General features: G+C 67.2%; 92 protein-coding genes and 3 tRNA genes (1 of these 95 running past the window's edge). 27 read left to right on the top strand and 68 right to left on the bottom strand.

Translation table 11 applies throughout. The annotated features are described in order from the left end of the window. From HF885_RS08685 to HF885_RS08655, 7 genes are all read right to left on the bottom strand, one after another. A protein-coding gene (locus HF885_RS08685) for an ABC transporter ATP-binding protein (RefSeq protein ID WP_170104543.1) crosses the window boundary here: on the bottom strand, window positions 1–111 show its 5' end (the start). Its footprint begins 597 nt before the window's first position; the window shows 111 of its 708 coding nt (coding positions 1–111); the start codon lies at window positions 109–111; its stop codon lies beyond the left edge, outside the window. After that, entirely contained in the window at window positions 111–923 is an 813-nt protein-coding gene (locus HF885_RS08680; protein WP_170104552.1) for an ABC transporter ATP-binding protein, read from the bottom strand. The genes HF885_RS08685 and HF885_RS08680 overlap by 1 nt, the downstream gene beginning before the upstream one ends. 44 nt (window positions 924–967) lie before the next feature. After that, window positions 968–2,092, bottom strand: a complete 1,125-nt coding sequence (locus tag HF885_RS08675; RefSeq protein WP_419197820.1) for a branched-chain amino acid ABC transporter permease — start codon at window positions 2,090–2,092, stop codon at window positions 968–970. A 10-nt stretch (window positions 2,093–2,102) separates the two neighbouring features. Then, complete coding sequence (locus HF885_RS08670; RefSeq protein WP_170104542.1) at window positions 2,103–2,978, bottom strand: branched-chain amino acid ABC transporter permease; 876 nt, start codon at window positions 2,976–2,978, stop codon at window positions 2,103–2,105. Between the two features lie 147 nt (window positions 2,979–3,125). Continuing rightward, on the bottom strand, window positions 3,126–4,325 hold the full coding sequence (locus tag HF885_RS08665; protein WP_170104541.1) for an ABC transporter substrate-binding protein: 1,200 nt from the start codon (window positions 4,323–4,325) through the stop codon (window positions 3,126–3,128). A 213-nt stretch (window positions 4,326–4,538) separates the two neighbouring features. Next, complete coding sequence (locus HF885_RS08660) at window positions 4,539–5,039, bottom strand: VanZ family protein (protein ID WP_170104540.1); 501 nt, start codon at window positions 5,037–5,039, stop codon at window positions 4,539–4,541. Between the two features lie 3 nt (window positions 5,040–5,042). Further along, window positions 5,043–6,437, bottom strand: a complete 1,395-nt coding sequence (locus tag HF885_RS08655) for a hypothetical protein (RefSeq protein WP_170104539.1) — start codon at window positions 6,435–6,437, stop codon at window positions 5,043–5,045. Between the two features lie 234 nt (window positions 6,438–6,671). On the opposite strand from HF885_RS08655, the gene HF885_RS08650 reads away from it, so the two are divergent. Beyond that, window positions 6,672–7,475, top strand: coding sequence for an SDR family NAD(P)-dependent oxidoreductase (locus tag HF885_RS08650; RefSeq protein ID WP_170104538.1), 804 nt, complete (start codon window positions 6,672–6,674; stop codon window positions 7,473–7,475). Window positions 7,476–7,612: 137 nt separating this feature from the next. On the opposite strand, the gene rho is transcribed toward HF885_RS08650, so the two are convergent. The 7 genes from rho to HF885_RS08615 all read right to left on the bottom strand — a co-directional run bounded on the left by rho (window position 7,613) and on the right by HF885_RS08615 (window position 15,989). Continuing rightward, entirely contained in the window at window positions 7,613–9,709 is a 2,097-nt protein-coding gene (rho, locus tag HF885_RS08645; RefSeq protein WP_170104537.1) for a transcription termination factor Rho, read from the bottom strand. Between the two features lie 385 nt (window positions 9,710–10,094). Next, window positions 10,095–10,769 (bottom strand): MarR family transcriptional regulator, encoded by a 675-nt coding sequence (locus HF885_RS08640; RefSeq protein ID WP_170104536.1) that lies wholly within the window; start codon window positions 10,767–10,769, stop codon window positions 10,095–10,097. 213 nt (window positions 10,770–10,982) lie between these two features. Further along, on the bottom strand, window positions 10,983–12,827 hold the full coding sequence (gene argS, locus HF885_RS08635) for an arginine--tRNA ligase (protein ID WP_170104535.1): 1,845 nt from the start codon (window positions 12,825–12,827) through the stop codon (window positions 10,983–10,985). A gap of 124 nt (window positions 12,828–12,951) precedes the next feature. After that, the gene (locus HF885_RS08630) at window positions 12,952–14,433 is read right to left on the bottom strand and encodes a nicotinate phosphoribosyltransferase (protein ID WP_170104534.1); all 1,482 of its coding nucleotides are present in this window, start codon (window positions 14,431–14,433) and stop codon (window positions 12,952–12,954) included. Between the two features lie 82 nt (window positions 14,434–14,515). After that, window positions 14,516–14,830, bottom strand: coding sequence for a hypothetical protein (locus HF885_RS08625; protein ID WP_170104533.1), 315 nt, complete (start codon window positions 14,828–14,830; stop codon window positions 14,516–14,518). Between the two features lie 55 nt (window positions 14,831–14,885). Next, window positions 14,886–15,857, bottom strand: coding sequence for a radical SAM protein (locus tag HF885_RS08620; RefSeq protein ID WP_170104532.1), 972 nt, complete (start codon window positions 15,855–15,857; stop codon window positions 14,886–14,888). A 56-nt stretch (window positions 15,858–15,913) separates the two neighbouring features. Next, window positions 15,914–15,989 (bottom strand) — tRNA-Ala (locus HF885_RS08615). A gap of 457 nt (window positions 15,990–16,446) precedes the next feature. Between HF885_RS08615 and HF885_RS08610 the strand changes: the two genes are divergently transcribed. Both HF885_RS08610 and HF885_RS08605 read left to right on the top strand, forming a co-directional pair. Then, window positions 16,447–17,646, top strand: a complete 1,200-nt coding sequence (locus HF885_RS08610) for an MraY family glycosyltransferase (RefSeq protein WP_170104531.1) — start codon at window positions 16,447–16,449, stop codon at window positions 17,644–17,646. 129 nt (window positions 17,647–17,775) lie between these two features. Continuing rightward, window positions 17,776–18,327 carry a hypothetical protein gene (locus HF885_RS08605; protein WP_170104530.1) on the top strand — a complete coding sequence of 184 codons (552 nt, stop codon included), beginning with the start codon at window positions 17,776–17,778 and terminating at the stop codon, window positions 18,325–18,327. A gap of 126 nt (window positions 18,328–18,453) precedes the next feature. Here HF885_RS08605 and rplT read toward each other — a convergent pair whose 3' ends face one another. From rplT to HF885_RS08540, 13 genes are all read right to left on the bottom strand, one after another. Then, window positions 18,454–18,813 carry a 50S ribosomal protein L20 gene (rplT, locus tag HF885_RS08600; protein ID WP_154542312.1) on the bottom strand — a complete coding sequence of 120 codons (360 nt, stop codon included), beginning with the start codon at window positions 18,811–18,813 and terminating at the stop codon, window positions 18,454–18,456. Window positions 18,814–18,863: 50 nt separating this feature from the next. After that, complete coding sequence (rpmI, locus tag HF885_RS08595) at window positions 18,864–19,064, bottom strand: 50S ribosomal protein L35 (protein WP_154542313.1); 201 nt, start codon at window positions 19,062–19,064, stop codon at window positions 18,864–18,866. A gap of 1 nt (window position 19,065) precedes the next feature. Next, window positions 19,066–19,644, bottom strand: coding sequence for a translation initiation factor IF-3 (infC, locus tag HF885_RS08590; RefSeq protein ID WP_090846990.1), 579 nt, complete (start codon window positions 19,642–19,644; stop codon window positions 19,066–19,068). 362 nt (window positions 19,645–20,006) lie between these two features. Then, a complete protein-coding gene (locus HF885_RS08585) occupies window positions 20,007–20,186 on the bottom strand; it encodes a hypothetical protein (RefSeq protein ID WP_170104529.1) in 180 nt (59 codons plus the stop codon). A 33-nt stretch (window positions 20,187–20,219) separates the two neighbouring features. Further along, entirely contained in the window at window positions 20,220–20,399 is a 180-nt protein-coding gene (locus tag HF885_RS08580) for a hypothetical protein (protein WP_170104528.1), read from the bottom strand. Between the two features lie 551 nt (window positions 20,400–20,950). Then, window positions 20,951–21,037 (bottom strand) — tRNA-Leu (locus tag HF885_RS08575). A gap of 57 nt (window positions 21,038–21,094) precedes the next feature. Next, window positions 21,095–21,910 carry an MBL fold metallo-hydrolase gene (locus HF885_RS08570; RefSeq protein WP_170104527.1) on the bottom strand — a complete coding sequence of 272 codons (816 nt, stop codon included), beginning with the start codon at window positions 21,908–21,910 and terminating at the stop codon, window positions 21,095–21,097. Then, window positions 21,910–24,249, bottom strand: coding sequence for a RelA/SpoT family protein (locus tag HF885_RS08565; protein WP_170104526.1), 2,340 nt, complete (start codon window positions 24,247–24,249; stop codon window positions 21,910–21,912). The genes HF885_RS08570 and HF885_RS08565 overlap by 1 nt, the downstream gene beginning before the upstream one ends. Before the next feature lie 24 nt (window positions 24,250–24,273). Next, a complete protein-coding gene (gene recJ / locus HF885_RS08560) occupies window positions 24,274–27,936 on the bottom strand; it encodes a single-stranded-DNA-specific exonuclease RecJ (RefSeq protein WP_419197819.1) in 3,663 nt (1,220 codons plus the stop codon). A 2-nt stretch (window positions 27,937–27,938) separates the two neighbouring features. Continuing rightward, the gene (gene secF, locus HF885_RS08555; RefSeq protein ID WP_170104525.1) at window positions 27,939–28,910 is read right to left on the bottom strand and encodes a protein translocase subunit SecF; all 972 of its coding nucleotides are present in this window, start codon (window positions 28,908–28,910) and stop codon (window positions 27,939–27,941) included. After that, entirely contained in the window at window positions 28,903–30,393 is a 1,491-nt protein-coding gene (gene secD, locus HF885_RS08550) for a protein translocase subunit SecD (protein WP_170104524.1), read from the bottom strand. Before secD ends, secF begins: the two co-directional genes overlap by 8 nt. A gap of 76 nt (window positions 30,394–30,469) precedes the next feature. After that, a complete protein-coding gene (gene tgt, locus HF885_RS08545) occupies window positions 30,470–31,627 on the bottom strand; it encodes a tRNA guanosine(34) transglycosylase Tgt (RefSeq protein WP_170104523.1) in 1,158 nt (385 codons plus the stop codon). Between the two features lie 142 nt (window positions 31,628–31,769). Further along, a complete protein-coding gene (locus HF885_RS08540; RefSeq protein ID WP_170104522.1) occupies window positions 31,770–33,158 on the bottom strand; it encodes a M18 family aminopeptidase in 1,389 nt (462 codons plus the stop codon). A 157-nt stretch (window positions 33,159–33,315) separates the two neighbouring features. On the opposite strand from HF885_RS08540, the gene HF885_RS08535 reads away from it, so the two are divergent. Both HF885_RS08535 and HF885_RS08530 read left to right on the top strand, forming a co-directional pair. Next, the gene (locus HF885_RS08535) at window positions 33,316–34,458 is read left to right on the top strand and encodes a glycerate kinase (protein ID WP_328804361.1); all 1,143 of its coding nucleotides are present in this window, start codon (window positions 33,316–33,318) and stop codon (window positions 34,456–34,458) included. Between the two features lie 84 nt (window positions 34,459–34,542). After that, on the top strand, window positions 34,543–35,511 hold the full coding sequence (locus tag HF885_RS08530) for a 3'-5' exonuclease (RefSeq protein WP_170104520.1): 969 nt from the start codon (window positions 34,543–34,545) through the stop codon (window positions 35,509–35,511). Window positions 35,512–35,520: 9 nt separating this feature from the next. Here the strand turns inward: HF885_RS08530 and HF885_RS08525 are convergent, their stop codons facing one another. The 11 genes from HF885_RS08525 to HF885_RS08475 form a co-directional block, all read right to left on the bottom strand. Continuing rightward, complete coding sequence (locus HF885_RS08525; RefSeq protein ID WP_170104519.1) at window positions 35,521–37,254, bottom strand: alpha-glucosidase; 1,734 nt, start codon at window positions 37,252–37,254, stop codon at window positions 35,521–35,523. Between the two features lie 734 nt (window positions 37,255–37,988). Further along, on the bottom strand, window positions 37,989–38,249 hold the full coding sequence (locus HF885_RS08520) for a hypothetical protein (protein WP_170104518.1): 261 nt from the start codon (window positions 38,247–38,249) through the stop codon (window positions 37,989–37,991). Continuing rightward, window positions 38,246–39,400, bottom strand: a complete 1,155-nt coding sequence (locus tag HF885_RS08515; RefSeq protein ID WP_170104517.1) for a hypothetical protein — start codon at window positions 39,398–39,400, stop codon at window positions 38,246–38,248. Before HF885_RS08515 ends, HF885_RS08520 begins: the two co-directional genes overlap by 4 nt. A gap of 250 nt (window positions 39,401–39,650) precedes the next feature. Continuing rightward, complete coding sequence (locus tag HF885_RS08510) at window positions 39,651–41,423, bottom strand: ABC transporter family substrate-binding protein (protein WP_206109872.1); 1,773 nt, start codon at window positions 41,421–41,423, stop codon at window positions 39,651–39,653. Window positions 41,424–41,692: 269 nt separating this feature from the next. Beyond that, window positions 41,693–43,714 (bottom strand): dipeptide ABC transporter ATP-binding protein, encoded by a 2,022-nt coding sequence (locus tag HF885_RS08505; RefSeq protein ID WP_170104516.1) that lies wholly within the window; start codon window positions 43,712–43,714, stop codon window positions 41,693–41,695. Between the two features lie 12 nt (window positions 43,715–43,726). Continuing rightward, a complete protein-coding gene (locus HF885_RS08500; RefSeq protein ID WP_170104515.1) occupies window positions 43,727–44,704 on the bottom strand; it encodes an ABC transporter permease in 978 nt (325 codons plus the stop codon). Window positions 44,705–44,714: 10 nt separating this feature from the next. Next, entirely contained in the window at window positions 44,715–45,707 is a 993-nt protein-coding gene (locus tag HF885_RS08495) for an ABC transporter permease (protein ID WP_170104514.1), read from the bottom strand. Window positions 45,708–46,109: 402 nt separating this feature from the next. Then, window positions 46,110–48,086 (bottom strand): molecular chaperone HtpG, encoded by a 1,977-nt coding sequence (gene htpG / locus HF885_RS08490; protein ID WP_170104513.1) that lies wholly within the window; start codon window positions 48,084–48,086, stop codon window positions 46,110–46,112. Window positions 48,087–48,303: 217 nt separating this feature from the next. Further along, a complete protein-coding gene (locus HF885_RS08485) occupies window positions 48,304–49,164 on the bottom strand; it encodes an exonuclease domain-containing protein (protein WP_170104512.1) in 861 nt (286 codons plus the stop codon). A 38-nt stretch (window positions 49,165–49,202) separates the two neighbouring features. Next, a complete protein-coding gene (locus HF885_RS08480) occupies window positions 49,203–50,084 on the bottom strand; it encodes a DMT family transporter (protein WP_170104511.1) in 882 nt (293 codons plus the stop codon). Between the two features lie 77 nt (window positions 50,085–50,161). Continuing rightward, on the bottom strand, window positions 50,162–50,947 hold the full coding sequence (locus tag HF885_RS08475; RefSeq protein ID WP_170104510.1) for a YaaA family protein: 786 nt from the start codon (window positions 50,945–50,947) through the stop codon (window positions 50,162–50,164). A gap of 65 nt (window positions 50,948–51,012) precedes the next feature. On the opposite strand from HF885_RS08475, the gene HF885_RS08470 reads away from it, so the two are divergent. Beyond that, complete coding sequence (locus HF885_RS08470; protein WP_170104509.1) at window positions 51,013–52,179, top strand: AI-2E family transporter; 1,167 nt, start codon at window positions 51,013–51,015, stop codon at window positions 52,177–52,179. A gap of 333 nt (window positions 52,180–52,512) precedes the next feature. Then, the gene (locus HF885_RS08465) at window positions 52,513–53,382 is read left to right on the top strand and encodes a tetratricopeptide repeat protein (protein ID WP_170104508.1); all 870 of its coding nucleotides are present in this window, start codon (window positions 52,513–52,515) and stop codon (window positions 53,380–53,382) included. Window positions 53,383–53,505: 123 nt separating this feature from the next. Here HF885_RS08465 and HF885_RS08460 read toward each other — a convergent pair whose 3' ends face one another. From HF885_RS08460 to HF885_RS08440, 5 genes are all read right to left on the bottom strand, one after another. Next, window positions 53,506–54,279: a class II glutamine amidotransferase gene (locus tag HF885_RS08460; RefSeq protein ID WP_170104507.1), complete on the bottom strand. Its 774-nt coding sequence runs from the start codon at window positions 54,277–54,279 to the stop codon at window positions 53,506–53,508. Between the two features lie 182 nt (window positions 54,280–54,461). After that, window positions 54,462–55,886 carry an ATP-binding cassette domain-containing protein gene (locus HF885_RS10655; protein WP_170104506.1) on the bottom strand — a complete coding sequence of 475 codons (1,425 nt, stop codon included), beginning with the start codon at window positions 55,884–55,886 and terminating at the stop codon, window positions 54,462–54,464. A 12-nt stretch (window positions 55,887–55,898) separates the two neighbouring features. Continuing rightward, window positions 55,899–56,996: an ABC transporter substrate-binding protein gene (locus tag HF885_RS08450; protein ID WP_170104505.1), complete on the bottom strand. Its 1,098-nt coding sequence runs from the start codon at window positions 56,994–56,996 to the stop codon at window positions 55,899–55,901. Window positions 56,997–57,099: 103 nt separating this feature from the next. Then, the gene (locus HF885_RS08445) at window positions 57,100–57,528 is read right to left on the bottom strand and encodes a hypothetical protein (protein ID WP_170104504.1); all 429 of its coding nucleotides are present in this window, start codon (window positions 57,526–57,528) and stop codon (window positions 57,100–57,102) included. 108 nt (window positions 57,529–57,636) lie between these two features. Continuing rightward, the gene (locus tag HF885_RS08440; RefSeq protein ID WP_206109870.1) at window positions 57,637–58,443 is read right to left on the bottom strand and encodes a DUF1295 domain-containing protein; all 807 of its coding nucleotides are present in this window, start codon (window positions 58,441–58,443) and stop codon (window positions 57,637–57,639) included. A 239-nt stretch (window positions 58,444–58,682) separates the two neighbouring features. Here HF885_RS08440 and HF885_RS08435 point away from each other — a divergent pair, with 239 nt between their 5' ends. Beyond that, window positions 58,683–60,248, top strand: coding sequence for a DUF438 domain-containing protein (locus HF885_RS08435; protein WP_170104503.1), 1,566 nt, complete (start codon window positions 58,683–58,685; stop codon window positions 60,246–60,248). Between the two features lie 240 nt (window positions 60,249–60,488). Then, window positions 60,489–62,579, top strand: a complete 2,091-nt coding sequence (locus tag HF885_RS08430) for a glutamine synthetase III (protein WP_170104502.1) — start codon at window positions 60,489–60,491, stop codon at window positions 62,577–62,579. A gap of 303 nt (window positions 62,580–62,882) precedes the next feature. Here the strand turns inward: HF885_RS08430 and HF885_RS08425 are convergent, their stop codons facing one another. The 5 genes from HF885_RS08425 to HF885_RS08405 form a co-directional block, all read right to left on the bottom strand. Next, window positions 62,883–64,343, bottom strand: coding sequence for a glutamate synthase subunit beta (locus HF885_RS08425; RefSeq protein WP_170104501.1), 1,461 nt, complete (start codon window positions 64,341–64,343; stop codon window positions 62,883–62,885). A gap of 3 nt (window positions 64,344–64,346) precedes the next feature. Next, window positions 64,347–69,005, bottom strand: coding sequence for a glutamate synthase large subunit (gltB, locus tag HF885_RS08420; protein WP_170104500.1), 4,659 nt, complete (start codon window positions 69,003–69,005; stop codon window positions 64,347–64,349). A gap of 374 nt (window positions 69,006–69,379) precedes the next feature. Continuing rightward, the gene (gene purF / locus HF885_RS08415) at window positions 69,380–70,906 is read right to left on the bottom strand and encodes an amidophosphoribosyltransferase (protein WP_170104499.1); all 1,527 of its coding nucleotides are present in this window, start codon (window positions 70,904–70,906) and stop codon (window positions 69,380–69,382) included. Between the two features lie 168 nt (window positions 70,907–71,074). Then, entirely contained in the window at window positions 71,075–73,219 is a 2,145-nt protein-coding gene (locus tag HF885_RS08410; RefSeq protein ID WP_170104498.1) for a GmrSD restriction endonuclease domain-containing protein, read from the bottom strand. A 247-nt stretch (window positions 73,220–73,466) separates the two neighbouring features. After that, window positions 73,467–74,465, bottom strand: a complete 999-nt coding sequence (locus HF885_RS08405; RefSeq protein ID WP_170104497.1) for a DMT family transporter — start codon at window positions 74,463–74,465, stop codon at window positions 73,467–73,469. A gap of 207 nt (window positions 74,466–74,672) precedes the next feature. Between HF885_RS08405 and HF885_RS08400 the strand changes: the two genes are divergently transcribed. Beyond that, a complete protein-coding gene (locus tag HF885_RS08400) occupies window positions 74,673–75,563 on the top strand; it encodes a LysR family transcriptional regulator (protein ID WP_170104496.1) in 891 nt (296 codons plus the stop codon). Between the two features lie 9 nt (window positions 75,564–75,572). On the opposite strand, the gene HF885_RS08395 is transcribed toward HF885_RS08400, so the two are convergent. Beyond that, on the bottom strand, window positions 75,573–76,745 hold the full coding sequence (locus HF885_RS08395) for a DUF389 domain-containing protein (protein ID WP_170104495.1): 1,173 nt from the start codon (window positions 76,743–76,745) through the stop codon (window positions 75,573–75,575). 301 nt (window positions 76,746–77,046) lie between these two features. Between HF885_RS08395 and HF885_RS08390 the strand changes: the two genes are divergently transcribed. Beyond that, a complete protein-coding gene (locus HF885_RS08390; RefSeq protein ID WP_170104494.1) occupies window positions 77,047–77,676 on the top strand; it encodes a uracil-DNA glycosylase family protein in 630 nt (209 codons plus the stop codon). Window positions 77,677–77,745: 69 nt separating this feature from the next. On the opposite strand, the gene HF885_RS08385 is transcribed toward HF885_RS08390, so the two are convergent. Continuing rightward, window positions 77,746–78,456, bottom strand: coding sequence for an HAD family hydrolase (locus tag HF885_RS08385; RefSeq protein ID WP_206109869.1), 711 nt, complete (start codon window positions 78,454–78,456; stop codon window positions 77,746–77,748). Window positions 78,457–78,728: 272 nt separating this feature from the next. Here HF885_RS08385 and HF885_RS08380 point away from each other — a divergent pair, with 272 nt between their 5' ends. Further along, entirely contained in the window at window positions 78,729–81,011 is a 2,283-nt protein-coding gene (locus HF885_RS08380) for a glycogen synthase (protein WP_170104492.1), read from the top strand. 139 nt (window positions 81,012–81,150) lie between these two features. On the opposite strand, the gene HF885_RS08375 is transcribed toward HF885_RS08380, so the two are convergent. Beyond that, entirely contained in the window at window positions 81,151–81,831 is a 681-nt protein-coding gene (locus HF885_RS08375; protein ID WP_170104491.1) for a pentapeptide repeat-containing protein, read from the bottom strand. 194 nt (window positions 81,832–82,025) lie between these two features. On the opposite strand from HF885_RS08375, the gene HF885_RS08370 reads away from it, so the two are divergent. Together HF885_RS08370 and HF885_RS08365 are read left to right on the top strand one after the other, a co-directional pair. Beyond that, window positions 82,026–82,664, top strand: a complete 639-nt coding sequence (locus HF885_RS08370) for an RNA polymerase sigma factor (RefSeq protein ID WP_170104490.1) — start codon at window positions 82,026–82,028, stop codon at window positions 82,662–82,664. Further along, window positions 82,624–83,658, top strand: a complete 1,035-nt coding sequence (locus tag HF885_RS08365; protein ID WP_170104489.1) for a DUF4179 domain-containing protein — start codon at window positions 82,624–82,626, stop codon at window positions 83,656–83,658. Before HF885_RS08370 ends, HF885_RS08365 begins: the two co-directional genes overlap by 41 nt. Window positions 83,659–83,844: 186 nt before the next feature. Here HF885_RS08365 and trxA read toward each other — a convergent pair whose 3' ends face one another. Then, a complete protein-coding gene (gene trxA, locus HF885_RS08360) occupies window positions 83,845–84,162 on the bottom strand; it encodes a thioredoxin (RefSeq protein WP_170104488.1) in 318 nt (105 codons plus the stop codon). A gap of 113 nt (window positions 84,163–84,275) precedes the next feature. Here trxA and HF885_RS08355 point away from each other — a divergent pair, with 113 nt between their 5' ends. Beyond that, a complete protein-coding gene (locus tag HF885_RS08355) occupies window positions 84,276–84,671 on the top strand; it encodes a winged helix-turn-helix transcriptional regulator (protein ID WP_170104487.1) in 396 nt (131 codons plus the stop codon). A gap of 82 nt (window positions 84,672–84,753) precedes the next feature. Here the strand turns inward: HF885_RS08355 and HF885_RS08350 are convergent, their stop codons facing one another. Then, window positions 84,754–86,004 carry an MFS transporter gene (locus tag HF885_RS08350; RefSeq protein ID WP_170104486.1) on the bottom strand — a complete coding sequence of 417 codons (1,251 nt, stop codon included), beginning with the start codon at window positions 86,002–86,004 and terminating at the stop codon, window positions 84,754–84,756. 601 nt (window positions 86,005–86,605) lie between these two features. Here HF885_RS08350 and HF885_RS08345 point away from each other — a divergent pair. From HF885_RS08345 to HF885_RS08335, 3 genes are all read left to right on the top strand, one after another. After that, window positions 86,606–87,550 carry a 3-hydroxyacyl-CoA dehydrogenase gene (locus HF885_RS08345; protein WP_170104485.1) on the top strand — a complete coding sequence of 315 codons (945 nt, stop codon included), beginning with the start codon at window positions 86,606–86,608 and terminating at the stop codon, window positions 87,548–87,550. A 309-nt stretch (window positions 87,551–87,859) separates the two neighbouring features. Further along, on the top strand, window positions 87,860–90,451 hold the full coding sequence (locus HF885_RS08340; protein ID WP_328804360.1) for a ribonucleoside-diphosphate reductase subunit alpha: 2,592 nt from the start codon (window positions 87,860–87,862) through the stop codon (window positions 90,449–90,451). A gap of 79 nt (window positions 90,452–90,530) precedes the next feature. Further along, window positions 90,531–91,589, top strand: coding sequence for a ribonucleotide-diphosphate reductase subunit beta (locus HF885_RS08335; protein ID WP_170104483.1), 1,059 nt, complete (start codon window positions 90,531–90,533; stop codon window positions 91,587–91,589). 51 nt (window positions 91,590–91,640) lie between these two features. Here the strand turns inward: HF885_RS08335 and HF885_RS08330 are convergent, their stop codons facing one another. Continuing rightward, on the bottom strand, window positions 91,641–91,979 hold the full coding sequence (locus HF885_RS08330) for a hypothetical protein (RefSeq protein WP_206109868.1): 339 nt from the start codon (window positions 91,977–91,979) through the stop codon (window positions 91,641–91,643). Window positions 91,980–92,320: 341 nt separating this feature from the next. Here HF885_RS08330 and HF885_RS08325 point away from each other — a divergent pair, with 341 nt between their 5' ends. Both HF885_RS08325 and HF885_RS08320 read left to right on the top strand, forming a co-directional pair. Next, window positions 92,321–92,491, top strand: coding sequence for a hypothetical protein (locus tag HF885_RS08325; protein WP_170104481.1), 171 nt, complete (start codon window positions 92,321–92,323; stop codon window positions 92,489–92,491). Between the two features lie 33 nt (window positions 92,492–92,524). Next, window positions 92,525–94,510, top strand: a complete 1,986-nt coding sequence (locus HF885_RS08320) for an FAD-dependent oxidoreductase (protein ID WP_170104480.1) — start codon at window positions 92,525–92,527, stop codon at window positions 94,508–94,510. A 134-nt stretch (window positions 94,511–94,644) separates the two neighbouring features. Here HF885_RS08320 and HF885_RS08315 read toward each other — a convergent pair whose 3' ends face one another. Further along, window positions 94,645–95,475 (bottom strand): hypothetical protein, encoded by an 831-nt coding sequence (locus HF885_RS08315; protein WP_206109867.1) that lies wholly within the window; start codon window positions 95,473–95,475, stop codon window positions 94,645–94,647. Window positions 95,476–95,643: 168 nt separating this feature from the next. Between HF885_RS08315 and HF885_RS08310 the strand changes: the two genes are divergently transcribed. Next, window positions 95,644–96,072, top strand: a complete 429-nt coding sequence (locus HF885_RS08310) for a Dps family protein (RefSeq protein WP_170104478.1) — start codon at window positions 95,644–95,646, stop codon at window positions 96,070–96,072. 161 nt (window positions 96,073–96,233) lie between these two features. Here the strand turns inward: HF885_RS08310 and nox are convergent, their stop codons facing one another. From nox to HF885_RS08290, 4 genes are all read right to left on the bottom strand, one after another. Then, complete coding sequence (gene nox, locus HF885_RS08305) at window positions 96,234–97,586, bottom strand: H2O-forming NADH oxidase (protein ID WP_170104477.1); 1,353 nt, start codon at window positions 97,584–97,586, stop codon at window positions 96,234–96,236. 221 nt (window positions 97,587–97,807) lie between these two features. Further along, window positions 97,808–98,851, bottom strand: a complete 1,044-nt coding sequence (locus HF885_RS08300; RefSeq protein WP_170104476.1) for a dipeptidase — start codon at window positions 98,849–98,851, stop codon at window positions 97,808–97,810. Window positions 98,852–98,921: 70 nt separating this feature from the next. Further along, window positions 98,922–101,432, bottom strand: a complete 2,511-nt coding sequence (locus HF885_RS08295; protein WP_170104475.1) for an excinuclease ABC subunit UvrA — start codon at window positions 101,430–101,432, stop codon at window positions 98,922–98,924. A 162-nt stretch (window positions 101,433–101,594) separates the two neighbouring features. Next, window positions 101,595–102,380, bottom strand: coding sequence for a dimethylarginine dimethylaminohydrolase family protein (locus tag HF885_RS08290; protein ID WP_170104474.1), 786 nt, complete (start codon window positions 102,378–102,380; stop codon window positions 101,595–101,597). Between the two features lie 218 nt (window positions 102,381–102,598). Between HF885_RS08290 and HF885_RS08285 the strand changes: the two genes are divergently transcribed. After that, window positions 102,599–103,249, top strand: coding sequence for a GntR family transcriptional regulator (locus tag HF885_RS08285; protein ID WP_170104473.1), 651 nt, complete (start codon window positions 102,599–102,601; stop codon window positions 103,247–103,249). Between the two features lie 55 nt (window positions 103,250–103,304). On the opposite strand, the gene HF885_RS08280 is transcribed toward HF885_RS08285, so the two are convergent. The 5 genes from HF885_RS08280 to HF885_RS08260 form a co-directional block, all read right to left on the bottom strand. Next, on the bottom strand, window positions 103,305–103,853 hold the full coding sequence (locus HF885_RS08280; RefSeq protein WP_170104472.1) for a hypothetical protein: 549 nt from the start codon (window positions 103,851–103,853) through the stop codon (window positions 103,305–103,307). A 252-nt stretch (window positions 103,854–104,105) separates the two neighbouring features. Continuing rightward, the gene (locus tag HF885_RS08275) at window positions 104,106–104,561 is read right to left on the bottom strand and encodes an Rrf2 family transcriptional regulator (RefSeq protein WP_170104471.1); all 456 of its coding nucleotides are present in this window, start codon (window positions 104,559–104,561) and stop codon (window positions 104,106–104,108) included. A 1-nt stretch (window position 104,562) separates the two neighbouring features. Beyond that, window positions 104,563–105,408, bottom strand: coding sequence for an ABC transporter ATP-binding protein (locus tag HF885_RS08270; protein ID WP_170104470.1), 846 nt, complete (start codon window positions 105,406–105,408; stop codon window positions 104,563–104,565). Continuing rightward, entirely contained in the window at window positions 105,405–106,949 is a 1,545-nt protein-coding gene (locus tag HF885_RS08265) for a glycine betaine ABC transporter substrate-binding protein (RefSeq protein WP_170104469.1), read from the bottom strand. The genes HF885_RS08270 and HF885_RS08265 overlap by 4 nt, the downstream gene beginning before the upstream one ends. Before the next feature lie 3 nt (window positions 106,950–106,952). Further along, window positions 106,953–107,564 carry a 4Fe-4S binding protein gene (locus HF885_RS08260; protein ID WP_170104468.1) on the bottom strand — a complete coding sequence of 204 codons (612 nt, stop codon included), beginning with the start codon at window positions 107,562–107,564 and terminating at the stop codon, window positions 106,953–106,955. 410 nt (window positions 107,565–107,974) lie between these two features. Between HF885_RS08260 and HF885_RS08250 the strand changes: the two genes are divergently transcribed. Both HF885_RS08250 and HF885_RS08245 read left to right on the top strand, forming a co-directional pair. Next, a tRNA-Val gene (locus HF885_RS08250) sits at window positions 107,975–108,049 on the top strand. A gap of 238 nt (window positions 108,050–108,287) precedes the next feature. Continuing rightward, on the top strand, window positions 108,288–109,448 hold the full coding sequence (locus HF885_RS08245) for an ATP-binding protein (protein WP_170104466.1): 1,161 nt from the start codon (window positions 108,288–108,290) through the stop codon (window positions 109,446–109,448). A gap of 13 nt (window positions 109,449–109,461) precedes the next feature. Here HF885_RS08245 and HF885_RS08240 read toward each other — a convergent pair whose 3' ends face one another. The 4 genes from HF885_RS08240 to HF885_RS08225 all read right to left on the bottom strand — a co-directional run bounded on the left by HF885_RS08240 (window position 109,462) and on the right by HF885_RS08225 (window position 112,221). Next, on the bottom strand, window positions 109,462–110,196 hold the full coding sequence (locus HF885_RS08240) for a PrsW family intramembrane metalloprotease (protein ID WP_170104465.1): 735 nt from the start codon (window positions 110,194–110,196) through the stop codon (window positions 109,462–109,464). A gap of 87 nt (window positions 110,197–110,283) precedes the next feature. Next, window positions 110,284–111,123: a DegV family protein gene (locus HF885_RS08235; protein ID WP_170104464.1), complete on the bottom strand. Its 840-nt coding sequence runs from the start codon at window positions 111,121–111,123 to the stop codon at window positions 110,284–110,286. Window positions 111,124–111,242: 119 nt separating this feature from the next. Next, window positions 111,243–111,695 (bottom strand): MarR family winged helix-turn-helix transcriptional regulator, encoded by a 453-nt coding sequence (locus HF885_RS08230; protein WP_170104463.1) that lies wholly within the window; start codon window positions 111,693–111,695, stop codon window positions 111,243–111,245. Between the two features lie 337 nt (window positions 111,696–112,032). Continuing rightward, on the bottom strand, window positions 112,033–112,221 hold the full coding sequence (locus HF885_RS08225; protein ID WP_170104462.1) for a twin-arginine translocase TatA/TatE family subunit: 189 nt from the start codon (window positions 112,219–112,221) through the stop codon (window positions 112,033–112,035). A 364-nt stretch (window positions 112,222–112,585) separates the two neighbouring features. On the opposite strand from HF885_RS08225, the gene HF885_RS08220 reads away from it, so the two are divergent. The 3 genes from HF885_RS08220 (at window position 112,586) to HF885_RS08210 (ending at window position 115,269) form a co-directional block, all read left to right on the top strand. Further along, the gene (locus tag HF885_RS08220; RefSeq protein ID WP_170104461.1) at window positions 112,586–113,284 is read left to right on the top strand and encodes a YoaK family protein; all 699 of its coding nucleotides are present in this window, start codon (window positions 112,586–112,588) and stop codon (window positions 113,282–113,284) included. Window positions 113,285–113,507: 223 nt separating this feature from the next. Beyond that, complete coding sequence (locus tag HF885_RS08215) at window positions 113,508–114,668, top strand: iron-containing alcohol dehydrogenase (RefSeq protein ID WP_170104460.1); 1,161 nt, start codon at window positions 113,508–113,510, stop codon at window positions 114,666–114,668. A gap of 133 nt (window positions 114,669–114,801) precedes the next feature. Beyond that, window positions 114,802–115,269, top strand: a complete 468-nt coding sequence (locus HF885_RS08210; RefSeq protein WP_170104459.1) for a helix-turn-helix domain-containing protein — start codon at window positions 114,802–114,804, stop codon at window positions 115,267–115,269. Window positions 115,270–115,343 lie beyond the last annotated feature (74 nt).

Below are 115,343 nucleotides of genomic sequence, written 5' to 3'. Positions count from 1 at the left end.
CGCGCCGATGAGGGTGACGATCTCGCCCTGGTTGATTTCGAACGAGATTCCCTGCACCGCCTTGATGGCGCCATACGATACGTGCAGGTCCTTGACGGAAAGAAGCGCCATTACTTCACCCCCTGCTTGCCGAGATAGGCCTCGATGACCTTCGGGTCCTGCTGGATCTCCTCGGGCGTGCCCTTTGCGATGATCTTGCCGTAGTTGAGGACGCCGACGACCTCGCACACGCCCATGACGAGGGACATGTCGTGCTCGATGAGCAGGATCGCGATCTGGAACTCGTCGCGGATCTTCAGGATGTTCTCCATCAGCTCTTCGGTCTCGTTCGGGTTCATGCCCGCGGCCGGCTCGTCCAAGAGCAGGACCTTCGGCTGCGTCGCGAGGGCGCGTAGGATCTCGAGTCGGCGCTGTGCGCCGTACGGGAGGTTGCCGGCCTGGGTGTCCGCGAACTTCTGCATGTCGAAGATGCCGAGGAGGTCCATCGCCTTGTCACGGAACTCCCTCTCCTGCGACCAGTGCTTCGGAAGGCGGAGCACGTCGGTCAGGAGGTGCGTGCTCATGGAGTTGCCGAAGCCGACGAGGATGTTCTCCGCGACGGTCATCTGGTTGAACAGGCGGATGTTCTGGAACGTGCGGGCGACGCCGAGCTTGTTGACCTGGACCATGCTCATGCCGGCGGTGTCATAGCCGTCGACGAGGATGGTGCCGCGCGTGGGCTTGTACACGTTCGTGAGCAGGTTGAAGATCGTGGTCTTGCCGGCACCGTTGGGGCCGATGAGGCCGGAGATCTCCGTGCGGCCCATGGCGATGTTGAAGTCGTCGACGGCCGTGAGTCCGCCGAAGTCGATGCCGAGGTGCTTCGCCTCGAGGACGGGGATCTTGCCGAGGTCGCGCTCGGGGATGAGGTTTGGGCTCTCCATCTGCACCAGGACGGAGCGGCGCTTCTTCTCTTCGCTGGTCAAGGCTACTCGACCTCCTCTGCGGACGCGCTCTTCTTCCAGGGGAACTCGCGGTTGGCGATCTTCTCGAGGACGTTGCCGAGCGAGAAGTCGTACGTTCCGAGCAGGCCCTGCGGACGGAAGATCATGACGAGGATCAGCACGACGGCGTAGACGACCATGCGGTAGTCGGCGAACGCGCGCAGCGCCTCGGGCAGGATCGTAAGGAAGGTCGCGGACAGGACTGAGCCGAGCATGGAGCCCATGCCGCCGAGGACGACCATGACCAGGATCTCGATCGACTTCATGAAGCCGAACTTCGCGGGAGCCATGACGCCGATGCAGCCGGCGTACAGGCCTCCGCCGATGCCTGCAAAGAACGCCGAGACGACGAACGCGAGCGTCTTGTAGTACGTGGTGTTCACGCCGGAGGCCTCGGCCGCGATCTCGTTGTCGCGGATGGAGAGGATGGCGCGGCCGTGACGGGACTTCATCATGGTGTGGATGAGGAAGAGCGAGATGACCACGACGACGAACGTGTTGAGGAAGTTCGTGTACGAGGGTATGCCCGTGAGTCCCTTCGCGCCGCCCGTGAGCTCGAAGCCGACGACGCCGTCGATGTTGAGCATGACGACGCGAATGATCTCTGCGAAGCCGAGCGTGATGATGGCGAGGTAGTCGCCCTTCAGGCGCAGCGCCGGGATGCCGATGATGACGCCGCAGATGGCGGCGCAGATGCCACCGAACACGAGGCCGATGACGAACAGGAGCGACGCGGCGGGGGTGCCGAGCACGAAGTCGCGCATCGTGACGCCGAAGGCGGGCATCATGCGCATGATGAAGATGGCGCACGAGTAGCCGCCGACCGACATGAAGCCGGCGTGGCCGAGCGGCAGCTGGCCGAGGTACCCCGTCGCGATGTTGAGCGACACCGCCATGATGATGTAGATGCCCACCTGCTCGAGCACGGACGTCTGGTAGCGGGTGATGATGCCCTGCCCCACCATCATGTCGCCGATCGCGAGGAACAGGACGACGAGCACGGTGTTGATGATGTAGCGCTTTCCGACGGATATGGTCTTGCGAGGACGAGAGCCCTTCGGAGCGCCAGCGGTGATGATGGGCTTCTCCTCGTTCTTGAGTTCTTCCACGACGACCTCCTTACACTTTCTCGCTCATCGTGCGGCCGAGGATGCCGGTGGGCTTCACGATCAGCACGATGATAAGGAGCAGGAACACGACGGCGTCCTTCCACACGGAGAGACCCAGCGCGGAGACGAACACCTCTGCGAAGCCGACGAGCAGGCCGCCGATGACGGCGCCCGGAATCGACCCGATGCCACCGAGGACGGCCGCGACGAACGCCTTCGTGCCGAGCATGATGCCCATGGTCGGTGTCGCCTGGGAGTAGGCCATGCTGTACAGGACGGCACCGATGCCGGCGAGCGCGGAGCCGAGTGCGAACGTGAAGGAGATCGTGGTGTTGACGTTGATGCCCATGAGCCTTGCGGCGCCCATGTCCTCGGACACCGCGCGCATGGCCTTGCCGAGCTTCGTCTTCTGGACGAGGAACGTGAGGACCGCCGTCGAGATGGCCGTCACGACGATCGTGAGGATGGCGTTGAGCGAGAGGCTCATGCCCGCGACCTTGATGTTTGAGACGCCGATGTACGGCGGCACGACCTTGGCATCCGCACCGAAGACGAGCTGCGCGCCGTTCTCCAGGAAGTACGAGACGCCGATGGCCGTGATCAGGATGGAAAGGCGCGGGGCGTTGCGCAGCGGTGCGTACGCGACCTTGTCGATGAGGACGCCGAGCAGCGTGCAGCCCGCGACCGAAAGGATCACGGCGATGGCGGGGTTCATCCCCAGCTTCGCCATGACAATCCAAGAAATGTACGCGCCGACCATGATGATGTCGCCGTGGGCAAAGTTAAGGAGCAGGATGATGCCATACACCATCGTGTAGCCCAGGGCGACGAGCGCATAGATGCTGCCGAGCTGCAATCCGTTCAGCAACTGCGTCAAAAACGTCACGGCAAACACTTCCTCTCGTTTACCAGCTAGTTGGTTCTGATACTTAATCGGGGCCCGGAGGGGCTCTCGCGCGTGCCCCCTGTACCCCAAAGGCGCCGAGAGAGTTCCCCCGGCGCCTCCAAAGCGACTACCTAAGAGACCATGTCCTTACATGGTGGTCTCGATGTACTCCTTGCCATCCTTGAAGCCGATGATCAGCGTCGACTTCACGGGGTCGCCGGTGCCGGCGAACTTGATCGTGCCGGTAACGCCCTCGATCTTGTCCTTGGCGATGGTGTCGATGACCTTCTGCTTGAAGTCCTCGTAGTCCTTGGCACCCGCCTTGTCGACCTTGTCGACGGCAGTGAGCAGGATCTTCGCGGCGTCGTAACCCAGTGCGCAGAAGTTCGTCGGGTCGCTCTTGTACTCGGCCTTGTAGTCCTTGATGAACTGCTGGACGCGCTCGTCATCGTTGGCGGAGACGAACGAGGTGTCATAGAAGCAGCCCTCGAGGTCCTTGCCGGAGGCGTAGTCCTCGTCGCCGCCGACGATGTTCGCCCAGCCGTCGGCGCCCAGGAAGACGCCCTTGTAGCCGAGCTCGCGCGCCTGGGTGACGATCTTGCCGTCGTCCTGGTAGTAGTTCGGGGAGAGGACGGCGTCCGGCTTCTTCGCGATGATGTTCGCGAGCTGCGCCTTGAAGTCGACGTCACCCTGGGAGTAGCTCTCCTGCGTGGCGACGGCGAGGCCCTTCTTCTTGGCCTCCTTGACGAACGCGTCGTTGACGCCCTTCTCGTAGTCTCCGCCGGAGTTGTAGATGGTGCAGACGGTCTTGTAGCCCTGCTTCTTGGCGAAGTCGGCCATCAGCTTGCCCTGGTAGGGGTCGGTGTAGCAGGCGCGGAACGCGTTCTTGCCGTACTTGATGAAGTCGGCCGCGGTCGCGGAGGCGGTCACCAGCGGCATGTTGTCGTTCACGGACTCCTGCGCGACGGCGATGGACGGCGTGGAGGTGACATCGCCGATGATGCCGACCACGTTGTCCTCGACCATCTTCTGGTACACGTTCACGGCCTCGGTGGCATCGCCCTTCTCGTCCTGGACGACGAGGGAGATCTTCTTGCCGGACTTGGTGCCGCCCTTCTTGTTGAACTGCTTCACGTAGAGCTTCGCACCGTTGCGGACGGCGAGGCCGTACTGGGCGACGTCGCCGGAATACGGGCCCATGAGGCCGACCTTCAGGGTCTTGCCAGAGATGGCGGCGTCAGAGCCGGAACCGGAGCCACAGGCGGAAATGAGCGAGGCTACCCCAAGGCCCAGGGCGGTGGCACCGCTCGCCTTGAAGAGGTCGCGCCTCGAGATGTTGTTTGCCATTTTATTACCTCCATCTTTACTAAGGGTGCCTGTCGGCATCTTTTAGCTTGAACCAAACTTAAGCCTTTAGGTGCTCTGAGTCACCGAAAGATGCCGATGGTTATCGTGTCTGCAACATTTGAAGCAGTTTGGAAACATGTGCACGATAACGCGGCGAGAAAAGCGGGGGGACGCGGTCGTCCCCGCGTCCCCCCGACAACAGCCATCTTGTCGCTAGCCCCGGCGCCGCCCCAGGCGCCGCGCCACCAGCATGACGAGCGTGCCGAACAGCACGCCCGCAAGGTCGAGCAGCACGTCCGTGAGCAGGCTCGACCTGCCCGGCGTGAACATCTGGATCGTCTCGTCCGCCACGGGCGCGAGGCAGCACGCGATCGTGCCGAGCTTCACGAGGCGCATCGCGGCCGCGTCCACGCCGTAGGACGCTCGCATGAAGCCGCCTTGCGCCGCCGTGCGCAGGCCGGAGCACAGCAGCCCGAGCATCGCATACTCCAGGAAGTGCGCGCACTTGCGTATGACGTGCGTCATCTGGTGCGTATCGGTGACGCCCGCCGCCTCGAACGCGGGGCGCAGCACATGCATCACCACGTTGCTCTCCCCCGTCGACGCGGGACCGGGCACGAGCGAGTGCCCCCACACGAACGCGAGCCACAGCACAACGACCACGAGCCACGCGGCCGCGGCGCGCGGCGCGTGCGCGGACCTGCCGCCGGCCACCCGCTAGGCCTCCCTTGCCATGCTCGCCATGTGACGGGGCTTGTACGCCGCCTGCGAGCCGCGCTGGCGCGTGCGGTGCAGCTTCGCCGTGGACTTCATGCTCTGGCTGCCGCCCTGGATGACGTGGAGGTACTCGCGCGAGGAGCGGCGGGCCGCCTGGCTCTTGTTGCGCGAGAACTCGTCGTCTATCAGGTAGTCGATGTAGGACTCGGTGTCCACCACCTCGGGATGCCCCGCAGGAGTGCGGAACGGGATGAACTTCGTCGGGTCCTCGAGGCCGGTCGGGTCATCGATCGTGTCGGCGCTGCCCACCACGTCGTTGAAGGCCGGGACGCGCGGTCCGCGGTCGATGTTCTCGTCCATCGCCTCGAGCGCGGTCTCCCACAGGTCGCCCTGGTCCAGCTCGTCCGCGTCGCGGCGCTCGGGATACTTGCCCTGGTACACCTCCGGGACGCTCCGCGCAATGCGCGCGGCGCGGGAGCGTGCGAACTCCATGGCGGGCGTGAGCTTCCGGCCATCAGCGCCCTCGCCCTGCGCGGCTTCCGCCTGGGTCGCGACGGCGCGGCGCGGCGCCGGGTCCATCCACGCCGGGATCTCGAGCGACTCCGCCGTCTGGTTCACGCTCGGCGCAAGGTCAAGCTGGTCGTGCCCTCCCACCAGGCGCACGGACTCGCCCAGGCGCTCGTTCCACCAGCTCGTGCCCACGTCGCCCACGGATCCGTCCGCGCGCTCGATGATGGGCAGCCCCTCGAACTTGTCGCCCCCAAGGCGGTCGTGCAGGACGCTCGCCACGCCGCGGGCCCGGGCGGCCATGCGGGCGCTAAGCGTCTCGTGCTTCACGTAGCGCTCCGCGACGTTCACGTAGTCGTTCTCGTTCGCGGACTCCTCGTCCACGGCGGGCACACGCGCGGCGATGGCCGCGTTCACGGGGCGCGCGATCGTCTCGTCCACGGAGTACGCGCCCGTGACGGGCATGACGCCCACGAAGTGGCCGGCGTCGGCCGAAGCCTTCGGGGCGGCGTAGCTGCGGGGCGCCGGCTCGGCCGGCTGGGCCGTCTTGCGGGAATCCGCCTGCGCGGCGGGGGCAGCTGGGGCCTTGGTCGCGACCGCGGCGTCCGCGGCGACGGCGCCCCTCGCGCCCAGGACGGCGGTCGGCTCCTCCGCCTGCTCGTCCTTCTCCGCGTCTTCCCCGCGCGAATGCGCCCGGGCGAGAAGCGCCACGACGCTCGTCGCGGCCGCGCCGCAAGCGACGCCCAGGGCGAAGGTTGCGACGGGGTTGCCCGCGACGTCGCGGCCGAGGTCGGCCAGGGTCGCCGCGTGGGCCGTCTGCGGGACGACGGCGCCCCATGCGCCAAGAAGCCCCGCAACCACCGCCGGGTTCCTTCTTGCCTTGTTCATCCCTGCACCTCCCGCGCCGTGCCCGATGCATCACACGCGGAATCGAAGAGCTGCCAGCGACGCCGGCGGCTTTCGCCACCCCATGCGTCCATTGGCGGAGACAACGGCCTGCTTCGTCTTATCTTCGTATACCGTCGTAGTATGCAGTCGAGGCAGAGTACCTCAGACTGTTTTCGATATTAGCCGAACCCCCGGGTTTTTCAAGGCTCAGGGCCAAATCTTAGGAGCAGACAGATGAAAAGCATCGCCATCGTGACGGGCGCGTCGTCGGGAGTGGGCCGCGAGTTCGTGCGCCAGCTGGATGCGGGCGCGGGCGGCCCCCTTGACGAGCTCTGGCTCATCGCGCGCCGCAAGGCCGTCCTTGAGGACGTCGCCTCTGCGTGCCACACGCCCACGCGCGTGCTTGCGCTCGACCTCACGGACCCCGCCGCGTTCGAGGAGGTGTCGCGGGAGCTTTCCCGCGAGGAGCCGCGCGTGCAGTGGCTCGTCAACAGCGCGGGCTTCGGCAAGTTCGGGGACTTTTCCGCCATTGGCGAGAAGGACACGGCGGACATGGTCCGGCTCAACTGTCTGGCCGTGGTGGAGATGTGCTACCTCGCGCTCCCCCACATGGCCGCGGGCTCGCGCATCATCAACCTCGCGTCCATCGCCGGCGTCATCCCCCAGCCCAGGCTCTCCGTGTACTCCGCGACGAAGTCGTTCGTGCTCGACTTCTCGCGCACCGTCGACCACGAGCTTTCGGGTTCCGGCATCCACATAACGGCACTGTGCCCCAAGTTCATGCGGACCGGCTTCCTGGACAAGCCGAACGACAGTGAGGTCGCGCGCAAGATGTGCCGCATAGGCTTCAGCCCCGTCGACAAGGTGGTCCGCCGGGCGCTGCGCGCAGCCGTGCTCGGGCGCGCGCTGTGCATACCCTCCCTCGACATGAAGGCGGCCCACGTGATCACGAAGATCCTCCCCGCCTCGGTGACGATGGAGCTTGAGGAGATGGTCCTTGGCCTGTGGGAGCCCATGCGAAACGCGCCGGGGGTCTAGCGCGCGACGACCGGCTGGCCCGCGACGACCCAAAGGAGAAGGGCGCCCCGGCCGTGGTTGGCAGGGACGCCCTGGCGTTGTGGCTCGTACGTGGCGCGGCCCTTCTCGCCCGTGGCGAGGGGGTCTGACGGGGCAGGCTACACGCCGACGAACTCCGTCTGCTGCGCCTTCTTCGCGGAGCGGATGAGGAACTCCTCGTTGTCCTTCGTCGCCTTCAGGCCGCGCACGAGGGCCGTCGCGGCGCGCTCCGTGCTGTTCATGTTGGCGAGCAGGCGACGGATGCCCCAGATGAACGGCTGGAGGTTGGGGTCGATCAAGAGGTCCTCGTTCCTGGTGCCGGAGGCGATGGGGTCGATCGCCGGGAAGATGCGGCGGTCGGCGAGGTCGCGGTCGAGCTTGAGCTCCATGTTGCCGGTGCCCTTGAACTCCTCGAAGATGACCTCGTCCATCTTGGAGCCGGTGTCGACGAGCGCGGACGCGAGGATGGTGAGCGAGCCGCCGTTCTCGATGTTGCGTGCCGCGCCGAGGAACTTCTTGGGCGGGTACAGCGCCGCGGAGTCGACGCCGCCCGAGAGGATCCTGCCGGAGGCGGGCGCCGCGAGGTTGTAGGCGCGGGCGAGCCTCGTGATGGAGTCGAGCACGACCACGACGTCCTCGCCCATCTCGACCAGGCGCTTCGCGTGCTCGATCACCAGCTCGGACACGGAGGTGTGGTTGGCGGCCGGCATGTCGAACGTGGACGCGACGACCTCGCCCCTGATGGAACGCTCCATGTCCGTCACCTCCTCCGGGCGCTCGTCCACGAGCAGGCAGAACAGGTGGACCTCCGGGTTGTTGGCGGCGATGGACTGGCAGATCTTCTTCAGGACCGTGGTCTTGCCGGCCTTGGGGGGCGACACGATGAGTCCGCGCTGGCCCTTGCCGATGGGCGCCACCAGGTCGATGGCGCGACCGGTGATGGAGTCCTTGCCGTGCTCCATCACGAGGCGCTCGTTGGGATAGATGGGCGTGAGGTCGCGGAAGCGCGGACGAGACTTCATCTCTTCCGGCGCGCGGCCGTTGATGGTCTCGATCGCGTGCAGCGGCGGGTACTTGTTGCCGGCCTTCGCGGGCGCGACGCTGCCCTTGACGCGGTCGCCCGGGCGCAGGCCAAACTGCCTGATCATCTGCTGATGCACGAAGGCGTCGGAGTCGCCGGCCATGTAGTTGCCCGTGCGGACGTACGCGTAGCCCTCGTTCTGGAACTCGAGCACGCCCTCGACCGGCCTGAAGCCCTCCGCGATCGCAGCGGCCTCGTACACGGACTCCGCAAGGTCCTTCTTGCGCAGGCCAACGTAGTCGATCCCGAGCTCTGCGGCCTTCTTGCGGAGCTCGGCCACCTTCATCTGGGCCACGTCGTCGCGCGAGAGCGTGGGCTCCACGTTCTGCTCGCGCTGGTTGCCCTTGCGGTTGCGGCGGCGCTGGTTGCGCCCCTGCCTCTGGTTGTTGTCGCGGCCGACGTTGCCGTTTCCGCCGGACCCCGCCTCGGAGCGGCCGTTGTGGCGCCTGCGGCGACGTCCGCCATGCTCCTCGCGGTCGTCCTCGCGGCCGCCCTGGGCGTCCTTCTCGCCCGCGTCGCGCGCGGCCGGCGTCGCCTTTGCGGACGCCTGGTCGGCACCCTCGCCCCTGGCGTGGGCCTCGTCGGCGTGGGCGGCGGCGTCTGCCTCGGCAAGCGTCGCGGCCGGCGCGCCCAGGAGCCCCGCCGTCGCGGGCAGCGGCTCCTGAGCCGGCGCCGCCTCCGCCTTGGGCTCCTGGGCGCCCTCGGCGGCCTTCGGCTTCCTGCCGCGGCGGCGCGGCTTCGGCGCCTCGGCCTCGCCCTGGGCCTCCGCCCGGGCGTCCTCGCCCTCGCCCTGCTGGGGCTCCGCCTTGCGCGCGCGACCGCGACGGCGCGCGGGCTTCTTCTCCGCCTCGGGGGCATCGCCCTCTGCCGTCGGGGCACCGGCCTCGTCGGCGACCTTCGGCTGCTCGCCCTCGGCGGCCGCCTTCTTCGCAGAGCGCCTCCGCGTCGTGCGCTTGGGCTTCTCGCCCTCCGGCGCCTGCTCCGCTCCCTGGGGGGCGTCCGCCGGCTGGGCGCTCTCCTCCGCGGTCTTCTTCGTTACGCGACTGCGTCGCCGCGGCTTCTGCTCGGCGGGCTGTGCCGCCGCCTCGCCCTCTTGCGGCGCCGGCATGCTGGTAGGCTGGTTGTCTTCCTCCATTAAGGACCTTTCTAAAGTCTCCTTGCGCAACCGCGGCCTCGGTGGGATTGGAGCCCAAAACGCTGGCAGACACGCCGCCCCAGCGTTCCTGAGGCCTGGCTACCTTGGCTCCGTTTAAGTGGTGAGGCTTGTGCGCGAGATAAAGAATGCGACCATGCGCAAATTTGGCTTCACTATACCATTTCCCCCGCGAAACACAACCTCGGCAACCCGTTTTGCGCAACGGAATTCCCCGCGACCGCACGGGCGCGGGCGAGAAGGGCGTGGCCCCATGGCCGCGGTCGCGCAGGGGCCGTCACGTGGCCGCGGGCCACAAGAGTGCGGGGGCCCTCCTGGAAGGACCCCGCACGGACGCGCCACCCTCGTTTTGTTGCGCGACGCCTCGCTACTCTGCCTTGAGCCTGCGGCGGCGCCTCACTACCAGCTCGCCTATCCGGCTCACGATGCCGCGCGCCGCCTCGCCGCCCGTCTCGGTTAGCCCCACGTGGAACCCGTGGCGGCTGTCGCCGATCCTCTGCACGTAGCCGTCGCCCTCGAGCGCGGCCACGGACATCGAGACCGTCGGCTGCAGCAGCCCAAGCGCATCCACCAGCGCGCTGATAGTGTGCTCATCCCCGTCCAGCACGTAGATGCCAAGCAGTATGAGCTCGCTTGCGTCGCAGTTCAGGGAGCCCATGGCGTCCACGTACGCGCGGATGCGGCTCGCCGTCGTGCGCGAGAGCGGCTCCTGCGGGCGGATGGCCGATCGCGTCGCCTCGCACAGACTGTCCACGACCGTGAGCCCCTTGTACGATATCGTGCAGAAGATGTTTCGCTTGTCGTCGGAGCCCTGCTCGCGCTCGATGAGGCCCATCGACGCGAGGTGCTTCGTCCTGTGCGTCATGGTGGGACGCAGGACGTGCTGGTAATCCGCTATGTCGGACGTACGCATCCCGCCTTCGCAGTTCGCGAGCCTGCAAAGGATCGAAAACTCCGAGAAGGACAGCCTCTCGGGCTTGTCCGCATTCTGCCTAACGAGGTTGTACGCTTTGCGGATTGACAAGTATTCTCGTGCGTCCATGTGAGACCTACAGCTCTCTCTGTATCGCTTACTTGCTGCGCTCGCCTATGGCAAGGCGCGCCCCATCTTAGCCGATGGGACGCACCTCGCGCATGGGCCATCGCTTCCCACACGATACAACATGAAATTAAGCGACGTACGGAAACTTAACAATCGTGCCCGTAACGTTACCAATTAGAAAGATAAATGCCGCAACGTCACGCGCTAGCTTGCCTACATTACGTCCGGTGCGGACACGCCGATGAGCTTGAGCGCGACCTCGAGGTTGATGCGCACGGCGTCGCACGCGACGAGACGGGCCTTCGAGACCTCGGGGTCGACGGGACGACCCTCGCTCGGAAGGACCTGGCAGTTCGCGTAGAACCCGTGGAACGCGCCTGCAAGCTCCTCGGCGAAGTGCGTCAGGCGGAACGGCGCACGGTCGCGCGCGCAGCCAGCCACGAGGTCGGGGAACTCGGAGATCTTGCGGGCGAGCGCGGCCTCGGTCGGATCGGTAAGAAGCGACAGGTCGACGGAGTCGCCGATGGCCCTCTGGGCGACCTTCTCCATGCCAAGCTCGAGCGCCTCGTCCTCGCTCACGCCAGCGGCCTTGCGCAGGATGGAGCAGACGCGCGCGTGCGCGTACTGGACGTAGTACACGGGGTTCGTGTTGCTGCGCTGCTTCACGGCCTCGATGTCGAAGTCGATGGTCTGGTTCGAGGACTTGGACACGAGGGTGTAGCGCGTCGCGTCGACGCCCACCTCGTCGATGAGCTCCTGGAAGGTGATCATCGTGCCCTTGCGCTTGGACATGCGGACGGGCTCGCCGTTCCTCAGCAGGTTGACGAACTGGCCAAGGTCGACCTCGAACTTGCCGGGGTAGCCAAGGGCGTCGCACACGTTCGTGACGCGGGCGATGTAGCCGTGGTGGTCGGCGCCCCACAGGTCGATGGAGTAGTCGTCGCGCTGGAACTTGTTCCAGTGGTAGGCGACGTCGGACGCGAAGTAGGTGTACTCGCCGTTCGACTTGATGAGGACGCGGTCCTTGTCGTCGCCGAGGGCGGTCGACTTGAACCACAGGGCGCCGTCGTCGGTCTTGTACAGGTAGCCCATCTTGTCGAGCTTGTCGAACGCGCGGTCGACCTGCGAGGTGCCGGACTCGTCCTTCACGTAGAGCGAGCGCTCCGAGAACCACAGGTCGAACGGGCAGCGGACCTCGTCGCACGTAGCCTTGATGCGTGCGAGCATGGACTTGTAGCTGCGCTCGCGGAACTGCTCCAGGGAGTCCTCAACGGGCACGTCCACCCACTTGTCGCCGTCGGAGGCCACGAACTCGCGCGCGATGTCCACGATGTAGTCGCCGCCGTAGGAGTTTCCGCCAAGCTCCTCGTTGAAGGCGTCCATGTACGGGTGGGTCTCGGGGTGCTCGTCGTCCTCATCCTCGACGTAGGCCTTGCGGTCGGCGAGCAGCTTGTCGTGCGCGGCGTCCAGGTCGCAGGCGTCCTCGCGCATGATCTCCTCAAGCTGCAGGTAGCGCCTCTGGACGGAGCGCCCGAACACGTCCATCTGCGAGCCGTGGTCGTTGATGTAGTACTCGCGGTCAACGTGGTAGCCCGTGAAGTCGAACACGTTGCACATGGAGTCGCCAAGCGCCGCCCAGCGGCCGTGGCCCACGTGCAGGGGGCCGGTCGGGTTCGCTGAGATGAACTCGTAGTTCAGCTTCAGGCCGTGGCCGAGGTCGCTCCTGCCCCAGTCGGCGCCCTTCTCACGCACCTCCTGCAGCACCTCGTTGTTCGCGGAGGCGTTCAGGTAGAAGTTGATGAAGCCGGGGCCGGCGACCTCCACCTTGGAGACTGCGCCGCTCTTAGGCATGTGGGCGACGATCGCCTGCGCGATCTTCGCGGGGGCCATGTGGGCAAGGCGCGCGGAGCGCATCGCGACGGTGGTGCTCCAGTCGCCGTTGGTCGTGTCTGCGGGACGCTCGACGCCGAGCTCCTTCACCTCGAACTCCGGCAGGTCGCCTGCGGACTGCGCCGCGGCGATCGCCTGCTTGACAAGCTCCTCTATGGTCTCCGGCATACTGGCTCCTTCTCCTTTGGTTTGAGACACATTTTGTGGATAGTCTAGCAGAGTGCCGCACCCATGTGCGGCACTCCAAGAAAGGCAACGCGTATGCGACTGTTTTCGCCGGGCGAGAAGGACGCTACCTCCGGCCAGAGTCCCTCTGCTCGGCCCGGGCAAGGTCGCTCCTGAGCCTCGCGAGCCCGCGCTCCAGCCCCACGGGGTAGATCTGCGGGTTGAGGAAGCGCCTCACGGACGGGTCCAGGTGCATGAGCGCCTCGCGGCAGCGGGCCTTCGCCTGCTCGATGGTGTCCGGGTCCTTGGTGCGCACGCCCTTCTCCACCAGCTGCTCCATCAGCTCGCGGGGGGTGCCGCCGCTCACGTCGTACGTCGTGAGCTCGTCCAGCACGTCCACGATGGTCGCGTCGTCGTCGCCCTTGACGGAGTCGTCCACGATCATGTCGCCCATGGGGCACCCGGCCTCGTCGTAGTAGCGGCGGATGTGCTGCACGCCGGGGATCGTGCGCTTGTACGCCATCTCGCTCAGCTTGATGACGGGGTCCCACGCGTCATCGGGCGTCGCCCGCGTCGCCGAGAGCTTGTACACCCCGCCGAGCGAGGGCTGCGGGTCGCACGTCGCGAGCTTCGTGCCCACGCCGAACGAGTCGATGGGCGCGCCCTGCGCAAACAGCGACTGGATGGTGTACTCGTCCAGGTCGTTCGACACGGAGATCTTCACGTAGTCGAGGCCGGCCTCGTCAAACGCGGCGCGCGTCTCCTTCGACAGCTTCGCGAGGTCGCCGGAGTCTATGCGGATGGCGGCCAGGCGCTCGCCTGCCTGCTCCATCTCCTTCGCGACGGTGATCGCGTTCCTTATCCCCTGGTGCACGTCGTACGTGTCAAGCAGCAGCACGCAGTTCTTCGGGCTCGTCTTCGCGAACGCGCGGAACGCGTCGAGCTCGGTCGGAAACGCCATCACCCACGAGTGGGCGTGTGTGCCAAACACGGGAATCCCGTAGATCTTGCCCGCGAGCACGTTCGAGGTGGAGCTGGCGCCGCCGATGTACGACGCGCGGGCCACGGCGAGGCCCCCGTCCGGCCCCTGGGCGCGGCGCAGGCCAAAGTCGGACACGGGGTGCCCCTCCGCCGCGTGGACCACGCGGGCCGTCTTCGTCGCGACGAGCGTCTGGAAGTTCACGAGGTTCAGCAGCGCGGTCTCGAGCAGCTGGCAGTCAATCAGCGGGCCCTCGACCCTCACCATGGGCTCGCGCGGGAACACGAGCTCGCCCTCGGGCACGGCCCACACGGAGACCCTCATGCGGAAGTCGCGCAGGTACCTCAGGAAGCCGTCCTTGAACATGGGGCCGCCTCCCGGCGCCTGCACCCCGGAGAGGTACTCGACCGCGTCGTCCTCGAACACGAAGTTCTCCACGAGGTCGGCGATCTGCCCCATGCCGCACGCCACCGCGTAGCCGCCGCCAAACGGCGCGTCGCGGAAGAACACGTTGAAGCACCCCTCGGCGTCCGCGAGTCCCGACTCCCAGAACCCCTGCGCCATCGTCAGCTCGTACAGGTCGGTGTTAAGCGCCACGTCTGTCGGCTTGGTCGCGTCCGTCAGTGCCATTGCGGTCTCCTCCGTCTTGGTTGTCCCATGACATAGTCCAACGACAGAAGGGTACCACTCACGCGACGAACGGGCCCGCACGTTAGTGGCCGAGCGTCATCACCAGCACGATCGCGACCGCGATGGCCGCCAGGGCGAGAAGGACCACCTTCTGTCCCGTCGGCATCCTCAGGTCGTCGTCGGGCTCCATGAGCTTCGCGTTCCTCTCGCGAAGCTCCCGCGTCCTGCGGTCCCGCTCGGCCTCCGCGCGCGTGCGCTCCTGCTCCGCCTTCAGCCTCTGGAGCTCCGCGCGCTCGCGCTGGACCTCCCGCGCCTGGTCGCGACGCGCCTTCTCGGCTCGCAGCTCCTCGAGCTCCCTGCGCTCGTCGTCGCTCAGTCCGCCGTTCTCTGCCGCCATGTCTGCTCCTCGCTCACGGGCCGCCACCGGGCGGCCGCCTCGTCCTTCTCGCCCGCTAGGCGCGCGCCTTGGGCCCGCCCCCGTCATCGCAGGAAAGCTCCGGGCCCTCTACGCCCGTCGCGTCGAACGCCGGGACGAAGCTCTCGGACACCGTGCCGCCCTGCTGCCACCACATGCGCTCGAACCCAAGGTCGTCCGCGTGGTCGAGAACGGCCTCGTACTCCTCGTCCGTCACGGCGCGCGCCAGGTCTCCCCCGGCCAGCCTGCACCCCTCGTTGGGCGTGTACTGGTTCATGACGGAGAGGTCCACCTCGTTGCCGCACAGCTCCCACACGCGGTCCAGCACCGCGAGCGAGTCCTGCACGTGCCCCGGCAGCACCAGGTGCCTCACGATGATGCCGCGCCGCATGATGCTGCGAGCGTCCTCGCTGCGCCCGCCCGCCGCCCTCACGGCGGCAAGCATCTCCCGGAGAGCCTCCTCGGCCCTCTGGGGGTAGTCCGGCACCGCGGACAGCGACCCCGACACGAGGTGCGACGCGTACTTGAAGTCCGTGAGCCAGATGTCGACGACGTCGGACATGGCCCGCACGACCTCCGCGTTCTCGTAGCCAGAGGTGTTGCATACGATGGGCAGGTCCATGCCATGGGCCTTTGCCTCGAGCACCGCTTTCCTCACGTGCGGGGCAAAGTGCATCGGCGTCACGAGGTTTATGTTGTTCGCGCCCTGCGCCTTCAGCTCGAGCATCATCTGGGCAAGGCGCTCGCACGTAACCTCCAGCCCGAAGCCCTCCTGCGATATCTCGTGGTTCTGGCAGAACACGCACCTCAGGGGACATCCCGTGAAGAAGATCGCGCCAGACCCGGACTCCCCCGATATGGGCGGCTCCTCCCAGAAGTGGAGCGCGCTCCTCGCGACCCTCAGCGTGGCCGTCGCGCCGCAGAGGCCGGCGCGTCCGGAAGACCTGCGCGCGTGGCACCTCCTCGGGCACAGCTCGCAGCCGTCGTACATGCCAAAGCCGATTTCCATCCAGTCCTCGCATACAAAAAAGCCCGGATGCAATGCATCCGGGCACTGGTTCCAAATGGTGGAGATGAAGGGATTCGAACCCTCGGCCTCTGCCTTGCGAAGGCAGCGCTCTCCCAGCTGAGCTACATCCCCAGAGCAATTCGCGCAAGAAGTATTGTTGCAAGAACCCTAGTCCGTGTCAACCCTAAATCTCGAACGATTTTCTCGTCACATTCTTGGCAAGAAAAAGTCGCCCCCTGCGGTTGCGAAATGAACCCACCTCTCTCAGGTGGGTGCCCTCGTCGTCTGTTCCAGCTTCCTCAGCAACGGAGGATGCCTGTACTGGGAACGATATCTGGGCTCCCTCAAAACGCTTGTCGGTTCACCCAATTGTGTCCGCAGGGGAACGACACCTATGACTATACGGGACCGCAACCGAAAAAACAGTCTTGACTTGAAGCCCCATCCTGCCAACATTAGGAATTGTGGCCTACCGCTTTCGGGGGCCCTTTTTCATATTTGTGGACCGCGCGCCCGTCGTGCGGGCTCATCCTGTATCATTGCCATGTTAACTGTTGTTTCTGGCGGTGCCAAAGCGGGAGGAGGGTGCATGTATCGGCCTTGGCTGCCATACCTCTGCCTCTTCGTCGCGGCGCTATTGGCGGCACTGGTCACGACCCCGCTCGCAAGGCGCGTCGCCTGGAGGCTCGGCGCCGTCGACTATCCCGACAAGCGCAGGATCAACACGCGCCCCATTCCGCGCATGGGCGGCATCGCGGTCTTCACCGGCATCATCGCGGCGCTTGTCGTGCAGTACCTCGGCACCAAGTTCCTCGACTGGCCCATGGTGCTCATGCCGGCGCCCTTCCTCCAGAACGTCAACTACAAGCTTCTTGTCTGCGGGTTCGTAGCCATATTCCTCACGGGCGTCCTGGACGACGTGTTCCAGCTCAAGCCCCTGCAGAAGCTCCTCGGACAGGTCATCGCGTCGCTCCTGGCCGTCGCGTCCGGCGTCGTCATCGGCGTCATCGTGAACCCCGCGACGGAGGGCGCGTTCTACCTCGGAGTCTGGACCTACCCCATCACCATCGTCTACCTCGTCGCGTACGTCAACATCTTCAACCTCATCGACGGGCTCGACGGCCTCGCCTCCGGGCTCGCCTGCATCGCGAGCTTCACGATGTTCATACTCTCCGTCATGTCTGGCAGGACGGACGCCGCGGCCCTCGCCATCGCGCTCTCCGGCGCCACGCTTGGCTTTCTGCGCTACAACTTCAACCCGGCGAGCATATTCCTCGGGGACTCCGGCTCCCTCCTCCTCGGCTACACGCTCGGCATCGTCTCCATGCTGTCCGTCACGCGCGTCGCCGGCCTCACCACCATCATCGTCCCGCTCGTTATCGCCGGCATCCCCATCATCGACACGTTCTCGGCCATCGTCCGCCGCAAGCGCGCCCACGTCAGCATCGGCCAGGCGGACCGCGGCCACATCCACCACCGCCTCATCGCCGAGGGCTTCAACCAGCGCCAGGCGGTCCTCATCATGTACGCGTGGACGGCGCTGCTCTGCCTCGGGACCTTCCTCATGACCCAGGTCTCCGTCATGCCCCGCATCGCGATCTTCGCGTCGCTCCTCCTCGTCTCCGCGCTCATCGCGGGCAAGCTCCACCTCTTCAGGCCCGTGCTCCTCCACCACACCGATCCCAAGACCGGCGACGACGAGCTCGTGTCCCCCCAAGATCCCGAATTTGTAGAAGAAGAGGAGAAGTTCGAGGAGCGTCAGGCCAAGCGCCTCCACAGGCACCACTAACAAGCCTTCTACCTCGTGTTATGCAAGACATGACGCAGCGCGAAAGCCAGCTGCGACCCAAAGGAAGCCTACTGCCAGGCCCAAGTAATAGCCTGTTCCCACCATAAGCGACGACGGAGGGAGCAAGGCATGGCAGCAACCGCGCAGCACGAGCTTTTCCGGGAGGTCCTCGGCCACGACGAGAGGCTCTTCTCGGCATTCCTGGGCCACCAGCTTCGCCGGGAGGTGGCGCGCAATCTGTTCCGCGGGGAAGGCGCGCCCGACGACGCCTTCTCGCGTATCGACACCGGCGATGCGAACCCGGGCGACCAGGGGCTCGAGCCTCCCGACGACGCCACGGGCCCGTTCTTCCCGTTCTGCGAGCCAGGGTTCGCCCTGGATGCCGTTCGCCTCGAGAACAGCCTCCACGGCCCCCTCGAGAGCATCCTGAGGTCCGAATACGAAGAGGGCTTTGCCGACGGCGGCCAGGCCACGCTCGACATGGTGCGGGAGCTCTACGGAGCGCTCGGCGAGAAGGGCGACCTATCGGGGCTCGAAGAGGCCCTCGAGGGCCCCGAGGAGCTCTCTGACGCCATCGAGCACATCCGGCGCAAGGGCCAGGACGAGCTCCGGCAGCAGGCGCATGATGGCAAGGTGGACCGTGACGCAAGCCACGTCGCGTCGCCGGAACGGGGTGCGTAACCCGGTCGCCCACCGCCACGCGCAGCACGCACGAGCCTCACCAGGCGCCGGCGCCAGAGACACGCATACAAGAAAGGGGTCCCACGGACTTCTCCGTGGGACCCCGTTAACCTTTGCGTGCGAAGGCTACTCGGCGAGGGCCTTCTTCGCGACCTCTGCGAGGTCCGCGAACGCGGCCTCGTCCTCGTAGGCGATCTGCGCGAGGACCTTGCGGTCGAGCTCGACGCCAGCGAGCTTCAGGCCGTGCATGAACTTGCTGTAGGAGAGGTCGTTCATGCGGGCGGCGGCGTTGATGCGCTGGATCCACAGGGCGCGGATGTCGCGCTTCTTGTTACGACGGTCGCGGTACGCGTACTGACCGCTGTGCTGCGACTGCTCCTTCATGCCGCGGAAGGTGCGGGAGGAGGTTCCGTAATAGCCCTTGGTGCGCTCCACCAGGGTCTGACGCTTCTTACGGCCGGCGACTGCGCGCTTGACTCGTGCCATATCTAATCAACTCCTTGGAAAATGCAATCAAATGACGCGTGCGCGCCTCGTTAGTTCTTGGAACCCATGCGCTGGGAAACGACCTTCACGTCGGCCGGAGCAAGCTCCGCCTCCTTGCGGAAGCCGCGGATGCGCTTCTGGGACTTCTTGGTCAGGATGTGGCTCTTGAAAGCCTTGGCACGCATGATCTTGCCGGTGCCGGTGCGGCGGAAACGCTTTGCCGAACCCTTGTGAGTCTTCATCTTGGGCATGCTAGTTCTCCTTCTCGCTCTCGCTGTCGTCCTCGAGGTCCTTCTCGTCGAAGGCGCCCTTGATCGGGGCGACGAGCATGTGCATGTTACGACCTTCCATCTTAGGCTTCTGCTCGACCGTCGCGTACGGCTTCAGGTCGTCCGCAAGCCTATTCAGGACGTTGAGGCCCTGCTCCGGATGAGCCATCTCGCGGCCACGGAACATAATCGTGACCTTGACGCGAGCACCCTTCTTCAAGAAGCGCATGACGTGGTTCTTCTTGGTCGTATAGTCGCCCACGTCAATCTTGGGCCTGAACTTCATTTCCTTGACCTCGACCTTGACCTGCTTCTTGCGCGCGGCCTTGGCCTTGCGGTCCTGTTCGTACTTGAACTTGCGATAGTCCATGACCTTGCATACAGGAGGCTCCGCGTTAGGAGCAATCTCCACGAGGTCGAGGTTCTGCTCGTCTGCGATGCGCTGCGCGTCGCGAATGCCGAACAGTCCAAGCTGGGAGCCATCGACGCCAATCAGACGGCAAGTACGTGCGGTGATCTCGTCATTGATGCGAGGACCCTGGTTCTTGGCTATCTTTGACACCTTCCCTTCATCTGCGACGTATCCGTCGCAACAAAAAACTCCTGGCGCATGACATGCGTCCAGGAGACAACGTCCGCCTATGGCGGTTAAGAATCTTTGTCTGACCAGACAGCAGCCACGAGGCGCCGTGTAGGTGGGGGCCAAAGCCCCGCTTTGCAACACACAGGGATAAAGATACCTCATCACCCCGCTGCGGACAAGCAGAACCTGTCCAAAACAGCCACTTCACAATACCACGACATCTGCTGATGCAGATGAGACATTGCTCCAACTGCACGATCGGCAGCCTCTGGTTCGCGTTCAAGTCGTCGCTCTGCCACCTGTGCACGGGCGCACCGGCATCGACCGCGGACGCACCGCCTCTAGCAGCAAGACGACTCGGCCTTGGGTTCCTTGGTGCACACCGCGTTCTCGACGTTCTTGAAGAGCGCCGGGGTGCTCGGCGATTGCGCTTGGATGGTGGAGTTGTTCTGCGCCTTGCGCAGGATGTCCTGAGCTACCTCGACGGGCAGGACGATCTTGGATGCGTTCGTTGCGGCCATTGTCCGCTCCAATCTGCGTTGCTAGTGCTCTTCCTACTCCCCGGAGCCGAACAACTGACGAGCGAGCTCTCGCTTTGCGGCGTCCTTGCCGTCGCCGGCGTCGTTCGAGAAGCTCCCCGGCTTGCGCGTGCGGGGCGCGCTCGACGGCTTGTCCCAGGCCGCGAGGGCCTTGGCGTTCGCCGCCATCTCGTCCTCGTCCGCGCCGAACACCAATTCGCGCGCCGCACCACCTTGTCGCGTGCAAGCCTCGCCACCCGCCTCGAGAACGACGACTCTCGCGACTCGGAGGGGAACCGCTCGCTCACGAGCGACGCGACCTCGTCCGTGCGGTCGGCGATGCCGGAATCGCCCACTTGCTTCCCCGTCACGGTGAAGTATCGACCATGGTTGCAGACCTCTATCCCGCGCCGATGGTCTGCTCTCCCTACGACCCCCGTCGTCCTCTGGTCCGCGTACGCGAGGATGTGGACGCCGGTCCCCGATGGGCTCACCTCGGTGTACGACCCGATCGCGTCGACCATCTCCTGCGCCCGCGGCTCTATCGCCCCGCCGCGTCGCCGCACCTGTCAAGCAGGAAGCGCACGAGCGCTCAAAGCATACGTGCGAAGATAAAAACCACCGCCCCGACGTCTCCGCGATGGAGGAGGCGACGGGGCGGATGGACGGTCCACACAACAGGCAGGTTGACGCTGGTTGAATGGTCAAATGGCTATGGAGCCATGCCTGCCGAATTATTCAATATAGAAATATCCGCTGGTAAAAGATGGTGCCCGAGGTGGGACTCGAACCCACACGCTGTTGCCAGTAGCAGATTTTGAGTCTGCCGCGTCTGCCAATTCCGCCACTCGGGCAATCAAGCGGCCTGCGTGAAAGACTATACCAGAGCTTCCGTGAGGCCGCTGTCACAATTAGCGAAGGTACGGGTTCTGCGCAAGCTCGTCCTCCATGGTCGTCGGGTCGCCGTGACCGCAGAACACGTTGGTGTGCGCGGGAATCTCCCGCTTGAGCCGCGCAAGCGTGCGCGCCATGTCTTCCTGGCTCCCGCCCGCGAGATCGGTCCTCCCGCATGATCCCTTAAACAGCGTGTCCCCCACAAAGCAGACGTGCTCCGCAGATCCGCCGCCGAGAAGAACTATGCCTCCCGGGGTGTGGCCCGGCGTCTCCAGCACCCTGAACTCCGCGGTCCCGACCTTGAGGACGTCCCCCTCCGACAGCGTGAGGTCGGGGTCGGGAGCGTTGTCGTCGTACGAGCGGCCGAGCTCGCTCTTCTCGCCCGCGTGCTTCGCGAGCTCCGCATCACGGGCGGATATCGCGTACTTCGCCCCCGTGGCCTCCCTCAGGGCCTTGACGCCGCCCACGTGGTCGCCGTGGCCGTGGGTCGCGACGATGTAGCGCACCGTCACGTCGGTCGGGAGGTGCTCCGCTATCGCCTTGCCGGAGTTGCCCGGATCGACCACGAGGCACTCCCCCTGCGACACGTACGCGTAGCAGTTGGTCTCGATGGGACCCACGACGAACATGGCGATCTGGTCGCGGTCGTCGGCGCCGCAGCAGCCGCCGCCACAGCATCCGCCGTCGTGGTCGTGGCCGCCGCAGCAGCCGCCGTCGTGGTCGTGGCCGCCGCCACAGCATCCGCCGTCGTGGTCGTGGCCGCCACAGCAGCCGCCGTCGCCTTGGTGGCTGTGGTTGCCGCAGCAGTGGTCGTGCTCTTCTCCGCAGGCCATCAGACCCTCCTCTTCATCTGGTTGGCGCCCTCGCCCGGAAGGATGCGGCGGGCGCTGTACACCGACGGCACGCGGCCGACCGTCGCCAGAAGCGGGGCCAGGCGCGATGCGTCGGAAATCGCTATCAGGAACCTCAGGCGTGCGGCGCCGGACTTCGCCGTCTGCGTCGCCGCCGAGAGGATGTTGCCGCCGGAGTCGCCGATCGCGATGGTGACGTCCTTCAAGAGCCCCATGCGGTCCGTGGCCTCGACCACGATCTCCACCTGGAACTCCGTGGCGCCCGTCGTGTCCCACTCCACGTCGATCATGCGCTCGGGGTGCTGCATGAGGCCCTTCACGTTGGGGCAGGTGGCGCGGTGGACGGACACTCCCCTGCCACGCGTCACGAAGCCCACGATGTCGTCGCCCGCGACGGGGTTGCAGCAGTGCGCTAGGTGCACCAGGAGGTCCGGGTCGCCCTTCACCACCACGCCGCAGTTGTTGCCCTGGCGGCGCTTCGCGAGCGAGCGCGAGTTGCCGGCAAGCGGGGCGAGCGGCTTGTCCTCCTCGATCGCCTGCTGCTTCGCGGCATCCTTCTGCCGCTCGGTCTGCTTCTCGGCGCTGTCCTTGCCAAGAGCGGCCTCGATGCGGTTCGCTATCTGCTTGGACGACACCTTATTGCTTCCGACGGCCGCGAACAGGTCGTCCACGCGCACGTAGTCAAGCTGGCGCACGACCTCGTCTATGGCCTTCACCGTGCGTGGCGTGTTTATGCCAAGGCCGCGCTTGCGAAGCTCGTGCGCGACGTCGCTCCTGCCCTGCTCGGCATCGTCGGTCTTCGTGGCCGTGGTGAAGTACTTGCGGATCTTCGCCTTAGCGGACGGCGTGGCCACGATGTTGAGCCAGTCGCGGCTTGGCTTCGAGTTCTTGTTCGTCAGGATCTCGATGCGGTCGCCGCTCTCCAGGTGGTACGTCAGCGGGACCACAGACCCGTTCACCTTCGCGCCGACGCAGTGGTTGCCCACCTCCGTGTGCACGGCGTACGCGAAGTCGAGCGGCGTGGAGTCGCGCCTGAGGCTCATGACGTCGCCCTTGGGCGTGAACACGAAGATCTCGTCCTCGAACAGGTCGACCCTCAGGTTGTTAAGGTACTCGGTCGCATCGCCCATCTCGTCGTCCGTCGCCCAGTCCAGGCTGCGACGGATCCAGTTGATCTGCGAGTCGATGTCCCTGTCGGAGTTCGACATGGCGCCCTCGGAGTTGCCGGCCTTCTTGTACAGCCAGTGGGCGGCGATGCCGTACTCCGCGCGGTCGTGCATCTCGAACGTGCGGATCTGGATCTCGATCGGACGGGCGTCTGCGCCGATGACCGTCGTGTGCAGCGACTGGTAGCCGTTGGGCTTCGGCATCGCGATGTAGTCCTTGAAGCGGCCGGGCAGCGGGTGCCACAGCGTGTGTACCGCGCCGAGCGCGGAGTAGCAGTCCCCCACGGAGCATGCGAGCACGCGCAGCGCGATGAGGTCGTAGATGTCCGAGAACTCCTTGTTCTTGCGGGTCATCTTCTGGTAGATGGACCACAGGTGCTTCGGGCGGCCCGTGATCTGGTAGCCGGAGAGGCCCACGCGCTTCAGCTCCGCGTCGAGCACGCGAATCGCCTCGTGCGTGTTCTGCTCGCGCTGGGCGCGCGTCTCCTGCACCATGCGCGCAATGCGCTCGTACTCGTCCGGCTCGAGGTAGAAGAACGCGAGGTCCTCCAGCTCCCACTTGATGGAGCTGATGCCGAGCCTGTCCGCGAGCGGCGCGTACACGTCCATGGTCTCGCGCGCCTTGAAGCGCCTCCGGTCGGGGGGCAGCGCGGCGAGCGTCCGCATGTTGTGGAGCCTGTCCGCGAGCTTGATGATGACGACGCGGATGTCCTTGGACATGGCAAGGAACATCTTGCGCAGCGTGAGGGCCTGCTTCTCGTCCATGGAGCTCACGCTGATGGAGGTGAGCTTCGTCACGCCGTCCACGAGCTCCGCGACGGTGTCGCCAAAGCGCTCGCGCACGTCGTCCAGGGTGACGGGCGTGTCCTCCACCGTGTCGTGCAGCAGCGCGGCGCAGATGGGGTCCGCGTCCATGCGCAGGTCCTTCGCCAGGATGAACGCCACCTCGACGGGATGGTTGATGTAAGCCTCGCCGGAGCGGCGGCGCTGGTCGCGGTGGCAATCCGCCGCGAAGTTGTACGCGTCCTCCACCTTCGCGAGGCCGTCGGCGTCTAGGTACTCGGCGCAGGTGCTGCGCAGGATGCGCCAGTTGTCTGCCTGGGGAACGTTCCTTCGTCGGCTGGGCTCCCCCGTGGCCACGGAAGTCTCTCCCATGAAAACCCCTCTCGTCGGTTACGACTAGCCTACCACGTGGCCGAAGCCGGGCGTGATGGGCCTGTTGATGCGCTCGAGCAGCTCGGTCGCATCCGCGCCCAGGACCCACTCGCAGAATCTTGCGAACGCCTCGCGCGAGCGCAGCCCCTCAAGATAGCGAATCGAGTCGCCGAGCTCCATCTTGCGCGGAGAATCCACCATCGCTATTCGGCGAGCGGACCCGTATCCGGAGGTGGTGAGGAACCCCAGCTCCCTGAAGACGGACACCCCGCACGATACGCCCTTCTCGTCCAGGCGCGAGCGCGGGTCCGTGTCGAGCGCGAACTGCGCGATGTCGGCGTTGGACGCCGAGAAGGACCCGTCGCCTCCCTCGGCGGCCGCCTGCGAGGCCAGGCTCCTCAGGGCCCGGTACAGTCTCACGAGGTCGTCGCGGCCCGGTGCCGCCGACGAGACGATCCTGTCGTTGATACGTGCGTCGCGCGCGCCAAACAGCAGGTAGATCTGGGCGTCGGCGCCGTCGCGGCCCGCGCGGCCGCTCATCTGGTTGAACTCCGTCGCGCCGAACGGCATGTGGTACAGCATCACGTTGCGGATGTCCGGCAGGTTCACGCCCTCGCCGAACGCGCTCGTGCTCACGATGCAGCACAGCTCGCCGGCGCGGAACGCCCCCTCCACGCGCAGGCGGTCCTGGCGCGAGAGGCCGGCGTTGTAGAACGCGATGCGGTGCGCGAGCTCTGGCACGCGCTGCCTGAGCATGCGCGCGAGCGAGACGGACTGCTCTCGCGAGTTGACGTAGACCACGGTCTTGAGGCCGCACGACACCACGTTCACGAGCACGGCCTCGCGGTCGCGGAGCTCGCGCAGGTCGCGCACGTGCAGGTTCTGCCTGACGGAGCGGTCGACCACCACGTCCTGCTCCGCGATGCCCAGAAGGCCGCAGATCCGGCGCGCCACGTCGTCCGTCGCCGTCGCCGTGACCGCGAGCGTCGTGGGATGGCCGAGCGCATCGAGCACCTGCGGCATCTGCGCGTACGCGCCGCGGCCGCCCTCGCCGGCGTGGTGTGCCTCGTCGATCACGAGGAAGGACACCCTTCCGCCCGCGGCGAGGCGGTCGCGGTGGATCGCGAGGAACTCGGGCGTCGTCAGCACGACGTCCACCTCGCCCGCGGCGAGCGCGTCGAACGTGCGGGCGCGCTCGTCCAGCGGCGTCTCGCCCGTGAGCACCCGCACGGTCATGCCCAGCCTCCCGAACGAGTCGGACAGGTGGTACGCCTGGTCCGCCACGAGGGCGCGCAGCGGGTACACGAACACGCTCGCGCGGTGGCGCAGCATCGCCTCGCGCGCGGCGTGGATGTGGAAGATGAGCGACTTGCCGCGTCCCGTCGCCATGATGGCGAGCGTGGACGCGCCGCGACCGAGCTGCTCGAGGGCGAGCCTCTGGGCGTCGAGCAGCTCGTGCTCGCCGATCATGGTGCGCCTGAGCTCCTCCGTGAGCTCGGCCTCGGACAGCGTCTCGAGGTAGCCGCGCACGGCGCTGGCCGTCGCACGCGCGTCCTCGTCGCCGTCGGCGACCGACGTGCGCTCCACCACGACGTTCACGCCGCGCGACGGCTTCTTCCCCGTGCCGCCCGTGACCTCGCTCACGCGCGCGGCGTACGTGGCGCCCGCGTCCATGAGCGGCGCGAGCGCTGCCGCGATCTGCCGGCGCAGGTAGCCAACCTGCGTGCCGTCCGCCGTCGTCACGGCGATGGCGTTCTCGTCGGCGGGGTTCTCCCTCTGGCGCACGAGGGCAAGCTCCTCTCCCCCGCCGAGCGACGCCGCGGCGGACTGGCGGTCGTCGAAGCTCACGCCCACGACCTTCGTCGAGAAGCACTTCGCCTCGGCGACGCCCGCGTACTCGTCGCGCGAGAGGATCTCGCCGGCGCGCGAGAAGAGCTCGTCGGCGAGGTCGCCGCCGTCCGCGGGCGCGTCGGGCGCGGGGTCGCGGTACACGATGTCGCGCACCATGAGCTTTGGCTTCGTCCTGCCCTGCCACGTCTCGCTCACGGGCTCGAACACGAGGTCGACCGCGGCGTCGCAGTCCACCGCGCGGTCGATGTGCGGCGTGCGGAACATGATGGCCGCGACGCTGCTCACGCCGTCCGTCGCGACGAAACGCAGGTGGTTGCCCTTGCCGCCCACCTTCGCGCGGTTGCGCATCGTGACGCCACGCGTGCCGAACAGCGGCTTCTTGTTGCCCTGGCCAAACGGCTGCATCACCTCGAGCGCGTCGATGTTCGCGACCGTCATCTCGTCCAGGCCCACGAGCGCGGTTACCTCGCCGCGGTCCTCGAACTCCTCCTCGGGGAGCGCGTCCATCACGTCCTCGAGCGACTGCCTGAACGAGTCGAGGCTCGCGGCGTCGCACGTGACGCCGACGGCGCCCGCGTGCCCGCCGAAGCGCACGAGCTCGTCCGAGCACTGCTCCACCGCGTGGAACAGGTCGACCGAGCCCACGGATCGGCCGGAGCCGCGGGCGATTCCGTCCGAGATGGAGAACAGGATCGCCGGCACGTGGTAGCGGTTGGTGATGCGGCTCGCGACGATGCCCTTCACGCCCTCGTGCCAGCCCTCGCCGCCCACGACGATGACGCGGCCGCCGTCGTAGGTGGCCTCGACCTTCGCCATCGCCTCGTCCGTGAGCTGCGCCTCGATCTCGCGGCGCTCCGTGTTCACCTGCTCCAGGCGGGCGGCCAGCTGCGCGGCGCGCGCGGGGTCGGACGTGAGCAGCAGGTCGAACGCGACGTCCGTCGTGCCCATGCGCCCCGCCGCGTTCAGGCGCGGTATGAGCGAGAAGGGCAGGTCGTCCGAGGTGATGGTCGCAAGGTCCACGCCGGCGGTCGCGGCGAGCGCCACGATGCCCGGGCGCCGGGTGTTGCGCATGCACGCGATGCCGTCGGCCACGAGGGCGCGGTTCTCGCCCTCGAGGAGCATCATGTCGGATATGGTGCCAAGGGTCGCGACCTCCGTGTACGCGCGCCACAGCCCTGGCGCGCCCTTGCGGCGGCCGAGCTCCTGCGCGAGCTTCAGCGCCACGCCGGCGCCCGCGAGCTCGCGCGAGACGTTGTGCTCCTCGAGCTTGGGGTCCGTCACGGGCACGCCCTCGGGCACGAGCTCCGCCGGCTCGTGGTGGTCGGTCACGACGACGTCGATGCCCTGCGTCTTGAGCCAGTCGACCTCGGCCCTGGACGCGATGCCGTTGTCCACGGTGACGATGAGGTCCGGATGGCAGCCCTCGATGACGCGGGCGAGCGCGTCGCGCGAGAGGCCGTAGCCCTCGCCGAAGCGGTTGGGGATGTACGGCTGGACCCTCCCGCCGAGCTCGCGAAGTGCGAGCGTCAGAAGGCAGGTCGCGGACATGCCGTCCACGTCGAAGTCGCCGAAGACCGCGATGGACTCGCCGGCGTCGAGCGCGCGCTCCACGCGGTCCGCCGCCTCGCCCATCCCGGGGATGAGCAGCGGGTCGGCCCAGTCGCGCTCGAGCGACGGCGTGAGGAAGCGCCTGGCCTCCTCCACCGTCACGATGCCGCGGGCCGCGAGCGTCCTCGCGACGATGGCCGGGACGTGGCAGCCCTCCATGAGGGCGCGCTCCGCGGAGGCGTCCCCTGGCAGGATGTCCCACCTGCGGCTGTCAGCGAGCCCGGGCACCCCTACTCAGCGTCCTTGGCGGCGACGGGCTCGGAGGGGGTGTCGACGGCGTCCCACCCGTACTTCTCCTCGAGCCTCTTCCACTTCTTCTCGCTCGTCTTCCAGATGGAGAGCAGCGGGCTCGCGACGGCGAAGCTCGAGTACGTGCCCAGAAGCTCGCCGACGAGCATGGCGAAGGCGAAGTCCTTCAGGGTAGAGCCGCCGAGCGCGAGCATGCAGATGACCGGCACCACGGCGGTGATGGTGGTGTTGATGGTGCGGACGATGACCTCGTTGATGGAGAAGTTAGTGATCTGGTGGAACGTGCGGTGCACGCCGTCCCTCAGCTGCTTCGCGTTCTCGTTCACGCGGTTGAACTCGACGACGGTGTCGTAGAGCGAGTAGCCCATGATGGTGAGGAGCGCCGCGACGACGTTTGGCGTGATGGGCGTCTGCGTCCACGCGTACACGCCGAGCGTGATCACGAGGTCGTGCAGGAGCGCGACGACGGCCGTGATGGACATCTTGAACTCGTAGCGGACGGAGACGAACGCGATGATGAGCGCGATGGCGATGCAGAACGCAAGCGCGGAGGAGCGCGTGACGTCCGAGCCCCAGTCCGGGCCGATGGTCGTGACGGTGTAGTTCTCGGACGTGAGGCCGAGCGCCTTCGCCGCGGCGGCCGCGTGCCTGTTGGCCGTGGAGGGGTCCGTCGTGCCGGTGCGCACGAGGAAGCCGCTCTTGGCGTCGCTCACCGTGGTCTGGACGCTCGCGTCCTTCTCGCCCGCGTCTGACAGGGCATCCCTCATCTGGGCGATGGTGACGCTCCCGGTGTTGGTGAAGTCTATCTCGGTGCCGCCCTGGAACTCGATGCCGAAGACGAGGCCGCGCGCGACGAGCCCCACGACGGCCAGGGCGACGAGGACGACGGACAGCCCGAGGAGCTGTCTCCTGTGCTGGATGAACGGAATCTCGTGGGCGAAGTGGCTACGCATTCCGGACACCTCCCTTCTTCGCCTGGGCATCCTGCCTGCGCTTTGCCTCCGCAAGGTCCTGGTCGACGCCCCAGAAGACGGGGTGGCGCTCGATGGTGCCGAGGGCGAGCAGGCGGAGCGCCGGCGCCTTGAAGCAGAACATGGTGATGACGTCGCAGGCGATGCCGAGGGCGAGCGTGAGGCCGAAGCCCTTGACGGAGCCGATCGCGAAGAGGAACAGCGCGAGGGCGGTCACGAGCTGCACGGCGTCCGCGTCGAGCGACGTCATGATGCCGTGCTTCGCGCCGGAGACGGACGCGGCGCGCACGCCGCGGCCCATGCGGATCTCCTCGCGGAAGCGCTCGAGCACGAGGATCGAGGAGTCCGCGGCGGATCCCGTTGTCAGCACGACGCCGGCGAGGCCCGGCAGCGTGAGCGCGAACAGGCCGAAGTGCGAGAGCGCGGCGAGGATGCCGAGGTAGACGATGCCGAACACCGCGAGCGAGCCCAGGGTGAGCAGGCCGAGGCCGCGGTAGAACACGAACAGGTACACGACGACGATCGCGACGCCCACCGCGATGGCGACGACGCCCTGGGTGAGGGAGTCCTGGCCGAGCGTGGGGCCGACGACGCGGCTCTCGGAGTACTTGAGGGTGACGGGGAGCGAGCCGGAGTCGAGCACGGTCTTGAGGCTCTGGGCCTCCTTGAGCGTGAACTTGCCGGTGATGGAGACCTCGCCGCCAGAGATCTTGCTCTGGACGGCCGGCGCGGACTTCACGACGCCGTCCAGCACGATGGCGATGCGGCCGTTGGTGGGGGCAAGCTCGCCCGTGACGTCCGCGAACTTCCTGCTGCCCGTGCCGTCGAGCTTGATGTTGACGGCGTAGTCGCCGGACAGCGAGTTGCCGGACTGCCCCACCTGCACGGAGTCGATGTGCGAGCCCGTCATGAACGGCGTGTACGTGCCGCTCTTGAGCTTCACGTCCTCCGTGCCGGCGTTGATCTTCGCGAGGGCGTCCGCGTCGCCTATCTCGTCCAGGCGCACGAACTCCAGAAGGCCGGTCTGGCCGATGGTCTTGATGGCCTGGTTCGCGTCGGTCGCGCCGGGAATCTGGATGAGGATGGACTTGTCGCCCTGCTTCTGGACCGTGGTCTCGGACGCGCCGAGCGAGTTCACGCGGTTCTGGACGATGGTGGTCGCGGTCGCCATGTCGTCGGCGGACGGGGCCGACCCGTCCGGCTTGCTCGCCGTCATGATGACGGACACGCCGCCGCGGATGTCGAGTCCCTGGGTGATCTTCTCGCCCACCGGCGTGAACGCGACGACGCACGCCACGAGCACGGCCAGCAGCACCACGAGCGTGGACGCGTAGCGCCTGCGGCGCGGGTCCGACTTCCTGCCCCGGCGTCCCTTGCGCGCGGCCTTGGGACGGGCCGCGCCCTCCGTCGCGTTCCAGCGGTCGACGCCGGAGAGGGACTCAGAGTTCTTCTTCTCTCGAGCCATAGCAAAGCCTTCTGTCTGTGGGGGCCGTGCCCCCGATTTATTCAACTTGTCCATAATAGCCCACTTGGCGGGCGGCCTACCAGTCCTGGGCGGCCGGAAGCTGGTCCCACTCGCTCACGAACTGGCCGTATCGGTGCTCCACGATGGCCTGGCGCGCGCGGCGCATGAGCTCGAGCAGGTAGTAGACGTTGTGCAGCGACAGCAGGATCGAGCCCACCATCTCCTTCTGCTTCACCAGGTGGTGGATGTAGGCGCGCGTGTAGCCGCCCGTGCACACCGGGCAGGTGCAGTCCGGGTCGATGGGGCCGTGGTCGTGCGTGAAGCGGGCGTTGCGGAAGTTGAGGCGCCCCTCGCTCGAGAACGCCGAGCCCATGCGCGCGGTCCTGGTGGGCAGCACGCAGTCGAACATGTCGATGCCGCACTCCACGCCGTGCACGAGCGTCGTGGGGTTGCCGACGCCCATGAGGTAGCGCGGCTTGCCCTTGGGCATGTACTCGCTCGCGAGCGGCGCCAGCGACTCGAACATGGTGTCGTGGTCCTCGCCCACGGAGTAGCCGCCGATGCCGTAGCCGGGGAAGTCGCCGCACTCCTCGAGGTGGCGAAGCGACCTCAGGCGCAGGTCCAGGTCCATGCCGCCCTGCACGATGCCAAACAGCGCCTGGTCGGCGCGGGTGTGCGCCCTGAAGCAGCGCTCGGCCCACATGCTGGAAAGCTCCACGGCGCGCTCCACGAACGGCCGCGGCGACGGGTAGCCGGGGCACTGGTCCAGCTGCATCACGATGTCCGCGCCGAGCTTCTGCGCGATCTCCATGTTCTTCTCGGGCGTCCAGAACACGTGGCGGCCGTCGTAGTCCACTGTCCTGAACTCCACGCCGTCGTTCGTGAGGCGCGTGAACTCGCCGTGGCTGAACACCTGGAAGCCGCCGGAGTCCGTGAGGATCGGGCGGTCCCAGCGCATGAACTCGTGCAGGCCGCCCATCTCGGCCACGAGGTCCTCGCCCGGCCTGTTGGCCAGGTGGTACGTGTTCGCCAGGACGATCTTGGCGCCCAGCCGCTCCAGCTGGGACGGCAGGATGCCCTTGACCGTGGCCTTCGTGCCGACGGGCATGAAGATGGGCGTCGGGACGTCGCCGTGGGGGGTGTGCAGCACGCCGGCGCGCGCGTGCGTCGTCGGGTCCTCTGCGACGACGTCGTAGGTGAACCAGCGGCTCTCTGGGGTCTGGGGTTCGCTCATGGGTGGGATTCCTCGCACTTCTCGTAATCTTTTACGCAGTCGAGGTTACCACCCGCGGGGCGCGCGGCGCGCCCTGACGGCCGGGGCCTATAGAAAAGCCCGACGCCCGCCGGCGGGGCGCGCAGGGCGAGAAGGGCGCGCGCTACCGGCCGATGCGAAAGCCGTCGGCCCCGTCCACCTCTATGTCCGCGGCGTAGAACTCCGTGAGCGCGCGGATGCCGTACGCGGTGTCCTTCACGCCCGCGGTCTCAAAGCTCGAGTGCATGGCCAGCTGCGCAAGGCCAAAGTCCACGGCGTGCACGCTCACCTGCATGTTCGAGAGGTTGCCCAGCGTCGAGCCGCCCGCGGAGTCGCTCCGGTTCGCGAACGTCTGCACGGGCACGCCCGCGCGGGCGCACACCTCCCTCAGCACGGCGCGGCTGAACGCGTCCGTCGTGTAGTGCTGGTTCGCGGCCTCCTTTATGACGATGCCACGGTTCATGAGGGCGTGGTTCCCCTCGTCCGTCTTCTCGCCGTGGTTTGGGTGGACGGCGTGGGCGTTGTCGCAGCTCACCAGAAACGAGGCGGAAAGCGCGCGGAGCAGCTCCTCCTCGCCCCTGCCCAGCGCGGCGTTCACGCGGCGCAGCACGTCGGCCAGAAACGTGGAGAGCGCGCCCTGCTTGGTGTTGGAGCCCACCTCCTCGTTGTCGAAGCACGCGAGCACGCTCACGTCGTGCGGGTTCCTGGCCGCGAGGAACGCCTTCAGCGACACGAAGTCGCACTGGAGGTCGTCCAGCTTGGGCGAGGACACGAACTCGTTCGCGAACCCCCAGACGCGGCCCTCCTGGCGGTTCACCAGAAACAGGTCCTTCGCCACGACGTCCGCGGCGTCCACGCCCAGCTCGCGCGCGACCATGCGGTCGAAGTCGCCGCGGCGAAGCGCGCCCGCGCTCACAAGCGGGCACAGGTCCACCTGGCGGTTAAGCTCCACGCCCTTGTTGACGTCGCGGTTCATGTGGATGGCGACGTTCGGGATCAGCAGCACGTCGCGGTCCACGTAAAGCAGGCGGCTCCTCACGGCGTCGCCATCGCGCACCAGCACGCGGCCCGCGACGGAAAGCGGGCGGTCGAGCCACGTGGAGTCGATCATGCCTCCGTAGCCCTCCACGTTCAGGCGCAGGTACTCGCCCGGGCCCGCGAGCTCCGGCACGGACTTCACCTTGTACGTGGGGGAGTCCGTGTGCGAGGCGCACATCTGGAAGTGGTAGCGGTCCAGGTCCGCGCCCACGCGCCACGCGATGAGGCTCGAGCCGTTCCGCACGGTGTAGTACGTGCCGCCGCGCTCGAGGCGCCACGCCTTCCCCTCCGGCAGGTACGTCGCACCCGCGCGGTCAAGGTAGTCGCGGATCGTCGCGACGGAGTGGAACATGCTCGGGCTCCGCCGGATGAACTCCACCAGCTCGCGGGACGTGGCCACGTCCTCCCGCGTCACCTCGCGCTCCCGCGCCTCCCCCAGGTTCCTCGTCTCCTCGCCCAGCGTATCGCCCTGCATAGCCGCTCCCATCCTGCCAAGTCCTACAGACGTCCGTGTGACCAGTCGAGTATACGCGCATCCGCACCCCTCGCCCCCCGGCGCGCTACCATGGGTGGGGACGCGCGCGAGAAGGGCGCGCGGCCGCACCCGCTCGAGCGCGCATAGAGGAGGCACAGTGCCACGCTTTCTGTTCGCATCGGATTCCCTCAAGGGCACGCTGAGCTCCGCCCAGACGGCAGAGCTCCTCGCTGCTGCGGCGCGGCGGCACTTCCCCGGCTGCCGCACGCGGGCTGTCCCCATGGCCGACGGCGGCGAGGGCACCGCGCAGGCGCTCGCCCTCGCGCAGGGCGGCCGCATGGTGCGGGCGGCGGCGCACGACGCTCTCGGCAGGCCAATCGCGGCCTCCTACGCGCTCCTTCCCCACGGCCGCGCCGTGATAGAGATGGCCGCGGCGGCGGGGCTGCCCCTCGTTGCGCCGGCGGAGCGCGACGTCGAGGCCGCCAGCACCGCGGGCGTGGGCGAGCTTATAAGCGACGCACTCGACCACGGCGCGCGCGACGTCACCATCGCCCTCGGCGGCAGCGCCACGAACGATGGCGGCATGGGCTGCATGCGCGCGCTGGGGTTTCGCCTGCTTGGCGCCGGGCGAGAAGAGCTTGCCGGGCGTGGCGGCGACCTCGCGCTGGTCCGCGCCATCGACCGCTCCCACGCGGACGCGCGCCTTGGGCGGACGAGCTTCACCGTTATGTGCGACGTGGACAACCCGCTTCTGGGCCAAAGTGGCGCCACGCGCACGTTCGCCCCGCAGAAGGGCGCGGACGCCGCGTGCGTCGAGCGGCTGGAGCGCGGCATGGCGAACTACTGCCGCGTGCTCCGGCGCACGTTCGGCGCGAGCTTCGACGTCCCCGGTGCCGGCGCCGCCGGCGGCATGGGTGCCGGCTGCCTGGCGTTTCTGGGCGCCCGCGCCGAGCCGGGGATCGAGCGGGTGCTCTCGCTCGTGGGCTTCGACCGGCTGCTTCAAGACGCGGACCTCGTGGTCACGGGCGAGGGCCGCCTCGACGCCCAGACGGCGCACGGCAAGGTCGTGGCCGGCATCGCCGCCGCGTGCGCCCGCGCGGGCGTGCCATGCGTGGCCGTCGTCGGCTCCGTGGAGCCCGGTGCCACGCCGCCGACGGGCGTCACGGCGGTCTTTCCCACCACAAGCGGCCCCATGACCCTGGACTACGCGCTCGCCCACGCCACCGAGCTCTATGCCCAGACGGCGGAGCGGCTCTTCTCGGCCCTTGCCACGGGCGCCCGCCTTGGCGCGTCGCGCTAAACTGCTACCCTAGGGAGGCCGGCCCGCCACGCCGCGACGGAGGCGCCGCCGGCAGAGCCTCACCGTCGCACGTTAGGACAACGCATGAACCTCGCACAGGCCATCGAGCACGCAAACGCGCTGGCGTTTCCCGGCTTCCTCGTGGACGACCAGTCCCTCACGGACGAGCGCCGCAAGAACGAGGAGGCGGTCGGCCTGCTGCTCGACGCCTGGAAGGGCGCGCCGGCGGGACAGGAGCCGTTCTCGTTCACGCTCATCCAGTCGCTGGCCAATCAGAACCGCGTCATCTGCGACAAGTACGGAGCGGCGCGCCTGCGCAACGACTCCAACGACTTCAGCCTCGCGCGCAAGCTCTCGGACGAGGACCTCGTGCGCTCGGTCGCCGCCATGCAGCACAGGCCGGTGGCGGACGTCGCGGCGTCGGCCGGGCCGCTGCTGCAGGACCTGGGCGTCGCGTACACGGAGGCGCCGGTGAGCGGCCCCGTCATGGGGATCGACCTCGAGACTACGGACCGCTACCCGGACCGCGGCTACATCATCAACCTGGGCATGGAGTTCATGGACCTTGCGCCCAAGGCGAAGCCGCACGACGGCCATACCGCGTACTTTGGCATCCCGTCGCTGTACCAACAGGCGGGCGTGCCCCTAAGCGACATCCACCACATCACGTGGGACGACCTCGCGGGCAAGCCGGCGTTCCGCGACGCCCGCCGCGAGCAGGAGGCCCTGCTGACGGCGTTCAAGGCGTTCCCCATCATGGCTCACAACGCCGCGTTCGAGGACTCGTGGCTCACGTTGCACCTAGACGGCTACGCGGAGGCGCGCAAGGCCGGCCAGATCGTGGTGATAGACTCGCGCGACATCTGCCGTCGCGTGGACCCGGACTACAAGACCCTCCCGCACGACTCGCGCCCCGCCGCGCTGGAGAGCTGGGCAAGGCGCCGCGGCGTCCTCTCCGGCGACGAGGCGGAGGTCCACCTGGGCCTCGACGACGTCGACCTCATGTTCAAGACGGTCCAGGCGGAGTTTGCCGAGCGCAACATGTTCAAGTAGCGCCGGCCGCTAGTCCACGAGCACCGCGTCGCGGCCGAACACGTACACGCGCGTCTCCCACGGGCGCAGCGTCAGCTGGTTCGCGTCGTCGGCCTCCGAATCCGTCACGTAGTAGTTCGAAAGCGCCAGCACGCCGTCGCCCAGGTCGCCGTACGTGTCCGGAACGCGAAACGTCACGGGCTCGTCGGAAAACGAGCACATCACCAGCAGCCGCGACCACGTGGACTCCCGCGCGTACACGTACAGCCTCGTGCTCGCGCGCTTGAACTCGTGGTACCTGCCGCTGCGCACCACGGGCAGAAGCCTGCGCAGCCGTATGGCGTGCCTATAGAAGTTCAGGGGCGACATCAGGTCCTCGTCCTCCGCCGCCACGTTCACCTCCACGTGGTTGGGGTTCACGGCGACCCACGGCGCCTTCCGGGCGTCCCCCGGGCAGAAGCCCGCGTCCTTCTCGCCCGTCCACTGCATGGGCGAGCGCGCGTTGTCGCGCCCGGCGCGGTTCACCAGGGCAAGCGCGTCCTGCGGGGACTTCCCGCCCTCGACCATGCGGCGGTAATGCGCGTGGGCCTGAGGGTCCGGCACCAAGTCGATGGAGTCGAAGCTCACGTTGGTCATGCCAAGCTCCTGCCCCTGGTACACGAAGGGCGTGCCCTTCTGGAACAGGTAGCTCGCAGCGAGCGACGACGCGGACTCCGCGCGGAACGTCTTGCTGCCGTAGCGGCTCACCACGCGCGGGTGGTCGTGGTTCTCGAGGTACAGCGCGCACCAGCCGCGCTCCCCCAGCGCCTCCTGCCACTGCGCGTACGCGCGCTTCAGCTTGCGCAGCGAGAACGGGCGCGGCAGATACTCCGTGTACAGGCAGTCCGCCTGCATGTGGTCGAAGCCTATCACCAAATCGAGCGGGCGCTCGCCGCGGCGGGCGGCCGTCAGCCCCAGCGCCTTGCGCGCGCCGAGCATGGGCGCCTCGCCCACCACCACGCAGTCGCGTGAGTCCAGCACGTCGCGGCGGAACTGCATGAGGTAGCTCCGCAGGCGCGGCCCGCAGTTGTACAGGCGCAGCCCGCGCGCGCCCGGCAGCCCCAGCACGTCGCTCGGCAGGCCCTTGGGCTTGCTCACGAAGGTGATCACGTCCTCGCGGAAGCCGTCCACGCCGCGGTCAAGCCAGAAGCGCATCACGCCCTCCACCTCGCCGCGGACGGCGGGGTTATCCAGGTTCAGGTCCGGCTGCGCCGCGTCGAACGTGTGCAGGTAGTACTCGTCCAGCGACTCCACGTACTCCCACGCGGACCCGCCAAGCAGGCTGTCCCAGTTGTTGGGCGGCACGCGCCGGCCCCTGCGGTCCACGCCCCCCTTGCGGAAGAAGTAGTAGTCGTGATACGGAGATTCCGCGTCCGCCAGCGCCTGCCTAAACCACTCGTGCTCGCTGGAGGTGTGGTTTATCACCAGGTCCATGACCACCTTCAGGTCGCGCTCGTGCGCGGCGGCAACCACCTGGTCAAACACGTCCAGGTCGCCGTATGCGGGGTCGATGTCGCGGTAGTCGCTCACGTCGTAGCCAAAGTCCGCGTTCGGGGAGGGGTACAGCGGGCTGAACCAGATCCCGGTCACGCCCAGCGACTTCACGTAGTCCAGCTTCCGCAGCACGCCCCACAGGTCTCCCACGCCGTCGCCGTTTCCGTCGCAGAAGCTGCGCGGCCAAATCTGGTAGAAGACCATGTCCTTGTACCAGTCCGTCCGAGCCATGGACCCTCCTATGCACACGCCCGCGCACGCGGCGCGGGCAATCTCGTCCTTCCCATCATTTTGAGTCCGCCCTCAAAAAACGCAAGGCGTCCCGACATAAAAAGGGGCGAGAAGAACGTGTCCTTCTCGCCCCTAACCTCTTATCTAGCGGAGCCAGTCCGCATGACCGTTAGTGTGGTATCCCTCCTTGATAGGCCGCCCCCTACCGGGGTGCGGCACCTCCTGCGGGAAAGCCCGGGCCCCTGCCCGGTTCAATCAGAACTTTGGTCTCACCCTCTTGCCAGCCCCGCGACGCGCGGGACGCGATCCTATTCCTCAGAGCGAGTGGCCGCCCTCGCAGCCAGCTACAGGCTCGTAAAGAATCCCTACAGGGTCAAGGCGTGCCACGCCGTTTCGTCATCTTCCGGGCAAGCGCGAAGCCTGACGAGTGGCCCGCCCGCACGTCTGCCTTCCGAATCCTGGCTCGAAGCCCACAATCTGGACCAAAACCGCGGTGCCCAAACGCTACCGCATGAAAAAGAAGCTAGAGGTCCATGGGCAGACGCACTGGATGGCATTCATCTAGGCCCATTGGACTCACCTCCAAAGCTCGAGGCCGCCGCTCACGTTCCGACGTCCTTCTGTAACTGCTGTTAGTCTACCCACTCGCGCGCAATCGATACGTCGCGACGGCGTGGAATTTAACTTTTCCCGGATGCCTTCGGAAACCCTCCGGAAACGCCGCGACCAGCTTGCTAGCGGGGCTTCCGGTGCGTCAGGTGCCAGCCGCCGCACAGCTCGCAGCGATACGCGTACAGCTGCGGCGCGTCCTTGCGCCTCGAGCCGCGGCTCGCGGCCTTCTGGGCCTCCGCCTTCGACTCGAAGCGCCGCTTGCGCTCGCACGCGTGGTACGCGTGGTCGTGTACCATGCCCTCGTCCGTGGCCTGCCCGTGTATCACGCGACCCGCCGTCGGCCTCCCCTTGCGCCGTGCCTCCGCGGAAGACGACCTCGTCACTTTCCCGCCTCCGCGCCGTCGCGCTGCGCCTTGCGGCCCTCGCCGACCTTCACCTTTAACTTCCGGCCCTTCTCGGCGCCCTTGTCCTTGCGCTTCTCGGCACCCTTGTCCTTGCGCTTCCCGGCGCCCTTGTCCTTCTTGCCCCTGTGCTTCTTGTCCTTCTTGTGCTTCTTTGGCTTGCCTTCCCCCTTGCGTCCGCCCTTGCCGGTCCTGCCGCGCCGCTCCCCCGCGGCGGGCACGTCGGGGTTCCACGCCTCGTGCAGCGTCCTGCTCATCACGTCCCACGGCAGCTCCATGTCGCACCAGAAGCTCATCTGCAGCACCCACAGCTGCACCGCGCGAGCAAGCTCCACGAACGCCTCGTACGTCTCCGCACCCTCCAGGTAGCTTGCGGCCTCTGCCAGGATCAGCCGCGTGTCCACCATGTGCGCCGAGCTCCCAAACACGTCCGAGAAGAACCGGCACTGCTCCGCCGCGACGGCGCGCAGGGTCCTGACGCCGCCGTTCTTCTGGCGCGCCATGTGCATGAGCACGAGGAGCATGTCCGAGAGGTTTACGAGCTCGCCCCAGGCATACGCCCATACGCCCAGCTCGCGGCCGGTCGTCGCGTTTCGCTCCACCATGTCGTCAAGCTCGACGGGGCGCTCGAGCCATATCTCGCGCAGCAGCGCCTCGAAGCGCGCCACCGCGGGCGCGGCGACGCGCCTCGGCGTGATCGCGGGGCCAAGGTGCCGCTCCGCCCCCGTGGCGTCGTCGCACTCCACCACCTCGCAGCGCAGGCGCGCGCCCTGGCGGCGCCACACCCTCGCGTACAGCTCCTGGAACGCCGGCAGGTCGTCGGGCCTCACCTGCGCCACCTTCGCCCCCGGCGCAAACTGCTCCATCCTCTGCGTGAAGATGCAGACGGCGCTCCAGTCGTTGTAGAACGTCACGTCACCGGGGAGCGTCTCCTCCTGCACGTTCTGCTCGTCCCAGTAGTCGCTCGCCGGGGTCGCGAACGTGAGCTCGCCGTAGCATACGTCGGCCGCAAAAAGAACGGACTCGAAGCCTCCCGCACGCTCGAGCGCCGCGACGGCGCCCGGCGCCTCGCCCTCGCACAGGTCCGCGTACAGCGCCTGCCCGTCGATCGTGATCTTCAGTCGCTTCGACATGTGGCTCCCCTCTCCGTCAGCCCGTGACACGCCGCGTGGATGACTAGTTTAGAGCACGACGATGCCTCGCGCCGCGTCATTCCACAGGCGGCGTCCGCCACCCGCGCCCCGGTGCACCGCAGCCCCTTCCGCGCAAACAAAAGGGAGCCCCCGCCTGCGTCGAGACGGGGGCTCCCCATTGGGGGCACGCATGTCGTCGCCCGGGACGTCACGGCACCGGCCGCGACGCCCTGGGCACAGGTCGCCGCTACTACTTCTGCCAGCCGATGTCCTCGGAGCGGACGCTCTGGTACAGGGCGGGGCCGTAGTTCGCAAGGCCCTTCTTCGTCACGACGACGTCTGCGCCGGCGTAGACGGGGATGAAGCCATAGGACTCCATGGCCTTCTTCTCGGCCTTGTTGAGGGCCTTGATCTGCTCGTCGTGGTCCTCGATCTCGATGACCTTGCCAAGCTCCTCGTCGAGCTCCTTGGAGCCCAGGTGCGTGAAGTTGGACGCGGAGTCCTTGCCGTAGATCTGCGGACCGTTCCAGGAAGAGGTGGCCGTGGAGACCCAGCCAAACAGGGTGGCGTCCCAGTTACCGCTGGTGAGGACGTCGGAGAACTCGGACGCGGGGTGGTTGTCCTCGCTCACCTTCATGCCGGCGTCCTTCGCCATCTTGATGACGGCGGCGGCGCGGTTCTTGACGGTGTTGGAGTCGCCGAACGTGGTGAAGCTGAAGGAGACCTTCTTGCCGTCCTTCTCGTAGTAGTCGCCCTTGAGCTTGTAGCCGGCCTTCTCGAGGGTCTTCTTCGCGGCGGCAGTGTGCGACGCGGCGTCCTTCAGGTCAGAGACGTCGGACGGCATGCAGTTCTCATAGCCGTCGGCCCAGATCGGGGTCAGCAGCGAGCCCGGCGTCTCCTCCTTCCAGTTGACGCCCTGGTAGACGACGGAAAGAATCGTCGGCATGTACAGGCACTGCGTGAACGCCTTGCGGACGGCCTTGTCCTTGAGGGCACCACGGGTGCTGTTGAGCTCGATGTTCGCGACGGAGGCGGAGTCGGAGCGACGGACCTCTGCGTCCTTCATGTCCAGGAAGTTCGAGAGCATCTCCTTGGAGCCGCTCTGCGCGGTGCCCGTGGCGTCGATCTCGCCGTTCTTGAAGGCGTTGAACAGCGCCTGGGAGTCCATCTGCTTGAAGGTGACGGAGTCGAGCTTCGGCTTGTCGCCCCACCAGTTGGGGTTCGGGACGAACTTGCACTGCGTGGTGTCGAAGGACTCGATCTTGTACGGGCCGTAGCCCCAGTCGTCGGAGTGCGGGTTGTTGTTGAAGCTGTTGTACTTGTCGTAGTCCGTGGCATCCGGGTGCAGGACGTAGGTGAAGAGGAGCTCGGCGGGATAGACCGGGTCCTTCATCGTGATGACGACGTCGTAGTCGGTGTCGCCGCGCTCGACGGACTCGATGCGGTCGTAGCCGTCGGTCGCAGCCGGGGTGTAGTGCTCGTCGGAGCCGTTCATGACGGTCCAGACGGCCTTGTAGGCACGGTAGTCGATGGGCGTGCCGTCGTTGAAGCGCGCCTTGTCGTTCAGCTTGTAGTGGACGACCTGCTTGCCGTCCTTCTCGTCGGTGCTGGCCTCGGTGATGAAGTCCGGGTTAGGCTCGAACTTGGATGCGGTGGCGTCGGTCAGGAAGATGTAGGTGGGCATGTAGAAGTCCCACAGGTTGTGCATCTCCTGAGTGTTTCCGTCAACGGACAGGTAGTTCCAGGCGGGACCGATCTCGCCGGAGGGGAGCACCAGCGTGCCGCCGTCCTTCACGTTGTCACGCTTCTGCGGGTTGTTGTAGACCTTGCCCTTCTTGGGAAGCGGCAGCTTGTCGAGCGGGGTGTTCGCCGGGGTGCCGTTCTGGGGCTCCGCGGAGACGGCCTTCGCGCCGTCGGAGGAGTCGCTTCCCCCGCCGCAGCCAACGAGGCCGAGGCCCAGGATCGCGGCCGCGCTGCCGCTCAGCCCAAAGAACGAGCGACGGGAAAGGTTAGACATGGACATATCGAATCTCCCTATTCCTTCTATGCATGCCTGCAGTTACGCGCGCCCATGGTGCGACGCGCAAGCTGAAACTAGCACTAAGCATACCAATATTTGAAAGAGAAATGGAAAAAATTCCGCTATTGTGCAAACGAAAAGCACCTTGGCGGTCAATCGCCAAGGTGCTTCTCATCAGCCCTTTAACCTCGCGACATGCATGAAGTTGCCTTCGTGAGAAGGGCATTTCATTTCTATTCTTACCTGTTCGGCCAGAGCGTCACCTAGGGCTTCTACCCACGGCGCGTGAGGCTCGACGCGCTCACGAGCTCACCGTCCCTGTACACGAGGCGCTCGCGCGTGCGCTCGACCTTCGGGTCCGGGATGGGGATGGCCGAGAGCAGGGCCTTCGTGTACGGGTCCTGCGGGTTCGTGAATACGTCCTCGGTCTCGCCGTACTCGACGATCTTGCCCAGGTGCATCACGGCGACGGTGTCCGAGATGTGCCTAATGACCGCGAGGTCGTGCGCCACGAACAGGTAGCTAATCTTCAGCTCGGTCTGCAGGTCCTCCAGCAGGTTGATGATGCCGGCCTGAATGGAGACGTCCAGCGAGGCGATGGGCTCGTCCAGAAGCAGGATCTTCGGGCTCGTGGCAAGCGCCCTCGCGATCGCTATGCGCTGGCGTTGGCCGCCGGAGAACTGCGACGGGAAGCGGTCGACGTAGTCGGGGTTGATGCCGACAAGGCTCATGAGCTCGCCTATGCGCCTGTTGATGTCGCCCTTCTTCCAGCCCTGCGCCTCGAGCGGCTCCGCGAGCACGTCGTAGATGGGCATGCGCGGGTCGAGGGAGCTCATGGGGTCCTGGAAGATGACCTGCAGGTCGCGCCTCAGCTCTCGGCGCTCGCGGTTGTTCCTGAGGTCCGCCGTGTTCTTGCCGAGGACGGTGATGCTGCCGTTCTCCGGCTTCACGAGGTCCATGATCTGCATGAGGGTCGTGGACTTGCCCGAGCCGGACTCTCCGACGAGCGCGAGCGTCTCGCCCTCGTGGATCTTGAACGAGGCGTGGTCGACGGCGGTCATCGTGCCCTTGTTCCTGCGAATGAGGCCCTTGCCCTGCACCGGGAAGGTCTTCACGAGGTCCTTCACCTCGAGCACGACCGGGCGCTGGTCGCGGGGGACCTCCGCCCACTTCGGGTTCAACGGCTCGAGGTCGGGATAGACGTCCTCGAACGTGAGGCCCTTCTCGCGGATCTTGTCCATCCAGTGGCAGGACACGAGGTGTCCCTCGGAAGGCTCGATGGGCAGGAGCTCCGGCTCGTTCTGGGCGCACTCGGGGGTCGCCATCGGGCAGCGCGGGTGGAAGGGGCAGCCGGTCGGAATCGCGGCGAGCGAGGGCGGGTTGCCCTTGATGGGCACGAGGCGCGTGGTCGCGGCGACGTGGGGCTTCGGCACGGCGCCGAGCAGGCCCATGGTGTACGGCTGCGAGGGCTTCGCGAACACGGTATCGATGCTCGCGCGCTCGACGGCGCGCCCGGCGTACATGACCATGACGTCGTCCGCGGAACCCGCCACGACGCCGAGGTCGTGGGTGATGAGGACGACGGCCGCGCCGGTCTCCCGCTGGGCGACCTTCAGGATGTCCAGGATCTGGGCCTGAATCGTCACGTCGAGCGCCGTGGTGGGCTCGTCCGCGATGATGATGTCCGGGTTGTTCGCGATGGCGATGGCGATGACCACGCGCTGGCGCATGCCACCGGAGAACTCGTGCGGATAGGCGTCGAGCCTGTCCTCGGGGTCCGTGATGCCCACGAGCTCGAGGAGCTCGATGCAGCGCTTGCGGACGTCCGCCTTGTGCATGCCGGGGTTGTGGATGAGCAGCGCCTCGGCGAGCTGGTCGCCGATGGAGAACATGGGCGTGAGGGCAGACAGCGGGTCCTGGAAGATCATCGAGATCTTCGTGCCGCGGTACTCGGACATCTCCTCGTCAGTCTTGCCGAGGAGCTCCTCGCCCCTGAGCCTGATGGAGCCGGTGACGTGGGCGTTGTCGTCCAGCAGCCCGATGAGCGACAGGGCCGTGACGGACTTGCCGGAGCCGGACTCGCCGACGATGCCGAGGGTGCGGCCGCCCCACAGGTCGAAGTTCACGCCGCGGACGGCGTGCACGACGCCCGCCTCGGTGTTGAACGAGACGTGGAGGTCGCGGACGCTCAGGACGGGGTCGCCGGTCGGCGCGCCCTTGGGGCCGTTGGACTCCAGAAGCTCGTAGCGCAGGACCTCGTCCGCGGCCATGGTGTTTTCGTTCTTCTCTGCCATTGGTGTCTCCGTTTACTTCTGGTCGCCGTCGTCGTCAGTATCGTCGTCGACCGAGCCCGCGGCGCGGGAGTAGGGGTCGAACGCGTCGCGTAGGCCGTCGCCGATGAGCTGCATGCTCACGCACAGGACGACGAGGACCAGCGACGGGATGAGGACGATCCAGGGACCCGACAGCATCGCGGAGGAGCCCTGCGAGAGGATGAGGCCGAGCGAGGTGTCCGGCGACTTGATGCCGAGGCCGAGGAAGCTGTACGCGGTCTCGGAGTTGATGCCGGCGATAACGCCGAGGACGGTGTCGATGATGAGGATGGAGCCCAGGTTGGGGATGAGGTGGCGGACGATGATCCTCATGGGGTGGACGCCCATGTACTTCGCGGCCTTGACGTAGTCGCGCTCGCGCAGCGACAGCGCCATGGTGCGCAGCGTCCTGGCGTAGCCGATCCAGCCGAACGCCGTGAGGCCCAGGATGAGGACGAGCCAGCCGGTCGCGCCGGAGGCGGCGCGGACGATCATGGCGACCAGGAGGAAGCTCGGGATGACGAGGAGCATGTCGAGTATCCACATGCCGACCTTCTCGCCCCAGCCGCGCACGTAGGCGATGGCCGTGCCGATGACCGCGGCGATGACCATGGTAAGGAGCGCGTAGGAGATGCCGATCACGAGCGAGCGGCCCAGTCCGTGCGCGACGCACGCGAAGAGGTCGAAGCCTCCGCCGTCCGTGCCGAACCAGTGCTGGGCGTTCGGCGGCACGTTGATGGCCGCGAAGTCGGGCTCGGTGTAGTCGTACGGGCACACCATGGGACCGACGACGGCGATGAGCACCATGACGCCCAGGACGATGAGTCCTGCGATGGCGCTCTTCTGCCTAAAGAACCTGCGGGCGATGAGTCCCGCGTAGCTGATGCGCTTGACCTCGCCAGCGCCGGCCGCGTCTGCCTGAAGCTCGAGCTCGGCGTTGGTGAGCTTCCTGCTCTCGTTCTGCTCTTCCATTGCCATCTCCTTAGCTCATCTTGATTCGCGGATCGAGCGCTGCGGCGAAGAGGTCCGCCAGGAGCGCGCCCGCCAGGGTGCAGACGCCGCTGAACGCTGCGACGGCGACGGCACCGTGGATGTTGTTGCCGTTGATGGCGTTGATGAAGTACTCGCCCAGGCCGTGGATGGCGAAGATCTTCTCGGTCATGACGGCGCCGGTGAAGATGCCCGCGATGGAGAACGCGACGTTCACGGACGTGGGGATGAGGGAGGCGCGCAGCGCGTGCTTGCGAATGGCCTGCTTGCGGGTGAGGCCCTTCGCGCGTGCGGTGCGCACGTAGTCCGCGTGCATCTCGTCCAGGAGGTACGTGCGCTGGTTCAGGTGGTAGCCGACAGCCGAGATGATGGTGAGCACGATGGTCGGCAGGATCATGTGCTGCAGGAAGTCCAGGAACTCAAGGAACACGTTGCCGCCGGTGTAGCTCTGCAGGCCCGTGACGTAGAAGATGCGCGTTCCGGCAGCACTGTTGATCTCGATCGCGAAGAACACGACGAGGATCGCGAGGACGACGGTCGGTATGACCAGGAACACCGACGCGACGCCGCTCCAGAACCTGTCCTGCCAGTGGTACTGCCGCTGCGCCGTGTAGACGCCGAGGCTGACGCCGATCGCGATGGACAGCACGGTCGGGAACAGCATGAGCTTGACGGAGGCCCCGATGCGTCCCGACATCTCCTGGTTGACGCTGCCGCCCTGGGGAGTCATGCCCCAGTCGAACTTGGTGAAGATGCCGCCGAGCCACTTCTGGTAGCGCTCCATGATGGGCGTCTTGTCGTTGAGGTTCGCCCTGTCGAGCGACGCCTCGATCGACTCCTGCGGCGGACGGGGCGTCCGCGACTCGTAGTTCGAGCGCGGGCTCATGAAGGACGAGGCCAGAAAGTACGTAAGCGACGTCGCGACGAAGATCATCACTACGTAGTTCAGGACTCGCTTGGTGATGTACCAGACGAACCGTGCCATTGGTGCTCCTTGATCGGTGTCCCAGCGCCCCCTTCGCGCACAAGTCGCCCGCGGAGCTCGCGGGTTCGGTCTGCAATGCAGGGGGTGCCCTCTGAAACGGTCGCGTGGCCCCAAGTCCGTCAAGCCCTGGGTTCAAGGCGGCCGTCATCGCGCCCCCGTCGTCCGCCTTATCCGGACGGCCTAAAGGCACAATGGACTTGATAGTATCATTGCAGGCGTGTTACTTATCTGTATCTTGCACCAAACTTGGAGATTTCAAGTAAAAAAACTGACGAGAAGGGGCACAAAAAGCGGCCCCGACCTGCACCTTGCAGGCCAGGGCCCCTTTGCGGAAGAATCTTCCTTTGTTACAGCCTCATTACGTCGCCGAAGCGAGCCTTCGCCCGCCCCGGGCGACGCGCGCTACATGAGCTCCGTGATCTCGCGCGCGAACTTCGCCGGGTCCTCCACGGGCAGGCCCTCCACCAGAAGCGCCTGGTTGTACAGGATGTCACCCATCAGGGCAAGGCGCTCCTTGTCGCCTTTCGCGGCCTGGAGCTTGCCAAACACCGGGTGCTTCGCGTTAAGCATCAGCACGCGGCTCGCCTTCGGCGCCTGGCCGGCCTCCGGGGACTGCTGCAGGCGGCGCTCCATCTCGAGCGAGACCGGGCCCTCGGCCGTGACGGTCGCCGGCGTGTCCTCGTCCAGGTTCGCGGAGACCTTCACGTCCGCGACCCTGCCGTCCAGGGCGTCCTTCAGCTCGCCAAACAGGTCCTTGTTCTCCTCGGTGGCCTTCTCGGCCTCCTTCTTCTCGTCCTCGCTCGCGAGGTCGAGGTTCGCGTCGGCGACGTTCTGCAGCTCGAGGTCGCGGGCCTCGGTACCCTTGTGCTCGGAGTCGCCCGCGACGGCGTCCACGTGGTAGCTGCGCAGGAACTGGAACATGAACTCGTCCACGTCCTCCGTGCACAGCAGCACGTCGTAGCCGTGGGAAAGCGCGCTCCTCACGGCAGGCGTCTGCGCCAGGAGCTCGCGGGTCTCGCCGGCGGCATAGTAGATCTTCTCCTGCCCCTCGGCCATGCCGGAGACGTACTCCTTGAGCGTCACCATCTTCTCGTCGCGCGCGGACCAGAACAGCAGGAGGTCCGCCAGCTCGTCGGCCTTCGAGCCGTAGCTGTTGTAGATGCCAAACTTCAGGCCGCGGCCAAAGTTCTTGAAGAACTTCTCGTACGCCTCGCGGTCGTTGTCGCGCATGTCCTCGAGCTCGGCGGTCACCTTCTTCTCGATGCGGCGTGCGATGGCGCGGAGCTGCGAGTTCTGCTGCAGCGTCTCGCGGCTGATGTTCAGCGTGACGTCCGGCGAGTCCACGATGCCGTGCACGAAGTTGTAGTAGTCGGGCAGCAGGTCCGCGCACTTCTCCTGGATGAGCACGCTGGAGCTGTACAGCGCGAGGCCCTTCTGGTAGTCCTTGCTATACAGGTCGAACGGCGCGACGCTCGGGATGAACAGCAGCGCGTCGTAGCTGATGGCGCCCTCGGCATGGAAGCTCAGCGTGCGCAGCGGCTTCTCCCAGTCGTGGAACGTGGAGGTGTAGAACTCGTCGTAGTCCTTCTGCTCCACCTCCGACTTGCGCTTCTTCCAGATGGGTGTCATGGAGTTGAGGGTCTCCAGCTCCTGGTAGTCCTCGTACTCCGGCTTGTAGTCGTCCGGCTTGGGGTCGGGCGCCGGCTTCTGGCGGCTCTTCGTCACCATCATGCGCACGGGGTAGCGCACGTAGTTGGAGTACTGCGTCACGAGCTCGCGGAGCTTCCACTCGCTCAGGAACTGGTCGGTGTCGTCCTCCTCCGTGGAGTCGCGCAGGAACAGCGTGATCTGCGTGCCGTGGGCGCGCTCGCCGCGCAGGGCCTCGGGCAGGTCGGCCTCGGCCACCTCGTCGATCGAGTAGCCGCTGACGCCGTCGGACTCCCAGGAGTGCGCGACGTCCTCGCCAAGGGCGCGGCTCACGACGCGCACGCGCTTCGCGACCATGAAGCTCGAGTAGAAGCCCACGCCAAACTGGCCGATGATGTCGACGGCGTCGCCCTGGGCGTCCGCGTTCTGGCTCTTGAACTCCTGCGAGCCGGAGTGCGCGATCGTGCCCAGGTTCTTGTCGAGCTCGTCCGCCGTCATGCCGATGCCGTTATCCGCCACGGTGATGGTGCGGGCGTCCTTGTCGAACGACAGGTCGATCGCGAGCTCCTCGTCCACGCGCTTCGACTCGTCCGTCAGGCCCTCGAAGCTCAGCTTGTCCAGGGCGTCGGACGCGTTCGAGATCAGCTCCCTCAGGAAGATCTCCTTGTTGGTGTAGATGGAGTTGATCATCAGGTCCAGGAGCTTCTTGCTCTCGGTCTTGAACTGCTTCATGGCAGGCTTCCCTTCCGCGCGCGGCATATAGAGTCCGGGCGCGCGCCGCAAGCGCACGGCGCCGCCCCGTTGTGTACAGGTATGTGGATACCCCAAGCAAGATATCGTATACGCGACAAAACAGAAAACCTATGCCGCACGCGCTTAGGTCTGCGCGGGCGAGAAGGACGCGCCGCCCCGGCCGCGGCACCGCCGCGCGCTCGCGGGCGCGGCGCGGCTACCTGCGCAGGTCCCGCGCCGTCAGCCCCAGGCGGGCGAGCAGCGCCTCGCCGCGGACGACGGGCGTCCCCAGCTCGCGGGCGCGGCGCAGCTTCGCGGTCTCGCGCCCGGCCGCCGGGTCAAGCTCCACCAGCATGGTGACGCGCCTCGTCACTCCCCTGCTCAGCCGGGCGCCGTGCAGAAGCGCGAGCACCTCCATGTCGCGCTTCGGCAGGTCGTAGCTGTTGCCCGTGAAGCACAGCAGCTCGCCGGCGAGCTCTTCTCCCCTGGGGCCCTGGTCCAGGTCGCCCACGCACAGCCGGCGGGAGCCCGCGTCCCTAAGGATCGCCTGGTAGCAGTCGCTCGTGGCAACGGCGTCCGCCCACGCGCGGTGCGCCTGCGGGTTGCTCACGCCGTAGTGGCCGCAGATCGCCGCGAGGCTCGCGGGCTTTCCCACCAGCTCGCGATAGAGCACCATGGTGTCCACGAAGCCGTTGCGCGTGGGCGACGGCACGCGCTGCCGGGCGGCGGCGCGCTCCAGGAGCACGTTGTCGAACGCGGCGATGTTCTGCCCCACCAGCGCGAAGTCCTCCGCAAAGCGGCAGAACGCCGCAAGCGCCTCCGCCTCGTCGGGGGCGCCTGCCAGCATGGCGTCCGTGATGCGGTTCACGGCCCGGGCGCCCGGCTCCATGCGCACCCCCGCGGGGAGCGCGACGAAGGTGTCGAACTTCTCGTCCTCCCAGCCGTCGATCACGCGGACGGCGCCGATCTCCACGATGCGCGCGTCCGGACCCAGGCCCGTGGTCTCGAGGTCGTAGCACACGTAGCTTCGCGGGAGGTCGGCCACGTCCACGTGGCACGGCCTTGGCCGGTATGTCATGCGCGCCTCCCCTCGCCGCAGCGGTCGCCCACCACAGTCTACGCCGTGACGACCACCATGACGGTGATGAGCACAAAGCCCAGGAGCTCCGCGGGCGAGAAGGTCGTGGACGTGAGGACCACGGAGCTCACCGCGGACGTGAGCTGCTCGGACGTGCTCAAAAGCGTCGTCCGCACCGGACCGACGCGGTGGAGGCCCGCCATGAACAGCGCCCCGGCGCCAAACGTGCCCACAAGCACGGAGAACGCGAGAAGGGCCCAGTCAAGCGGCTGGTACGCGAGCGTGGGGCCAGGCACCCACGGCCTCGCCACCGGCAGGAGCAGCGCGCCCGCCACGAGAAACCCCACCGCGTTCACCACGAGGCTCCCCCAGCGCCTGACGTAGCCCTCCGTCAGAAGCGACTCCGACGCCTGGCCCATGGCCGTGAGCAGGCCCAGCGCCAGGCCGGCCGCGGGCATCACGAGCGTCGTGGGGTTGCCGCCCGTCGCCATGAGGTACGTGCCCGCAACCGCGAGCACGAAGCACAGCGCCTCCGACGCGAACGGCAGCCTCCGCTCGCGCACGCATATGACCGCGAGCGTCATGGGCGCGCCCAGGCTCTGCATCACCGTGGCCGTCGCCGCGTTCGTCACGACGACGTTCGCGAAGTAGCTCGCGTTCAGCACGAGGTAGGCCATCACGCACATGACGAGCACGCGCGCGAGCTCCGCGGGGCGCGCCAGCGAGCGGAGGGCCCCGCGCAGGCGGTCGGGCGTCGCCACCGCGGCGCAGCAGAAGAACACGGCGGACCCCAGGAGCATCTTCACGTCCGTGAGCCACACGGCGTCCGTGCCGGTGCGGTCCATGAGGAGCTTCGTGACGGTGCCGGAGAGCCCCCACAGGCTCGCCCCGGCAAGCACCATGGCGGTACCTGCAACCACACGCCCCCTGCGCGCCCGGGCGGCAGTTGCGCCCCGCTTTTCCAACGTATCAGTCATGCAACCATCCCACCGCATCGCTACCGCACGAACACCAGGGCGTCCGCCGTCGAGCGGGCCTCGTCCAGCGCGTACCCGCGCCCGCGGTACCCCACGAGCTCGCCCACGTCCTCAACGCCGCGCTCCGCGCACCACCGCACGAAGTCCCCGCGCGCGGCCTTCGCCTCCGTCGCGCGCTGCACGAAGGCGCCGTCCGACGGCCGCACCTGCCCAAACAGGCACGTCACCACGGGCACTTCGCCCATGTGCGGCACTACGGCGCGCGCGTACTCCGCGGATGCCACGTTCACCAGCGCGTCGCAACCCTCCTGCAGAAGCTGCGCCGCCAGCGAGTCGCCCCACCACGCGTACAGGTCCCCCGCGGCGGGAAGCCCCAGCTCGGGGCAGGCCGGCACGGCAAGGCGCTGCGCCATCTCCAGCCGGTACGGCACCACGGCGTCCAGCGGACGCAGCACGCCAAAGAACGCGGAGAGTATCCGCAGGTGGCGCTGGAGGTATGCCAGCTGTCCCGCGTCCATCACCTGCGCGGCAAGGTGCTGGTAGGCGATGCCGCGATACGACGCCGCGGCAGAGCTTCCGCGCGCGAGCAGGCCGTCCAGGTCCATGCGCGCGTGACGCGGGCACATGTCGCGCGCAATCGCGTCAGAGCAGCGCCACAGCGCCTGGAGCTCCGCCGGCGGCATGTGCCGCATGACGTCCGCAAGGTGGCGCGTGCGGTCCAAGAGCGCCGGCTCCGCCGTCGGCAGCGGCTCGCCCCCGTCCTCCGCCATGCGCTTTGCTGGCGAGAGTATGAACATGAGCGGCATCGCGCCCTCCCTTGGTATGCTTGCAGGGCCACGCAGACCACCCGCGCACAGACACGGAGACCCCCATGAGCCGCTTCGGACTTGACGACAAGAGGTACTCTACCATCAGCCGCTACGTCATCGCGACGGCGCTCGTGCTCGCGGTCGTGGCGAACGTGGGCGTGTACCTGCCGCAGATCCTCTCCGCGCTCGCCGGCGCGGGCGCGTGGGTCCTCGCGGTCGTGAACCCCCTCGTCGTGGGAGGCCTCGCGGCCTGTCTGCTCTGGCCCGCGGTCGAGAAGTTCGACGCCCTCCTCTCGCGCGTCCGCCCGCTCTCGCCGGCGGACCGTGCGCGCCACGCGCTTTCCGTCGTGGCGGTGGTGCTGCTAGCGGTCGCCGTCCTCGCCGTCGTGGTCTCCGTCCTTCTCGCCTTCGTCACGGACAGCGTGCGCTCGGTCTCGCTCGGCAACCTCGCGGAGCTCGCGGACTACGTCGCCCGCAGCATGTCGCGCGCCTACGACGGCATCGCGCGCGCCGCCACCACGCTCGGGTTCTCGAGGGCGGAGCTCGAGCATGCCGCGTCGGCCGTCGCCGGCGTGTTCGGCACGTCGGGCGCGAGCTTCGGCCAGACCGTGACCGACGGCGTCGGCGCCGTGAGGGACTTCGTCGCCAACGGCGTGCTCGCGGTCATATTCTGCGTCTACTTCCTCATCGACGCGCACAACCTCGCCACGTACTGGGACCGCACGCTGCGCTCCCTTATGGGCACACGCGCCTACGGCCACCTGCACGCGTTCGCGCTCGACGTGCGCCACGCGTTCGCGGGCTACATGCGCGGGCAGTTCATCGACGCCCTGCTCATGGGCGTCGCCGTCACCATCGCGCTCGAGCTCGTCGGCGTGCGCTACGCCGTCCTCATCGGGCTCGCCACGGGCATCGGCAACCTCATCCCCTACGTCGGCCCCATCGTGGCGTACGCGTCCACCGCGGTCTCGTGCCTCGTCGCGGGCGACGTCCGCACGTTCGCGCTCGCCGTCGTCGTGCTCGCCGTCATACAGTTCGTGGACGGCCAGATCGTGAACCCAAAGATCCTGGCCGATTCCGTCGAGGTGCACCCGATCCTCGTGATAGTCGCCCTCGTCGTCGGCGGCAAGGTGGGAGGCGTCGTCGGCATGTTCGTCGCCGTCCCGTGCGCCGCGCTCGCAAAGATCTACTTCGAGAAGTACGTGGCCTGGCGCAACGCGCGAAACTAGCGCCGGCCCGGCCTGCGCACGAGGCCGCCTCGTTCGTTGCCGCAGCGCGGCCCCTCGTGCCAAACCTCCGCGCACAATCGTCATCCCGCACATCGCCAAACAGCAAATCGCGATTTGTTGTAAGCCCCAAAATCACGTTTTCGCAGCTAGAGGCACAACCGGCCCAAACAACAAATCGAGATTTGTTGTTTGGGGCACCCGGCGGGCACCAGACGACGCGCCACGGCGGGGCGTGAACCCGCGGTCGCCGATGCGACGACGCCGCGCGCGGGCGCATGGCCCATCATGAAACTCGTGTCAAGCATGTGCGCGCGGCGCGGATGGGAGGAAGCCATGAGCTTAGACGACTGGACTGCGAACGTGGACGACTTCAAGAGGCTCGCAACCCTCGCAAAGGTTGACTTCTCGGTCAGCGAGGAGGACGAGGCCCCGGACGAGGAGGAGCCCGCGCTCGACCTCGACTCCTTCCTCGAAGACCTCGCCAAGGCGGCGATATCGCCCGACCCGAACGAGTTCACGGACTTCGTGACGAAGAACCAGGACGACGTGCTGGAGGCGCTCGCCCAGGACCCCTCGGTGGAAGACGTGCTCCTCGCGGGGTACCGCGTCGGCATCGCGTTTGGGAGCGACGCGTGCATGAACGCACTCGGCGCGCACTACTACCTCGGCGACTTCTTCGAGCAGGACTTCGCCAAGGCGAAGGAGCTCTACCAGATGGCCGTGGACCACGGCAACCTCCAGTCGCTCGTCAACCTGGGATACATCTACGAGTACGTCCGCACGGGCAAGCCGGACTACCAGAAGGCGTACGAGTGCTACTCGCTCGCCGCCGCGCTCGCCCCCTCGTTCGAGGCCGCGTACAAGCTGGGAGACATGTACGCGCGCGGCAAGGCCGTCGAGCGCGACATGCGCAGGGCCCACATGCTCTGGGAGCACAGCCTCGAGCTCTCCCAGGGCGTCGTGGAGCGCGCACAGCCGGCCGTCCGCATCGCGCAGCTGCTCGTCGACCCGGAGTGCGAGAGGTGGGGAATCGACGCCGACCCCCTTCGCGCGCTGAAGCTGTTCCAAGACGCCGAGGTCGGCCTGCGCATCGACATCGCGGACGGCCAGCACTACTACAAGAGGCGGCTGCGCGAGGCGATCGAGGGGCAGGAGGTCGCACGCGCGCTCTTGGATGAAGAGGACTCCGACCTCGACTTCTAGAGGGATGGCCGGACGCCCCGCGGGACGCCCGGCCATGATGTCGCTTCTCAATATCGCTTTGTGTGGCGCGTCGCCGTACCGCATCGCCCAACGCAGGCGTCGCGCGGAGGCGACTTGGGGCGCCTAGCCCCTCATGTGCTCGATCATGCTCTCGTACTCGGCCTCGTCGGCGGTGAAGGCGCCCTCGCCCACCTTGCCCTCGAAGACGACGGAGCCGTCGCGCACGGCCAGGAGCTGGCACACGGGCATCGGCTTCCAATCACGCTCGTCGAGCGGCGCGGTCGCAAACGCCCAGCCGTCCTCAAGGCGAAGGCGCCAGAGCGTCCTGTTCGCGTCGTTCGTGTACGCGAACGTGTGGATCCCGTCCGTGAAGAGGAGGTTCAGCTTGTTTCCGGGCGCGAGCGCGCTGACGGCGCGGTCGATGGCCTCGAGGCGACCCTCCACGCCAAGCCCCTGGCCGTCCGCGGTGTTGGACGCGTCCATCAGGTACGGCAGAATCGCCTCGCTGTCCGTCGAGCCCTGGCGCTCGCCCAGGTAGTTGACGGTCTTCCGCGGGTCGAAGAGCGTTCCGTTGTGCGCGAGCACCCAGCGCCTGCCCGCGCGGTCCTCCCTCAAGAAGGGATGGCAGTTCTCCAGCGCCGTGGACCCCACGGAAGCGCGGCGGATGTGTGCTATGAGGTGCGCCGTCATGACCGGCTCGCGCAGGATCGCCTGCACGCGCTCGCTCACGGCCGCGTTCTGTGCTTCACGGATGATCGTAGGCTGCACGCCGTCCCCTGCGGGCAGGTACGCGAGGCCCCAGCCGTTGGGGTGCTCGTTGCCGTGCGAATAAAGGGCACCCATCAGCTCGTTCGCTCTAACGGGCTCCTTGGTATCGATGCCAAGCATCATACACATGGTCGTTCCTTCCTGTTGGCGACCGAAAGAAGATACCCTAAAGGAACCGCGGCAATAAGTGGCTACATAGACGCCACACGCGCCGTTCACGTAGGGAACACTTTCCGCCAACTGGACCGAACATCACAATTTCTGGAACGAACGCATCTCTCGATACGTCAGAACAATAAGGAATCGTTCTCTTACCTGCTGTTTTCGAGCGAGAAGGACGTGGCATCCAGAAGTCGCACGTCGTCGGGCAGATGCGAGGCGACCACGAGCGCGCGACCGTCGAGGTGGCGCGTCACGAACGCCGCCGCCCGCGCATGCGAGGCGGCGTCGAGCGAGGAGAACGGCTCGTCCAGGAGGACGGCGTCCCCCGAGGCCGCAAGCGCGCGGACGATCTCTGCCCTGCGGCGCTGACCGCCGGAGAGCTCGCGTACGGGGACGTCGATCACGGTCTCCGGCAGGAGCTCGAGCAGCAGCGAGCGCACGCGCGAGCACGCTGACGCGTCGCGGACGGACCCCGTCACGAGCAGGACGTTCTGCACGGCGGACATGTCCTCAACCAGGCGCGGCTCCTGGAACGCCATGGTGGGCCGCACCGGGCGCCTGCACGTGCCGGCAAGGACGTCCTGCAGTCCCGCGACCGTGCGCAGGAGCGTGGTCTTGCCCGCGCCGGAGCGGTCGGCCAGCAGCACGCGGTCGCCCGGGAGCACCTCGAGGTCCAGCCCGGACGCCACGACCGTCCCCCCGTAGCCAATCGACGCGTCGCGAAGGAGGATCGTCGGGCCGGCCGAAGCCGGCCGGACCGCCTGCCCCCGCGCGTCCGCCTGGGAGCGGGGGCCCCGTGGGCGGCCCACGCGCAGGCTCAGGCGCCGCGCCCACGAGCCGGTGCGCGCGAGCACCGCGACGAACGCGCGCTCGCACAGCCACGACGCCGCGACGATCACGATGGTCCACGCGAAGAGCCCCGCCGTGTCGAGCAGGAGCTTTGAGTTGTAGATCCGCTCGCCTATAGACCCCATGGGGCTGCCGATGAGCTCGGCCGCGACGCCGGCCTTCCAGGCCATGCCGCAGACGTTCCTGCTGGTTCCCACGAGGTACGGCAGCACCTGCGGCCACGTGTGCGCGAGGAACCGGCGCACGGGCGCGACGCCGAAGACGCCCAGCATCTGGGACACCTTGGGGTCGACGTGCGCAAGCGCCTCGCGGCAGCTGAAGTACACCGCCGGGAACACCGCGAGGAACACGGCGATGGCAGAGACGCTCCGCGAGCCGACCAACATGAGCAGGAGGACGATGACGCAGACGATGGGCACGCTCTTCAGCGCGGAGACGCCCGGGGCGAGGAGCCCATCAACGAGCGGATGGCGTCGCCCCGCAAGCGCGAGGACGACCGCGAGCGCGAACGCGAGCAGGAAGCCGAGGGCGATGCGCGCGAGCGAGAAGCCCACGGTAGCGAGGAAGTCCTTCTCGCCCAGAAGGGCGAGAAGGCGGAGCGCCGTGTCCACGGGGCCCGCAAGGAGGATTGAGCTCCCTACGACGAGGCTCGCCACCTGCCATGCCACGATCCACGGCACGACGGGGGCGAGCCTCTTGAGTATGTCGCTGGGGCGACGGGTCACGCGACCTGCCCGCTAGGCCTGCTGGTAGTAGAAGTCGTCCGCGGGAAGGGCACCGCCGACGGACGCCTTGTTGGCGTCGTAGAGCACCTTGAGGTAGCCCTCGAGGGCGCGCTTCATCTTCTTGCCCGTGATGCACACGACGTTGCACTGCGGGATGGCCTTGACCGCGATGGGCTCCTTCGGGACGATGCCGGCCTTCACCACGAGGGGCGCGGCCGCCTTCGGGTCGGCGTTGACCTGCTTGACGGACTTGGCGTGGCGCTTGAGGAAGTCTGCGACTGCCGCAGGGTGCTCGTCGGCGAACTCCGCGCGCACGATGGTGGTGCCCATCACGAACTCGCTGCCGTCGGTGGCGTACTTCTTCCAGACGTCCGTGAGGTCGACCGGGGCCTTGAGCGAGCCGTTCTGGACGAGCGTCGCCGTCGTGAACGGCTGGGGCAGGATGCCGACGGCGGTGGGGTCGGACGCGAGGACCGCGGCGACCTCCGCGTGCTCGCTCTTCCACTCCACCGTGACCTTGTCTGCGATGCCGGCCTTGCCCAGCAGGAAGTCGAGGACGTACTCCGGGCTCGACCCCTTGCCCGAGACGTAGACCGTCTTGCCGGCGAGGTCCTCGAACCCCTTGACGGAGGAGTCGCCCGTGACGACGGACAGCACGCCGAGCGTGTTGACGTCGATCACGCGGATCTTGCCCTCCGTCTTGTTGTACAGGACGCTGCCGACGTTGGACGGCACGCACGCGATGTCGACCTTGCCCTGGATGATCTGGGGAAGGAGCTCGTCGGGAGACGCGCTCACGGCATAGGCGTACTGGATGCCGGAGCCCTTCTTCGCGGAGTTGTCCTGCGGCAGCGTCGAGCCGTCGGCGGGGATGCCGGAGGTCGTGTCCATCATCTTGACGAGGCCGATGGTGGTGGGCCCCTTCAGGGACGCGACGCGTACGACGACGTCGTCTGACGCCTTGGCCTTGGACGCCTTGGCGCCGCCCGACTTGGAGGAGTCGGACGCGGACGAGTCGCTTGCGCCCGTGCCGCAGCCGGCGAGGACGCCCGTGAGGCCAAGGCCGGCCAGCGTCGCAAGGGCCTCGCGACGGGTCATGTTCTTCTGCATTGGTGCTGCTCCCTTCTGCCGCGACGCAAGGCTCGTGCCGCGGATTCGTGCCGTCGTGCGGAGCCGCCCGAGCCGGCCGGCGCCCGCACACATGGGGTCGACCTTACTCCTTGGGAAGGTCTCCCCTGTCCTGCGCTCGGCGAATGGCCGCTTCCATGTGGTTTAGCATGGGCGCCTGCGACGGGGAGGCGTTCGGCATGAGCGTGCTCGTGGGGTCGAACAGGGCGCTCAGCACGTTCTCGAACGTCTTCGCGGCGACGCCGCCGTCCTCGCTCACGTAGCCGCGGGTCTCGAAGCCCTCCGCGGCGAGCGCGAGCGTGACGATGGACGGGTCGACGCCGGCGTCCGTGCAGACCTCGAGGATGGTCTTGTCCCCGGGAAGCTCCTCGAAGCCGAGCTCGCGAAGGATTCCCCCGACCTTGGGCTGCGCCTCGAGCGTGCGGGCGAGCTCGACCGATACGTCCACGACCTTCTCGCCCGCGCCTGCCGCCGCGTCCGTCGCGGTCGTGGGTTTGGTGGTGCTGTCTGACATGTCTCTGCTCCCGTCTGCCACGGCGCCTTGTGGCCGCGGCATCGCATGCATGTTGGATCTGAAGATTATATAGCTAGGGGCCGCAGGCGACGTCCGGGGCCGAGGCGCCTACGCGACGAGCCACTTGTGCTTCTCGACGGAGTACAGCGGCACGAACGGCAGCATGATCGGCGTGGTGCGGACGTAGCGCTGGTAGGCGGGGTCCTTGCCGTAGCTGCGGTTCTGGCGGATCTCGAGGCGACGCGCGCCGCCGAACATCACGTAGACGATGCCGAGGTAGCCCACGAGCGCCGCCGCCCACTGCGCGATGCCGGCGTACACGCCGATGCCGCTTACGAAGACGCCGGTCCAGAACAGCATCTCGCCCAGGTAGTTGGGGCAGCGCACGATGCGGAACAGGCCGGTGTCCACGAAGCGGCGCGGGTTCCTGCGCTTGGCCGCGTTCTTCTGAATGTCTGCCGTGGTCTCGAACGCGAGGCCGAAGACCGAGACAAGAAGCCCCGCCGCGAGGAAGGCGTCCGCGCGGCCGCCCGCCGCCATGCGAAAGAGCACGGGCGACGTCTGGCACGCGTACAGGAGCGCCGCCGAGGCCCAGATGGCGAAGCGCACGCCAAGAGTCACGCTGTCGTTACCCTTGACCTCGCCTTTCATCTTCTGGTTGTAGCTGCGGCTGCGCAGCTCGCGATACGAGAGGTAGCCGGCGAGGCGGCAGCCATACGCCACAAAGAGCAGAGCCTGCACCACTACAGGCGCGCTCGAGCGAGCGCCAAACATGACGAGGAGCGCCACGCCAATGGCGGCGACGGCAGCACCGTACCCGATGGAGATGAACCACACGTACTTCTTGAACCCGCATGCGCTTGCAACGAGCGCAACCGCAAGCAGAACCAGGAACCCCTGCATCTTGAGCCTCACGACCTCACGTGCCTAGCATTTGAAACTTTTTCAAGATTAAGCATAGCCAAACGACCCGCGCCGCGGACGTGTCCGATGCAACAGTTTGTGGCGGTTTTTTGGCTGCCTAGTTGCGTTGCAAATGCAACAGCGGCGCGACGACACCTCCCCTACCATCGTTTGCGTGAAGGGCGCCCGGGATCGCCGCGGCGCAAGGCAGCAGCAAGCGCCGGCATGGCCGGCGGCAGATAGGAGCAACCATGCCGAAGACGATCGACCTCTCGCGCACCGTGCACGACCTCGCGAGCGACTACCCCGAGGTGGTTGACATCATGAGGGACCTGGGCTTTGCGGACATCGCGAAGCCCATGGCGCTCGAGACCGTGGGCCGCGTGATGACCATCCCCCGGGGCGCCCAGATAAAGGGCATCGACATTGCCAAGGTGGTGGACGCGCTCGAGGCGGCCGGCTTCGAGGTGGCAGGCCAGCCCGCGCCCGTGGCCGCACCGACGGCGGCGCCCGCGGGCGAGAAGGACGCGGCCGCCGGTGCCGCGGACGGCGCCACGGACGCGGGCCCTGCCGCCGTCGCGACGGACGAGGCCGGCCGCGCGCGCCTGCTCTCGAGCTACGTGAGCCGCCTTTCCGCCGGCGAGGACCTGGAGAGCGTGCGCCGCGAGTTCGTGGCGAACTTCAGCGACGTGGACGCAGCGGAGATCGCACGCGCGGAGCAGGGCCTGATCGAGGGCGGCGCGAAGGTGGAGGACGTGCAGCGCCTGTGCGACGTGCACTCCGCGCTGTTCCACGGCGCCACGCGCGAGGAGCGCATCGCGAACGCCGAGGCCGCGGTGATGGACTCCATCGCGGGCGGCACCGGCGAGGGCGACTTCAAGACGCGCGTGCTCGCGGCGCTGAAAGGCCACCCCGTGAACGTCCTTTCGCTCGAGAACAAGGCCATCGCGCGCCAGGTCGCCGCGGCGCAGCAGGCGCTGGACGCTGCCGACGACGAGGCAACGGCAAAGGAGCTTGCGCTTCTCGCCAAGGTAGGCGGCCACTACGCCAAGAAGGGCGACCTGCTGTACCCCGTGCTGAAGGTGCGCCACGGCTACTCTGGCCCCGCGGACGTGATGTGGGGTGTGGACGACGAAATCCGCGACGAGCTGCGCGCCCTGGTGGCGGCCGCGCCGGAAGCGCGCGACGCCTCGTGGCGCGACCGCGCCGCCGCCGTGGTCCGTCGCGCGGACGAGATGTGCTACAAGGAGGCGAACATCCTGTTCCCGCTGTGCGTGCGGTGCTTCACGGACCAGGAGTGGCTGCAGGCCTACGTCGACCTTCGCGGCTACGAGCTTTGCATGCTGGACCCCTCCGAGGTCGGCCGCTGGGGCGAGGGCGAGAAGTACGCGGCCTCCCTGGACGCGCGCGCGACGCTGGGTGGTGGCGACGTCTCGCTTCCCACGGGCACGCTTTCTGCCGCGCAGCTGGATGCCGTGCTGAACACCATCCCCATGGAGCTCACGTTTGTGGACGAGAAGAACATCAACCGCTACTGGAACGACGACGGCAAGCTGAAGCTCTTCAAGCGTCCTGCAAGCGCGCTCGGGCGCGAGGTGTGGTCGTGCCACCCGCCAAAGATCGAGTACATGGTTCGAAACGTGATAGACATGCTTCGCAGTGGCCAGCGAGACTCCGTCGACGTGTGGATGCAGAAGAAGGGCGAGCCCGTGCTCGTGCGCTACATGGCAGTGCGCGACCGCGAGGGCAACTACCTCGGCACGCTCGAGTGTGTGCAACCCATGGGATTTGCGCGCGACCACTTCGCGGAGCGCTAGGGCGCGAGGCGCGACGCCACGTTCTTCTCGCCCACGCACATGCACGTTTTTTCCAAGGTCCAGGCCCGCGTCGGGACCGCGCACGTACGCGCGGACGCCGGCGCGGGCAATGGTTTTGAAACGGTTTCGCATTCGTAACCGTCACGTTGGGGAAATTCAAATGCAACCAGTCCCCGCTATCATGCAATATGTACGAAGGGTCCGCGGACGCGGCCCAGTCGACTTTGCAGAGGAGGACTGATGTCTAAGGACAAGGTCACCGAGGAGTATGGCAGCCTGGTCTTCACCGACCAGGACATGCAGGAGCGACTACCGAAGCCCACCTACAAGGAGCTTCGTCGCGTGATCGACGAGGGCAAGGAGCTCAACCTCGACATCGCTAACGAGGTCGCGCACGCAATGAAGGACTGGGCGCTCGAGCACGGCGCCACGCACTTCACGCACTGGTTCCAGCCGCTCACCGGCATCACGAGCGAGAAGCACGACAGCTTCATCAACCCCAACGGCGACGGCACCGTCCTCATGGCGTTCAGCGGCAAGGAGCTCGTCCAGGGCGAGCCCGACGCGTCGAGCTTCCCCTCCGGCGGCCTGCGCGCCACGTTCGAGGCCCGCGGCTACACCGTGTGGGACCCCATGAGCCCCGCGTTCATCAAGGACGAGGTCCTGTGCATCCCCACCGCGTTCATCAGCTACACCGGCGAGGCGCTTGACAAGAAGACCCCGCTGCTGCGTTCCGAGGTCGCCCTCGAAAAGCAGGCGAAGCGCGTCCTTGGCCTGTTTGGCAAGAAGCCGAGCCGCGTCTACACCACGATCGGCCCGGAGCAGGAGTACTTCATCATCACCGAGGACGACTACAAGGCCCGCCCGGACCTCGTCCTCACCGGCCGCACGCTGTTTGGCGCCGAGCCCGCGAAGGGCCAGGAGCTCGAGGAGCACTACTTCGGCACCATCCGCCCCTCCGTCAACGCGTTCATGAAGGAGGTCGACGACGAGCTCTGGAAGCTCGCCGTGCCCCTGAAGACCAAGCACAACGAGGTCGCGCCGTGCCAGCACGAGTTCGCCCCCATCTACGAGAAGGGCTCGCTCGCCATCGACGACAACCTCCTCACCATGGAGAAGCTCAAGCTCCTCGCGACCCACCACGGCTTTGCCTGCCTCGAGCACGAGAAGCCGTTCGAGTACGTCAACGGCTCCGGCAAGCACAACAACTGGTCCGTCTCCGCTGACAACGAGAACCTGCTCGAGCCGGGCGACGACCCCCAGGACAACCTGCAGTTCCTGGTCTTCCTCGCGTTTCTCGTCGCCGCGGTCGACGACCACGCAGACCTGTTGAGGGCGTCCGTCGCCTCCGCCGGTAACGACCACCGCCTCGGCGCTAACGAGGCGCCTCCCGCGATCATCTCCGTCTTCCTGGGCGACGCGCTCACCCCGATCGTGGACGCGCTCATCAAGAAGGAGCAGCCCGAGTCTCACGACCGCGCCCGCATGGACCTGGGCGTCCCCGCGCTGCCGAACGTCCTGCGCGACAACACGGACCGCAACCGCACCTCCCCGTTCGCCTTCACCGGCAACAAGTTCGAGTTCCGCATGTGCGGCAGCCAGCAGAACCTCTCCGACCCCAACGTCGTCCTGAACACCGCCGTCGCGGAGCAGTGCGAGCGCTTCGTCAGCTACATCGACGAGCACTCCGACGAGGACTTCACCACCGCTGCCATGCGCTTCGTCCGCCACACGTTCCGCGACCACGAGCGCATCCTGTTCGACGGCAACGGCTACTCCGAGGACTGGGAGAAGGAGGCCGAGCGCCGCGGCCTGCCCAACCTCAAGAGCACGCCGGACGCCATCCCCAGCATCGTCAAGCCCGAGAACATCGCGTTCTTCGAGAAGTACGGCGTCCTCAGCGAGGCTGAGACCCGTGCCCGCTACGTCGCCAAGGCCGAGCAGTACGCGAAGCTCCTCAACATCGAGGCCAACACGATGGTGAACATGGCCCGCACAATGTACCTGCCCGCCATCAGCGCGTACGCCGGCGACCTCGCGACGAGCGTCGCGACCCGCGCCGAGATCGGCGTGGACGCCGCTGCCGACAAGGCTACCGTCAAGGCCCTGAGCGAGGGCTCCGCGGCGATCCTGGCCGCGACCGACGAGCTCGAGGCCGCGAACGCGAAGGCACGCGGGCTGGACGACGTCGCCGCCGAGGACGACGCCTACCGCGACGAGGTCCTGCCGCTCATGGACAAGCTCCGCGCGGCCGTCGACGCCATGGAGACCGTCACCAGCAAGGACTACTGGCCGGTCCCGAGCTACAACGACATGCTGTTCTACGTGTAGCGACGAAACCCCGACCCTCGGTCGGCCCAGCAGCACAAGCGACCCCCGTCTCGCAGCCCGATGCGAGACGGGGGTCGCCCTTTTGTCAGTCCCCTGCACGGTCACGGTCCACGTTCATTCCGTAGGCACGCCCCTGCAAAACCTCAAGCGACGCCGATTGAGGCCCGCAATCTCAAGCGACGTCGCTTGAGGAGGGGCCTTCCTCCTTCAGCTCGCATTGCACTGCTCAAACACGTAGAGGGCGGCCCAGGCTCATGCCTGGACCGCCCCACTAAACACGCCTCAACGTCGGGCTCGCAACCGCTACCCCATCAGGTCGTCCGCGACCTCAGCCGCGCAGGCAAGGCCGTCCGATATGGCGTTCACCACGATGGTCGAGCCGTTCCTCGTGTCGCCCGCGCAGTACACGCGCGCCTTGCCGTCGGCGCCGGAAAGCCCGTGCCCCTTGCCCTCGACAACGGGAAGCGGCCTTCCCTGCTTCGCGAGGCCGCCGCCGAACGCCTCGACGAGGCTCGCCTCCGGGCCCACGAAGCCCATGGCCAGGATCACCAGCTGCGCCGGCAGCGTGCGCACGCTGTCCTCCTTGCGCTCGGGCTTGCCGTTCGACCAGTCGAGCGACACGATCTTCAGCCCCTCGACCGAGCCCTCGCCCAGGACCTCGAGCGTGTCCGTGGCCCACAGCCTGCGGTCCGCGTCGAACTCCTCGATGGCTTCCTGCTGGCCGTAGTCGGTCTTCTTGACCATCGGCCACTCCGGCCACTGGTTCGTGGGCAGCGGCTTCTCGGGCGGCTCGGGCAGGAACTCCAGCTGCATGATGCTGCGCGCGCCCTGGCGCAGCGCCGTCGCGACGCAGTCGGTGCCGGTGTCACCGCCGCCGATGACCACGACGTCCTTGCCCTCGGCGCTGATGGCGCTCTTTCCGCCGTCCAGCACGGCCTTCGTCTGCGCCGTCAGGTACGGCACCGCAAGCGTCACGCCGTCGAGGTCCGCGCCAGGCACCCTTAGCGTGCGGGCGTTGCCCGTGCCTGCGGCCAGCACGACGGCGTCGCTCTCCTTCGCCAGGCGCGCCGCCACGTCGGGGTCGGACGCGTCCACGCCGCACTCCACGTCGATGCCGCTCTCGCGCATCAGGTCGATCCTGCGCTCCACGACCTCCTTCGGGAGCTTCATGTTCGGGATGCCGTACATGAGCAGGCCACCGGCTCGGTCGCTCTTCTCCACCATGCGCACGCGCAGGCCGCGGCGGGCAAGCTCCCACGCGCAGGCCAGGCCCGCGGGGCCGGAGCCCACCACGGTCACGAGCGGAGCGCCCTCAGGCGCGGGCGCCAGGGGCTTCGGCCCGCCGTGCTCCCACTGCCAGTCGCTGATGGCGCGCTCGTCGTCGCGGATGGTCGTGGGGTCGTCGTGCAGGCCCAGGTTGCAGGCTGCCTCGCACAGCGCGGGGCAGACCCTTCCCGTGAACTCCGGCAGCGGGTTCGTGAGCGCCATGCGCTCCGCCGCCTGGTCCCACAGGCCCCGCCACAGCAGGTCGTTCCACTCGGGGATGAGGTTGTGCAGCGGGCAGCCGCTCGTGCGCGCCTTGCCAAAGCCGGCTCCGGTCTGGCAGAACGCAACGCCGCAGTACATGCAGCGTCCGGCCTGCACGCGCTGCTCCTCGGCGGGCAGCGTCACGGCAAGGTCGTCGTAGTCGTGCACGCGCTCGGCTATCGGGCGCTGACCGTGTTCCTTGCGGCCGTGCTCGAGGAATCCTCCTACCTGGCCCATGGGCTACATCCCCTCCCTCATGACCTCGAAGGCGTGCTCGGCCGCAGCCTCGTCGCTCATGCCTGCGGCCTTCGCCTCGGCAGTGAGGTCGAGCACCCGCTTGTACTCGCGCGGGATGACCTTCACGAAGTCGTCCTTGATGTCGTCGAACTGATAGAGCATCTTGATGCCGCGCGGGCTCTTCGTGCGGTCCGCGTGCTCGCGGATGAGCGCGCGCACGTACTCCAGGTCATCCTCGGTCGGCTTCTCCAGGAGCACCATGTCACGGTTCACGCGGGCGGAGAGGACGTGTCTCTCGTCGTACACGAACGCGATGCCGCCGCTCATGCCCGCGGCGAAGTTCACGCCCACGGGGCCCAGGATCAGGGCGCGCCCGCCCGTCATGTACTCGCAGCCGTGGTTGCCCACGCCCTCGCACACGATGGTCGCGCCGGAGTTGCGCACGCCAAAGCGCTGGCCCGCAAGGCCGTTGATGAATCCCTTGCCCGCGGTCGCGCCGTAGAACGCGACGTTGCCCACGGCCACGTTCTCGTCGAACTTGTACGTCGCGGTCTCGGCGGGCGCCACGGTCAGGATGCCGCCGGAGAGGCCCTTGCCAAAGTAGTCGTTCGCGTCGCCGTGGACGTTAAGCGTCACGCCCGCGGGCAAAAACGCGCCGAAGCTCTGGCCGGCCGAGCCCGCGCAGTCGATCTCGATGGAGCCGTCGGGCAGGCCCTTCGGGTGCTCCTTCGTGATGACCGAGCCCAGCATGGTGCCGGTGCAGCGGTCGACGTTCGCGATGTCCACCGAGAAGCGCATGCGGCCCATGGTCGCGCGGCACTCCTTGGTGTACGGGATCAGCAGGGTCGCGTCCAGGGTGCGGTCGAGGCCCACGTCCGGCGCCATGCTCGGCACGAAGTGCGGCACCTCGGCGCCCGGGAAGGACTTGCCCAGGTCGTTCTCGACCTTCTGGAGCATCGGGCTCAGGTCGATCCTCGAGGCCTTCCAGTTGTCCTCGACGCCGGTCTGGCGCAGGCACTCCACGTGGCCCACCATCTCCTCGACGGTGCGGAAGCCCAGGCTCGCCATGACCTCGCGAAGCTCCTCGGCCGTGTACAGCATGAAGTTCATCACGTGCTCCGGCTTGCCCGCGAAGCGCTTCCTCAGGCACGCGTTCTGCGTCGCGATGCCCACGGGGCAGGTGTCCTGCTGGCAGTCGCGCTGCATGAGGCAGCCAAGCGAGACGAGCGCCGGCGTGCCGAAGCCAAACTCCTCGGCGCCCAGGAGGCACGCGATCGCAACGTCACGGCCGTCCATGAGCTTCGAGTCGGCCTCGACCACCACGCGGGAGCGCAGGCCGTTCAGGAGCAGCGTCTGCTGCGTCTCGGCAAGGCCAAGCTCCAGGGGCAGGCCGGCGTGGTAGATGGAGTCGCGCGGGGCGGAACCCGTGCCGCCGTTCGCGCCGGAGATCAGGATCTTGTCCGCGCCGCCCTTCGCGACGCCGGTCGCAATCGTGCCGACGCCGGCCTCGCTCACGAGCTTCACGGAGACCATCGCGTCCGGGTTCGCGTTCTTCAGGTCGAAGATGAGCTCCGCCAGGTCCTCGATGGAGTAGATGTCGTGGTGGGGCGGGGGCGAGATCAGGCCGACGCCGGGCGTGGAGTTCCTGACCTCCGCGACCCAAGGCCATACCTTCTTGCCGGGCAGGTTTCCGCCCTGGCCGGGCTTCGCGCCCTGGGCCATCTTGATCTGGATCTCCTTCGCGCTGCGCAGGTAGCGGCTCGTCACGCCAAAGCGCGCGGACGCGACCTGCTTGATCGCGGAGTTCGTGGAGTCGCCGTTCGGCAGCGTCGTCTCGCGGATGGGGTTCTCGCCGCCCTCACCCGTGTTGGACTTGCCGCCCAGGCGGTTCATCGCGATGGCGAGCGCCTCGTGGGCCTCCTCGCTGATGGCGCCGTAGGACATGGCCGCGCTCGTGAAGCGCTTCACGATCTCGCTCGCGGACTCGACCTCGTCTATCGGCACGGGGCCGGACGCCAGGGGTACGAAGGAGAGAAGGTCGGAGAGCACGATGGAGCGGCCGGGCCTGTGCAGCGCGGCGCTGTACTGCTTGAACAGGTCGTAGCTGCCCTCGCGGACGGCGCGCTGCAGCAGGTAGATGACCTCGGGGGTCAGCATGTGCTGCTCGCCGCCCAGCGGGCGCCACTTCGTGATGCCAGAGCTCGCCAGCTGGTCGGGGGACGGGCTCCTGCGCTGCGCCTCGCCCTCGTCGTAGCGGCCCTCGCACTCGCGCTGGATGTCGTCCATGGTAAGGCCGCCCACCGGGCTCGGAGTGCCCTCGAAGCAGCCCCTCACGACCTCCGGCGCAAGGCCGATGATCTCGAAGATCTGCGCGGAGTGGTAGCCCTGCATCGTAGAGATGCCCATCTTGGACATGATGGTCACGATGCCGGCGGTCAACGCCTTGTTGTAGTTCTCGACGCCCGTCTTCGCGTCGACCTTGATGCGGCCGTCCGCGGACATCTCGCGGATGAGCTGGTGCGCAAGGTACGGGTAGATCGCGGACGCGCCGTAGCCGACGAGGCACGCGTAGTCGTGCGGCGTCATGGCGTCGCCGGTCTCGACCACGATGTCACCGCGCATGCGCAGGCCGTGCCTGATGAGGTGACTGTGCACGGAGCCGAGCGAGAGGAGCGACGGCACGGGCACCTGCCCGTCCGGGACGCGGTCGGAGAGCACGATGATGTTCACGCCCTCGCGGACCGCGGCCTCCACCTCGTTGTTCAGGCGGTCGAGCGCCTCGGCGAGCGCGTGCTCTCCCCCGTCGCGGTCGAACGACGCGACGAAGCGGCGGCAGCCGAAGCCGACCATGTCCACGTGCAGGATGCGGTTGAACTCGTCCTGCGTGAGGATGGGGGTCCTCAGCCTGATGAGGCGGCAGCTGCTGCGCTGGTCCTCGAGCAGGTTGCCGTGATTGCCGAGGTACAGGATGGACGACGTGACGAAGTCCTCGCGAAGCGCGTCGATGGGCGGGTTCGTGACCTGGGCAAACAGCTGGTTGAAGTAGTCGAAGAACGAGCGGGAGCGCCTGGACAGCACGGCGAGCGGCATGTCCGCGCCCATGGAGGCGCCGGGGCGCTTGCCCGTGACGGCCATGGGGCCGATGGCCTCCTCGACGTCGTCGAAGTGGTAGCCGTGGCGCGCCAGGCGGATCGGCAGCGGGGTCTGCGCGTCGGCGGCCTCGCCCTCCTCGTCTCCCTCGGCCGCGGGCGCGAGGTCGTCCACGCCCAGCGTCTCCTGCGCGACCCAGTCGCGATAGGGCTTCTCGCGCGCAAGCGCATCCTTCAGCTCGTCGTCCCAGACGACGCGGCCCTTGTCGGGGTCGACGAGGAGCATCTGGCCGGGGCCGAGCGAGCCGGCCTGGACGATGTCCTCCGGCTCGATGTTGCAGGCGCCCGCCTCGGACGAGAGGATGAGGCGGTCGTCGCGCGTGACGTAGTAGCGCGCGGGGCGCAGGCCGTTGCGGTCGAGCGCAGCGCCCATGTAGTGGCCGTCGGTGTACGCGATGGCGGCGGGTCCGTCCCACGCCTCGGACAGCATGGACTGGTACGCGCCGAACGCGCGGCGCTCCTGGGAGAGCTGGGTGTTCTTGTCCCACGGCTCGGGCAGCAGCATCGAGACCGCGCGCGGCAGCGAGCGGCCGTTCATCACGAGGAACTCCAGCACGTTGTCGAGCACCGCGGAGTCGGAGCCCTCGCTCCTGATGACGGGCATGACCTTCTTGAGCTCGGCGCCCATCACGGGCGAGTACAGCTCGGGCTCGCGCGCGCGGACGCCGTTCACGTTGCCGCGCAGCGTGTTGATCTCGCCGTTGTGGATGATGTAGCGGTTGGGGTGCGCGCGCTCCCAGCTCGGCGTCGTGTTCGTGGAGTAGCGCGAGTGCACGAGCGCGATGGCCGTCTCGGCCCAGGCGTCGCCCAGGTCGCGGTAGAACGAGCGCAGCTGCGTCGCCACGAGCATGCCCTTGTACACGATGGTGTGGGCGCTCATGGAGCACACGTAGAACGTCTTGCCCGCAAGCGCGCCCTCCTGCTCGGCCATCTTCTCGACCACGCGGCGCGTCACGTACAGCTGGCGCTCGAAGTCCTGGCCGGCGGCCGTCGCGTCGGGCCTGCCCAAGAACGCCTGCACGATGTGCGGGCGGCAGCGGTTCGCCGTGTCGCCCAGGTCGTGCGGGTCGACGGGCACCTCGCGCCAGAACAGCAGGGGCACGCCCTCCTGCGCGCAGCCGTCCTCGAACACGCGGCGCGCGTCGCGGTAGCCCTCGGCGTCCTGCGGGAAGAACAGCATGGCGACGCCGTAGTCGCCCTCGGCCGGCAGGATGTGGCCCTCGCGCTGGGCCTCCCTGCGGAACAGCCGGTGCGGGATCTGCAGCAGCACGCCGGCGCCGTCGCCCGTGTTCTTCTCCAGGCCTTTGCCGCCGCGGTGCTCCAGGTTCATGAGCACCGCGAGCGCGTCGTCGAGCATCGCGTGCGAGCGCTCGCCGCGTAGGCTCGCCAGCGCGCCGATGCCGCACGCGTCGTGCTCGTACTCCGGTCTGTACAGCCCCTGGGGCTCGTATCCCTCCCCGTTGCGGCGCGTCCGCGGCATCTGGGCGGCCTCCTGGGAATCATGGCCTGACATCGGGTCTCCTCTCGCCTGTGCCATGGGTGGCAGATGTGGTCCAGCCTAGTTTACGGCCGGCCCCGCCCGGAGGGGCCCGATTGCCAAAATCATAATGACCCTGACACGAACGGGTAGCGCGCACGTAGCGCAATCGAAATACGCGCAGGTAGATAGGTGAGAAAAGCCGCGTCCTCACATGTGGGCGGCGCAGGGGCGAAACGCCGCGGCCTCGCGCCTCCGCAACGGGGTCCGCCAACAAGAAGCGGGCGCGACCCCGTGGCCGCGCCCGCAGGGGCTGCCGTTCTTCTCGCCGCCGTTCTTCTCGCCCGTGCCCTCGGCCCACGCCCTCTGCCCGCGGGCGTCATGGGCAGTTCGCCCGGGCGCTGGTCGCGCTAGTCGCGCGGGGCGTCCATCCGCACGTCCGCCACGGGCGGCACGCTGGCCTCCCCGCCGTCGTCGTACGGGAACGTGGGCGCAAAGCCGTCCAGGAACTTGCCGGCCGAGAACGCCTCCGGGATGCGCACGGGGTAGCGGCCGGTGTAGCACGCGTCGCAGTAGCCGCACTCCGGCACGCAGCGCCTGAGCCCCTCGAGCGAGAGGAACGCCAGGCTGTCCGCGCCGATGTAGTCGCGCACCTCGTCCACGCCCTTGTTTGCGCTGATGAGCTGGCGCTGCACGTCCGTGTCGATGCCATAGAAGCACGGCCACACGACCTCGGGGCAGTTGATGCGCACGTGAACCTCCGTGGCGCCCGCCTCCTTGAGCATGCGGACGATCTGCTTGGACGTGGTGCCGCGCACGATGGAGTCGTCCACCATCACCACGCGGCGACCGGCCACGTTGTCCGAAAGCGCGTTCAGCTTCATGCGGACGCCCATCTCGCGCATCTCCTGCGTGGGCTGGATGAACGTGCGCGCGACGTAGCGGTTCTTGATGAGGCCCTCGCCAAACGGGATGCCGCTCTGCGACGCGAAGCCCTCCGCCGGCGGCATGCCGGAGTCCGGCACGCCGATCACGAGGTCCGCGTCGACCGGGGCCTCGCGCGCCAGCTGGCGGCCCATCTCGTAGCGCATGGAGTACACGGAGCGGCCGCGCACCACGGTGTCCGGGCGCGAGAAGTACACGTCCTCGAAGATGCACTGCGCCTCGGGACGCGGCTCGATCCCCTGCTCGGAGAGGATGCCGCCGTCGGATATGCGCACGATCTCGCCGGGGCGCACATCGCGCACGAACGTCGCGCCCACGATGTCGAGGGCGCACGTCTCGCTCGCGACGACCCAGCCCTCAGTGCCGAGCGCGCCGATGACCAGCGGGCGGATGCCGTTGGGGTCGCGGAACGCGTACAGCGCGTTCTCGCGCAGCAGCACCATGGCGTAGCCGCCCTCGATCATCTGCATGGCGTGGCGGATGCCCACGCGCAGGTGGCCAGACTTCTTCGTGAAGTAGCCAATGAGCTCGCACGCGACCTCGGAGTCGGTCTCGGAGCGGAACGGCACGCCCATCTGCACCAGCTCGCGGCGGACGCCCGACGTGTTCACGAGCGTGCCGTTGTGCGCGAGCGCGATCGTGACGTCGTCAATGAGCGAGAAGTGCGGCTGCGCGGCGTCGAAGCCGCCTCCGCCCGCCGTGCCGTAGCGCACGTGGCCGATGGCGGCCTTGCCGGAGAGCGCGGAGAGGTCCGCGTCCGTGAACACCTGGCTCACGAGACCGCGGTCCTTGCGCACGAGCACCGACTTCCCGTTGCCGACGGCGATGCCCGCGGACTCCTGCCCCCTGTGCTGCAGGGCGTGCAGGCCGAAGTACGTGATCCTCGCGACGTCACGGCCGGGCGCCCACACCCCGAACACGCCGCACTCGTCGTGGAGCGAGTCGTCCTCCCCCACGGTCGCCCGCAGGCCAAAGCGCTCGTCATAACCCATGTCGATGGTCCCCCTCTGCCGCGCGTGCGCGCGTCCCGTGTGCCGGCGCATCGCCGTGCCCTGCCACGATTACTAGCACAGATTAGCGCTTTGCAGTCCCGGGCGCCGCGGCGCCTGCGCGCGGGTAACAAAAAAGCAGCAGACGCCCGAAGGCGCCCGGGCCCGCGCCTAGCGCAGCTGGTCCAAGAGCGGGCCGCCCTCGCCCAGGCGCCAGTGCGTCCAGCCGTTCAGCCCCGTCTCGTGCGCGCCGACGGAGCCGAGGAAGCGCTCGTAGGCGGCGGTGGGCTCTTCGAACGTCTCGCCGGTGGCGAGCATGATCCTGCCCGTGGACGTGACGGTCGCGCGTCCCTGGTACATGGGGCTCGCGCTCACGAGCACGTCGTCCATCTGCACGACGCCGGCGTCCACCAGGTCCTGCCACGTGACGGTCTTCACCTGCGCCGCGCGGCGCGACGGCCTGAACGCCTCGAGCGCGGCCGCGTCCATGCGCGGCAGCGGCCACGCGCCCACGGCGACGTCCGCGAGGGCGCGGCCGCGGGCCTCTATCTGCGCAGGGCCCCACGACTTCGCGGCGAGCACGTCGCGGCAGAGCGGCACGTCCACGGGACGCCCCTCACCGTCGCGCGCGAGGCGCCCCTGCTTCTGCGCGAGGGTGCCGTCCTGCAGGTCGTACGGGTACGCGGAAGGCGCGAGGTTGCCGAGCGCGTTCACGCCGCGCTCGAACGCGAGCCTGGCGCCTTGCCCCAGCGCCTGCGCCCATGCGGGGTCCGCAAGCGCGCCCACGGGCATGACGTGCTCCACGCCCCAGCCCTCGGGCAGCGCGGAGGCGTCCGCGGCAGACCCCGGCACGCCCGCCTGCGCGGCAGCCGCGGCCGAGTCCGTCGCCGAGCCGTCCGAGCCGTTGCCCACGGCGAGGTGCGCGTTCAGGCGCGCGAGCAGGAACGGCGCCTGCGCGAAGCCAAAGCAGTCGCGCGTGAGGAGGGCGCGGCGGAACTCGTCGTCCGTGGGGAAGCGGCGCGGGGTGCCCTCCTCCACAAGGAAGAGCGCCACGTAGGACTCGTAGTACTTCTCGCCCGCGCTGCGCACCGCCGCGAGCTTGGCCACGAGGTGGCGCAGGAAGTGCTCCTGCGCGCTGCCCTCGCAGTCGCACACCGCGCGACGCAGCAGGTACGACTCGAGCACGCCGAGCATGTCCGCCAGCTGCTCGCGCGTGCACTCGCGGCGGCGGCAGCTGCGGAAGAGCTCCAGCACGAGCGGGCGCGCCGCGGCGCCGCCGAGGCGCGCGACGGCCGCCAGGTGGAACGACGTCCTCCTGGCCACGGGGTCCGCGGCGTCCGCGCCGGAAAGGCCGCCGCGCACCGCGTCCACGTAGTAGCCGGCGAAGTCCTTCAGCCGAAGGCAGAGGAAGCCCATGCGATCGTTCGCGTCGTACGCGTTCGCGCTGACGTAGCGCTTGAACACCTGGTACAGGTCCGCGTCGCCCAGGCGCTCCGGCGCGTAGGCCATCTGGAAGAAGCAGCGGACGAAGTCGTCGAACGCACCCTCGTCGCCCAGCGGCGCCAGCACGTCCTCGAGCGGCCTCCAGTAGGTTTGGTACGCCTGGGCCTGGCGGTCCAGCGGGTACTTCATGAGCACGAAGTTGCGGATGAGGTCAGCGGCGCTGAGGTCCTTGCCGGTCGAGTTCATGGACTCGAAGATGAGCTGCGCGTTGTCGCGCCCCTGCGCCATGGTCACGGACACGACCTCCAGGCGGCGCAACCCCTCCCACACGAGCGCGACGTCCGCGAGCGCGCCCAGCCGCCGCTCGAAGAGCGTGAGGTTGTCCAGGATCCTGGACGGCCCCTCCGGAGCGGGTCGCGACGGATCCTCCAGGTGGTCGATAACGGCACGGAACGTCGCGCGGTCGCCCTTGGAAAGCGTGAGCTTGTAGTGGTCGTCGCCAGAGCGGAACGGGTTCGTGAGGTAGCCGCTCATCAGGATCTCCTGGCGCGAGAACGGCAGGAGATCCGCCTCGTGCGCGTCCGCGTAGCGCGCGAGCGCCACCAGCAGCAGCGCGATGGTGGTGATGCGCTGCTGGCCGTCGATCACGGCGAGCGCCGCGACGCCCTGCGGCGAGGCGGTGCCGTCCTGCATGGTGACGATGGAGCCCGTGAAGTGCGTCTGCTCGCGCGAGCGCCCGCACGCCAGGATGTCGTCCCACAGCTGGAGGCACTGCTCCTCTCCCCACGAGTACGGCCTCTGGTACACCGGCACCACGTACCGGACGTTCATCTCGCTGATGAGCCCCATGACCCTGCGTACGCCTGCGTCCATGCTGCGCTTTCCCTCCCGCCGCCGCGCCGGGCGGTGCCGGCGGCCCGTGGCGTCCCGAATGGCCTCACTAACTGACAGAAGCTGCTCTTGTCAGTTAGTGGTGCCGCGGTGGGCTCACCAACTGACAGAAATAGCTCCCGTCAGATAGTGGTACCACTATCTGACGGGAGCGGGCAATTCCGTAGTGCGAGGCACCACAATCTGACAGCTTCCGCGCATCGCAGGCGCCGCGCGGGCGCGTCGAGCGCTACTGCTGCACGCGCTTCGCGTGGGCGCGCGCCGTCGCAAGGCCGCGCGCGATGCCGCCGTGCGAGGGGGCGGAGTACGCGGGCACGCCCGCCGCGGCGTCCCTGGCCTCGGACCCGCCGTCCGCAAGCGAGCTCAGGAGCACGGCCGCCAGGATGAGCGCGCAGCCCAGGTAGCACTGGGGCGCCATGACCTCTCCCAGGAACACGAACGAGAGCACCGCGGAGGACACGGACTCGAGCGAGAACAGCAGGCCCGCGTGCGTCGCGGTTGTGCGGCTCTGCGCCACCGGCTGCATCGCGAAGCCAAACGCGCTGCACACGAGGGCGAGGCCGAGCACGGCGCCCCACTCCGCGCTCGACTGCGGAAGCACCGGCCCCTCGAACGCGAGGTTGAACGCGGCGCCGAACACGGCCGCAAAGCCCAGCTGGCAGATGCCCAGCAGCAGCGCGTCGTCGGAGCGCGAGAACGTGTCCGTCGCCACGATCTGCAGCGCGTACACCGCAGAGCCCGCCAGGCACAGCCCGGCGCCGCCGCCCAGGGAGACCGGCCCGCTCAGCGTCAGCAGCGCAAGCCCCGCGACGCAGATCCCGATGCCCGCGAGCGTGGCGCGGCTGGGCGCCCTGCGCGTGGCCACCGCGACGATAAGCGGCACGAAGATGACCTTTGCGCTGGTAAGAAAGCCGGCGGTCGAGGCGGGCGTCGTCTTCAGGCCATACATCAGCAGCCCGAAGAACACGCACAGCAGCAGCCCGAGCACGGCGCCGCGCGCCACGACGGAGGCCGTCAGCTCGCGCAGCCTCTTGCGGAAGATGACCGCGACCGCGACGAACGCGATGCCAAAGCGCAGCGCCACCATGCCAAACGGCGGGATGGAAGAGAGCCCCACCTGCATCATGAGGTAGGAGCTGCCCCACGCGCACGCGATGACCGCGATCATGAGGTCTGCCTGCCTCTGCGTCCAGCCTGCGCCGACGCCCGCCCTGCGCGCAACTTCCATCAAGCTCTCCGTCCCGTGAGCACGCCCGCCAAAAACGTTCCGCGAACAGTTTTACGCGCCTCCCAGCCATTTGTTAACTTCATCTTTGTACTTGCATCCATTACACTGTGTACTGGTTATGCCGCCGGCGCGCCCCCGGGCGAGAAGGACGCGCGCACCCGCCCGCGGCATGCCCTCATACCAGGCAAAACGCAACCGGAGGCACGCATGGCCGCAGGCATGGAGCGCTACCAGATCTTTTTGAGGGTCGTCGAGCTCGGCAACATCACGCGCGCGGCGGAGTCGCTCAGCTACACGCAGTCCGGCGTGAGCCACGCCGTCCGCGCGCTTGAGCAGGAGTGCGGCGTCGCGCTGCTCACGCGCGGCAAGGCGGGCGTCGCCCTCACGGAGAACGGCCGGCTGCTGCTGCCGCGCATCCAGGCGCTCGTAAACCAGCAGCGCGCGCTCGAGCAGGCCATACACGAGGTCAACCACGTGGTCGCCGGCACGCTGCGCATCGGCACGTTCACGTCCGTCTCCACGCAGTGGCTGCCCGGCATGATCGAGCGATTCCAGAGGAGCTATCCCCAGGTGGAGTTCCAGATCTACGCCGGCGGCTACGAGGACATCGCGGAGCGCGTCCAGGAGGGCCGCGCGGACCTGGGCTTCCTCACGTCCGTGGTGCGCAGCCCGCAGCTCTGCTTCCACGCGCTGCGCCGCGACCAGATGATGGCCATCCTCCCGCGCGACCACCCGCTCGCTGCGCGCCGGCGCGTGAGCGTGGGGCAGGTGGCCCGCGAGGAGCTGGTCATGCCCCTGCGCGGATCCGAGCAGGACATCCGCGCGGCGCTCGCGGATTCGCCGAGCCCGCTCAACGTGCGCTACGCCCTGAACGACGACTTCTCGGCCCTCGCCATGGTGGAGCACGGCTTTGGTGTCTCGGTCATGCCGGAGCTGATCCTGCGCAACTCCGCCTTCGACGTGGAGGTCAGGCCCTTCTCGCCCGCGCGCTGGCGCACCATCGGCATCGCGACCCTGGACCCGGCCGGCCTCACGGCGGTGGCGCGCACGTTCGTCGGGTTCCTGACGAGCCCGGACAACGCGGACCTGTTGCAGTAGGCGCGCGGCCTAGCCGCCGGCGACCTCGAACGTGACGCCGTCCAGGTTCTTCACGTGTACGCGAATGAGCGCGCGCAGGCGCGACCTCTGCGTGGCGTCAAGCGGCGCGCTCGTCCTCACCGTGGCGACCACGCGGCGCGTGGCCGTCGCGTGGCCGGCCTCGGCAACGTACTCCGTGCCCACGCGGTACTCCACGAGCGACGGGCATACGGCGGAAAGCTCGCGCGTCGTCAGGTCTACCTGGTACTCGTCCGCGCTCTGCGCGCCCGCGGTGCCGGGGCCCGCCGCCTGGCGCACCATGTCGGCCGTCGCGAGCACGCACGGGATCATGAACACGATGGTCGCCACCAGGATGAAGCGCTTCATGCGGCGCGAGAGCCGCTCCTCCGCGACCTCCTCCTCAAGGGCGACCACGCCGTCCGGGCCCACCTCGCGGTGCAGGGGCACGCGCAGGATGAGAAGGACGATCTCTGCCGCCAGCGCTATGAACACCACGTTCAGCGCGAACTCGTAGAACGCGCTCGCGAAGCGCGCCGGGTCGCGCGCGGCGATGCCGTAGCCCGCGGCGCACAGCGGCGGCATGAGGGCCGTGGCCACGGCGACGCCCGCGATGAGGGTGGACGGCTCCTGCCTGCGCGAGTTGCCCAGGCCGCCCGCGAATCCGCCCGCAAGCGCCACCAGGATGTCCCACACCGTGGGGTTGGAGTTCGCGAGCAGCTCGTTCGTGACGCCGCTCAGGGGCGACAGCACGAAGTACAGGGTGGACGTGGCAAGGCAGATGCAGACCTGGACGAGGAGACCCACGATCGCGTCGCGCAGCAGGCGCACGTCCGCCGTGGCCACGGAGTACGAGATGGCGAGCACGGAGCCCATGAGCGGGCAGATGAGCATGGCTCCCACGATGCACTCCGTCGAGTCCGTGTTCAGGCCGATGGACGCTATGAGCATCGCCACGATGAGGATGCACAGGTGCGTGCCGTTGAGCTTGGAGCCGTTTACGAAGCGCCGGCGGATGTCCTGGTAGCTGGCGCGCCCCGCCCGCAGGTTGAACACGCTGGACAGTGCCCGCGCAAGCGGGTTTGCCCCATGCGCGGCGCGACGGCGCGCGGCGGATGCGCCCGCGCGCGACTTGTCCGCGACTCCCGGCCCCGCCGACGGACCGCCCGACCCGACCTCGCCCATGCCTCGCCTCCATCGCCTCGGCGCGCAGGCGTCCGCGCGCCGCCATGTTCGTGGTCGAGGTGATTCTATCCCGTATGGCGCGGCCTAAACCGCGGGCGGCGCACTTCTCGCCCGCGTCGGTTGCCGGCGCACCCGCAGGCAAGGGAGACGCGCGCTGCCACGGGCACACGCTGCGTTGCGCCTGCAACGGAATGACTGCCGGCGGCGTCCTACACTGGGTGGTGCGGGCGCGTGCCCGCAGGCGGCGCGGACCCGCGACGGGCCCGCCGGGCGATTGGCGAGAAGGACGGTGCGACGGCACATGCAGCAGGAAGATGCGCGGCAGGCACAGGGCGAGTCGGGCGAGGAAGACCCGAGGTTCGAGCGTATATTCCAGGCGATCAAGGCGGACCCGCAGAACGAGTCGTACACGCAGGCGGGGATCAACCCGCTGTACACCGCGAGCGCGACCGCACGCATCGTGATCATTGGGCAGGCGCCCGGCAGGGTGGCGCAGGACACGCGCATCCCGTGGAACGACAAGAGCGGCGAGCGCCTGCGCGACTGGCTGGGGATGGACGCACGGACGTTCTACGACCCAGCACGGGTATCGATCATGCCGATGGACTTCTACTTCCCGGGCAAGGGCAGAAGCGGCGACCTGCCTCCGCGCAAGGGCTTTGCGGAAAAGTGGCACCCGCAGCTCTTGGAGCTCATGGGCGACGTGAGGCTGACCGTGCTGATTGGCTCGTACGCCACGAGGCGCTACCTGGGGCTTAAGAGCTCAGCAAAGCTGACGGACGTCGTGCGCGACTACCGCTCGTACCTGCCGGAGCGCTTCCCTCTGGTGCACCCCTCGCCCCGAAACCAGATCTGGATGAAGAAGAACCCGTGGTTTGAGGAGGACGTGGTGCCGGAGCTGCGCCGCCGCGTGGCGGACGCGCTGAGCTAAGGGACCGTCCGCGGTGCCCGTACGCGGCACACGGCTGCGGCAACCGGCCACGGCACCCCGCGGCGCCTGCTAGAAGGACGTGCGCAGGAGGTCCAGAAGCCCCTCGTCGGAACGGACCTCCGCGTCCGGCCGCACGCGGGCGTCCCCTGGCACGGCGCGGCGTCTGCGGTTGAGCCACACCACGCGCATGCCGGCCGCGCGGGCGCCCACCACGTCCGTCTGGAACGCGTCGCCCACGTACAGCGACTGCGCAGCGCGGGCGCCCATGGCGGAAAGCGCCTCGCGGAAGATGGCGGGGTCCGGCTTCGCCACGCCGAGCGCATCCGAGACAAACACGTGCTCCGGCCGTATCCACCTGCCCAGGCCGAGCGCGCGCCACTTGTCCATCTGCCGGTCCGGCGTGCCGTTCGTGACGACACCCACGCCGCAACGCGCGTGCGCAAGGCACCAGTCAAGTGCGGACGCCATCGCTGGGGAAAGCACCATGCCCGCGTCGTCGCGCACGGTGTAGGCGCGCTGCAGCCTGAGGGCGCACGCCTCGTCCACGCGCACGCCAAACTCCGCCATGGTGCGCTGCATGCGCCGCACGTACATGGCATCCGTCGGGCGCTCGCCGGCCGCGTACGCCGCGAACACCTCGCCGGAGTGGCGGCGGCTCGCAAGGTACAGGCCCTCGGCCGTGGCGCCCGGCACCTCTCCCAGCACCCTGCGAACGGCGCGCGCGAAGGGCAGCGCCTGGTCGTACAGGGTGTCGTCCATGTCAAACAGAATCGCGTCCATGCGCCCACTGTAGCGCGTGGCGGCGCGCCCGCGCAAGCGCCCAACGCGACCCCAAACGCCGCCGAGAAGGCCCGGGCGACGCAGCGGCGATATGCGGCATTTCTGGGCGGCGGCGCACGCTACGCACAGGGGCAAACAGCCACCAGACAACCCCAAGACGCCTCTGGCGCGCCGCCATTAAGTACAATGGAGGGGATGCGAGCGGCCGTCCCACGGCAGGTGCCGGGCGCGTTTGGCCGCCAGAACCGTTGATCTGGATAAGGGGAATGCACATGGCTACCAAGAAGAGGACCTCCTCCACAGCAAAGTCAGCCTCAAAGGCGTCGCCCAAGGCATCGGCGCCCGCGCCGGCGCCAAAGGCGACCGAGGAGCCCAAGGCCGCCACGAAGCCGGCGGCGAAGGCCACCGTGAAAGCCACCGCAACCCCGAAGCCCGCATCCCCCAAGCCCGCTGCGAAGCCTGCGGCCAAGCCGGCAGCCCCCAAGTCCGCGGCAAAGGCGACTCCCGCGGCGAAGGCACCTGCGAAGGTGGATCCCAAGCCGGCCGTAAAGCCCGCGGGCGAGAAGAGCGAGGCGAAGCCGGCCGAGAAGGCACCCGCAAAGTCCGAGGCAAAGAGTGCCCCGAAGGCCGCGGCGAAGCTAGCCGAGAAGGCCGAGCCCAAGCCTGCGGCGAAGCCAGCCGCAAAGCCTGCGGCGAAGGCCGAGCCCGTCGCCGCCGCAAAGCCGAAGCCGAAGACGGAGCCCAAGCCTGCATCGAAGCCGGCCGCAAAGCCCGCTGCCGCGCCGAAGCCCGCTGCCGCGAAGGTTGAGCAGAAGGCGAAGCCGGCCGAGAAGGCGCCTGCAAAAGCCGAGGCAAAGCCCGCAGCAAAGGCCGAGCCCAAGCCTGCGGCGAAGCCGGCCGCAAAGCCCGCTGCCGCGAAGGTTGAGCAGAAGGCGAAGCCGGCCGAGAAGGCGCCTGCAAAGGCCGAGCCCAAGCCCGCAACAAAGGCCGCGCCCAAGGCCGCGGCCAAGCCGGCGCCGAAGGCAGAGCCCAAGGCCGCGGCGAAGCCGGAGCCGAAGGCCGCACCGGCGCCAAAGCCGGAGCCCGCTCCTCTCCCCCAGCCGCGCCGCTCCATCGCCTTCATAGGGTCCGAGTGCTACCCGTTCGTGAAGACGGGCGGCCTGGGCGACGTCATGTATGCGCTGCCGAAGGCCCTCGTGAAGCAGAACTGCGACGTTAAGGTAATCCTGCCGCGCTACGCCTGCATCAAGCAGGAGTGGCAGGAGAAGATGGTGTATCGCGGGGCGTTCGACATGGACCTTTGCTCCGACGGGCGCAGCTTCTACGTGGGCATCATGGAGTACGTGGATGAGTCCGGCGTGGTGTACGACTTCATCGACAACCAGGACTTCTTCAGCTATGGCAACCCGTACACCAACCTGGTGGACGACATCCCCAGGTTCTGCTACTTCAGCAAGGCCGCGCTCGCCGCGCTCAACTTCCTGGACTGGACGCCCGACGTGATCCACTGCCACGACTGGCAGGCGGGGCTCGTGCCGCTGTTCCTGAAGACCATGTTCCAGAACACGGAACTCGGCCGCTCCAAGGTGGTCCTCACCATCCACAACCTGCGCTTCCAGGGCAAGTACAACATCCCCACCATCAAGTACTGGACGAACCTGCCCGACTACGTCTTCAACGAGGGCGCGCTGCAGCAGGACTGGACCGAGGCGAACATCCTGAAGGGCGGCCTGGCGTACGCGGACATGATATCGACCGTGAGCGGCACCTACGCGCAGGAGATCCAGAGCCCGGAGTACGGCGAGGGGCTGGACGCGCACCTTCGCTACCACTCCTGGAAGCTGCGCGGCATCGTGAACGGCATCGACGTGGACATCTGGGACCCGGCGCGCGACAAGTTCATCGCCACGCCGTACGACGGCGAGGACGTTATCCAGAAGAAGCGCGAGGACAAGCGCGCCCTGCAGGAGGAGCTTGGCCTGGAGGTGGACGACGGCAAGATGATCCTTGGCCTGATATCGCGCCTGACCGACCAGAAGGGCCTGGACCTGGTGAACGCCGTCATCCCCGGCCTCGTTGACGGCAACACGCAGATCGTGCTTCTGGGCACGGGCGACGCGCAGTACGAGGACTCGTTCCGCTACTACGAGAACGCCTACAAGGGCACCGTCTGCTCGAACATCATGTACGACGAGGCGCGCTCGCACCAGATCTACGCCGGCGTCGACGCGCTCATGGTACCGTCGCGCTTCGAGCCCTGCGGCCTGACGCAGCTCATCGCCATGCGCTACGGCACCATCCCCATCGTGCGCGAGACCGGCGGCCTGAAGGACACGGTCGAGCCGTACAACAAGTTCAGCAACCAGGGCAACGGCTTCACGTTCGACCGCTACGACGCCGGCCTGCTGTACGACGCCATCAACCGCGCGAAGACGCTGTTCTTCACGAACCGCTTCTGCTGGGACGAGATGGTCCAGCGCGACATGGCGAAGGACGTGAGCTGGGAGAGGTCCGCGAGGCAGTACCGCGACCTGTACCTCGAGCTGACGCAGTAGCCGCGGCGCGACCGCACGCGGCCCCACGGCGGGCCCGCACCCGACAGAGGGCCCACGGCATCACATGGCCCGGCCCCCGCGACGCGAAAGCCACCGCGGGGGCCGGGCCTCGCCTTGCGCGGGGCGAGAAGGGCGTGGCCTACGCGGATGCCGGCGCGTCGGGACGACCGTCCTTCTCGCCCGCAGGCGCTGCGTTCGCACACGATCCGTCCGCAGGCGCGGCGTCGCGCTCGCCCGGCACCACGACGGCGCCCGTGCCCTCGAGGAGCGCCAGGCAGTCCGGGTAGGTGAAGCGCGCTCCCTGCACGCGGTTGCGCAGGAGGCTCAGGCGGTAGCCGCGGGCGCCCGTGAGGTCCGCCCGCTGCATGCGGCAGTCCGCAAAGCAGGTGCCGGAAAGATCGCAGCCGCGCAGGTCGCAGTCGCGCAGGTCGCACGCGTCGAAGCGGCTGTTGCGCACGCTGCTGCCCGCGAAGGTGCCCCCGCGCAGGTTGAGCCCGTCGAACGCGTTTCGCTCCAAGCGGCAAGAGCGCACGCCGGAAAGCGCGGAGCCGCCCCGGTCCTCCGGCCACCAGAGCGCCCAGTCCACGCCGCAAAGCTCGCAGTCCTCGAAGTCGCACGCGCGCAGGAAGCTGTTCTGCGCGCGCGGGTCCGCTATGCGGCACCCCACGAAGCTGCACTCCTCGAACGTGCAGCCCCCAAACGAGCACCCGTCCGCGACGCAGCCCACGAACTCGCAGCGCAGGAAGCGCTCGTGCGCCACGATCTGCCCCACGAGCTCCACGCCCCGAAGGCGCCTTTCGCTCACGACCTTTTCCCTCATGCGACCCCTGGCTGCCAGATTCCTGCAAACGCTGGAAACTATAGCCCATGTCCACGGCGCGCGCCACGCGGCGCCACCGCCGTGCCCGGGCGCGTGCGCACAATGTGGAGCCGCGCCTCCCCAAGGCCCGCCGTCAGGTTTTTGGCCCACGCTCGTGTTGTAGGCGAGCGCTCACAAACGGAAAAGAGGACATCATGCCTAGAACAAGAGGCCGCGAGGAGGAGGTGCAGCGGGAGGCCCGGCGCCTCGTGGAGACGTACGGCAACCTCGCCATGCGGCTTGCCTACACCTACCTGGGCTCGCGGCGGGACGCGGAGGACGTGAGCCAGGACGTGCTCTGCAAGCTCATCTGCAGGCGTCGGCCGTTCGAGAGCCCGGAGCACGAGAAGGCGTGGGTCATCCGCTGCACCGCGAACGCCTGCAAGGACGAGCTCCGCAGCGCGGCCAGGAGCCGCAACGTCGCCCTGACGGCGGCGGGCGAGGTCGCGGACCAGTCCGCCCAGGTGGAGGACCTGGTGGAGAAGAGCGAGCTTCTCGGGCGGGTGACCGCCGCGGTGATGCGCCTATCTCCCCCGTACCGCGAGGCGGTGTACCTGTACTACTACGAGGGGATGAGCATCAGGCAGATAGCGCGAGCCACGGGGGCGACGGAGGCCGCCATCACGAAGAGGCTAAGCCGCGCCCGCGCGGAGCTGCGCAAGAGCTTGGAGGAGAAGAGCGATGGAAACCACGATGAGGGCGTATCGGGACGAGATGGATCGGGTCTCTCTTTCTTCCAAAAGGATGAGCCAGATGGCCCAGGCCGTGGCCTCGGCCGCGCTGTCTGCGACTGACGCCGCGCAGGGCGAGAGGGGCGGCGCGCGTCGCCCGGGGGTTCGCTGCAGGGCGGCGGGCGCGCGCAGGCGCCCGAGGTTTGCCGTCGCGGCCGTTGCCGCCGGCCTCGCGCTTGCCGTGGGCATGGGCGGCTACGCCTACGCGAGCGGACAGCTGGTGAGCGTGGCAAGCGCCTTCGACGACGTGTTCCTGGGGTCGACGGCGCCGACCAAGGTGAGGAACAAGGTCGGGCGCCCGGTGGACGCGGTCGCCACGAGCGACGGCGTGACCATCAGCGCGGACGCCATCATGGGAGACGAGCACAACTACGCCGTGGTGTACAGTATCCGCCGTGCGGACGGCAAGCCCCTGGGCAAGGTCGCGACGAACGCGAACGGCACGCTCACGATCGACGGCAAGACTCCGAACGCGGACTTCGACCAGAGCGTGGACGGCACATCCGGCGCAGGCGGAGAGAGCTACTTCTACGACGCGAACCCCAGCGACAACGCCATCCAGATGGTCACGAAGATGACGACGGACGCAAACGTGATCGGCGCCACCATAAGGACGAGCTTCAGGGGCATCACCCTGCAGGACGAGGGCTACCGCGATGCAGGCACCATCGCCACGGGCAGCTGGGACCTGAAGTTCAAGCTCAACTACGAGAGCAACTCCGTGAGCCTGAAGCCCACGGGCAGCCTCACGGTCGCCGGGACCAGCGGCAGCGTGCAGGGCGTGAGCGTATCGCCCGTAGGCGTCACGATCGACTACACCGTGAACGGCACCGAGAAGGCGCCCGCGAGCGGCAGGTGGTCGCCAAAGTACCTTGACCTGGGCGACATCACCGTCACGATGAGGGACGGCACCACCATGACCGTGCCCACCGGCGCCGCGAGCTCGAGCGAGAAGGACGGGAAGACCGTGGTGAGCATGGGTTCCTTCTTCGACGGCGTGGTCGACCCGAGCGACGTCGTGTCCGTAAGCTTCGCCGGCGTCACCGCGACGGCGTAGGGGGCAAGGCGGCGGCACTTCTCGCCCAGGGGGCGTGAATGTAGGACAGAGCACGGACAAGACCCCGTCGGACGTTCCGGCGGGGCCTTTCGCGTGCCGCGCGCGAGTGCGCCGCGGGGATGTAGACTGTCTGGAGGCAGGCGCCACCGCCGGCGCACCCACGTGCGAGGCGCCGCTTGGCCGGCGCTACAGCTGGGCGTCGACGTGCTGGGCGAGCATCTCCTTCGGCATGCCACCCACCAGCCGGTCGACGACCTTGCCGTCCTTGATGATGAAGAAGCTGGGGATGCTCATCACGCCAAAGGCAGACGCAAGCTCCGGCTGCTCGTCGGAGTTGACCTTGCCCACCTTGAGGCGGCCGTCATACTCTTCCGCGAGCTGCTCCACCACCGGCATCATCGCGCGGCAGGGCCCGCACCAGTCCGCATAGAAGTCCACCAGCACGGGGACGTCGCTCCCAAGCACCTCTGACTCGAAGTTCTCCTTCGTGAACCTGTACTCCATGGTCGCTCCTCTCTTGTTGGCGCCTTGCGCCTTGGTCGTTGACACCACTGTACGTGGTATATTTTCCTGAGCAAGTACGCAGTTTGGATATACGTGGTAAGGAAAGACTGACCATGGCAGCCACCAGCAAGAATGCCGCCCGCACGACAACGGCGGCACATGTGAAGAATCCGTCGCCCTGCCTGGCGAGCGCGGACCCCAGCGTCACCGGGTCCGGCTGCGCGCTGCGGCGCGTGCTGGACGCGGTGGGAGGCAAGTGGAAGATCCTGCTGATCGTGGCGCTGTCGCAGGCGGACGAGCTGCGCTACGGCGAGCTGCGCCGCCTGGTGTTTGGCATCACCAACACCATGCTGGCGGCCTCGCTCAGGGAGCTGGAGGCCGACGGCCTGGTGCTGCGCACGCAGTACGCCGAGATGCCGGTCCGCGTGGAGTACAGCCTGACGCCGCAGGCGCGCGAGCTGGTGCCCATACTGATGCAGCTGAGGGACTGGGGCGAGAAGAACCTGTAAACGCGGCGGAAGGCAGGTGCCAGACCGCGCCGGCGGCCGGCGGCAAGCGACCCGCGCCGCGGTGGGCGCGACGGCACAGGCGTCAGCGCGGGCCGGCCCCGCCCCTGCCGCACCGCATGCGCGGCAGCAGGAGCGCAAGCGCCACGGCGGTGCCCGCGGCCGCAAGCGCACCTCCCACCACGCCCACGGACGCGACGCCCAGCCGCGCCACGGCAACGCCGCCGAGCGCGGTGCCGCCCCCTATGCCCAGGTTGTACAGGCCGGAGTATATGGCCATGGCCACCGTGGCCTCCTCCGGGCGCGCGAAGTCTATGAGCACCGCCTGGAACGCGATGCCGTAGCCCATCTGGCACGCGCCCCACGCCACGAGCGCCGCGACCATGCTCGCCGGCGACGCGGCAGCAGGCAGCAGCAAGAACAGCACGGCGGACTCGCCCAGAAGGCTCGCCGCCAGGAAGACGCGTCGGTTGCCGTCGTACAGGCGCGAGAAGAGCACGCTTCCCAGCAGGCCCGCGCAGCCAAACGCAGAGAGCGCCAGCGTGACGCCGCGCGCGGGGAGCCCCGCCACGCGCAGCAGGAACGGCTCCACGTAGCTGTACGCCGCGAACTGACCGGCCGCCAGGAAGACCGTCACCACGTACAGCGCCACGAGAGACCCGTTGCGAAGGAGCCCCGGCAGCTGACCCACGCGAAAGCGCTCCCCCGGCCCCATGGACGGAAAGACGAGCGCAAGGTATGCGAGCGTGGCGACCGCCGCCGCGCCCATGGCGGCAAACGTCATGCGCCAGCCCAGCGCGAGGCCGATGGCGCGCCCCAGCGGCATGCCCACGATCTGCGCGACGGAGCTGCCCGTGGCCACGAGGCCAATGGCCGCGGACGACGCGCGCGGGTCCACCACGCGCGCGGCCACCACCATCACCACGGCCCAGAACACGCTGTGCGCGGCGGCCACCACCAGGCGCGCCGCCACCAGCAGCCAGAACGTGGGCGCGGCGGCGCACAGGAACTGCCCGGCAGCGAACACCGCGAGCAACCCCAGCATGAGCCGCCTGAACCCCACGCGGGACGCGAGCACCATGAGCGGCAGCGACATGAGCATGACGCCCCACGCGTACACCGAGATCATGTGCGCGGCGCCCTCCTCCGCAAGCGAGAAGGACGCGCCGATGTCCGTGAGCAGCCCGATCGGGACGAACTCCGACGTGTTGAACACGAACGCCGCGACCGCGAGCCCCGCGAGCGCCAGCCACTGCCTGGGCTGGATCCGCCCATCCTTCTCGCCCGCGGCGCCCGCCGCCCCTCCACGGGCGCCGCTCCTGCCAGATGCCGCCATCGCACTCCCCTCGCCTTCCGTAACGGACTGTCCAGTCTAGCCGTTCGGGGCGGGGCGCGGGCGGCGCAAGGCGGCGCGCACGGCGTCCGCGCGAGACATGGCAGGCGCGGGTGCCCGGTCGCCTGCCGTGCACCCGCGCCGCCTGTCGTCCGGGACCCACGACCTGCGCCCGGCACGCGCGCTGGGAGGGCACCGGCGACGGGAGAGGAGAGTGATTCGTCGCCGTGCTCACGCGCCGGCCGCGGCCCTGGCCGTGGTCCCTCGTGAACCCTTTCGGGGCGATGTCCCGCAAACCCCCGTAGCCTAATACCTACTTGCTAACTAGGAATTTGTTGACACCCGTTATACCGCCTCCCGCGGCGCCGGTCAACCTTGGGTGCGTTCGGCATTTTCGATCGCGGGCGTTCGGTGCGCGCGATGGCGGGCCGAAGCCTTTGCGGCCTTGCATTTGACACGGGCGTCATCGCATTTTGCGCACCGCAACTACCTGCGCAAACAACCGTCCACCGACGATTCCGACCGGTTTGGGAACGCTCGGTGGGCCGCTGGGTAAGAGAGGAACATTGCTGTCAGAGCGGCCATGCCGCAGAAAGGAAACCGCATGGACATCAAGAAGGTAACCGTCGCCGGCGGCGGCGTGCTGGGGAGCCAGATCGCGTTCCAGAGCGCGTACAGCGGATACGACGTCACCATCTGGCTGCGCACGGAGGCCTCCATCGGACGCTGCCAGCCGAAGCTCGACTACCTGCACGCCACGTACCTCAAGACGCTCGACGCCATGAAGGAGAGCCCGGCCGCCTACGCGTACGGCCTCATGCCGCGTGAGGACGTGACCCCGCAGAGCTGCGAGGACGCGAAGGCGAAGGTTGAGGCGGCATACGCCAACATCAGGCTCACCACGGACTGGGACGAGGCGTTTGGCGACGCGGACCTGGTGATCGAGGCCGTGGCGGAGAACGTGGAGCAGAAGGTGGCGTTCTACACCGAGCTCGCGAAGCACCTGCCCGAGCGCACCATCATCGACACGAACTCCTCCACCCTGCTGCCCTCGCAGTTTGCCGAGGCCACCGGCCGTCCGGAGAAGTTCCTGGCGCTGCACTTCGCGAACGAGATCTGGTCGCACCCCACGGCCGAGGTCATGCGCCACGCCGGCACCGGCGACGAGGCGTTCGAGGCCACGATCGCGTTTGCGGCGTCCATCCGCATGATCCCGCTGCGCGTGAACAAGGAGCAGCCGGGCTACCTGCTGAACTCCATGCTCGTGCCGTTCCTGAGCTCCGCCGAGGCCCTGTGGGCCAACGACGTCGCGACGCCGGAGGACATCGACCGCGCCTGGACGCTGGGCACGGGCGCCCCCGCCGGCCCGTTCCGCATCCTGGACATCGTGGGCCTGACCACGGCGTACAACATCGGCATCATGGACCCGCGCGCCAAGGACCCCAGCACCGTCCAGGCGAGGGTCGCGGCAAAGCTGAAGGAGAAGATCGACCGCGGCGAGCTGGGGCTCAACGCGGGCAAGGGATTCTACGAGTACCCGAAGCAGTAGCGTGGGCGAGACGGCCTCCCAGGCCGTGACATCCCGTGGACGAGGGACGCCCCGGACCGGACGCGAACGCGCCGGCCGGGGCGTCCCGCCCTTCTCGCCCGCCGGCAGCGCGCCTACATGACGCCCGACGCCCTCGCAAGCATCGTTGCGCACCTCACAAACACAACATGCGGTATGTAGATGGCTCCACGCCACCACTTGTGCCGCCTTTATTGCTACTTGTTTGATAGCATTTGTTTCGGGGCGACGCCCCATGTGACTGACGAGTGTACGCGCCGGCACGGCGCGCTGGCAGATGGGAACACGACGGTGGTAACGAAGCGAGACGGAAGGGTCGAGCCCTACGACAGGCGCAAGATCGGCGCCGCCATGCGAAAGGCGCTCGCGGAGGTGGGCGACGGCACGGCAGAGGACGCCGGCGCGCTCGAGGCGCTGCTTGCGGCGGTGGAGGCGCGCCTGGGCGCGGACGACGCGCAGGACGTCGAGTCCATCCAGGACCTCGTGGAGCGCACCCTGATGGAGAGGGGCCACTACGACGCCGCGAAGGCGTACATCCTGTACCGCCACCGCCGCTCCGAGCTCAGGGCCGCACGGCGGGCGATCTGCGAGCTCGCGTTCCCCTATACCCGGGACGCGGCCGCGGGCGAGGGCGGCGCGTCCTTCTCGCCCGACGGGGCCGAGGGAATGTCGCGCGCGCTCGACGCCGTGCTGGACAGGGTCTCGCGGGAGTTCGACCCCGCGACCTACCCGCTCTCCGCTCTCGCGGCGAAGTTCTCAGGCTTCGCGAAGCCGTCCATGGGGGCGGACGAGCGGGCGGACGCCCTGGTGCGGGCCGCCGTGGAGCTCACGAGCGCCGAGGCGCCTGAGTGGTCGCGCATAGCGGGCAGGCTGCTGGCGCTTGTGGCGGCGTGGCGCCTTCGCCGGCAGGAGCGCGCCCGCGGCATCGACGGCCTCTATGGCAAGCTCCGCTACCTCACGGACCAGGGGCTGTACGGGTCGTACGTACTTGAGGGCTACACGCGCGACGAGATAGAGCTCGCGGCCACGTGGATCGACGCCGGCCGCGACGACCTTCTGGACTACCCCGGCCTCGACCTGCTGCTGAAGCGCTACGTGGTATCCAGCCACGACCACGTGCCGCTGGAGTCCCCGCAGGAGATGTTCATGGGCATCGCGCTGCACCTGGCGCTTCGCGAGGAGGCGGGCGCCCGCATGGGGTGGGTCAGGCGCTTCTACGACATGCTGAGCCGGCTTGAGGTCACCATGGCCACGCCGACCCTCTCGAACGCGCGCAAGCCCCACCACCAGCTGTCCAGCTGCTTCATCGACACCGTTCCCGACAGCCTGGAGGGCATCTACCGCAGCGTGGACAACTTTGCCCAGGTGTCCAAGTACGGCGGCGGCATGGGCATGTACCTGGGGAAGGTGCGTGCCAAGGGCGGCAGCATCCGCGGCTTTAGGGGCGCGGCCGGCGGCGTCGTGCGCTGGATACGCGTGATAAACGACACGGCCGTCGCCGTGGACCAGCTGGGCGTGCGCGCGGGCGCCGTCGCGGTGTACCTGGACGCGTGGCACCGCGACCTGCCCGAGTTCCTGCAGCTGCGCACCAACAACGGCGACGACCGCATGAAGGCGCACGACGTGTTCCCCGCGGTGTGCTACCCGGACCTGTTCTGGCGTATGGCGCAGGAGGACCTTAACCAGCCATGGCACCTCATGTGCCCGCACGACATCCTGGTGGCGCGCGGATACGCGCTTGAGGACTACTATGGCGAGGAGTGGGAGCGCCGCTACCTGGAGTGCGTGGCCGACCCGCGCATACCCAAGCGCACCGTCACGGTGAAGGACGTAGTCCGCCTGGTGCTGCGCAGCGCCGTGGAGACCGGCACGCCGTTCGCGTTCATGCGCGACGCCGTGAACCGCGCGAACCCCAACCCGCACGCCGGCATGATCTACTGCTCGAACCTCTGCACCGAGATCGCCCAGAACACGAGCGAGATCCAGGGCGTGAGCCAGGAGGTCGTGACGGAAGGCGGCGACACCGTGGTCGTCACCACCACGCGCCCCGGCGACTTCGTGGTGTGCAACCTCGCGAGCCTGTCGCTCGGGCGGCTGCCGGTGGAGGACGACGCGTACCTGGCGCAGACCGTGCGCACGGCCGTGCGCGCGCTGGACAACGTGATAGACCTCAACTTCTATGCGCTGCCGTACGCGAAGGTCACGAACCGCCGCTACCGCTCCATCGGGCTCGGCGTCTCCGGCTACCACCACATGCTCGCGAGGCGCGGCATCGGCTGGGAGACGCAGGCGCACCTCGACTTCGCGGACGACGTGTTCGAGCGCATAAACCGCCACGCCATCGAGGCGTCGTGCGACCTTGCGCGCGAGCGAGGCGCATACGAGAAGTTCGAGGGCTCGGACTGGCAGACGGGCGCCTACTTCGCCAAGCGCGGCTACACGTCCCCGGCGTGGCGCGAGCTCGCCGCGCGCGTGGCCAGGCACGGCCTGCGCAACGCCTACCTCATCGCCATAGCTCCTACGAGCTCCACCTCGATCATCGCGGGCACCACGGCCGGCCTCGACCCCGTGATGCGCAAGTTCTTCCTGGAGGAGAAGAAGGGCGCCATGCTCCCGCGCGTCGCGCCGGAGCTCTCGCCCAGGACGTGGTGGTACTACAAGCCCGCCCACTACATCGACCAGACGTGGAGCATGCGCGCGGCCGGCGTGCGCCAGCGCCACATCGACCAGGCCCAGTCCGTGAACCTCTACATCACGAACGAGTACACCATGCGCCAGGTGCTGGGCCTCTACCTCGAGGCGTGGCGCGACGGCGTGAAGACCGTCTACTACGTCCGCAGCAAGTCGCTCGAGGTGGACGAGTGCGAGAGCTGCTCCAGCTAGCGGGCCACCACGGCCGGCAGACCCGCCTGCCGGCACGCGGCGCGACGACAGGCACAACCACACACACGAAGGGAAGACCATGCAGCACACGAACGCCACGCCCCTCTCGCCCAAGGCGCTCTTCAACCCCAACGGCGACACGGACGTGCGCCGGCGGCGCCTCATAGGCGGCAACACCACCAACCTGAACGACTTCAACAACGTGAGGTACGCGTGGACCACGGACTGGTACCGCCAGGCCATGAACAACTTCTGGATCCCGGAGGAGATCAACCTATCCCAGGACGCGAAGGACTACCCCAACCTCACGCCCGCGGAGCGTACCGCGTACGACAAGATCCTCTCGTTTCTGGTGTTTCTGGACTCGCTGCAGACGGCGAACCTCCCCAACGTGGGCGAGTTCATCACCGCGAACGAGGTGAACCTGTGCCTGCACATCCAGACGTTCCAGGAATGCGTGCACTCGCAGAGCTACTCGTACATGCTGGACACCATCTGCAGCCCGGAGCAGCGCAACGACATCCTGTACCAGTGGCGCACCGACGAGCGCCTCCTGGCGAGAAACACGTTCATCGGCAACCTCTACAACGAGTTCCAGGAGCGGCGCGACGCGCCCGCGCTGCTTCGCGTGATGATGGCGAACTTCATCCTGGAGGGCGTGTACTTCTACTCTGGCTTCATGTTCTTCTATAACCTCGCGCGCAACGGCAAGATGCCCGGCAGCGCGCAGGAGATCCGCTACATCAACCGCGACGAGAACACCCACCTGTGGCTGTTCCGCAACATGATCCTGGAGCTGCAGAAGGAGGAGCCGGGGCTGTTTACGCCCGAGGCCATCGAGGACCTGCGGCAGATGCTCGTGGAGGGGGTGCGCCAGGAGGTGGCCTGGGGAACGTACGTGATAGGCGACGACATCGCCGGCCTCACGAGCCGGCAGGTGAGCGACTACATCCACTACCTGGGAAACCTGCGCTGGAGCTCCCTGGGCTTCGGCACGCTGTGGCCGGAGCACGCGCAGGAGCCGCCAGACATGGCGTGGGTCTCGCAGTACAGCGACGCCAACATGGTGAAGACGGACTTCTTCGAGGCGCGCTCGACCGCGTACGCAAAGTCGACCGCGCTGGTGGACGACCTGTAAGGCAGGGGGACGGGCGAGAGGGACGCGAGGACGGGGGCGCGTCCTTCTCGCCTACCTGCGCGCCTTGCCCTCAAGCACCAGCATCACCGCGCCGAGAAGGACGATGGCGACGCCGCTGATGCCAAACCATGCGCTCACGCCAAGCGCCTCCGCCACGGGCGACGCCACCGCAAGGCCGACGGGAGTCGACACCATCGATACGATCTGGAACGCCGAGAACGCCCGGCCGAGCTTCTGGGGAGCGATGCTCTTCTGCATGTACGCCACGATGGGCACGTCGTAGCAGGTGGCCGTTGCCCCCATCGCGCCGCAGAGCACCGCAAACGCCACCCAACCGCCGAAGCTCTTGGGCAGCAGGCCGCAGGCGAGGCAGGTGGCGCCCAGTGCCACCGTCGCCTTAAACGACGCGCGCACCTCGTTTGCGAAGTTCGCCTTCGCGACCGCGAGGCCGTCGCGCAGCTCGCGGACGGGATGGAGCCTTGGGCGCTCCCCCTTTGCGCGCCGCCGACCACGGGTCCCAGGACGTACGAGGCGCTGCTGATGGCCTGCGACATGCCGCCGGCCTCCACGAGCGACTCCTCCGGAACGATCTGTGGGACCATGGCCTGCATCGCGGGCGCCTGAAACGCGGTCGCGGCCGCGCGGGCGGCGAGAAGCGCGATGACTGCGGCGACCGAGACGCCCCACGAGCCCATGACCAGCCGGGAGCCGGGTGGTCGGAGGCGTTCCACGTGTTCGGCAGTCTCTCGGACCTGCAGGTCGCGTGGTCGGCTGACCTCGCGCACGGCATCGAGCGCGGCACGACCTCGTGGGAGGCCAGACGCTCGTCGCGTTTACGCGGTAGGCGCGGCGACGCCGTCACCTACCGAAACGATGCCGCCCACACGGCGTGCCCCTTCTAGAATCAGGCCACCCACGTCCCTTTAGGAGGAGTAATGCAAGACAGCTACGCAGCCCTCAACAGCCCGTTTGCCATAGGAAAGATCAAAATCAAGAACCGCTTCGTGATGGCGCCGACCACCACGGGCGCCTACCTCGCGCCGGACGGGTCCTTCAGCAAGGAGGGGATCGAGTACTTCGTGCGCCGCGCCCAGGGCGGCATGGGCCTCGTGCAGACCGGCGCCCTCATGACGGACTACAAGATCGACGAGCCCGGCGCCCTCGGTCCCTCGTTCATGGCGACGCCCGCATCCCGCCAGGCGTTCATCGTAAGCTCCGCCGCACTTCTCGCCCGGCTCGAGGCGTACGGCGCCAAGATGTTCATCCAGATATCCGCAGGCCTCGGACGCAACAGCCCCGGCTCCTATGGCCCCAGCGCCAACCCGTACTTTGGCACCACGGACAAGATGAACCCGGTCCTCACGACGGAGGACGTGCGCGAGAAGATCAAGATGATGGTGGACGCGGCCCGCGTGGTACAGCAGGCGGGATACCCCGGCGTCGAGCTTCACGCCATACACTGGGGCTACCTGCTTGACCAGATGGCGTCCTCTCTCACGAACCGCCGCACGGACGAGTACGGCGGAGACCTGCGCGGCCGCATGCGCATGTGCACGCAGATCGTCCAGGGCATAAAGGAGTCGTGCGGCGACGACTTCGCCGTGACGGTGCGCCTGGGGCTGAAGGCGTACGCCAGGGGCTTTAACCAGGGCTCGATCGACGGCGAGGGCGAGGCCTGGCGCACGCTCGAGGAGGGCGTCCAGATCTGCCGCATCCTGGAGGAGGCGGGCGTAGACGCGCTCGACGTGGACACCGGCGTGTACGACAGCTTCTACTACGCCTGCCCACCCATGTACGTGAAGCGCGGCTACATGGAGGACATCGCGCGCGCCGCGAAGGAGGCCGTGGGCATTCCCATCATCTGCGGCAGCCGCATGGGCGACGTCGACGCGGACGAGCGCTGCATCGAGGAGGGCGCCTTCGACGCCATCGCCATCGGCAGGCCCATGCTCGCCGACCCCGACCTCCCCAAGAAGGTCGCCATAGGCCGCCCGGACAAGATCCGCCCCTGCATAGCCTGCAACCAGGGCTGCCTGCTCCGCCTGTTCCAGGGACTTCCCAGCGGCTGCGCCGTGAACCCCCTCATCGGCCGCGACAAGGACTACGCGCCCACGCCGGCGCTCGTGCGCAAGAGCGTCGTGGTGGTGGGCGGCGGCGTCGCCGGCATGGAGGCGGCGCGCACCTGTGCCATGCGCGGCCACCGCGTAACGCTGCTCGAGAAGGGCGACGAGCTCGGCGGACACCTCATCAGCGGCGGTGCGCACGACTTCAAGGGCGAGGTCCGCGAGCTCAACCTCTGGTACCAGGGCGAGCTGGACGACTGGGGCGTCGACGTGCGCATGGGCGTCGAGGCCACGCCGGAGCTGGTCGACGGCCTCGCACCGGACGCCGTCATCCTGGCGAGCGGCTCCTCCGCCGTGATGCCGCCCATCCCGGGCATCGACCACCCCAAGACCCTCGGCTGCATCGACGCCCTCCTGCATGAGGAGCGCGTCGGCCGGCGCGTCGTCGTGGTGGGAGGCGGCCTCGTGGGCTGCGAGATCTCGCTCGACCTCGTAAACAAGGGGCACGACGTCACCATCGTGGAGGCGCTGCCGCAGATCCTGAGCTCCGGCCCGGCGGTGCCGCTGCCAAATGCCATGTACCTGCGCGACGCGTTCGCCCACCACGGCACGCCCGTCCTCACGAACACGCGCATCTCCTCCGTGACGGACGCGGGCGCCGTGGTCCAGGGTCCGGATGGCGTCAGGACACTGCCCGCCGACACCGTGGTAATCGCGGTCGGCTTCAGGCCCAACCCGTCCATGGCACCTGACCTGCGCGGACACGGGTACGAGGTGTTCGAGATCGGCGACGGGCGCCACGTGGGCAACATCCTCACGGCCATTTGGGACGCGTACGAGGCCGCGCACACGATCTAGCAAAGGCGCGCGGCGAGAAGGACGATGCAGCCGCTGGCGGGGTTTCCGGATTCCGGATGCCCCGCCCGCTCATATCGTTCGCCATTCTCCTACATGCCGCATCTCCCACACGCCGCTCTCAACCCCGCGGAGCGTCATACGCAATCGTTCGAGAGCCCGTACTCCTCGAGGAGTCGCCTCATCATCTCCGGATCTCGCATTGCCTCCTCGAGCTCCCGCTCGCGGCCGTCCGCCATGAGTCTGGACGTCAGGGCCATGGCCCTTGAGAAGCCCTCTTCGTTGCCTTCGGCCTTGCCCTCGGCTATGCCTTCTGCCCTACCTGCAGCCATACCTTCGGCCCTGCCTTCGTCGCGCGCGTCCGCAAACTCGTTACGGTACTTCTCGGACCAAAGCATCCTGAATCGCCTCCACCTGGGGTCGTCGCGAAAGCCGCACACGGCGTCGTCCACGCTTCGGACGAAGTCGCTTCCAATCACATTATCATCCCGCAGGTAGCTCATGAACGCGTCGAATCCGTCGCCGAAGTCGCCCTTCGTACCCTCCGCGTTCACGAACACGATGCTCGTCCCGTCTCCCAGTGGCTCGCCGTCCTGCTCGCATTGCCGCGGGTAGTTGTAGCGCTTCCATCCCCGCCCAAACGGGTCGTGAGCACAGATGAACACCACGACGACGTTTCCCGCGTCGCCAAAGCGTTGGCCTCGGTCCAACAGGCTCGCATCCACCAGCGAGAGGTACCTGCGCGCCCTTCGCGCGATGTCCGGGTCCGCGCCGTTCTGCATCTCCACGTCGTAGACGTTGCCGTCGACGTCCCACACCAGCAGATCCACTACCCCGGCCCGCGACGCGGGGCCAAAGTCCACGAGCTCCTGCCGCTCGACCATCCTGAGGTCCCTTACCTTGATCCCAAGGAGGACCTCCACAAGCCCGCGGCAGAGCCCCAAGTCCTGGAAGACGGTCCCAAACATGAAGTCGTCCGTGATGTCTAGCGGGAACCTTTCCAAGAACTCGGGTGTGAAGAATTTATTAGGACAAATTCCTGTTTACTACCGCACTCCAATCGGGTATAGTTCCACTAACAAGAAATTGTCCTAATAAAGGCTCAGCCAAACGGGACACGACAGAAAGGATCCACCATGGAATCCAAGCTCAACGCCCTTCTCGCCAACCTCACCGTCGAGTACCACAAGCTCCAGAACCAGCACTGGTACGTAGCCGGAAGCGATTTCTTCCAGGCGCACGCCCAGCTCGAGGAACTCTACGACGGGCTGCTTCCCGCCATCGACGACGTGGCTGAACTCCTGCTGCAGCTGGGCGGAAAGCCCATCGCGTCGCTCGCGGAAGTCCTCTCCACCGCCGACATCGCTGAGCGCGCAGACGAGCCGCTTGCGAGTGCCGAGGCCTTCGCCAGCGTGCGCGAGGACTTCTCGCACCTCCTCGAGCAGGTATCTGCGATAAAGGACCAGGCGGACGCGGAGTCCAACCACCTCGTGAGCGCCAAGATGGACGAGTACATCGCGAGCCTGTCCAAGACGCTGTGGATGCTTCGCCAGCAGGCGGCATAGCCTCGCAAATTCGCAGTTGGCAGGGTGAGTTTCCATCACCTACCGATGTGCGTCGCAGGTAGCACGACAACAAGACGGGAGGCCGGGCAACATGCCGGCCTCCCGCTCGATTTGCCTATCCGCAACCGCCGTCACGGCGTTTTCACGCAGACGCGCCTAGCCTACTTCCCCAGCATCGCGTTGTACGCGGCCATCGTGTAGTAGTTGTACGGCTGGTTGAAGTGCGGAAGGAAGAACACGTCGAGAAGCGCCAGGCGGTCTATCGTGACCCCCTCCTGGATCGCGAGCGAGAACATGTGGATGCCCGCGCTCATGTCGTAGGTGGACGCCATCTGCGCGCCCAGCACCTTGCGCGTGGTGCCGTCGTACACGATGCGTACCTTGACCTCGGGGTTCGGCGTTTCTACAAACGTCGCCTTCTGCACCTGCGCAAAGTCGCTCACGCGCGCGTCGTAGCCGGCGGCAAGCGCCTTCTTCTGGGTAAGTCCGGTCGCCACCATCTTCAGGTCGTAGATGCAGATGCCAGAGGAGCCCTGCACGCCGATGCCGTCGACCGCCGTGCCGCACGCGTTGTGTGCTGCCACGATGCCGGAGCGCACCGCGTTCGTCGCAAGCGCGATGTACGCCGGCTCGCCGTCGGCCGCGTTATAGAAGCAGCTGGAGCAGTCACCCGCGGCGTAGACGCCCGGCTTGGACGTCTCCTGGTGGTGGTCCACAAGCAGCGCACCGTTCTTCATCATCTCGAAGCCAACGTAGCGGAACATCTCCGTGTTCGGCTTGAAGCCAATGCAGACGCATACCATGTCGGTCTCGTGCGTACCCTTGTCCGTCACTACGCGCGTGACCTTGCCACCCTCGCCCTCGTAACGCAGCACGCGCTCGCCGAAGGCGAGTCCGATCCCATGGTCCGCCAGGTTCTTCTCCATGAGCGCGCTGAACTCCGGGTCAAAGTTTCCTGCCACGCAGGTGTCAGCCATGTCGATGAGCGTCACGTCGCGGCCGTTGCGCCGGAAGGCCTCCGCAAGCTCCACACCAATGTAGCCGGCACCCACCACCGCGACGCGACGGATCGCAGGGTCCTTAAGCTTGTGGACGACCTCCTCCGCCTGCTGGAAGAGCTTGACGCGCTGGATGTTCTGGAGGTCCATCCCCTCGACGGGTGGGATGATGGGCTCGGAGCCGGTGGCCAGTATCAGCTTGTCGTACGGCTGGTCGATGGCGGTGCCGTCCGCCGCGACCGCATGCACCACGTGGGCGTAGTAGTCGATCGACTCCACGCGGGTCTCCATGTGGACGGTCGCGCCCTTCGCCTCGAAGCCCTCCTTCGTCTGGTAGAACAGTCCGTCCGGCTTGGAGATCTGCCCGCCGATCCACAGCGCCATGCCGCATCCCAGGAAGCTGATGTTGCTGTTCTGGTCGAAGATCACGACCTCGTTTTCCGGGTAGTTGTCCAGAATGGTGTTTGCCGCAGCGGTGCCCGCGTGGTTTGCGCCGACGATAACGATCCTGCTCATGGTGGTGGTCTCCCTCCGTTGGCGCGGCAGTGGCCGACGCCGCCAAGACGTAGGCGACCCCAGGATGTGACCCACGGCCGTCCCGACTGTCGCCATAATTGCTACTACATCAATAGCATTTATGGGAGGGGACGTCCAGCACCGTCCGACAGGCGGCGCAACCCACGCCGCCCGCGGGACGACGGGCGCCGCCGCGTGCGACCGGCACAGGAGGCGTCTCGCTACCGCGTCTCGTTGCGCTCGAAGAACTCCTGCGCGTTCTGGCAGAACATGCGCCGCGCGAGGTCCAGCCCAAAGCGCGACGCGACGCGCGAGAAGAGCGCGGGCACGTCGTCGCAGCGTGCGAGCCAGGCGGGGGTGTCCGACCCGTCGAAGTCGCTGCCCAGGGCGAGGACCTTCTCGCCCCCGAGGGAGAGGAAGTGGTCGATATGCCTGCTGAGCTGGTCGAACGTCACGTCCTTGCCCGCAGGTTCGTCCGCGACGAACGCGCGGTAGTAGTTGATGCCCACAAGGCCGCCGCGGTCGCGGATCTCGCCAAACTGGGCGTCCGTCAGGTTGCGCGGGTGCGGGCACACGGCGCGGCTGTTGGAGTGCGACGCCACGAACGGTCGCGTCGCCACGCGCAGCAGGTCCGCGAAGCCCGCATCGTTCAGGTGGCTCACGTCCACCACGATGCGGCGGTCCTCCAGCGCGCGCACGACCTCGCGGCCGAAGTCGGACATGCCATCAGCCGTGTCGTTGCCGGACGCGATGTCGTTCTTCCCGTTCCACGTGAGCGTCAGCATCTTCACGCCATCCGCCGCGAGCTCGTCCACCACGGCAAGGTCGCGCCCGATGAGAGACCCGTTCTCTACCGTGAGCATCGCGGCGACGCTCCCCCACGCATGGGCCGCCTGCGCGCTGCGGGCGTCCTCAGTACGCGCGAGGCTGCACGAGTTCGTGGCTGTCTGCCGCTTGAAGTAGTCCCTCACGTGGCGATAGAACTCCAGCGGCGTGAACGGCGTGTGCGAGAGGTCGTCCGGCACCCACACGGCATAGCATTGCGTCCATCCCCCGGGCGCCGCCTTCGCCATGCGTCCCGCCGCAAGCGCAAGGTCGTTTTCGACCATGTCTCCGCCCAGCGTGTTCGCAAGCTGCGTCGCAAAGGGCTCGACGTCCCTCATGCACAGCGAGTCCAGCGTGTCGCAGTGCAGGTCGAACACCCTCAGCCTGCGCAGCTCGTCCTCCACCTCGGGACTCTGGCACTTCTCGTCCAATGACGCCATTGCTCCCCCTCCAACGTACCCATTGCTTGCCAATGTAGCACGGCATACCCCGATCCATTGCCCCAGCCCGTCAGAGGTATCGGCCCGTAATGGAGCGCGCGCACCCCTTCGCCCCGGAAGGCGTCCCCGCATACACGATCTTGCCTCCCGCCTCTCCTCCGCCAGGCCCCATGTCGATCATCCAGTCCGCGTTCGCAATCATGTCCAGGTCGTGCTCGATCACCACGACGGTCGCCCCATGCGACACAAGCGTGTCGAGCACCCCCTCGAGCACTTCCACGTCGTGGGGGTGAAGGCCGATCGTGGGCTCGTCAAACACAAAGAGCGCATCGGTCTGGTCGCGGCCCATCTCCCCCGCAAGCTTCAGGCGCTGCGCCTCGCCCCCGGAGAGCGCCGGCGTCGCCTCGCCAAGCGTCAGGTAGCCAAGCCCAAGGTCGTGCAGCACGCCGAGCTTCCCGCGCACCTTCTTGAGCGACTCCACGCAGCCGAGCGCCTCGTCGACGGTCATCGCCATGAGCTCGGGCAGGCTGTGCTCGCGGGGGGCGGGGGCGTCCTTGCGGGCGCGCGCGAGCGCCCTTCTCACCTGCCACGCGACGCCAGAGAAGCGCGATCCGTGGCAGTCCGGGCACGTCACCTCGACGTCTGGCAAAAACTGCACGTCAAGCGATATGGTTCCCGTTCCGTCGCACGTCGGGCAACGCAGCGACCCCGTGTTGTACGAGAAGTCCCCTGCCCTCAGTCCGCGCACCTTCGCGCCCGCAGACTGCGCAAACGCACGGCGGAGCTCGTCCATCACGCCGGAGTACGTGGCGACGGTGGAGCGCACGTTGGCGCCGATTGGCGTGGAGTCGATCAGGTGCACCCTCTGGATGCCGTCTGCGTCCAGGGATTCGACCTGCCGTGGCAGCCGCTGCCCCTTCGAGCGGGCGACCAGGGCCGGAACCAGGCACTCCAGCACCATGGTGGTCTTGCCCGAGCCCGAGACTCCCGTCACGACCGTGAGCGCGCCCCGGGGAATCCGGATGGAGAGCGGGTGCACGGTGTGGACCGCCTTGGTCTCCATCGCTATCGCGCCCTGCGAGAAGAGCTCCCCCTCCGGGCGGACAGCACGCAGGCGCTTGGGCTCCTTTGCCAGCAGATAGGGGGCGATGCGCGACGAGGGGCTTCCCTCGACCTCGGCGACGCTCCCCTGCGCCACGATCCGCCCTCCGTCGGCGCCGGACCCCGGCCCGACCTCGATCAGGTGGTCCGCATGCCTCAGCACGCTAACGTCATGGTCCACCACGACCACCGAGTTGCCGTCCGAAAGGAGGTCATCCATCACGCCAAGCAGCCCCTCCACGTTCGCGGGGTGCAGACCAATCGATGGCTCGTCCAGCACGTACAAAACGCCGGTCGTGCGATTGCGCACGGCACGCGCCAGCTGCACCCTCTGCCGCTCGCCCGTGGAGAGCGTACTTCCCGCGCGGTCGAGCGAGAGGTACCCAAGCCCCAGCTCCCGCAGGCGCGCGATGGGCTCGTCCAGCGTCGCTATCACCGTGTGAGCCATCGGCCTCACCTCCTCGGGGAGGCTTGGCTCTACCTGCGGAAGCCATGCGGCAAGCTCGTCCAGGGTCTTCTCGGTTACCTCTGCAAGGTTGATGCCAAGCACCTGTGGGTCACGTGCCTTTGCGGAAAGCCGCGTCCCGTGACAGTCGGGACATGGCTCCTCCTTAAGGAACCGGGCGATGCGCTGGTAGGCGCTGTCGGTCTTCGCCTTCGCAAGTGCGTTCTCAACGGAGCGCGTCGCGGAGTAGTACGTGAAGTCGAGCTCCGTGGCGGTGTCGGAGCTCTTCATCGGCACGACCACGTGACGCTTCTCCGCCGGACCGTGAAACACGATCTCGCGCTCCCGAGGCGTGAGCTCGCAGAAGGGCACGTTGGTGCGCACCCCCATCTCACGGCAGACGTCCTTCATGAGCGACCACATGAGCGTCCCCCACGGGGCAACGGCGCCCTCGTCTATCGTCTTCGACTCGTCGGGCACGAGCGTCGACTCGTCCACCACGCGCATGACGCCGGTGCCTCCGCACGTGGGGCAGGCACCGTTGCTGTTGAAGGCGAGGTCCTCCGCCCCCTGCCCGTAGAACGATTCGCCGCAGACGGGACAGACCATGGGCTTCTCGAGCGCGACGTTCATCGACGGCGGCACCCTGTGGCCGTTTGGGCAGGTGTAGGAGCCAACGCGCGAGAAGAGCAGGCGAAGCGAGTTCAGGACCTCCGTCATGGTCCCGAAGGTGGACCTCACCCCCGGCACGGGCGGCCGCTGGTGCAGCGCCAGCGCCGCCGGCACGTATTTGACGATGTCGACGTCCGCACGTGCCGCCTGCGTAAGGCGGCGGCGCGTGTAGGTTGAGAGCGCCTCGAGGTAGCGGCGTGACCCCTCCGCGTAGAGCACCCCCAGCGCAAGCGAGCTCTTGCCCGAGCCCGACACCCCGGCAATCCCCACGATCTTGTGGAGCGGGACCCTTACGTTGACCGAGCGCAGGTTATGCACCCTGGCACCGTAGACCTCGATTTCCTCCGGAACGCGTGCAACCATACCCAGCCACCAATCCGCGACATCGTCCTTGTGACGATTGTAGCGGATGGAGCGTATTCGAACAAGCGTTCGTTATAAAAAGTTTCGACGCGAATCTGGGAGGCCGCACATGGTAACCCACCCGCAAAGGAAGCCGCTCCTCTCCCCTGGGGCGAATCTTAGCTACCAGCGCAGCGACAGGCACGTGCTGGAGCCGTCGATCTTCTCGAACTCCGTCATCTCGACCTCGATGATCTTGTAGCCCCAGGCCTCGAGCTGCGCCCTCACGCGCGGATACCCCTTCGCCATCACCACGTAGTCGTTGATGCGCACGCAGTCCGCGCCGTACGCCTCCTCGTCCGGCACCTCGAAGATGTTGAACTGCCCGCGCCGGTAGGCCGGCTTCGTCTTGAACTCGCCGCTGACCAGCAGGTTTCCGTCCTCCACGTACGTGCCGCCCGTCTTGAGGTGCAGAATGTGCTCCACGGGGACCTGCTCGGCGGTGTAGCCCCACTCCGCAAGGAAGCCGGAAAACTGGCGGAAGCCCTCGTCGTTGGTGCGGCGCGAGCGGCCCACGTAGTAGTGGTCGCCCACCATCATGACGTCGCCGCCCTCGAGGGTCGCGGGCTCGGTCATGACCTTGATCTGGTCGCTCGAGAAGAACTCGTGCAGCGTGGGCAGCATGAGCGCCGCCTCCTCGCGGCGGGTGGGCGCGCCCGGGCGGTCTGATATGGCGCCGCTCGGCGTGATGACCGCGGTGTCCTCCACGAAGACGGAGTCCGGGTAGTCCTCGAGCGCGGGCAGCACCGTGACCTCGAGGCCGGCCTGCCTAAGCGCCTCGACGTACTGCTCGTGCTGCTCCATGGCCTTCTGGTACACGGGCTTGCCCTTGTTGGTGAAGTCCGCGATGCCGTCGATCACGGAATGCGACGGGCGCCTGACGATTGCGTGGGTGAAGTTGCTTGCCATGGGGCATCCTTTCGCTCTTGCGCTGCTCGCGTGCCGATGCCTTATGTATACAAAATGTATGCATGAATGGTCAAGCGGACTCGCGGGACGGGTTGCACTGTTTTGCAAGCGGTAATGTGGCTGTAACAAGCGGTTTTGCAAGGCCCTTTGCATCTGCCGCATCCATTGCATGCACACCTGTACATGTATACAATCGTTCAAAACGGAGGGGAGGTTCCATGGCGGGACACGTCTTGGCGCCGCTTAAGCAGCGCGTGTACCAAGAGCTGAGGGCACAGATCGAGCGCGGGGAGCTTGCGCAGGGCGAGAAGGTCGGCGAGCTTGCCGTGAGCGAGGCCATGGGCGTGAGCCGCACGCCGGTGCGAGAGGCGCTCATCCAGCTTGAGGCCGACGGCTACCTGGAGGGTGTACCGCGCCGCGGGTTCCGCGTGCGGAGCTTTGACGAGCAGAGCGCGCGCGAGGTGTTCGAGATGCTGGGCCCCCTTGACGGGCGCGCCGCGCTGTTGGCCGCGCCGCACATGACGGAGGACGACCTCGCGAACATGGACTTCCTGTGCGAGTCCATGGAGCTGGCCATCGCAGGCGGGCTCACGGAGCGCTACTACAACCTGCAGCGCGAGTTTCACCAGCGCTACATAGACCGCTGCGGCAACGCCCGCCTGCAGAGGGCCCTGTCCGAGCTCATGGGTCAGCTGTCGTCGCGATCGTATGCGCGCGACGACGCACAGGCCCTGGACAACATGCGCGCCGCGAACGAGGAGCACCGCCACATGCTGGGGCTCTTCCGCGCGGGCGACGGCGCCGCGCTGCAGGACTACGTGCGCGACGTGCACTGGTCCCTGGAGAACGTGAGGTTCGCGGCCTGGTAGCGAGGGCGCGGGCAAGAGCGAGGCCCTTCTCGCCCGCACGTACTTACAGTCGCATCTAGTCACGCTCCTCTTGCACGGCACCCGGCGCCGTCGCGGGCTCGCCCACGTGCGAGAAGCACTTGGCAAACACGAAGCGCGACACGGGACCCGCCGCAAAGAGGTTCCACAGGAGCGCCATCGGAAAGTTCTTTATGAGCGTGCCCACCCAGATCGCCGGCAGCTGCGCTACGGGCATGCCGCCAAGCACCACGTTGAACAGGATGGCGGCCACAAGGCTCATGGTGGGACACATCACGAGCACGGTGCAGCACGACCGCGCGACGCCCTGCACGAGGGCGCCGTCCCGCTTGGGATCGACCACGCGGCGCGCCAGAGCCGCCCCGCCGCGCGTGCCCCACAGGTTCGAGAACAGCAGCACGAACAGCCACATGTACGACGCCTCGACGAGCGCCCCCAGGAACACGTCGTTCGTCATGTTAGAGAACCCGCCCAGCATGGTGGGGATGCCCATCTTCCACGCGACGTTGTAGACCTCCATGCCGTAGGCCATCGTGACGGACATCAGAATCCCAAAGATGAGTCCCTGCTTCTTGTTTTGTGGCATGCTCTTCTCCCCTTTCCTCCACAGACCTGCCGCGACACAAAAAGCGTGCGGCCGCCCGTGGGCAACCGCACGCTTTGCCAACTACACCCTGTTGTCGCGGAGGATGGCGTTGTGGGGCACCCGACCGCGACGGCTTTGCGCTACACGCACGCTCAACCATAGCATCCACGGCGCGCCGTGCCACAGAATCGACACGCGCCGCGCCGGGCGAGAAGGACCACGCCCGCGCTCGGTGTCGCGCCCGCGGCGGCGCTACGCCCCTTGCCGCGCCGCGCCCGCGTCCGCTCGGCGGCGCACCTCTGCCTCGACCTCCTCCAACGAGACCGCGGCAAGCTGGTCTTCCAGCGCACGCTGCGCGGCTTCGAGGTGGCCGTCCAGCGCGGCGTGGATGTTTCCGCCCACGGGGCACTGCGGGCACGGGGCCTCATGAAAGTGAAAGAGGGACTTCGCCTCCGTCTGGTCCACGGCGCGCCACAGGTCCAGCAACGAGATGTCCTCAAGCGGGCGCGCCAGCGTGATGCCCGACTTCCCCTTGCTCGAGCTGATGATGCCCGCCTGCTTGAGCATGCCCATGATCGTGCGCACCATGACCGGGCTCGTGCCAAGGCTCCCCGCCAGAAACGTGCTCGTCACGGGAAGCTTGTCGCCAAAGTAGTCGATTGCGCACACCATGTGTGCGGCCATGGTGAGTCTGCTGGTTATCTGCATGTCATTCTCCTTTGTCTGCCCCCTGGGCGAGAAGCGCCGCCTCCGCGCGCGCGGCACCGCTGTGCTCGCATGCGCACAGCCGCTCGTCGGAAAGGTCGCATGCGTGCCGCTGGCGCGCCACCAGGCGCTCGACAAACTCCGTCGCCGGCCGGGCCAGTATCTCCTGCGGCGTACCATACTGCTGAATCCGCCCTGCGTCCAACACCAGCACCCGCGTGCCCAGGCGCAAGGCCTCGCCAATGTCGTGCGTCACAAACATGATGGTGATGCCGCACTCGCGGTGGATGCGCGCGATCTCCGTCTGCAGCTGGCCGCGGGTTATCTCGTCCACGGCGCCAAACGGCTCGTCCATCAGCAGGGTGTCCGGGGAGGCCGCAAGTGCGCGCGCTATGCCCACGCGCTGTTGCTGCCCGCCGGAAAGCTCCGCGGGATAGCGATCCAGCATGTCCTGCGGAAGTCCCACGATGTCCATCCACTTGCTGACGGCCCGCTCCGTGCGCGCGCGGTCGCGCCGGTTGAGCAGGTTCGGCACGTACGACACGTTTTCCTCCACGGTCATGTGGGGAAAGAGCACGCTGCCCTGGATGGCGTATCCAATGCTGCGACGCAGCTCTATCGCGTCCACGTCGCGCACGTTGCGGCCGCCCACCAGCACGTCGCCGGAGGTGGGCTCTATCAGCCGGTTCACCATCTTCAGCGCCGTCGTCTTGCCGCAGCCGGAAGACCCCACGATCGTGAGGAACTCCCCCTTTTGCACGCGAAGGTCAAAGTGGGAAAGCACGGTCTTCTCGCCGTAGGCCTTCGTGACGTCGCGATACTCGATGGCGATGTCTGTGGTCTCGCTCATTTCAGCAGTCCCTTCGCACGCAGGTACTCCCGGGCAACGTCCTCGGGGTCCTTGCCCTTCTCCTCCACCTGGTAGTTCATGCGCGCCATGTCGCTCTCCGTTATGGTGCCGTCCAGCTTCTTCAGCACCGCGCGCAGCTCAGGGTGCTGCTCGAGCACCTTCGTGCGCACGACGTTACCGCACTCGTACGAGGGGAAGAAGCCCTTGTCGTCCTTCAGCACCGTCGCGCTCGCGTGACTCAGCTTGCCATCCGTCGTGAAGATGATGAGCGCGTCCACGCTCCCCTGCTCCAGCGCGTCGTACTTCAGGCCGATGTCCAGCTGCATCGTGGAGCCAAAGCGCATGCCGTACGCCTTGCACAGCGCGTCGTAGCCGTCCGCGCGCTCGAAGAAGTCCGCCTCCGCGCCCAGCTTCAGCCGGTCCGCCACCTTCGCGAGGTCGGAGTACGTCTTGATGCCGTAGCGCTTGGCAACGTCGCTCCTGACGGCGATGCCGTACGTGTTGCCAAAGCCGTACATGCCCACCCAGCTGAGGCCCTTCTTGCGGTACCCCGCCTTGAGCTGGCCAAACTCGTCCTCTGAGTACGTGCCGCCCTTCTTGAGCACCATGGCCCAGCCCGTGCCGGTGTACTCGGGGTACAGGTCGAAGTCGCCGGACTCCATGGCGGGCTCGATGTTCGAGGTGCCGCCGCCCACGCCCTGCGTCACCTTCACCTTGAGGTTGGTGTCCTGCTCTATCAGGTCCTTCAGCATGTTGCCCATGATGTACTGCTCCGTCATGGGCTTCGTCGCCACGTTGATGGTCGCGGGCGCGGCGGCAACCATGCCCGGCACCACGGCGCACGCCGCGGCGACGCCGCACGCCACCAGGGCGCCCACGGCAAGCCGGCAGTTGGTCCTCTTTGCCGCCTTCGAGCGCATGCCCATGCGCTTCTCCACAAACCCCAGCACGAAGTCCACCACAAGGGCCAGCACCGCGATCAGGAGGCTCCCCGCCATGGTCATGGCGGCGTTGTTGGTGGTGATGCCGCGGTAGATGGCCACGCCCAGGCCACCCGCGCCAATGAACGACGCGATGCCGGCGAGCGCGATGGTCATGACAACCATGTTGCGGATGCCGCTCATGATCACGGGCAGCGCCAGCGGCAGCCTCACGCGCAGCAGCGTCTGCATGCGGGTACCACCCATGCCGCGCGCCGCCTCCAGAATGGCGGGTTCGACGTTCGTGATGCCCGTGTGCGTGGCACGCACCATGGGGAGCAGCGCGTATATGGTGAGCGCGATTACGGCGGTGGCGTCTCCCACGCCGGAAAACGGGATGAGAAAGCCGAGCATGCTGATGGAGGGTATGGTGTACAGAAAGTTCACCACGGCAAGCGTCGGCTTTGCCGCGCGCTGGAACTCGCTTATGAGGATGCCCGCGATGCCGCCCACCACGATGGCGATGGCGATGGACACCAGAGATATCTGTACGTGCTCTAGCAGCAGTCCCAGGAAGAAGTCCCGCCTTGTGGCGAGAAGGTCGAGCATCTGCACAAGCATGGACTATGCCCTCCTCACGATCGCCTTGACCGGGCACGACTCGAAGCATAGCCCGCAGTGCAGGCAGTGCGCCTGGTCTATAACAAACGGGCTGCCCGCCGCTATGCACTGCTGCGGGCACGTGCGCGCGCACGTGCCACAGCCAATGCACGCGTCCGTGATCTTGAAGCCCTGCACGTGCACGGGCGCGCCTCCCAGCGAGAACGTCTGTCTGAAGATGGGGCTCACCCCAAGGTCAAATAGTTCCACGCAGCCGGTCTCAATCACAAACGGATCCAGCACGTAGCGCGAGTCGCCGGGGTACACGTCGTTCATGGAGGGGTTCTTGCTAAAGATGCGGTCGATCACGGTGCGCGGCGCCACCTCCACGCGACGGGCCTCCCCCGCCAGGCGGACCATCTTGAAGTCGTGCGTCATGCCCACGATCGCCACGTGCGGGTCGCGCAGCAGCTGCGCATGGAAGTCCTTCCCGCGCGAGGTGCAGAAGTAGAGCCTGCCCTTCTCCACCAGCATCACATCGATGATGCGAATCTGCGGGTGTCCCTCCTGGTCCACCGTCGCAAACGACACGTCCTTGATCTGTCGCAGCGTGTCCAGGCAATCCTGCGCGTCCATGGCGCCTCCTCAGTCGTCGTCCGATACATGTAATGTATTTGATTACATGTAACGTGTCAAATACTTTCTATCACGTTGAACGACATTACACAAAACGGCGCAGCGCACTGGGTCACCACAGACATCTTCCGCGCGGCAGAGGGCGGTTGCGTCTTGGAGCATTGGACCAACAAGGAGGTCACGCCACCGCGCGAGGAGCTCACGAACTCCGAGAAGTTCTGACGTCCGCGAACCCGCAGGCACTCCCCGCGGGCAGACGACGCGGAGGATGGCAGCGCGTACTTCTCCCCCATTCAGCACGTACTTCTCGCCTCGCGAATTGCGGAGAAATCGTTTTGCTCGCATTCGCGCTTGCCAGCGCGGCGCGTTTGCCATAGAGTGTTTTCTTGTCGCGTCGCGACGAGCTATTCGGGCGTTTAGCTCAGGGGGAGAGCGCTTCCCTGACACGGAAGAGGTCAGAAGTTCAAATCTTCTAACGCCCACCATACATTCGCAGCCCAGAGGCCATGTCTCTGGGCTGCTTTCTTTTGCTCCACGTTTGGTCCACGCCCGATCCGCGCAGCTGGTCTCCGCGCAGCTGGTCCACACCCTTTCGGTCAAACCCTGGGCTACCATACGATCGTGGACCCGCCTACCTTACAATCTCGGAGCTTTCTACCTTACAATTTCGGTAATTCAATCCCAGGTGCAATAAATTGGGCATGCATTACAAGAGGAGATCTGATGATTCCACGAAGCATGGCCTCGCACGCCATTCAGCTATCGACCTGGTTTCCCATAGTCTCGGTCACCGGTCCACGCCAGAGCGGCAAATCCACCCTCGTCCGGGAGGTATTCCCCGACTACGAGTACGTCAATCTGGAGAATCCTCAGACCAGGCAACAGGCCCTGGCGGATCCCGTCGGCTTCATAGAGAGCAGGCCAAATCGACTCGTGATTGACGAGGCCCAGCTAGCCCCGGAGCTCTTCTCGATGATTCAAGTCGCTTCCGACGAGACCAACCGGACAGGACAGTACGTGCTCTCTGGATCGCTGAACTTCCTTCTCCTTAAGCAGATAACGCAATCGCTGGCTGGACGGGTCGGCATGCTGAGGCTGCTGCCCCTGTCGTTTTCCGAGGCGAAGTCTGCAAGGGCGAACCTGACGACCGACCTCTTCATGTTTCGCGGAGGATATCCGCGCCTCTACGACGTTGACATGCCGCAGGACACGTTCTTCTCGTCGTACCTCCGAACGTACGTGGAGCGCGACGTGCAAGGCTACCTTGGCGTGAGGGACCTTTCCTCCTACAGGACCCTGCTGGAGCTGTGTGCCCAACGCGCCGGAAGCCTGCTCAACGAAACCAGGCTGGCGAGTGATGCCGGAGTCTCGAGGGAATCAGTACGCTCCTGGCTGTCAATGCTCGAATCGAGCTACATCGTGTTTCGGCTGAGGCCTTATCATTCCAACCTGCGCAAGAGACTTACCAGGACGCCAAAGCTCTATTTCTATGACACGGGGCTTTTGTGCTACCTGCTGCGCATCAGAACGCTTGACCAGCTGCTGAAAAGCCCGTATCTAGGCATGGTGTTCGAGAACCTCGTAATCGAGGAAAGGATGAAGGCCCACCTCAACGCGGGCAGGGAGCCCGATCTCTACTTCTATCGCGACGAGAGCAAAGTTGAAGTCGACCTGATTGATCTGACCGACCCCGACGGGAGCCTGCTTGCAGAGATTAAGTCTTCGAAAACCTACAGACCCAGCTTTTCTCGGCACCTTTCGAGCGTGGGCGACGAGCTCGGCATCCCCCGCGAGCGGCGCTTCGTGGTGGAGCGCGCGGAGGGAGACTTCGAGGCGGACGGCGCACAGGTGAGAAACGCCGACACGTGGCTCGCCATGCCGTAGCGCGGTCGCGGCGCTAGTACAGGAAGCGGCGGTCGTGCCTGGCCATCGCGCGGACAACCGGGAACACGATCAGGTAGATAACTGCGACCACCAGCAGAAACGTAGCGTCTCCGCTGCCATAGAGCGTCGCGGTGGAATCGTACAGCCCGTGCAGCAGCACGGAGAGCAGGTACCCGCAGGCGATGCACAGGCCTGCGCCAATACGGTGCCCGCGGACGGAGAGGAGCTTTGCCTCCCCGTACAGGAAGCCGAACACGACGGCGAAGCCCATGTGCGCCGGGATCGCCATCATGGCGCGGCCCAGCAGCACACCAGGCCCGTAGGCGAGCCCGTACGTCACGTTCTCGGCAGCGGCAAAGCCAAGCGAGGTGGTAACGGCGTACACCACGCCGTCGTACCTGCAGTTAAAGTTGGGGTCGCACCACGTGGCGCGCGCCATGAGCACGTACTTGCACGCCTCCTCTATCACGCCGACGACGGCGAAGTCGGAAAGGAGCAAGAACCACGGGTCCTGCCGCCCCAAGCCGGAGAGCAGGCCAAACGCGTCCATCCCCACCTGCTCAAGCACGGAGGCCACAAGCGCCGCGACAACCCCGCGCCAGAAGAGCGCAAGCAGGAGCCCCGCGGGCTCGCGCTCCAGTGCGTCCAGGTTGTAGACGTAGCGAACAAGCGCCACGGCCGGCCCAACCGCCAGCGCCAGAAAAATCGCAAGGTACAGCGTCAGGCCGTTCGAAAGCAGAAAGAACATGGGACCCTCCTTGTTGGGATGCCTTGCACCAGTATGTACCCCTTGCGGGCGCGGCGCGGACATCCGGGCAAGAGGGCCGACCGAGCGCTACTCCCGCTCGAAGTACGCGACGGCGATGGCGCCGGGACCCACGTGCGTGCCGATGGTGGCGCCCACGCTGCAGATGGGCAGCGCGTCCACGATGCCCTCCCACAGGTCGCTGGAGTCGCGCACGTACTTCTTGAGCATGGCCTCGCCGCCGGCGGTGCATGCGAGCGAGAAGGGCATGGCAAAGTCGATGGGATGCTCTTTCACAAGCTCAACCAGCAGGTTTCTTGCGTTCTTGGAGCCGCGCGCCTTGCCCAGCAGCTCCGCCTCGCCGTTCGCCATGGTGATGACGGGCTTCAGCGCAAGCAGCGCGCCCGCCGCCGCTGCCGCAGACCCAATGCGCCCGCCGCGACGCAGGTACTCCAAGGTGTCCAGCAGGGCGAGCATGCGCACGCGGGAGCGCGCCCGCTCAAGCTGCGCCGCGATGTCCGCCGCGGGAAGGCCCCGCTCCGCCAGCATGAGCGCGTACTCCACCAGCGCGCGCTCGCCGATGCACGCGTTGAGGGAGTCGACCACGTGCACGTCGCCTCGTCCCTCCGCCGCGAGGCACGCGCTCTGGCACGTCGCAGAGACCTTTGACGAGAGCGCCACAACCACGACGTCCTCCCCCGCCGTCCGCGCCTCGTCGTACGCCTGGGAAAACACGCCCGGCGACACCGCCCCCGTGGTGGGAAGCTCGTCGGACTCAACCAGCAGGTCGAAGAACCGCTCGTGCGTGAGGTCGACGCCGTCGTGGTACACGGTGTCGCCAAACGCCACCGTCATGGGCAGCACGGTGAGGTTGGGGTTGGGGAAGTCCACGATGTCCGATGCGTAGTCCGTGATGATGCGAGTGGCCATGGCCGCTCCTTTCGCGCCCTGGTTTCCTGTCTTTAGGTTGTATTTCGGATGTCTTTGCGACGCCTGCGCCCGCTCGGCCCGCGTCGCCCGCGCTTGCGGGACCGCCGCCGCGCCGAGGCCTAGATGCGCTCGAGCGACTCCAGCACCTGCGTCAGCCACGTGTACATGCGCTCGCGCTCCTTGGGACCTATGTCCGCGCTCGCCTCGCACACCACGTCGCTTATGATCTGGTCCATCTCGAGCGCCGCCTTGCGGCCCGCCTCCGTGAGCATCACCGGCGCACGGTACCTGGACCCGCGCGCCTTGGCGTCCTCGCTCGCGTGTCCTCGCGCGATCAGGCCCTGCGCCTCCAGCCGCGACACGATGCGCGTCACGGCGGCGCGGTCCTGTCGCATCAGGCGCGCCAGGTCCGCCTCCGTAAGGTCCCCGTCCTCATGGGCCAGGTAGTACAGGACCATGGTGTCGGTCCCGCGCAGGCCAAGCGACGCCATCTTCTGCGTCTTGATGCGCCCGACCTCCTTGTTGAGCGCATAGATCACGCCCACGAAGTTCTCGAACCTCTGGTTAGCCACGCTCTTCTCCCCTGCTCGGCCCTCGCGGGCGGAACTTTCCACCAGGTGCGCAAGCCTGATTCTACCATGCGCGCACGCATGCCCTTGTTGACTTGTCAACATAATAGCAGCGTGGGTTTGATTCGACACTATTGTTGCGTTGTCAACATCTTCAACACAATCGAGGTGGCAAGCATCGTTGCAAGAATCGCGAACTCCAGCATGGCAACGCGCCCCCAGCAGGACCATCCCGCCGAGGGCACATACCTTGATTTAGTCTTTCGTCTTAGTGGGAACGAGAAGGGCGCGACACCTTGATGGCCACCTTATGCCACGTTCCGCGCTCCGTCGCACTAGCCTACTGCCTGTCGGCGTCCGCCGCGGAGTCATGTACGATTGCGGTCTCGTCGTCGCCGACGCCGTCCATGCCGTCGCGAACGTTCTTGACCGTCTTGCCAAGCGCGTTTCCCAGCTGGGGCAGCTTGTTGGGGCCGTAGATTAGCAGCAGCGCAAACAAGGCTGCCATGATGAGGTGGTCTGGATTCATAGCTTCCTGCCTTTCTGACGAGGACCTCGGACGTCCCGTCCGTCCCCAAGATCGTAGGGCCAGCGCTGCCATAGGTAAAATACAAGTATTTGCTTCATCCATATACTGTTTGTATGGGAGCTGAATCTACTTGCAGCTACCTGCACAATGGCGGCACGTAGCGATATCGCAACTACCGACCATACGTACAACGACAACTCTCTACGACTGGCCACAACGCTACTTTCGCAACAATTTCACTACCGCCCGCCTTATTCAGCTTGACTGTAGTATCTTTCTCTCTCGTCTATCAGTTGTTTTGCCAAGAGTCGCGACACGCCGCGCAACGCCAGCGAGCGGCCGTCGCCAACAGAAGGAAGCAAGCATGAACCTGCTCAGGAAGCGCGCATCCCAGACATCGGAGTCCGTTTGGCTCGCAATGGTCCTCGCCTGCTCCGGCGGTCTCATGGACGCGTACTCCTTCCTGGGGCGCGACAAGGTCTTCGCCAACGCGCAGACCGGAAACCTCCTGCTCTTGGGCGTGAACATCTCCACCGGCGCGTGGCAGAACGTGCCGCACTACCTCTGCCCCATCGTCGGGTTCGCGGCGGGATGCGCCGTCGCGCACGAGGTTCGCCTCCACAAGGGTCGCGGGATGCACTGGCGCCAGATCGTCGTCGCGGCGGAGGCCGTCCTGCTCGTCGCGGTCTCGCTCATGCCGGGCTCCGTCAACCTCGTCGCCAACAGCCTCACGTCCCTTGCCTGCGGCATGCAGGTGCAGGCCTTCCGCAAGCTGCACGGCCGCCCGTTCGCCACGACCATGTGCATCGGCAACCTGCGCAGCGGCACGCAGGCGCTCGTGAGCTACGTGCACCAGCGCCGTCGCCGCGACCTCCGCACAGCGTTCTTGTACTACCTCGTGATCCTCACCTTCGTCTGCGGCGCGATCCTTGGCAACTTCCTGCTGGGCGCGTTCTCCCTGCACGCGATCATGGCCAGCAGCCTGTTCCTTCTTGTTGCCTTCTTCCTCATGTTCGAGGACCGCGAGCACGAGCATCCCGCAACGCAGGCGCAGGGCAGGTAGCCCAAAGGCAGGCCGCCCATCCGCACCCCAGCGTTTCTCGCCCGCGCGCCCGCGTTTCTTGCCTGCGCGCCCGCGCTCGTCGCGCGAAGGCCACCGCCCGCGCATCTTGCAGACATCTGCTTCTATAACTGGGTATAACGAATCTGTTCATGGCATAGCCCGGCCGCGCTGCCGGGCGTCGTGGCGCGAGGACGTGCGCCGCGGCCGGACCCTAAGGAGCAGCATGTACAACTTCACGTTCCACGTTCCCACCACCATCCACTTTGGCAAGGGCCAGATCTCGCACCTGGCGGAGCTCGCCAACTACGGCAGCCGCGCGCTCCTGTGCTACGGCGGCGGCTCCATCAAGCGCAACGGCATCTACGACCAGGCGCTCTCCATCCTTAAGGATGCCGGCGTCCAGGTGTTCGAGCTTTCCGGCGTGGAGCCCAACCCGCGCATCCAGACCGTGCGCCGCGGCGTCGAGCTCTGCCACCAGAACGACATCCAGATGGTGCTCGCCATCGGCGGCGGCTCCACCATCGACTGCGCCAAGGTGGTCGCCGCCGGCGCAAAGTACGATGGCGACGCGTGGGATCTCGTGATCAAGCCGGAGCTCATCAAGGACGCGCTGCCGATCTTCTCGGTCCTCACCCTTTCCGCCACGGGTTCGGAAATGGATGCGTTTGCCGTAATATCCGATATGACCAAAAACGAGAAGTGGGGCACCGCCGGCGAGTGCCTCAAGCCCACCATGTCCGTGCTCGACCCCACGTACACGTTCTCCGTCCCGGCGCGCCAGACCGCTGCCGGCACCGCGGACATGATGAGCCACACGTTCGAGAACTACTTCAGCATGGACGAGGGCGCCTACGTGCAGAAGCGCATGGCCGAGGCCCTGCTTAAGACCATGATCCACTACGGGCCCATCGCGCTTGCCCACCCGGACGACTACGACGCGCGCGCAAACCTCATGTGGGCGGCCAGCCACGCCATCAACGGCCTGGTGGGAGACGGCTGTTCCCCCGCGTGGTGCGTCCACCCCATGGAGCACGAGCTCTCTGCGTTTTATGACATAACTCACGGCGAGGGCCTCGCCATCCTCACGCCCGCGTGGATGGAGCACGTGCTGAGCGCGGACACCGTCGCCCTCTTCGCGACGTACGGCCGCAACGTCTGGGGCCTCACCGGCACGGAGGATGAGGCCGTCGCGCGCGAGGCCATCGTCCGCACGCGCGAGTTCTTCACGCAGACCATGCACATGCCGGCGAACCTTCGCGAGGTGGGCATCACGGACGAGAAGAACTTCGAGGTCATGGCCCAGAAGGCCGCCGATGGCTGCAAGGGCTCCTTCGTCCCGCTGTCGAAGGACGACATCGTAGAGATCTACCGCGCCGCGCTGTAGGCACCGCCTCGGGCGCAAGCCCCTCGAACGCGCGGCAGGCACGTGATAGACAGCGCCCCGGTCATGGCACCAACTGAACTGCCTCCCATTTCTTGGACATGGAAATAGAAGTCCGAGAAATGGGAGGCTTTCCATGTCCGTCGACCTGAGATTGAGGCACGACCGGTCGCTGCGCGAGCGCGCGGCCGAGATGTTCGAGAGGGGCCTCGGCTACGGATCCGTCGCAAGGGGGCTTGGCGTGCCCGCCGAGGCTGTGAGAAGCTGGCAGAAGACGTACCGCGCGACTGGGAGGGACGGCCTGCTGAAAATGGGCGAGAAGCACTTGAGATACGACTTCGAGACCAAGGTCGCCGCAGCCAGGGCCGTGGTCGACGACAGAGTGGCCAAGCCCGAGGCGATGGAGCGCTTCGGCATCGCGAGCGCGACGACGCTGAAGCAGTGGTGCAGGCTGTACCGCGAGGGAGGCGCCGAGGCCCTGAGGCCCAAGCCGAAGGGCAGGCCGAGGGGGTCCGGCGCGAAGGCCGCGCCGATGACCCGCGAGCAGGAGCTCGAGCGCGAGGTCAGGCGGCTCGAGGCGCAGGTGGCGTACCTAAAAAAATGAGGCTTCGGTAGTTTGTGTGACAAGGGGCTAGCCTAGGCAGCAACGCTCTTCGCTCCCTTCACGCCCTTCTTCCT

The sequence above is a fragment of the Parafannyhessea umbonata genome, from assembly GCF_012844235.1.
Taxonomy (GTDB): Bacteria; Actinomycetota; Coriobacteriia; order Coriobacteriales; family Atopobiaceae; genus Parafannyhessea.
The sequence above is the reverse complement of the archived record's forward strand: the minus strand, read 5'-3'. Positions and strand labels throughout refer to the sequence as shown.

Excerpts from the sequence above, each read along its gene's own strand:
- HF885_RS08425 (WP_170104501.1), bottom strand. The coding sequence starts at position 64,343 with ATGGGCCAGGTAGGAGGATTCCTCGAGCACGGCCGCAAGGAACACGGT.
- HF885_RS08295 (WP_170104475.1), bottom strand. The coding sequence starts at position 101,432 with ATGGTTGCACGCGTTCCGGAGGAAATCGAGGTCTACGGTGCCAGGGTG.
- HF885_RS08530 (WP_170104520.1), top strand. The coding sequence starts at position 34,543 with ATGAACCTCGCACAGGCCATCGAGCACGCAAACGCGCTGGCGTTTCCC.
- HF885_RS08405 (WP_170104497.1), bottom strand. The coding sequence starts at position 74,465 with ATGGAAGTTGCGCGCAGGGCGGGCGTCGGCGCAGGCTGGACGCAGAGG.
- HF885_RS08265 (WP_170104469.1), bottom strand. The coding sequence starts at position 106,949 with ATGCTTGTGCAGATGCTCGACCTTCTCGCCACAAGGCGGGACTTCTTC.
- trxA (WP_170104488.1), bottom strand. The coding sequence starts at position 84,162 with ATGGAGTACAGGTTCACGAAGGAGAACTTCGAGTCAGAGGTGCTTGGG.
- purF (WP_170104499.1), bottom strand. The coding sequence starts at position 70,906 with ATGGGTTATGACGAGCGCTTTGGCCTGCGGGCGACCGTGGGGGAGGAC.
- rho (WP_170104537.1), bottom strand. The coding sequence starts at position 9,709 with ATGGAGGAAGACAACCAGCCTACCAGCATGCCGGCGCCGCAAGAGGGC.
- secF (WP_170104525.1), bottom strand. The coding sequence starts at position 28,910 with ATGCGTAGCCACTTCGCCCACGAGATTCCGTTCATCCAGCACAGGAGA.
- HF885_RS08465 (WP_170104508.1), top strand. The coding sequence starts at position 52,513 with ATGAGCTTAGACGACTGGACTGCGAACGTGGACGACTTCAAGAGGCTC.
- HF885_RS08525 (WP_170104519.1), bottom strand. The coding sequence starts at position 37,254 with ATGGCTCGGACGGACTGGTACAAGGACATGGTCTTCTACCAGATTTGG.
- htpG (WP_170104513.1), bottom strand. The coding sequence starts at position 48,086 with ATGAAGCAGTTCAAGACCGAGAGCAAGAAGCTCCTGGACCTGATGATC.
- HF885_RS08435 (WP_170104503.1), top strand. The coding sequence starts at position 58,683 with ATGCCGAAGACGATCGACCTCTCGCGCACCGTGCACGACCTCGCGAGC.
- HF885_RS08300 (WP_170104476.1), bottom strand. The coding sequence starts at position 98,851 with ATGGCGTCATTGGACGAGAAGTGCCAGAGTCCCGAGGTGGAGGACGAG.
- HF885_RS08495 (WP_170104514.1), bottom strand. The coding sequence starts at position 45,707 with ATGGCACGGTTCGTCTGGTACATCACCAAGCGAGTCCTGAACTACGTA.
- HF885_RS08650 (WP_170104538.1), top strand. The coding sequence starts at position 6,672 with ATGAAAAGCATCGCCATCGTGACGGGCGCGTCGTCGGGAGTGGGCCGC.
- HF885_RS08505 (WP_170104516.1), bottom strand. The coding sequence starts at position 43,714 with ATGGCAGAGAAGAACGAAAACACCATGGCCGCGGACGAGGTCCTGCGC.
- HF885_RS08680 (WP_170104552.1), bottom strand. The coding sequence starts at position 923 with ATGGAGAGCCCAAACCTCATCCCCGAGCGCGACCTCGGCAAGATCCCC.
- HF885_RS08370 (WP_170104490.1), top strand. The coding sequence starts at position 82,026 with ATGCCTAGAACAAGAGGCCGCGAGGAGGAGGTGCAGCGGGAGGCCCGG.
- HF885_RS08395 (WP_170104495.1), bottom strand. The coding sequence starts at position 76,745 with ATGGGCGAGGTCGGGTCGGGCGGTCCGTCGGCGGGGCCGGGAGTCGCG.
- HF885_RS08215 (WP_170104460.1), top strand. The coding sequence starts at position 113,508 with ATGTACAACTTCACGTTCCACGTTCCCACCACCATCCACTTTGGCAAG.
- HF885_RS08500 (WP_170104515.1), bottom strand. The coding sequence starts at position 44,704 with ATGGAAGAGCAGAACGAGAGCAGGAAGCTCACCAACGCCGAGCTCGAG.
- HF885_RS08460 (WP_170104507.1), bottom strand. The coding sequence starts at position 54,279 with ATGTGTATGATGCTTGGCATCGATACCAAGGAGCCCGTTAGAGCGAAC.
- HF885_RS08235 (WP_170104464.1), bottom strand. The coding sequence starts at position 111,123 with ATGGCCACTCGCATCATCACGGACTACGCATCGGACATCGTGGACTTC.
- HF885_RS08220 (WP_170104461.1), top strand. The coding sequence starts at position 112,586 with ATGAACCTGCTCAGGAAGCGCGCATCCCAGACATCGGAGTCCGTTTGG.
- HF885_RS08470 (WP_170104509.1), top strand. The coding sequence starts at position 51,013 with ATGAGCCGCTTCGGACTTGACGACAAGAGGTACTCTACCATCAGCCGC.
- HF885_RS08285 (WP_170104473.1), top strand. The coding sequence starts at position 102,599 with ATGGCGGGACACGTCTTGGCGCCGCTTAAGCAGCGCGTGTACCAAGAG.
- argS (WP_170104535.1), bottom strand. The coding sequence starts at position 12,827 with ATGCCGGAGACCATAGAGGAGCTTGTCAAGCAGGCGATCGCCGCGGCG.
- HF885_RS08620 (WP_170104532.1), bottom strand. The coding sequence starts at position 15,857 with ATGGAAATCGGCTTTGGCATGTACGACGGCTGCGAGCTGTGCCCGAGG.
- HF885_RS08240 (WP_170104465.1), bottom strand. The coding sequence starts at position 110,196 with ATGTTCTTTCTGCTTTCGAACGGCCTGACGCTGTACCTTGCGATTTTT.
- HF885_RS08585 (WP_170104529.1), bottom strand. The coding sequence starts at position 20,186 with ATGGCCGCAACGAACGCATCCAAGATCGTCCTGCCCGTCGAGGTAGCT.
- HF885_RS08625 (WP_170104533.1), bottom strand. The coding sequence starts at position 14,830 with ATGGCGGCAGAGAACGGCGGACTGAGCGACGACGAGCGCAGGGAGCTC.
- HF885_RS08515 (WP_170104517.1), bottom strand. The coding sequence starts at position 39,400 with ATGTCGAAGCGACTGAAGATCACGATCGACGGGCAGGCGCTGTACGCG.
- secD (WP_170104524.1), bottom strand. The coding sequence starts at position 30,393 with ATGGCTCGAGAGAAGAAGAACTCTGAGTCCCTCTCCGGCGTCGACCGC.
- rplT (WP_154542312.1), bottom strand. The coding sequence starts at position 18,813 with ATGGCACGAGTCAAGCGCGCAGTCGCCGGCCGTAAGAAGCGTCAGACC.
- HF885_RS08320 (WP_170104480.1), top strand. The coding sequence starts at position 92,525 with ATGCAAGACAGCTACGCAGCCCTCAACAGCCCGTTTGCCATAGGAAAG.
- HF885_RS08430 (WP_170104502.1), top strand. The coding sequence starts at position 60,489 with ATGTCTAAGGACAAGGTCACCGAGGAGTATGGCAGCCTGGTCTTCACC.
- HF885_RS08245 (WP_170104466.1), top strand. The coding sequence starts at position 108,288 with ATGATTCCACGAAGCATGGCCTCGCACGCCATTCAGCTATCGACCTGG.
- HF885_RS08630 (WP_170104534.1), bottom strand. The coding sequence starts at position 14,433 with ATGGCACTGACGGACGCGACCAAGCCGACAGACGTGGCGCTTAACACC.
- HF885_RS08665 (WP_170104541.1), bottom strand. The coding sequence starts at position 4,325 with ATGGCAAACAACATCTCGAGGCGCGACCTCTTCAAGGCGAGCGGTGCC.
- HF885_RS08280 (WP_170104472.1), bottom strand. The coding sequence starts at position 103,853 with ATGCCACAAAACAAGAAGCAGGGACTCATCTTTGGGATTCTGATGTCC.
- HF885_RS08540 (WP_170104522.1), bottom strand. The coding sequence starts at position 33,158 with ATGCAGGGCGATACGCTGGGCGAGGAGACGAGGAACCTGGGGGAGGCG.
- HF885_RS08270 (WP_170104470.1), bottom strand. The coding sequence starts at position 105,408 with ATGAGCGAGACCACAGACATCGCCATCGAGTATCGCGACGTCACGAAG.
- HF885_RS08355 (WP_170104487.1), top strand. The coding sequence starts at position 84,276 with ATGGCAGCCACCAGCAAGAATGCCGCCCGCACGACAACGGCGGCACAT.
- HF885_RS08400 (WP_170104496.1), top strand. The coding sequence starts at position 74,673 with ATGGCCGCAGGCATGGAGCGCTACCAGATCTTTTTGAGGGTCGTCGAG.
- HF885_RS08640 (WP_170104536.1), bottom strand. The coding sequence starts at position 10,769 with ATGGACGCACGAGAATACTTGTCAATCCGCAAAGCGTACAACCTCGTT.
- HF885_RS08445 (WP_170104504.1), bottom strand. The coding sequence starts at position 57,528 with ATGTCAGACAGCACCACCAAACCCACGACCGCGACGGACGCGGCGGCA.
- HF885_RS08225 (WP_170104462.1), bottom strand. The coding sequence starts at position 112,221 with ATGAATCCAGACCACCTCATCATGGCAGCCTTGTTTGCGCTGCTGCTA.
- HF885_RS08475 (WP_170104510.1), bottom strand. The coding sequence starts at position 50,947 with ATGCCGCTCATGTTCATACTCTCGCCAGCAAAGCGCATGGCGGAGGAC.
- HF885_RS08570 (WP_170104527.1), bottom strand. The coding sequence starts at position 21,910 with ATGGCCTGCGGAGAAGAGCACGACCACTGCTGCGGCAACCACAGCCAC.
- HF885_RS08390 (WP_170104494.1), top strand. The coding sequence starts at position 77,047 with ATGCAGCAGGAAGATGCGCGGCAGGCACAGGGCGAGTCGGGCGAGGAA.
- HF885_RS08315 (WP_206109867.1), bottom strand. The coding sequence starts at position 95,475 with ATGTTTGGGACCGTCTTCCAGGACTTGGGGCTCTGCCGCGGGCTTGTG.
- HF885_RS08385 (WP_206109869.1), bottom strand. The coding sequence starts at position 78,456 with ATGGACGCGATTCTGTTTGACATGGACGACACCCTGTACGACCAGGCG.
- HF885_RS08290 (WP_170104474.1), bottom strand. The coding sequence starts at position 102,380 with ATGGCAAGCAACTTCACCCACGCAATCGTCAGGCGCCCGTCGCATTCC.
- HF885_RS08310 (WP_170104478.1), top strand. The coding sequence starts at position 95,644 with ATGGAATCCAAGCTCAACGCCCTTCTCGCCAACCTCACCGTCGAGTAC.
- HF885_RS08380 (WP_170104492.1), top strand. The coding sequence starts at position 78,729 with ATGGCTACCAAGAAGAGGACCTCCTCCACAGCAAAGTCAGCCTCAAAG.
- HF885_RS08565 (WP_170104526.1), bottom strand. The coding sequence starts at position 24,249 with ATGGGAGAGACTTCCGTGGCCACGGGGGAGCCCAGCCGACGAAGGAAC.
- HF885_RS08450 (WP_170104505.1), bottom strand. The coding sequence starts at position 56,996 with ATGCAGAAGAACATGACCCGTCGCGAGGCCCTTGCGACGCTGGCCGGC.
- HF885_RS08605 (WP_170104530.1), top strand. The coding sequence starts at position 17,776 with ATGGCAGCAACCGCGCAGCACGAGCTTTTCCGGGAGGTCCTCGGCCAC.
- HF885_RS08610 (WP_170104531.1), top strand. The coding sequence starts at position 16,447 with ATGTATCGGCCTTGGCTGCCATACCTCTGCCTCTTCGTCGCGGCGCTA.
- nox (WP_170104477.1), bottom strand. The coding sequence starts at position 97,586 with ATGAGCAGGATCGTTATCGTCGGCGCAAACCACGCGGGCACCGCTGCG.
- gltB (WP_170104500.1), bottom strand. The coding sequence starts at position 69,005 with ATGTCAGGCCATGATTCCCAGGAGGCCGCCCAGATGCCGCGGACGCGC.
- rpmI (WP_154542313.1), bottom strand. The coding sequence starts at position 19,064 with ATGCCCAAGATGAAGACTCACAAGGGTTCGGCAAAGCGTTTCCGCCGC.
- HF885_RS08485 (WP_170104512.1), bottom strand. The coding sequence starts at position 49,164 with ATGACATACCGGCCAAGGCCGTGCCACGTGGACGTGGCCGACCTCCCG.
- HF885_RS08510 (WP_206109872.1), bottom strand. The coding sequence starts at position 41,423 with ATGTCCATGTCTAACCTTTCCCGTCGCTCGTTCTTTGGGCTGAGCGGC.
- HF885_RS08335 (WP_170104483.1), top strand. The coding sequence starts at position 90,531 with ATGCAGCACACGAACGCCACGCCCCTCTCGCCCAAGGCGCTCTTCAAC.
- HF885_RS08345 (WP_170104485.1), top strand. The coding sequence starts at position 86,606 with ATGGACATCAAGAAGGTAACCGTCGCCGGCGGCGGCGTGCTGGGGAGC.
- HF885_RS08365 (WP_170104489.1), top strand. The coding sequence starts at position 82,624 with ATGGCCCAGGCCGTGGCCTCGGCCGCGCTGTCTGCGACTGACGCCGCG.
- HF885_RS08410 (WP_170104498.1), bottom strand. The coding sequence starts at position 73,219 with ATGGACGCAGGCGTACGCAGGGTCATGGGGCTCATCAGCGAGATGAAC.
- HF885_RS08375 (WP_170104491.1), bottom strand. The coding sequence starts at position 81,831 with ATGAGGGAAAAGGTCGTGAGCGAAAGGCGCCTTCGGGGCGTGGAGCTC.
- tgt (WP_170104523.1), bottom strand. The coding sequence starts at position 31,627 with ATGAGCGAACCCCAGACCCCAGAGAGCCGCTGGTTCACCTACGACGTC.
- HF885_RS08275 (WP_170104471.1), bottom strand. The coding sequence starts at position 104,561 with ATGCAGATAACCAGCAGACTCACCATGGCCGCACACATGGTGTGCGCA.
- HF885_RS08655 (WP_170104539.1), bottom strand. The coding sequence starts at position 6,437 with ATGAACAAGGCAAGAAGGAACCCGGCGGTGGTTGCGGGGCTTCTTGGC.
- HF885_RS08350 (WP_170104486.1), bottom strand. The coding sequence starts at position 86,004 with ATGGCGGCATCTGGCAGGAGCGGCGCCCGTGGAGGGGCGGCGGGCGCC.
- HF885_RS08210 (WP_170104459.1), top strand. The coding sequence starts at position 114,802 with ATGTCCGTCGACCTGAGATTGAGGCACGACCGGTCGCTGCGCGAGCGC.
- HF885_RS08260 (WP_170104468.1), bottom strand. The coding sequence starts at position 107,564 with ATGGACGCGCAGGATTGCCTGGACACGCTGCGACAGATCAAGGACGTG.